Annotated in this window: 106 protein-coding genes, 2 tRNA genes, 1 other RNA gene and 1 pseudogene; 38 read left to right on the forward strand and 72 right to left on the reverse strand. The window is 64.4% G+C overall.

Features of this window, described 5'->3' with window-relative positions; translation table 11 throughout:
- Positions 1-118: 118 nt before the first annotated feature.
- The 6 genes from ACZI8Q_RS14720 to ACZI8Q_RS14745 all read right to left on the reverse strand — a co-directional run bounded on the left by ACZI8Q_RS14720 (position 119) and on the right by ACZI8Q_RS14745 (position 5,693).
- Positions 119-685 (reverse strand): hypothetical protein, encoded by a 567-nt coding sequence (locus ACZI8Q_RS14720; RefSeq protein ID WP_463374296.1) that lies wholly within the window; start codon positions 683-685, stop codon positions 119-121.
- A gap of 216 nt (positions 686-901) precedes the next feature.
- Complete coding sequence (locus ACZI8Q_RS14725; RefSeq protein ID WP_463374297.1) at positions 902-1,618, reverse strand: hypothetical protein; 717 nt, start codon at positions 1,616-1,618, stop codon at positions 902-904.
- Positions 1,619-1,622: 4 nt separating this feature from the next.
- A complete protein-coding gene (locus ACZI8Q_RS14730; RefSeq protein WP_463374298.1) occupies positions 1,623-2,261 on the reverse strand; it encodes a hypothetical protein in 639 nt (212 codons plus the stop codon).
- A gap of 104 nt (positions 2,262-2,365) precedes the next feature.
- Positions 2,366-4,540 (reverse strand): TPR repeat domain-containing protein, encoded by a 2,175-nt coding sequence (locus tag ACZI8Q_RS14735; RefSeq protein WP_463374299.1) that lies wholly within the window; start codon positions 4,538-4,540, stop codon positions 2,366-2,368.
- Positions 4,540-4,848 (reverse strand): hypothetical protein, encoded by a 309-nt coding sequence (locus tag ACZI8Q_RS14740; protein WP_463374300.1) that lies wholly within the window; start codon positions 4,846-4,848, stop codon positions 4,540-4,542. The genes ACZI8Q_RS14735 and ACZI8Q_RS14740 overlap by 1 nt, the downstream gene beginning before the upstream one ends.
- 98 nt (positions 4,849-4,946) lie before the next feature.
- On the reverse strand, positions 4,947-5,693 hold the full coding sequence (locus ACZI8Q_RS14745; RefSeq protein WP_463374301.1) for an acyltransferase: 747 nt from the start codon (positions 5,691-5,693) through the stop codon (positions 4,947-4,949).
- Positions 5,694-5,778: 85 nt separating this feature from the next.
- On the opposite strand from ACZI8Q_RS14745, the gene ACZI8Q_RS14750 reads away from it, so the two are divergent.
- Positions 5,779-7,083, forward strand: a complete 1,305-nt coding sequence (locus ACZI8Q_RS14750; RefSeq protein WP_463374302.1) for an outer membrane protein assembly factor BamB family protein — start codon at positions 5,779-5,781, stop codon at positions 7,081-7,083.
- Here the strand turns inward: ACZI8Q_RS14750 and ACZI8Q_RS14755 are convergent.
- The 8 genes from ACZI8Q_RS14755 to ctaD form a co-directional block, all read right to left on the reverse strand.
- Positions 7,055-8,230, reverse strand: coding sequence for a THUMP-like domain-containing protein (locus ACZI8Q_RS14755; protein ID WP_463374303.1), 1,176 nt, complete (start codon positions 8,228-8,230; stop codon positions 7,055-7,057). The genes ACZI8Q_RS14750 and ACZI8Q_RS14755 overlap by 29 nt on opposite strands.
- 21 nt (positions 8,231-8,251) lie before the next feature.
- Positions 8,252-9,250 carry a class I SAM-dependent methyltransferase gene (locus ACZI8Q_RS14760; RefSeq protein ID WP_463374304.1) on the reverse strand — a complete coding sequence of 333 codons (999 nt, stop codon included), beginning with the start codon at positions 9,248-9,250 and terminating at the stop codon, positions 8,252-8,254.
- A 57-nt stretch (positions 9,251-9,307) separates the two neighbouring features.
- Positions 9,308-10,087 carry an enoyl-CoA hydratase/isomerase family protein gene (locus ACZI8Q_RS14765; protein ID WP_463374305.1) on the reverse strand — a complete coding sequence of 260 codons (780 nt, stop codon included), beginning with the start codon at positions 10,085-10,087 and terminating at the stop codon, positions 9,308-9,310.
- Positions 10,088-10,113: 26 nt separating this feature from the next.
- Entirely contained in the window at positions 10,114-10,941 is an 828-nt protein-coding gene (locus ACZI8Q_RS14770; protein WP_463374306.1) for an NUDIX hydrolase, read from the reverse strand.
- Between the two features lie 34 nt (positions 10,942-10,975).
- Complete coding sequence (locus tag ACZI8Q_RS14775) at positions 10,976-11,797, reverse strand: ABC transporter ATP-binding protein (protein ID WP_463374307.1); 822 nt, start codon at positions 11,795-11,797, stop codon at positions 10,976-10,978.
- Between the two features lie 214 nt (positions 11,798-12,011).
- Entirely contained in the window at positions 12,012-12,758 is a 747-nt protein-coding gene (locus ACZI8Q_RS14780; protein WP_463374308.1) for an aminoacyl-tRNA hydrolase, read from the reverse strand.
- Complete coding sequence (gene serB, locus ACZI8Q_RS14785; RefSeq protein ID WP_463374309.1) at positions 12,755-13,975, reverse strand: phosphoserine phosphatase SerB; 1,221 nt, start codon at positions 13,973-13,975, stop codon at positions 12,755-12,757. The genes ACZI8Q_RS14780 and serB overlap by 4 nt, the downstream gene beginning before the upstream one ends.
- Before the next feature lie 92 nt (positions 13,976-14,067).
- A complete protein-coding gene (gene ctaD / locus ACZI8Q_RS14790; protein ID WP_463374310.1) occupies positions 14,068-15,807 on the reverse strand; it encodes an aa3-type cytochrome oxidase subunit I in 1,740 nt (579 codons plus the stop codon).
- A gap of 296 nt (positions 15,808-16,103) precedes the next feature.
- Between ctaD and ACZI8Q_RS14795 the strand changes: the two genes are divergently transcribed.
- Genes ACZI8Q_RS14795 through ACZI8Q_RS14805 form a run of 3 tightly spaced genes read left to right on the forward strand, consistent with a single transcriptional unit; the run spans position 16,104 to position 18,738 of the window.
- A complete protein-coding gene (locus tag ACZI8Q_RS14795) occupies positions 16,104-17,171 on the forward strand; it encodes an iron-siderophore ABC transporter substrate-binding protein (protein ID WP_463374311.1) in 1,068 nt (355 codons plus the stop codon).
- A gap of 9 nt (positions 17,172-17,180) precedes the next feature.
- Positions 17,181-18,257, forward strand: coding sequence for an HtaA domain-containing protein (locus tag ACZI8Q_RS14800; RefSeq protein ID WP_463374312.1), 1,077 nt, complete (start codon positions 17,181-17,183; stop codon positions 18,255-18,257).
- 1 nt (position 18,258) lies between these two features.
- Entirely contained in the window at positions 18,259-18,738 is a 480-nt protein-coding gene (locus tag ACZI8Q_RS14805) for an NUDIX hydrolase (RefSeq protein WP_463374313.1), read from the forward strand.
- A gap of 76 nt (positions 18,739-18,814) precedes the next feature.
- On the opposite strand, the gene nrdF is transcribed toward ACZI8Q_RS14805, so the two are convergent.
- The 4 genes from nrdF to nrdH form a co-directional block, all read right to left on the reverse strand.
- Entirely contained in the window at positions 18,815-19,780 is a 966-nt protein-coding gene (gene nrdF / locus ACZI8Q_RS14810) for a class 1b ribonucleoside-diphosphate reductase subunit beta (protein WP_463374314.1), read from the reverse strand.
- A 77-nt stretch (positions 19,781-19,857) separates the two neighbouring features.
- Positions 19,858-22,032 (reverse strand): class 1b ribonucleoside-diphosphate reductase subunit alpha, encoded by a 2,175-nt coding sequence (gene nrdE, locus ACZI8Q_RS14815; protein WP_463374315.1) that lies wholly within the window; start codon positions 22,030-22,032, stop codon positions 19,858-19,860.
- On the reverse strand, positions 21,999-22,466 hold the full coding sequence (gene nrdI / locus ACZI8Q_RS14820) for a class Ib ribonucleoside-diphosphate reductase assembly flavoprotein NrdI (protein WP_463374316.1): 468 nt from the start codon (positions 22,464-22,466) through the stop codon (positions 21,999-22,001). Before nrdI ends, nrdE begins: the two co-directional genes overlap by 34 nt.
- A gap of 60 nt (positions 22,467-22,526) precedes the next feature.
- Complete coding sequence (gene nrdH, locus ACZI8Q_RS14825) at positions 22,527-22,760, reverse strand: glutaredoxin-like protein NrdH (RefSeq protein ID WP_463374317.1); 234 nt, start codon at positions 22,758-22,760, stop codon at positions 22,527-22,529.
- A 549-nt stretch (positions 22,761-23,309) separates the two neighbouring features.
- On the opposite strand from nrdH, the gene ACZI8Q_RS14830 reads away from it, so the two are divergent.
- Positions 23,310-24,137 carry a siderophore-interacting protein gene (locus ACZI8Q_RS14830; protein ID WP_463374318.1) on the forward strand — a complete coding sequence of 276 codons (828 nt, stop codon included), beginning with the start codon at positions 23,310-23,312 and terminating at the stop codon, positions 24,135-24,137.
- Between the two features lie 21 nt (positions 24,138-24,158).
- Here ACZI8Q_RS14830 and ACZI8Q_RS14835 read toward each other — a convergent pair whose 3' ends face one another.
- Positions 24,159-24,725: an NAD(P)H-dependent oxidoreductase gene (locus ACZI8Q_RS14835; protein ID WP_463374319.1), complete on the reverse strand. Its 567-nt coding sequence runs from the start codon at positions 24,723-24,725 to the stop codon at positions 24,159-24,161.
- A 90-nt stretch (positions 24,726-24,815) separates the two neighbouring features.
- On the opposite strand from ACZI8Q_RS14835, the gene ACZI8Q_RS14840 reads away from it, so the two are divergent.
- Positions 24,816-25,427, forward strand: coding sequence for a TetR/AcrR family transcriptional regulator (locus ACZI8Q_RS14840; protein ID WP_463374320.1), 612 nt, complete (start codon positions 24,816-24,818; stop codon positions 25,425-25,427).
- 26 nt (positions 25,428-25,453) lie between these two features.
- On the opposite strand, the gene ACZI8Q_RS14845 is transcribed toward ACZI8Q_RS14840, so the two are convergent.
- The gene (locus ACZI8Q_RS14845; RefSeq protein ID WP_463374321.1) at positions 25,454-26,296 is read right to left on the reverse strand and encodes a formate/nitrite transporter family protein; all 843 of its coding nucleotides are present in this window, start codon (positions 26,294-26,296) and stop codon (positions 25,454-25,456) included.
- Positions 26,297-26,432: 136 nt separating this feature from the next.
- Complete coding sequence (locus ACZI8Q_RS14850; protein WP_463374322.1) at positions 26,433-27,203, reverse strand: YoaK family protein; 771 nt, start codon at positions 27,201-27,203, stop codon at positions 26,433-26,435.
- A 247-nt stretch (positions 27,204-27,450) separates the two neighbouring features.
- On the opposite strand from ACZI8Q_RS14850, the gene ACZI8Q_RS14855 reads away from it, so the two are divergent.
- From ACZI8Q_RS14855 to ACZI8Q_RS14865, 3 genes are all read left to right on the forward strand, one after another.
- Positions 27,451-28,224, forward strand: a complete 774-nt coding sequence (locus ACZI8Q_RS14855; RefSeq protein ID WP_463374323.1) for an META domain-containing protein — start codon at positions 27,451-27,453, stop codon at positions 28,222-28,224.
- A gap of 81 nt (positions 28,225-28,305) precedes the next feature.
- On the forward strand, positions 28,306-29,145 hold the full coding sequence (gene nadE / locus ACZI8Q_RS14860) for an ammonia-dependent NAD(+) synthetase (RefSeq protein WP_463374324.1): 840 nt from the start codon (positions 28,306-28,308) through the stop codon (positions 29,143-29,145).
- A gap of 6 nt (positions 29,146-29,151) precedes the next feature.
- Entirely contained in the window at positions 29,152-29,931 is a 780-nt protein-coding gene (locus ACZI8Q_RS14865; protein WP_463374325.1) for an SDR family oxidoreductase, read from the forward strand.
- A 10-nt stretch (positions 29,932-29,941) separates the two neighbouring features.
- Here the strand turns inward: ACZI8Q_RS14865 and ACZI8Q_RS14870 are convergent, their stop codons facing one another.
- Complete coding sequence (locus ACZI8Q_RS14870; RefSeq protein ID WP_463374326.1) at positions 29,942-30,193, reverse strand: MoaD/ThiS family protein; 252 nt, start codon at positions 30,191-30,193, stop codon at positions 29,942-29,944.
- Entirely contained in the window at positions 30,186-31,244 is a 1,059-nt protein-coding gene (moaA, locus tag ACZI8Q_RS14875; protein WP_463374390.1) for a GTP 3',8-cyclase MoaA, read from the reverse strand. Before moaA ends, ACZI8Q_RS14870 begins: the two co-directional genes overlap by 8 nt.
- 92 nt (positions 31,245-31,336) lie before the next feature.
- Here moaA and ACZI8Q_RS14880 point away from each other — a divergent pair, with 92 nt between their 5' ends.
- The 4 genes from ACZI8Q_RS14880 to ACZI8Q_RS14895 all read left to right on the forward strand — a co-directional run bounded on the left by ACZI8Q_RS14880 (position 31,337) and on the right by ACZI8Q_RS14895 (position 35,568).
- Positions 31,337-32,539, forward strand: a complete 1,203-nt coding sequence (locus tag ACZI8Q_RS14880) for a molybdopterin molybdotransferase MoeA (protein ID WP_463374327.1) — start codon at positions 31,337-31,339, stop codon at positions 32,537-32,539.
- A complete protein-coding gene (moaCB, locus tag ACZI8Q_RS14885; protein ID WP_463374328.1) occupies positions 32,536-33,498 on the forward strand; it encodes a bifunctional molybdenum cofactor biosynthesis protein MoaC/MoaB in 963 nt (320 codons plus the stop codon). The genes ACZI8Q_RS14880 and moaCB overlap by 4 nt, the downstream gene beginning before the upstream one ends.
- A complete protein-coding gene (locus tag ACZI8Q_RS14890; RefSeq protein ID WP_463374329.1) occupies positions 33,491-33,904 on the forward strand; it encodes a molybdenum cofactor biosynthesis protein MoaE in 414 nt (137 codons plus the stop codon). Before moaCB ends, ACZI8Q_RS14890 begins: the two co-directional genes overlap by 8 nt.
- A gap of 230 nt (positions 33,905-34,134) precedes the next feature.
- Positions 34,135-35,568: a DEAD/DEAH box helicase gene (locus ACZI8Q_RS14895; RefSeq protein WP_463374330.1), complete on the forward strand. Its 1,434-nt coding sequence runs from the start codon at positions 34,135-34,137 to the stop codon at positions 35,566-35,568.
- Between the two features lie 26 nt (positions 35,569-35,594).
- On the opposite strand, the gene bluB is transcribed toward ACZI8Q_RS14895, so the two are convergent.
- The 6 genes from bluB to ACZI8Q_RS14925 all read right to left on the reverse strand — a co-directional run bounded on the left by bluB (position 35,595) and on the right by ACZI8Q_RS14925 (position 40,758).
- Positions 35,595-36,221, reverse strand: a complete 627-nt coding sequence (gene bluB, locus ACZI8Q_RS14900; protein ID WP_463374391.1) for a 5,6-dimethylbenzimidazole synthase — start codon at positions 36,219-36,221, stop codon at positions 35,595-35,597.
- Between the two features lie 44 nt (positions 36,222-36,265).
- A complete protein-coding gene (locus ACZI8Q_RS14905) occupies positions 36,266-37,303 on the reverse strand; it encodes a CobW family GTP-binding protein (protein WP_463374331.1) in 1,038 nt (345 codons plus the stop codon).
- A gap of 72 nt (positions 37,304-37,375) precedes the next feature.
- Positions 37,376-38,584, reverse strand: coding sequence for a DUF6297 family protein (locus tag ACZI8Q_RS14910; protein WP_463374332.1), 1,209 nt, complete (start codon positions 38,582-38,584; stop codon positions 37,376-37,378).
- On the reverse strand, positions 38,581-39,204 hold the full coding sequence (locus ACZI8Q_RS14915; RefSeq protein ID WP_463374333.1) for an ABC transporter ATP-binding protein: 624 nt from the start codon (positions 39,202-39,204) through the stop codon (positions 38,581-38,583). Before ACZI8Q_RS14915 ends, ACZI8Q_RS14910 begins: the two co-directional genes overlap by 4 nt.
- 52 nt (positions 39,205-39,256) lie before the next feature.
- Positions 39,257-39,550 carry a DUF6412 domain-containing protein gene (locus tag ACZI8Q_RS14920; RefSeq protein WP_463374334.1) on the reverse strand — a complete coding sequence of 98 codons (294 nt, stop codon included), beginning with the start codon at positions 39,548-39,550 and terminating at the stop codon, positions 39,257-39,259.
- 20 nt (positions 39,551-39,570) lie between these two features.
- Positions 39,571-40,758 carry a DUF418 domain-containing protein gene (locus ACZI8Q_RS14925; protein WP_463374335.1) on the reverse strand — a complete coding sequence of 396 codons (1,188 nt, stop codon included), beginning with the start codon at positions 40,756-40,758 and terminating at the stop codon, positions 39,571-39,573.
- Positions 40,759-40,858: 100 nt separating this feature from the next.
- On the opposite strand from ACZI8Q_RS14925, the gene ACZI8Q_RS14930 reads away from it, so the two are divergent.
- Positions 40,859-41,608, forward strand: coding sequence for a TetR/AcrR family transcriptional regulator (locus ACZI8Q_RS14930; RefSeq protein WP_463374336.1), 750 nt, complete (start codon positions 40,859-40,861; stop codon positions 41,606-41,608).
- A 58-nt stretch (positions 41,609-41,666) separates the two neighbouring features.
- Here the strand turns inward: ACZI8Q_RS14930 and ACZI8Q_RS14935 are convergent, their stop codons facing one another.
- Positions 41,667-42,725 carry an FAD-dependent monooxygenase gene (locus ACZI8Q_RS14935; protein ID WP_463374337.1) on the reverse strand — a complete coding sequence of 353 codons (1,059 nt, stop codon included), beginning with the start codon at positions 42,723-42,725 and terminating at the stop codon, positions 41,667-41,669.
- A 73-nt stretch (positions 42,726-42,798) separates the two neighbouring features.
- Here ACZI8Q_RS14935 and ACZI8Q_RS14940 point away from each other — a divergent pair, with 73 nt between their 5' ends.
- A complete protein-coding gene (locus ACZI8Q_RS14940; protein ID WP_463374338.1) occupies positions 42,799-43,356 on the forward strand; it encodes a TetR/AcrR family transcriptional regulator in 558 nt (185 codons plus the stop codon).
- A gap of 18 nt (positions 43,357-43,374) precedes the next feature.
- Here the strand turns inward: ACZI8Q_RS14940 and ACZI8Q_RS14945 are convergent, their stop codons facing one another.
- The 10 genes from ACZI8Q_RS14945 to ACZI8Q_RS14990 form a co-directional block, all read right to left on the reverse strand.
- Positions 43,375-43,974: a DUF1707 SHOCT-like domain-containing protein gene (locus ACZI8Q_RS14945; RefSeq protein WP_463374339.1), complete on the reverse strand. Its 600-nt coding sequence runs from the start codon at positions 43,972-43,974 to the stop codon at positions 43,375-43,377.
- A 95-nt stretch (positions 43,975-44,069) separates the two neighbouring features.
- A tRNA-Ala gene (locus ACZI8Q_RS14950) sits at positions 44,070-44,142 on the reverse strand.
- A 130-nt stretch (positions 44,143-44,272) separates the two neighbouring features.
- Positions 44,273-45,010, reverse strand: coding sequence for a DsbA family protein (locus ACZI8Q_RS14955; protein ID WP_463374340.1), 738 nt, complete (start codon positions 45,008-45,010; stop codon positions 44,273-44,275).
- Between the two features lie 45 nt (positions 45,011-45,055).
- On the reverse strand, positions 45,056-45,544 hold the full coding sequence (locus ACZI8Q_RS14960; protein ID WP_463374341.1) for a MauE/DoxX family redox-associated membrane protein: 489 nt from the start codon (positions 45,542-45,544) through the stop codon (positions 45,056-45,058).
- Between the two features lie 27 nt (positions 45,545-45,571).
- Positions 45,572-46,774, reverse strand: a complete 1,203-nt coding sequence (locus ACZI8Q_RS14965) for an MFS transporter (protein WP_463374342.1) — start codon at positions 46,772-46,774, stop codon at positions 45,572-45,574.
- Positions 46,775-46,810: 36 nt separating this feature from the next.
- Positions 46,811-48,442, reverse strand: a complete 1,632-nt coding sequence (pgm, locus tag ACZI8Q_RS14970) for a phosphoglucomutase (alpha-D-glucose-1,6-bisphosphate-dependent) (protein WP_463374343.1) — start codon at positions 48,440-48,442, stop codon at positions 46,811-46,813.
- A 69-nt stretch (positions 48,443-48,511) separates the two neighbouring features.
- Positions 48,512-48,856, reverse strand: a complete 345-nt coding sequence (crcB, locus tag ACZI8Q_RS14975) for a fluoride efflux transporter CrcB (protein WP_463374344.1) — start codon at positions 48,854-48,856, stop codon at positions 48,512-48,514.
- Positions 48,853-49,215 carry a fluoride efflux transporter FluC gene (locus ACZI8Q_RS14980; RefSeq protein ID WP_463374345.1) on the reverse strand — a complete coding sequence of 121 codons (363 nt, stop codon included), beginning with the start codon at positions 49,213-49,215 and terminating at the stop codon, positions 48,853-48,855. Before ACZI8Q_RS14980 ends, crcB begins: the two co-directional genes overlap by 4 nt.
- Positions 49,216-49,272: 57 nt before the next feature.
- Positions 49,273-49,645: a transfer-messenger RNA gene (gene ssrA, locus ACZI8Q_RS14985) on the reverse strand.
- Between the two features lie 56 nt (positions 49,646-49,701).
- Complete coding sequence (locus ACZI8Q_RS14990) at positions 49,702-50,655, reverse strand: NAD(P)/FAD-dependent oxidoreductase (protein ID WP_463374346.1); 954 nt, start codon at positions 50,653-50,655, stop codon at positions 49,702-49,704.
- A gap of 65 nt (positions 50,656-50,720) precedes the next feature.
- On the opposite strand from ACZI8Q_RS14990, the gene ACZI8Q_RS14995 reads away from it, so the two are divergent.
- Positions 50,721-51,272 carry a helix-turn-helix domain-containing protein gene (locus tag ACZI8Q_RS14995; protein ID WP_463374347.1) on the forward strand — a complete coding sequence of 184 codons (552 nt, stop codon included), beginning with the start codon at positions 50,721-50,723 and terminating at the stop codon, positions 51,270-51,272.
- 3 nt (positions 51,273-51,275) lie between these two features.
- On the opposite strand, the gene ACZI8Q_RS15000 is transcribed toward ACZI8Q_RS14995, so the two are convergent.
- From ACZI8Q_RS15000 to prfB, 5 genes are all read right to left on the reverse strand, one after another.
- A complete protein-coding gene (locus tag ACZI8Q_RS15000; RefSeq protein WP_463374392.1) occupies positions 51,276-52,142 on the reverse strand; it encodes an EamA family transporter in 867 nt (288 codons plus the stop codon).
- Positions 52,139-52,612 (reverse strand): SsrA-binding protein SmpB, encoded by a 474-nt coding sequence (gene smpB, locus ACZI8Q_RS15005; protein WP_463374348.1) that lies wholly within the window; start codon positions 52,610-52,612, stop codon positions 52,139-52,141. Before smpB ends, ACZI8Q_RS15000 begins: the two co-directional genes overlap by 4 nt.
- 85 nt (positions 52,613-52,697) lie before the next feature.
- A complete protein-coding gene (gene ftsX / locus ACZI8Q_RS15010) occupies positions 52,698-53,603 on the reverse strand; it encodes a permease-like cell division protein FtsX (protein WP_463374349.1) in 906 nt (301 codons plus the stop codon).
- A gap of 78 nt (positions 53,604-53,681) precedes the next feature.
- Positions 53,682-54,371, reverse strand: a complete 690-nt coding sequence (ftsE, locus tag ACZI8Q_RS15015) for a cell division ATP-binding protein FtsE (RefSeq protein WP_463374350.1) — start codon at positions 54,369-54,371, stop codon at positions 53,682-53,684.
- Between the two features lie 48 nt (positions 54,372-54,419).
- Positions 54,420-55,526 (reverse strand): peptide chain release factor 2, encoded by a 1,107-nt coding sequence (gene prfB, locus ACZI8Q_RS15020; RefSeq protein ID WP_463374351.1) that lies wholly within the window; start codon positions 55,524-55,526, stop codon positions 54,420-54,422.
- A gap of 93 nt (positions 55,527-55,619) precedes the next feature.
- On the opposite strand from prfB, the gene hisN reads away from it, so the two are divergent.
- Positions 55,620-56,402, forward strand: a complete 783-nt coding sequence (gene hisN / locus ACZI8Q_RS15025) for a histidinol-phosphatase (protein WP_463374352.1) — start codon at positions 55,620-55,622, stop codon at positions 56,400-56,402.
- Positions 56,403-56,436: 34 nt separating this feature from the next.
- Here the strand turns inward: hisN and ACZI8Q_RS15030 are convergent, their stop codons facing one another.
- The 3 genes from ACZI8Q_RS15030 to ACZI8Q_RS15040 form a co-directional block, all read right to left on the reverse strand.
- Positions 56,437-56,805 (reverse strand): DUF1304 domain-containing protein, encoded by a 369-nt coding sequence (locus ACZI8Q_RS15030; protein ID WP_463374353.1) that lies wholly within the window; start codon positions 56,803-56,805, stop codon positions 56,437-56,439.
- Positions 56,806-56,947: 142 nt separating this feature from the next.
- The gene (locus tag ACZI8Q_RS15035; RefSeq protein WP_463374393.1) at positions 56,948-57,277 is read right to left on the reverse strand and encodes a DoxX family protein; all 330 of its coding nucleotides are present in this window, start codon (positions 57,275-57,277) and stop codon (positions 56,948-56,950) included.
- A gap of 38 nt (positions 57,278-57,315) precedes the next feature.
- Entirely contained in the window at positions 57,316-57,486 is a 171-nt protein-coding gene (locus tag ACZI8Q_RS15040; RefSeq protein ID WP_463374354.1) for a hypothetical protein, read from the reverse strand.
- A gap of 85 nt (positions 57,487-57,571) precedes the next feature.
- Between ACZI8Q_RS15040 and ACZI8Q_RS15045 the strand changes: the two genes are divergently transcribed.
- Positions 57,572-58,441 (forward strand): sigma-70 family RNA polymerase sigma factor, encoded by an 870-nt coding sequence (locus tag ACZI8Q_RS15045; RefSeq protein ID WP_463374394.1) that lies wholly within the window; start codon positions 57,572-57,574, stop codon positions 58,439-58,441.
- A 122-nt stretch (positions 58,442-58,563) separates the two neighbouring features.
- The gene (locus ACZI8Q_RS15050; protein ID WP_463374355.1) at positions 58,564-60,102 is read left to right on the forward strand and encodes a multicopper oxidase family protein; all 1,539 of its coding nucleotides are present in this window, start codon (positions 58,564-58,566) and stop codon (positions 60,100-60,102) included.
- On the opposite strand, the gene ACZI8Q_RS15055 is transcribed toward ACZI8Q_RS15050, so the two are convergent.
- Both ACZI8Q_RS15055 and ACZI8Q_RS15060 read right to left on the reverse strand, forming a co-directional pair.
- A complete protein-coding gene (locus tag ACZI8Q_RS15055) occupies positions 60,096-60,731 on the reverse strand; it encodes a response regulator (protein ID WP_463374356.1) in 636 nt (211 codons plus the stop codon). The two genes, ACZI8Q_RS15050 and ACZI8Q_RS15055, sit on opposite strands and share 7 nt — an antisense overlap.
- Positions 60,728-61,879 (reverse strand): sensor histidine kinase, encoded by a 1,152-nt coding sequence (locus tag ACZI8Q_RS15060; protein ID WP_463374357.1) that lies wholly within the window; start codon positions 61,877-61,879, stop codon positions 60,728-60,730. The genes ACZI8Q_RS15055 and ACZI8Q_RS15060 overlap by 4 nt, the downstream gene beginning before the upstream one ends.
- A gap of 132 nt (positions 61,880-62,011) precedes the next feature.
- Here ACZI8Q_RS15060 and ACZI8Q_RS15065 point away from each other — a divergent pair, with 132 nt between their 5' ends.
- From ACZI8Q_RS15065 to ACZI8Q_RS15080, 4 genes are all read left to right on the forward strand, one after another.
- Positions 62,012-63,421, forward strand: a complete 1,410-nt coding sequence (locus ACZI8Q_RS15065; RefSeq protein ID WP_463374358.1) for an acyl-CoA dehydrogenase family protein — start codon at positions 62,012-62,014, stop codon at positions 63,419-63,421.
- A 28-nt stretch (positions 63,422-63,449) separates the two neighbouring features.
- The gene (locus ACZI8Q_RS15070; RefSeq protein WP_463374359.1) at positions 63,450-64,655 is read left to right on the forward strand and encodes an acyl-CoA dehydrogenase family protein; all 1,206 of its coding nucleotides are present in this window, start codon (positions 63,450-63,452) and stop codon (positions 64,653-64,655) included.
- A 117-nt stretch (positions 64,656-64,772) separates the two neighbouring features.
- Entirely contained in the window at positions 64,773-66,386 is a 1,614-nt protein-coding gene (locus tag ACZI8Q_RS15075; protein WP_463374360.1) for an acyl-CoA synthetase, read from the forward strand.
- A 37-nt stretch (positions 66,387-66,423) separates the two neighbouring features.
- Positions 66,424-66,588, forward strand: a complete 165-nt coding sequence (locus tag ACZI8Q_RS15080) for a hypothetical protein (RefSeq protein ID WP_463374361.1) — start codon at positions 66,424-66,426, stop codon at positions 66,586-66,588.
- Positions 66,589-66,662: 74 nt separating this feature from the next.
- On the opposite strand, the gene ACZI8Q_RS15085 is transcribed toward ACZI8Q_RS15080, so the two are convergent.
- Positions 66,663-66,739: transfer RNA gene (locus ACZI8Q_RS15085), tRNA-Met, on the reverse strand.
- A 408-nt stretch (positions 66,740-67,147) separates the two neighbouring features.
- On the opposite strand from ACZI8Q_RS15085, the pseudogene ACZI8Q_RS15090 reads away from it, so the two are divergent.
- Positions 67,148-67,474: pseudogene (locus ACZI8Q_RS15090) on the forward strand (transglycosylase family protein); the annotation flags it as partial.
- 86 nt (positions 67,475-67,560) lie between these two features.
- Here ACZI8Q_RS15090 and ACZI8Q_RS15095 read toward each other — a convergent pair.
- On the reverse strand, positions 67,561-70,542 hold the full coding sequence (locus ACZI8Q_RS15095) for a UPF0182 family protein (RefSeq protein ID WP_463374362.1): 2,982 nt from the start codon (positions 70,540-70,542) through the stop codon (positions 67,561-67,563).
- A 225-nt stretch (positions 70,543-70,767) separates the two neighbouring features.
- Here ACZI8Q_RS15095 and ACZI8Q_RS15100 point away from each other — a divergent pair, with 225 nt between their 5' ends.
- Positions 70,768-71,370, forward strand: coding sequence for a PPA1309 family protein (locus ACZI8Q_RS15100; RefSeq protein ID WP_463374363.1), 603 nt, complete (start codon positions 70,768-70,770; stop codon positions 71,368-71,370).
- A 24-nt stretch (positions 71,371-71,394) separates the two neighbouring features.
- On the opposite strand, the gene ACZI8Q_RS15105 is transcribed toward ACZI8Q_RS15100, so the two are convergent.
- On the reverse strand, positions 71,395-72,417 hold the full coding sequence (locus ACZI8Q_RS15105; RefSeq protein ID WP_463374364.1) for a YlbL family protein: 1,023 nt from the start codon (positions 72,415-72,417) through the stop codon (positions 71,395-71,397).
- A 130-nt stretch (positions 72,418-72,547) separates the two neighbouring features.
- Here ACZI8Q_RS15105 and ACZI8Q_RS15110 point away from each other — a divergent pair, with 130 nt between their 5' ends.
- The 3 genes from ACZI8Q_RS15110 (at position 72,548) to ACZI8Q_RS15120 (ending at position 76,311) form a co-directional block, all read left to right on the forward strand.
- Positions 72,548-73,975 (forward strand): zinc-dependent metalloprotease, encoded by a 1,428-nt coding sequence (locus ACZI8Q_RS15110; protein WP_463374365.1) that lies wholly within the window; start codon positions 72,548-72,550, stop codon positions 73,973-73,975.
- 106 nt (positions 73,976-74,081) lie between these two features.
- Entirely contained in the window at positions 74,082-74,969 is an 888-nt protein-coding gene (locus tag ACZI8Q_RS15115) for a hypothetical protein (RefSeq protein WP_463374366.1), read from the forward strand.
- Between the two features lie 7 nt (positions 74,970-74,976).
- The gene (locus tag ACZI8Q_RS15120; RefSeq protein ID WP_463374367.1) at positions 74,977-76,311 is read left to right on the forward strand and encodes an ABC1 kinase family protein; all 1,335 of its coding nucleotides are present in this window, start codon (positions 74,977-74,979) and stop codon (positions 76,309-76,311) included.
- Between the two features lie 35 nt (positions 76,312-76,346).
- Here the strand turns inward: ACZI8Q_RS15120 and ACZI8Q_RS15125 are convergent, their stop codons facing one another.
- The 3 genes from ACZI8Q_RS15125 to ACZI8Q_RS15135 all read right to left on the reverse strand — a co-directional run bounded on the left by ACZI8Q_RS15125 (position 76,347) and on the right by ACZI8Q_RS15135 (position 79,245).
- A complete protein-coding gene (locus ACZI8Q_RS15125; RefSeq protein ID WP_463374368.1) occupies positions 76,347-76,667 on the reverse strand; it encodes a WhiB family transcriptional regulator in 321 nt (106 codons plus the stop codon).
- Between the two features lie 152 nt (positions 76,668-76,819).
- Complete coding sequence (locus tag ACZI8Q_RS15130; RefSeq protein WP_463374369.1) at positions 76,820-76,987, reverse strand: hypothetical protein; 168 nt, start codon at positions 76,985-76,987, stop codon at positions 76,820-76,822.
- 176 nt (positions 76,988-77,163) lie between these two features.
- Positions 77,164-79,245: an ATP-dependent DNA helicase UvrD2 gene (locus ACZI8Q_RS15135; protein ID WP_463374370.1), complete on the reverse strand. Its 2,082-nt coding sequence runs from the start codon at positions 79,243-79,245 to the stop codon at positions 77,164-77,166.
- Positions 79,246-79,353: 108 nt separating this feature from the next.
- Here ACZI8Q_RS15135 and ACZI8Q_RS15140 point away from each other — a divergent pair, with 108 nt between their 5' ends.
- Positions 79,354-79,584 (forward strand): mycoredoxin, encoded by a 231-nt coding sequence (locus ACZI8Q_RS15140; RefSeq protein ID WP_463374395.1) that lies wholly within the window; start codon positions 79,354-79,356, stop codon positions 79,582-79,584.
- Here ACZI8Q_RS15140 and nudC read toward each other — a convergent pair.
- Together nudC and ACZI8Q_RS15150 are read right to left on the reverse strand one after the other, a co-directional pair.
- On the reverse strand, positions 79,581-80,480 hold the full coding sequence (nudC, locus tag ACZI8Q_RS15145; RefSeq protein ID WP_463374371.1) for an NAD(+) diphosphatase: 900 nt from the start codon (positions 80,478-80,480) through the stop codon (positions 79,581-79,583). The genes ACZI8Q_RS15140 and nudC overlap by 4 nt on opposite strands.
- Before the next feature lie 25 nt (positions 80,481-80,505).
- Complete coding sequence (locus ACZI8Q_RS15150) at positions 80,506-81,573, reverse strand: potassium channel family protein (RefSeq protein ID WP_463374372.1); 1,068 nt, start codon at positions 81,571-81,573, stop codon at positions 80,506-80,508.
- A 124-nt stretch (positions 81,574-81,697) separates the two neighbouring features.
- Between ACZI8Q_RS15150 and ACZI8Q_RS15155 the strand changes: the two genes are divergently transcribed.
- Positions 81,698-82,099 (forward strand): DoxX family protein, encoded by a 402-nt coding sequence (locus ACZI8Q_RS15155; RefSeq protein ID WP_463374373.1) that lies wholly within the window; start codon positions 81,698-81,700, stop codon positions 82,097-82,099.
- Here ACZI8Q_RS15155 and ACZI8Q_RS15160 read toward each other — a convergent pair.
- Together ACZI8Q_RS15160 and ACZI8Q_RS15165 are read right to left on the reverse strand one after the other, a co-directional pair.
- Positions 82,062-85,406, reverse strand: a complete 3,345-nt coding sequence (locus ACZI8Q_RS15160; RefSeq protein WP_463374374.1) for an ATP-dependent helicase — start codon at positions 85,404-85,406, stop codon at positions 82,062-82,064. The genes ACZI8Q_RS15155 and ACZI8Q_RS15160 overlap by 38 nt on opposite strands.
- Positions 85,403-88,702 carry an ATP-dependent helicase gene (locus ACZI8Q_RS15165; RefSeq protein WP_463374375.1) on the reverse strand — a complete coding sequence of 1,100 codons (3,300 nt, stop codon included), beginning with the start codon at positions 88,700-88,702 and terminating at the stop codon, positions 85,403-85,405. The genes ACZI8Q_RS15160 and ACZI8Q_RS15165 overlap by 4 nt, the downstream gene beginning before the upstream one ends.
- 58 nt (positions 88,703-88,760) lie before the next feature.
- Here ACZI8Q_RS15165 and ACZI8Q_RS15170 point away from each other — a divergent pair, with 58 nt between their 5' ends.
- The 4 genes from ACZI8Q_RS15170 (at position 88,761) to ACZI8Q_RS15185 (ending at position 92,032) form a co-directional block, all read left to right on the forward strand.
- Entirely contained in the window at positions 88,761-89,546 is a 786-nt protein-coding gene (locus ACZI8Q_RS15170) for an alpha/beta fold hydrolase (RefSeq protein ID WP_463374396.1), read from the forward strand.
- Positions 89,546-89,842 carry an MGMT family protein gene (locus ACZI8Q_RS15175; protein WP_463374376.1) on the forward strand — a complete coding sequence of 99 codons (297 nt, stop codon included), beginning with the start codon at positions 89,546-89,548 and terminating at the stop codon, positions 89,840-89,842. Before ACZI8Q_RS15170 ends, ACZI8Q_RS15175 begins: the two co-directional genes overlap by 1 nt.
- A gap of 46 nt (positions 89,843-89,888) precedes the next feature.
- On the forward strand, positions 89,889-91,634 hold the full coding sequence (locus ACZI8Q_RS15180; RefSeq protein ID WP_463374377.1) for an NTP transferase domain-containing protein: 1,746 nt from the start codon (positions 89,889-89,891) through the stop codon (positions 91,632-91,634).
- 68 nt (positions 91,635-91,702) lie between these two features.
- Positions 91,703-92,032 carry a hypothetical protein gene (locus tag ACZI8Q_RS15185; RefSeq protein WP_463374378.1) on the forward strand — a complete coding sequence of 110 codons (330 nt, stop codon included), beginning with the start codon at positions 91,703-91,705 and terminating at the stop codon, positions 92,030-92,032.
- Between the two features lie 71 nt (positions 92,033-92,103).
- On the opposite strand, the gene ACZI8Q_RS15190 is transcribed toward ACZI8Q_RS15185, so the two are convergent.
- From ACZI8Q_RS15190 to ACZI8Q_RS15215, 6 genes are all read right to left on the reverse strand, one after another.
- On the reverse strand, positions 92,104-92,796 hold the full coding sequence (locus tag ACZI8Q_RS15190) for a sirohydrochlorin chelatase (protein ID WP_463374379.1): 693 nt from the start codon (positions 92,794-92,796) through the stop codon (positions 92,104-92,106).
- Complete coding sequence (locus tag ACZI8Q_RS15195) at positions 92,793-93,938, reverse strand: uroporphyrinogen-III synthase (RefSeq protein ID WP_463374397.1); 1,146 nt, start codon at positions 93,936-93,938, stop codon at positions 92,793-92,795. The genes ACZI8Q_RS15190 and ACZI8Q_RS15195 overlap by 4 nt, the downstream gene beginning before the upstream one ends.
- A complete protein-coding gene (nirD, locus tag ACZI8Q_RS15200; RefSeq protein ID WP_463374380.1) occupies positions 93,935-94,336 on the reverse strand; it encodes a nitrite reductase small subunit NirD in 402 nt (133 codons plus the stop codon). The genes ACZI8Q_RS15195 and nirD overlap by 4 nt, the downstream gene beginning before the upstream one ends.
- Before the next feature lie 77 nt (positions 94,337-94,413).
- Positions 94,414-96,924, reverse strand: coding sequence for a nitrite reductase large subunit NirB (gene nirB, locus ACZI8Q_RS15205; protein WP_463374381.1), 2,511 nt, complete (start codon positions 96,922-96,924; stop codon positions 94,414-94,416).
- Positions 96,925-96,966: 42 nt separating this feature from the next.
- Positions 96,967-98,382 (reverse strand): MFS transporter, encoded by a 1,416-nt coding sequence (locus ACZI8Q_RS15210; protein ID WP_463374382.1) that lies wholly within the window; start codon positions 98,380-98,382, stop codon positions 96,967-96,969.
- Positions 98,383-98,519: 137 nt separating this feature from the next.
- The gene (locus ACZI8Q_RS15215; RefSeq protein WP_463374383.1) at positions 98,520-99,740 is read right to left on the reverse strand and encodes a CynX/NimT family MFS transporter; all 1,221 of its coding nucleotides are present in this window, start codon (positions 99,738-99,740) and stop codon (positions 98,520-98,522) included.
- A gap of 19 nt (positions 99,741-99,759) precedes the next feature.
- On the opposite strand from ACZI8Q_RS15215, the gene ACZI8Q_RS15220 reads away from it, so the two are divergent.
- Positions 99,760-100,425, forward strand: a complete 666-nt coding sequence (locus tag ACZI8Q_RS15220; RefSeq protein ID WP_463374384.1) for a FadR/GntR family transcriptional regulator — start codon at positions 99,760-99,762, stop codon at positions 100,423-100,425.
- Positions 100,426-100,533: 108 nt separating this feature from the next.
- On the forward strand, positions 100,534-102,099 hold the full coding sequence (locus ACZI8Q_RS15225; RefSeq protein WP_463374385.1) for a molybdopterin-dependent oxidoreductase: 1,566 nt from the start codon (positions 100,534-100,536) through the stop codon (positions 102,097-102,099).
- 152 nt (positions 102,100-102,251) lie between these two features.
- Here the strand turns inward: ACZI8Q_RS15225 and ACZI8Q_RS15230 are convergent, their stop codons facing one another.
- Positions 102,252-102,701: a hypothetical protein gene (locus tag ACZI8Q_RS15230; protein ID WP_463374386.1), complete on the reverse strand. Its 450-nt coding sequence runs from the start codon at positions 102,699-102,701 to the stop codon at positions 102,252-102,254.
- 70 nt (positions 102,702-102,771) lie between these two features.
- Here ACZI8Q_RS15230 and ACZI8Q_RS15235 point away from each other — a divergent pair, with 70 nt between their 5' ends.
- Positions 102,772-104,142, forward strand: a complete 1,371-nt coding sequence (locus ACZI8Q_RS15235) for an LGFP repeat-containing protein (protein WP_463374387.1) — start codon at positions 102,772-102,774, stop codon at positions 104,140-104,142.
- Positions 104,143-104,826: 684 nt separating this feature from the next.
- On the opposite strand, the gene ACZI8Q_RS15240 is transcribed toward ACZI8Q_RS15235, so the two are convergent.
- The 5 genes from ACZI8Q_RS15240 to ACZI8Q_RS15260 all read right to left on the reverse strand — a co-directional run bounded on the left by ACZI8Q_RS15240 (position 104,827) and on the right by ACZI8Q_RS15260 (position 108,917).
- Complete coding sequence (locus ACZI8Q_RS15240) at positions 104,827-104,985, reverse strand: hypothetical protein (RefSeq protein ID WP_463374398.1); 159 nt, start codon at positions 104,983-104,985, stop codon at positions 104,827-104,829.
- Between the two features lie 241 nt (positions 104,986-105,226).
- Entirely contained in the window at positions 105,227-105,673 is a 447-nt protein-coding gene (locus ACZI8Q_RS15245; protein WP_463374388.1) for a hypothetical protein, read from the reverse strand.
- 62 nt (positions 105,674-105,735) lie between these two features.
- Positions 105,736-106,590 carry a TIGR02569 family protein gene (locus ACZI8Q_RS15250; protein WP_463374389.1) on the reverse strand — a complete coding sequence of 285 codons (855 nt, stop codon included), beginning with the start codon at positions 106,588-106,590 and terminating at the stop codon, positions 105,736-105,738.
- Positions 106,591-106,635: 45 nt separating this feature from the next.
- Positions 106,636-107,841, reverse strand: a complete 1,206-nt coding sequence (moeZ, locus tag ACZI8Q_RS15255) for an adenylyltransferase/sulfurtransferase MoeZ (RefSeq protein WP_463374399.1) — start codon at positions 107,839-107,841, stop codon at positions 106,636-106,638.
- 134 nt (positions 107,842-107,975) lie between these two features.
- A complete protein-coding gene (locus ACZI8Q_RS15260) occupies positions 107,976-108,917 on the reverse strand; it encodes a DUF3152 domain-containing protein (protein WP_463374400.1) in 942 nt (313 codons plus the stop codon).
- Between the two features lie 357 nt (positions 108,918-109,274).
- Between ACZI8Q_RS15260 and ACZI8Q_RS15265 the strand changes: the two genes are divergently transcribed.
- On the forward strand, positions 109,275-109,937 hold the full coding sequence (locus ACZI8Q_RS15265) for a TetR/AcrR family transcriptional regulator (RefSeq protein ID WP_463374401.1): 663 nt from the start codon (positions 109,275-109,277) through the stop codon (positions 109,935-109,937).
- The last annotated feature ends 84 nt before the right edge of the window (positions 109,938-110,021 follow it).

The following is a 110,021-nucleotide window of genomic DNA, read 5'->3' on the forward strand; positions in this document are numbered from 1 at the left end:
TGTCGTCACCTCCACAGTCGACGCCGACTCCGGTTGGTCGGCGTTGTTACCGCACCCGGTTGCGACCGAGAGTGTGACAAGAACGGCTCCAACATATTTCATCGATGCCCGCATCCGGTCATGCTCCATCCGGTCGAAGCCAACCCGGGTACCAGGTTCCCGGCGGCATCTCATTCGCCGGCGCATCCGGTGTAACGTCTACCGCCTCGCATTGCGCGTACAACGCTTTGTGTTCCTCGAGGGAAACACCCACCACCTCGTGACCAGATTGCTCGATGTGGTAGCCGTTGAAAACATCCCAGGTTGGGTAGCGCTCACGTGTTTGTGAGCTGTTCGTGGTCCGCGTGGACTGGAGTGGATCTCCTGTTCCCCACTCGGGAGGCATGACAATGTACCAGTCTATGTTCGGTGTTGCCGCACTCAGATTCCACTCTTCGTGTACGGCTTTAGCGGCGACGTCCGTGTAGTCATCACACACGGCTACCCGCACGGCCTCACGCCCCCCGTAGGAGAACCGCTCGGCTTGTTGCACAGTGAAATGCTCCGTGCCACGAAACATTGCACTCGAATACGATTCTTCGTCTCCCGAGAGGGATAGGTACGCCTCCTGGAACCCCGGGTAGAGGTGTTCACCTATCGGTTCGGGGAGGCGGTAGGCCTCGGCGAGTGCGCGGGTGGCCTGCATTGCAGGTGAGTCCCAGTCCACCGGAACGGTGGACGCCCAACGGAAGTTCAGGGCCTGGGATCGCTCCGACAGCGACCCGTCCGGCGATGGGTCTGATGAAATTGGCTGTGCAGTCGTCTGCTCGCCGCAACCGACGAGACCCACACACAGGATCAATCCGAGAAGTCGCCGCGCTTTCATTTCACCGTCACGTTCGTCGTAAACCTGTATCGAGGATTACTTCTCGGGCTGTAGCCAACCGGGGTACCAGTTGCCCGGTGCCGGTGGTGTGGGCTGAGGTGCAGAAGGTGCCTCGGATTGTGTTGCCGAACACGGCGAATCATCACCCTGCTGTTTGGACAATGTCACGGTGTAGTCGTTGAACACATCCCAACTCGGATAGCGGTATCGGACGGCGGATGGGTCCGTTCCGTCCTGGGCGAGTTCGGGTGCTGACGTGAGCGGATCGTCCTGCGCATCGGTGGGCGGGTCGACCAAATAAACGTCGAGTTGGGGGGTCGTGCCGGCCGGATGCCATCGACCGTCCGGGTGGCGGGTGAACAGTTCCGAACTGTCGGTGCAGACGCTGACCGCATATCCGTTGGTGTCGGCGTCGGAGACGTCGACGACCCGGAATGCCACTGTTCCGGCCCCGCCGCTGGGCTGGTGCTGCGGTAGAGGTTGTGCGCCGCTGTAGATATCGCGTGCGATTTCGGGTGTGAACCACCGCGACTCCGCGGCCGCACGCGCAGCCTGCAGCACAGGGGAATCGAGATCCGTTGTGGGCAGCGCGGCCCACTGGAACGCGATGGCCTTCGCCTCGTCCGGAAGTGGGGCCGGTTTCGTTGTCTTGGCAGCCGATGTGGACGTTGGTTCGTCAGCGCTGCTGCCGCAACTGGCAGCGACGGAACACATAAAAACAACGGCCCCAAGATATTTCACCGATGATCGCATCCGGTCATGCTCCTTCCGGCCGAAGCCAACCCGGGTACCAGGTTCCGGGCGGCACATCGTTCGCCGGCGTGTCAGATGGAACCTCCAGCGCCTCGCATTGCTCGTTCAGCGCCTTGTGCTCAGCAAGAGACACATCAACCGAATCGCGCCCTGAGAGTTCCATGTGGTACCCGTTGAAAACATCCCACGTAGGATAACGTTCGCGCGATTGAGCTTCGCTTGCAGAGTGATGCGACTTCAAAGCATCTCCGATGGTTCCAGCGGGCGGCGTAACGATATACCAATCGAAGTCCGGCGGGGATGATCTGAACCCCCACTCATTGTTGCCACTTTTCGCGGCGACGTTCGTGTAGTCCTGGCAAACGCCCACCCGCACCGCGGGTGCGCCTTCATAGTCGAACGGCTCCACGTGCTGAACCGTGAAGTACTGCGTACCACGTAGGGTTGCCGTGATATGTGAATTGAGTCCGCCAGCATAAGAGACATATGCTTCGTCGAATCCTGGGTACAGGCGCTCGCCTGCGTTCTCCGGGAGACTGAAAGCTTCAGTGAGCGCGCGCGTTGCCTGAATCGCTGGCGAGTCCCAGTTCACCGGAACCGTCGACGACCAGCGGAAATTCAGCGCTCTCGATCGTTCAGACAACCCCTCTTCTGAGGATTTGTTTGTCGACGCCAGCGCCGGGGACGCCTGCTCACCGCAGCCGACGAGACCTACACAGAGGAGCAGTCCGAGTAGCCTCCGTGCCCTCATTTGACCATCACGTTCGTCGTGTTTCCAGTGTCGCGTAGTGGTGATGCAACAGACCCGTACCCATCATCAAACCAATCGGAGTACAGCCTGAAGTCTGCGCCGGGATAACGCTCACTCAGGACGTGTATTGCGTCCTCGCCGAATTGGCCTCTGCCGGGGGATGACGGATCAATTTCTAGATGTTCACGACCGTTGGGGAAATAGTCCTCCAGCCGTGTATTGGTGGGATCGAACGTCTCATCCTGGCGGATGTTCTGCTCGACAAGGGTGGCCATTCCTTGCTGTTTGATGCCGTCTGGCCCCGGTGCGTACACCTGCGATCCGAGTTCCAGCCCGCCGGGCGGTTTTCCGATGAACGATTGCTCGAGCCACGGGGTAGCGGCGCTGAGTGCTGCCCCGCCGAACGGTCCACCCATGAATGGACCCACAGCAGCGGCAGCGCTGGCGTAGATCCGCTTCTTCGTCTCATAGGACTCGACCTCGCGGCCCTCGCCGTCGCCGGCTTGCTCGGCCGACACATTGAACGCCCCCGCATCGATCAGCGCATGGATACGCCCGGAGTCCAGTGCTGCCGTGAGGTCGGGGTCGTTCGGATTCCGCTGTATCGAATCGAGGTAGGTGCCAACGGACTGGTCCGCGGCCGTCAGCGCGGAGCCGTAGAACACACCCGAGGCCCCGTCGTCGGTGGCCATCAGCGTGTAAATCTTCGTTGCGTCCAGTGCACGTGAATCACCCCATCCCGGCATATCCGTTGCGCTTCCGATATCCGAGATCTGCGGAACATACCCGGACAGCCCCCGAGCCGAGGATTCGACAAGGGCCGGGTTCACCTCACCGAGGTTGACGGAATTGTCGCCGTCGACGTCCATCAACTGACTGTGCACACCCCCGTCGGTCAGATACTCCGACAACGCGAATGCGGCTTGCCCGGCCCGTTCCTGCACTGCGGCGGGCTGCCCGTCGGCAGCGTCTGCCGTCATCCAGTCGACCAGCTTCCCCGCACTTTCACCATTGTCTTCCCACTCGTTGGTGAACAACGGATTCAAAATGGTCGCCGGATCGACCTCGCCGGTGCCATCGCCGTTTCCGTCGCCGGTGAGAATACGCAGGGCCGATTCGTGGTTTCGGGTTCCGATGTCCAGAAGATTCTGTGCCACGTCATCGCCGTAGCCGACGTCGGCGTACGTGCTTGCCGAATGAATGAGGTGCACACCGAGAATATCCCCTGGCGGCATCGTCGTGGTCTCGGCGACGATCTCCCAGGTCCGTTCGGTGTCGAAATTCCGTACCTGTAGCAAGCCTCCAGGCAGCTTCGAAAGCCCGCCCGTGTCGGAGCCGTCGCTCACGCTGTCGTTCGACACGGTGAGCAAACCGGCGGACAAGGCCTCTCGCGCAGCAAGTGCTTCCGGGCTGCCGTCCGCAGTCAGGGCCGATTGAAGCTGGTTGAAGCCTCGAGACCCGGCTTCCCGGTACAGGTCCTCGAGGTAGGTCAATGACCCTGCGGGTAGGTCCTCGACCTTCTCACCGTTACGCAGTGCCTGAATCTGCTCCGGTGTGAGTCCGGCAGCCTGCAGGTTCGCGAGCAGACGCCCGATGTCCTCTCGGCTCAGATCCCCATCCGAGACCATCTCCCAGTCATGGGCGCCCTCACCCGGAGGAACCGGCGCCGGTTTCGGAGTCACATCGCCGAGTTCACTGATCGCGGCCCGAATGAAACCCGCTTCCGCTGCATCGATCTCGATCAGTTGGGTCAGCGCATTGGTGATTGCATAGGCGTGAAAGTCCACCGAATCCTTGACCGCGTCGGAGGCGCTTGCCGGTGCCGACACCCCCTTGTTGCTGACGGTGAGCCCCTCGGCTGTTGCCGCGTCGACCTTCGATTTCAGATTGTCGAGGGCGTGACCCAAGGCGTTGCTCGAATTGGAGAGCTGGACCTTTAGCTCCCGCACCTCGCGGGCCACCTTGGTCACCAACCCGGCCTCGGTCTCACAATGATCGCGGGCGGCGGTGGCGGACTTACCTGTCCATGCCCCATCTCCCCACAACACGTCACCGGCATCGGTCACGGTGCGGTTTTCCTGCTCGAGATCCCCGGCGATCGCGTCGACGGCTACACCGCGTTCGGCGAGGACTGCCGGGTTCCATGTCAGGGCATCTTCGAGTGAAGCCATTACTCCGGTGCCGCCTTCCGCAGTTCGTCGCCGAAGTACTCATCGGTGTTCTCGAGGTGCTCCGCTACTCGGTTCGCCGTATCGGACGTCGACCACGCGCGATCGGCGAACAGCAACGTCGCCCGACGAATTGCCGAAGCAGCCTCCTCGACGGCCCCGACCACCTGCGCGCCGCCCGGAAACGCCCCTGATACCCCCTCGGTGACCGGGGCGGTGTCGATCCCGGCGAACTTCTCCGCAACATCGTCGTAGATTTTCGAAAAGGCCCGAATCTGATCGATATCGGCCCGAATGGATTCTCCCGGCATGTTCCCCCAACCTCAGCATGTTCAACGCAACATTCGTACCAGCTACGGACCTGTGGGATTCGTCCGGGGCGGCCAGTCGCCCAACCATGTCGCGAACTTCATCCTTCGGGTGCTGCGGCTTTCTTCCGGGCGATATCCTCCAGGGCCGCAATGTACTTGGCACGGTCGGCCGCCCCGGCCTCCCACGCCTCCTTGCGGTTCTTCACGACCCTCGCAGGCGAGCCGACCGCAATACTGAAGTCCGGGATGTCGCCCTTGACGACGGCGTGTGCACCGAGCACGCACCCACGACCGACCCTCGTGTTCCGCAGAACCGTCACCTTCGCGGCAATCCAGGTGTCAGGCCCGATCCGAACCGGGCTCTTCACGATGCCCTGGTCCTTGATCGGAACGTTCACGTCGTCCATACGGTGGTCGAAATCGGTGATGTAGCACCAGTCGGCGACGAGCGTCGAGGCTCCGATCTCGATGTCGAGGTAGGTGTTGACGACGTTGTCCTTGCCGAACACCACCTTGTCACCGATCCGCAGCGAGCCCTCGTGACACCTGATGGCATTGCCGTCCCCGATGTGCACCCACCGGCCGATCTCGAGACGGGACAGCTCCGGCGTCGAGTGAATTTCGACGCGCTTACCGAGGAACAACATGCCACGCAGGATGACGTGTGGATTGGCGATCCGGAACTTCGCGAGGCGGTAGTAGCGCACGAGGTACCACGGTGTATAGGCCTTGTTCGCCAGAACCCACTTCAACGACGCGATCGTCAGGAACCTGGCCTGCTCACTCTCGCCCCGACGGGAACCCCGCCATCTCGTACGCAACGGTGCGCCCCACATGCTCGTCATAGCCAGTCAGCCTAGGGTGTGCCCGGTCACCACGGTACCCGCGGGATAGTCTCTCGTCTGGGTTCAACCGAGACGAGGAGATGGAATGCGGCGGGTCCTACGTTCGTCCGTACTGGCGTTGACGGCGATCACCACGATCGTGCTCAGCGGCTGCGCAAACGAATCGGAGGTCATCGACATCTTCTCGGGTGGCGGTTGGCCGGGGGTCCACTCGGACGCCCGCAACAGCGACACCAGCCCCGTCACCGGTTCACGGGACATATCCAACGCGTGGTCACGCGGTATCGGCGGCACGGTGGCCGGACACGCCTCTGTGGCTGCCAGCGGTCAGATCTTCGTCACAGCACGCACCGAGGAGGGCTGCAACGTCTTCTCGTACCAGATCAAGAGCGGACGCAAGCGCTGGTGCCGCGAACTCGCCCCCGGTGCCGTTGCGTCGACGCCCGTGGTCGACACCGTTGCGAACGTCTACGTCGGCGAGGACGGCGCCATGAACTCGTTCACCGAGCACGGTCAGCTGCGGTGGCGTACACCCGTGGTCGGCACTCCGATCTCCGCACAGTTCACCAGCGACGGGAACCTCCTGTTCGTCACCCAGCTCGGACAGATCAACGTTCTCGACACGCAGACGGGGCGCCAGATCGTGGCGCCGTACAACATGAATCCTCCGCCGACGATCGACGACGGCCCGGTCGACGACCTACCGGCGAACAAAGGTCTGAGCGACTGCTTCCTCGGCGGGCCCGAGTGCCCGGTGGCCAACACCCCCGCCGTCGATCTCGCGAGCGGCAAGTTCTACGTCACCTACATCGCTCCCGGTGCGTCGGAGGCGAAGCTCGTCGCCATGCGCTATTCCGGTGGCGCGAACCCGGAGATCACCCAGGAATGGGCATCGACCGCATTGCCGGGTGGCAGCGGATCGAGTCCTGTCGTGTCGGCGGACGGCACCGTGGTCTACGCCACCGACAACGAGGGCACACTGTGGGCGTTCGACGCCGAGACCGGTGATCCGAACTGGAGCCACGACCTCGGATACGTTCCCACCGGGAGCCCCTCGACGTCCGCCGACGGCCTGCTCGTCCCGGCCGGTGGCGACAACGCGCACCTGATGGCGTTGCGAGACCGAGGCGACCACGCGGAAATCGCGTGGGAGCGTGCGGATCTGCAACAGGTGGGCACGACCGCTCAAACGGCCGGGAACACCGGCTACACAACGATCCGGGAAGGCGAGAACGGTATCGCCGTGCTCACCTTCGACACCCAGACCGGCGAGACACTCGATCAGGACACCCTCCCCGGCGCGGAAGGATCCACGGTGGGCACCTCCGTCGGACCGGACGGCGAGGTGGTCACCCCCACCTTCATCGGTGAGCTGTTCGTCCTGAAGTAGTACGAGGCTCGCAGACGAAAGCGACTCCTGCCCTGCCGATTCGGGTTATCACCACCGAAAGCGAGCGCGTGCCCCGCAGCTTCAGCTTCGGCCGAAGGTGCGCAGGATCGACGTCGACACCGCGAACCAGAATCTCCGCGATGCCGCAGTCCTGGCGGGCAAGCTCCTGGCGCAGCGTCTTCTCCGAGAATTTGATCCGGTCGAGCACCCGGAACCCCGAAACTCCTTCGGGCAGAGCATCACCGGTCAGGTAGGCGATGCGGGGGTCGAGTTGCCACAGTCCGTGGACGGCCGCGTAGTGCCGGACCAGACCCGCGCGCACCACAGCTCCGTCCGGATCGATCAGCCATTCGCCCGGCTCGCGTTCGGGTACGTCGTCACCTTCTGCATCGGTGATCGACCAACTGCCTCCGTCGGAAGCGAGGACCGTGGCACGTCGACGGGCGCCGGCCAGCCCCGGCGACCACAGGCACGCTTCACGAACCCCCCCGTCGAGTGAGACGATCTCCACCTCACCGTCCCACCCGAAACGATCGAAGTCGAGTCCTGGCGCGCATTTCACGGCAAGGTCGCGGCCACGATAGGCATCCACCAGATCCGGCAGCGGCGGCTGTAGTGCGGCCGGGTCGTGGGTGCGCTTGCCACCGCTGCGCCTGGCAGGGTCGGCGATCACGACGGTGCCGCGCGAAGACGGCACCAGCGCATCCGCACGCAGGATGTGCGCCGCGGGTACGTTGTGCTGCGCCATGGCGAGCCGCACCGGATCGATGTCGCTCCCGACGACGACGTCGGCGGTACCGGTCAATGCGTGCAGTTCGGCGCCTATCGAACACGTCACGTCGTGGACGGCACGTCCGGCGAGGCGGGTGGCGCGATGGCGCGCGACCACTGCCGGGGTCGCCTGTTGCACGGCATCGTCGGTGAACAGCCAACTCCGAGTGCCCGGCAGCTTGTCTGCCGCCTTGCGCCGCAACAGAACCAGTTCGATGAGCATCGGCGCACGCGCATCGAAACGCGCACGCGCCCGGCCGGTGTCGGCCAGACGCGTGCGCGTCGTCAACTCGAGTTGGTCTACCTCGTCGAGTGCACCGACACCGGCGTCACTACGCAGGTACTCGACGTCCTCGAGGGTGAAGGCATACCCCACAGCATCACTGTCCCTACAAGGTCACTGTCCGGGCTTCACACCGGTGATCATGACGTTGTAGAAGAAGCCGCGCGGAACGACGCGCCGGAGGATCTTCTCGTCGACCCAGCTCAGGCTCTTCCAACCGCCGAATGCGAACTTCGCCCAGCCCCAGCCGAGTTTCTCGGGCGGAACAGCCGCTTCGAAGGTCCGGACGGGCCAGCCCAGCAGTGCCGCAGCAAATTCCTCGGTCTCGGCGTGAACCTCGGAGGCGCCGGCGGATTTCGCGATGCTCTCGAGATCGGTGGGATCGAACGTGTGAATGTCGACCACGGCCTCGAGCGCAGCCGCACGCGACGACTCGTCGAGTTCGGCCTGGGGGCGACGCCAGTCCGCGAGGAACGGCAACCGGGTGATCCGAGTGGTGGCCTCCCACGTCGCGCGGCCGAGCCAACGGGCGTAGAAATTGCCAACTGTGGTCGGCTCGCCGGCGAACACGAAACGTCCACCCGGCTTGAGCACACGCAGAACCTCCCGCAGCGACTGCTCCACGTCCGGGATGTGGTGCAGAACGGCGTGACCGACCACGAGATCGAACGTGTTGTCCTCGTAAGGGATGGTCTCGGCGTCGGCGACACGCCCGTCCACCGGCAGGCCCAGCCCCTCCGCGTTGCGGAGCGCCACCTTCACCATGCCGGGAGACAGGTCGGTGACCGACCCGGTCTTGGCAACCCCGCCCTGCATCAGATTCAGAAGGAAGAATCCGGTGCCGCATCCGAGTTCGAGGGCCCGCTCGTACGGGAGCGGCTGTTCACCCGCGACAGCGTCGAAGCGGCCGCGGGCGTAGTCGATGCAACGCTCGTCGTACGAGATGGACCACTTGTCGTCGTAGGTCTCCGCTTCCCAATCGTGGTACAGAACCTGCGCGAGCTTGGTGTCTTTCCGCGCGGCCTCCACTTCCTCGGCGGTGGCGTGGGGGCGCGGTGCAGGGTCGACCCCATCATTCTGTGCGGTCGACTCGTCGTGGGCGCTAGCAGTCATGAGCGAAATCCTACTCGCTGGTAGATGGGAACAGGTTCTAGTTTTGTCGTGGCGAGCTTACTCCCCCGTGAACTGCGCCTTACCCGGCCCGTTGGCAATGAACGATTCCATGCCGATCGTCCGGTCCTTCGTCGCGAACAAGGACGCGAACAGATGCTGCTCGATCTTCAGACCGGTGTTCAGATCCGCATCCAGACCCTCGTCGATCGCGGCCTTGGCGGCCGCAAGCGCGCGGCCGGCGGCACCCGTGAACTGGGACGCCCACGCCCGCGCCGCGTCGTACACGTCATCCGGTGCGACGATCTCGTCGATCAGCCCCATACCGTGCGCCTCGTCCACGCCCACGAAACGCCCGGTGAATACCATGTCCTTGGCCTTGGCCGGGCCGATCAGACGCGCGAGGCGCTGGGTGCCGCCACCGCCCGGGATGATGCCGAGAAGAATCTCCGGGACACCGACCTTGACGTTGTCCCCAGCAATCCGGCGATCGGCCGACAGGGCGACCTCGAGGCCCCCGCCCAGCGCATAACCCGTGATCGCCGCAACCGTCGGCTTCGGAATCTCCGACACCGCCGCGATCGCCGTCTGCATGTCCGCAATGACGTCACTGATGCGGGCGAAGTCCATCTCCGCCATCTCCTTGATGTCCGCACCGGCCGCGAACACCTTCTCGCCGCCGTACACGATCACGGCTTTGACCTCGGAATCAACGGTTGCCTGGTGCGCAGCGGCGCGCAACTCGTCCTGAACCTGACGATTCAGCGCGTTCATGGGGGGCCGGGCCAGACGAATCGTGCCGATGCCTTCGGATACCTCGAGAGTGACGAACTCAGCCATGGCTGACAGGCTACTTGGCCGACGGTCTATTCCGCGGACTGGGACGCCCAGGGGTGCGGTCCGGCTCCGTAGTAACCCTCCTGGCCGGGGAACTCCACATGAACCCGACCGTCCTCGTTGGTCAGGGTAGGCAGGATCGCTTCGATATCGGGCGAATGGGCCAGCACGTCGTCGACACGGCCGAATTCCGCGAGCGCCGTGAGCTGACTCCACGTCGGCGGCAGAAGGATGCTCCCCTGTGCACGCCAATCGTCGAGCGCCTGCGCAGGGGTGAACCAACCGACCTGCTCCGCCTCGGAAGTGGCGCCGTCGGCGTTCTGCCCTTCCGGGGCGGCCGCGACGAAGAACCGGGTGTCGTACCGCCGCCCCTCGCCCACCGGGGTGATCCAGTTGGACCACGGCCGAAGCAGGTCCGTGCGCAGCACCAAGTCTTCTCGTCGAAGGAACTCGCTGAACGACAACTCCCGACGCTCGAGGAGGCCGCGGGCCTGCGCGTACCGGACGGAGTCGTCCACCACGGTATCGGTGCTCGGCCCCGCGAGCAGGACACCGCACTCTTCGAACGTCTCGCGGGCAGCGGCGCACACCAGCGCCCGAGCCTGCGCGTCGTCCGTCGCGAAACGCTCGGCCCACCATTCGACGCCGGGGCCGGCCCACGCGATCTCCGCCTCGGCATCGGAGGCATCGACCCCGCCGCCGGGAAACACCGTCATGCCACCCGCGAACGCCATCCCCTTGACCCGGCGCTGAAGGAACACTTCGATCCCCGAGTGCCCATCGCGCAGCAGCACGACGGTCGACGCGTCGCGGACCGGAGTGTCGCGGCGCGAGTGCTGTGAGTCATCCGTGGCCATGAGCGAAACATACGCCATCGCCTGCGATCGGCAATCAGGCTCGGTGCGCTCCCGGCGGCTTCGTCCGGCGCGCGAAGAATCGTCCGTCGACCCGATCGAGGGTGATGCGCTGGCTGAATGCCTCGGTGAGGTTCTCGGCGGTGATGACGTCGTCGAGAAGGCCCTGTGCCACGACACCGCCCTCCTTCAGGAGAAGCGCATGCGTGAACCCCGGCGGAATCTCCTCGACATGGTGGGTGATCAGAACCGTCGCAGGAGCGTCCGGATCTGCGGCGAGATCGGTGAGCCTGGCCACGAGTTCCTCACGGCCCCCCAGATCGAGGCCTGCCGCCGGTTCGTCCAGCAACAACAGTTCCGGGTCTGTCATCAATGCGCGGGCGATCAGGACACGTTTGCGTTCACCTTCGGACAACGTGCCGTAGGTGCGTTGTCCGAGATGCTCGGCGCCAAGGCTCTCCAGCATCTCCAACGCCCTGTCCGTGTCCATCGATTCGTAGCGCTCGCGCCAACGCCCGAGTACCGCGTACCCGGCCGACACCACCAGATCGCTCACGATCTCGTCGCCGGGCACCCGCCCTGCCAACGCCGACGACGACAAGCCGATGCGCTGACGCAGTTCGCTGACGTCCACGCGGCCGAGTTGCTCACCGAGCAGGTTGGCACTGCCGCTGGTCGGATGCACTTCTGCTGCGGCCACGCGCAGCAAGGACGTCTTGCCCGCACCGTTGGGGCCGAGAATCACCCACCGCTCGTCGAGTTCCACCTTCCACGTGATCGGGCCCACCAGCGTGGAACCACCTCGCCGCAGCAGGACGTCGTCGAATTCGATGAGTAGATCGGGATCAGGTTCAGGCACGCGTCCATCTTCGCGCACAACCGCGCGCCGCACACAACTGGATCGAAGCGTGTCGCGGGAAAAGCGTTACGTCGCAACGACAGCCTCGCCACGACGCCTCACGTTCGAGGCAGTGTGGCCGTTGCGTCGGTTCGCATCAGAGCCGCACCAGTGGGCCGATCGCCCGCGCGTAGGTGGTGCCGACACCGGCGGCGCTGTCCCGAATCCTGGCCGCTCACGCAGCGGGCGGTACCGCGATCACCGTCATCGACCCTGGCGCAACCTCGGTGAACCCCGCATCACGAACCGCCACCGCACGCCCCGCCTGCACGAGCCGCATCAAGCGTTTCCAAGTCGTGGGACCGGCGCCGCGTACCGCGCAGCGAAAGTCGTTCTCCGCCCATCTACGAGCATCTTCCACGTCGAGTGCCGCTGCGAGAAGCATCGACGCGTGACCTACCTGTGCGGCGGCCTTACCCACCGTCATCTCGAGTCTCGAATCGATCCACAGGACCGGAACACCGGGCGGTGGTGGGCCGGGTTCGTCGTGCTCGAGATCAGTTCCACCGATCTGCAATTTCTTGATCCGCGGATCCAAGTCTCCGACCGGTCCGGGGACGAGTGCACGTGCGCTTGCACCCGCCACGTCGACGGTGATTCCATCGACGTTCTGGGCGCCGGCCCACGCAGCACCGCGGGCGCGCCGCGACACCTTTCGGATCCGGGAATCCACCCAGGCCGAGAAATTCTCGTGCCACGGACCGGGTTCACCGTCGTCGTTCAGCCCCACCCGCTCGTCGAAACACAACGCCACTGCCGACGCCGCCGCCGCCTCGAGCAGGCTCGATCGATGGGGAGGATCCGCTTTGGGGATGTGCAGAACGATCGGCATCGCGAGTACTGCCGCAGGGTCCTGCGGGTCGGGCCGCCCGCCGTATCCGGCGACCAACCTGGCGTGACGGGCTTGAAACGCGGTGCTCATACGAGTGGAACGCGCCGGATTCCTCCGTCGATCGCGTCCGCGGCCTCCACTTCGTCGCGCGTGACCCCCAGGATGAACAGCACAGCATCCAGGAACGGGTGCGACAACGCGGTATCCGCAATCTCGCGCAGGGCAGGCTTGGCATTGAACGCAATGCCCAGACCTGCTGCGGTCAACATGTCGATGTCGTTGGCTCCGTCACCGACCGCCACGGTCTGTTCCATCGGAACACCCACCTGGTCTGCGAACTTACGCAGCGCCGCGGCCTTTGCGGCTCTGTCGACGATGTCACCGATCACCCGGCCGGTCAGCTTTCCATCCTCGATCTCGAGGGTGTTGGCCTGCACGAAGTCGAGTTCCAGTTCGTGAGCCAAGCCCTCGATGACCTGACGGAAACCACCGGAAACGACACCGCAGTGGAACCCGAGCCGCCGCAAGGTGCGAATCGTCGTGCGCGCACCCGGTGTCAGCTGTAGGCCCTCCGCCACTTCCTCGATGACCGATTCATCGAGACCGGCCAACGTGGCGACCCGCTGGTGCAGCGACTCGGTGAAGTCGATTTCGCCCCGCATCGCGGATTCGGTGACCGCCCGCACCTCGTCCTCGACCCCGGCCTTCGCCGCGAGCATCTCGATGACTTCGCCCTGCACCAGAGTCGAGTCGACGTCGAACACGATGAGACGCTTCGCGCGACGCGACAGCCCGCCACGCTCGATCGCGATATCCACGTTCTCCAGGGCAGAAACCTCCGCCAGACCAGCACGCAGTGCCTCGTCGGCGGGATCGGTGTCCGACGCACTGACCAGTAATTCGAGGCCCGTGACCGGGTAGTCGGCGATACCGCGAATCGAATCGATGTTGGCACCGAGCGCCGCGAGCTTCCGGGACACCGACCGCATCGCGCGTGCCGACACGGGGCTCCCCAGAATGACGACGGCGTGCGTGGCCACCGGCTGCCGAACGGGATCGGCGCCGATCTCCACATCGACGGACATGCCGACCGTCGCCATCGCTTCCTCGAGCTGCTCCTGCAACGACTCCGGATCATCGGGGCACACGACCAGCACTCCGAGCGTGAGGCGCCCCCTGATGACTACCTGCTCCACGTCGAGAAGACTCACGTCGTGACGCGAGAGCGTCGCGAACAGGACCGACGTGACTCCCGGCCGATCCGGACCCGTCACAGTCACCAGAACAGTGGTGTCGGTTGCACCCACCGCGAACTCCGTTCGTATTCAGCTCGATATCAACCGGAAAGCCCCGCCCGATAGTGCGGGCGGGGCTTTCCCGAGTAATTCATGGACCCAGGCTAGTGGCGGGCGTCCTCGAGGACAGCACTGTCGTGCTTGTTGCCGTGCCCTGGGCCGACGTGCGCTTCTGCCTTCATCCGCTCGATCATGTGCGGGTAGTGCAGTTCGAACGCCGGACGCTCGGACCGAATCCGCGGCAACTCCGTGAAGTTGTGACGCGGCGGCGGGCAGGTGGTGGCCCATTCGAGCGAGTTTCCGTAACCCCACGGGTCGTCCACCGTCACCACTTCGCCGTATCGGTAACTCTTGAAGACGTTCCAGATGAACGGCAACGTCGACGCACCGAGAACGAAGGCGAAGATCGTCGAGAACGAGTTCAGGAAGGTGAACCCGTCCGACGGCAGGTAGTCGGCGTAGCGACGCGGCATGCCCTCGTTACCCAACCAGTGCTGCACCAGGAACGTGCCGTGGAAGCCGATGAACGTGGTCCAGAAGTGCCATTTCGCGAGGCGCTCGTCCATCAGACGCCCGGTCATCTTCGGGAACCAGAAGTAGATGCCGGCGTAGGTGGCGAACACGACCGTGCCGAACACCACGTAGTGGAAGTGCGCCACCACGAAGTACGTGTCCGTGACGTGGAAGTCGAGCGGCGGGCTCGCGAGGATGACGCCGGACAGACCACCGAAGAGGAAGGTGATGAGGAAGCCGATGGAGAACAACATCGGCGACTCGAACGTCAACTGCCCCTTCCACATCGTGCCGATCCAGTTGAAGATCTTCACACCCGTCGGGACGGCGATCAGGAAGGTCATGAACGAGAAGTACGGAAGCAGGACTGCACCGGTCGCGTACATGTGGTGTGCCCACACGGCGATGGACAGAGCCGCAATACCGAGCGTCGCGTACACCAGGCCGCTGTAACCGAAGACCGGCTTACGGGCGAACACCGGGAAGATCTCGGAAACGATACCGAAGAACGGCAGCGCGATGATGTACACCTCGGGGTGGCCGAAGAACCAGAACAGGTGCTGCCACAGGAGCACACCACCGGTGGCCGGGTCGAAGATGTGGCCACCGAGGTGACGATCGACGAACAGACCCATGAACGCGGCGGTCAGCAGCGGGAACGCCAGCAGGATCAGGATGCTGGTGATGAAGATGTTCCACGTGAAGATCGGCATGCGGAACATCGTCATACCGGGAGCACGCAGGCAGATGACGGTGGTGATCATGTTGACACCACCGAGGATGGTGCCGAGACCGGCAACCGCCAGGCCCATGATCCACAGATCCGCACCGACGCCCGGCGAGTGCAGCGCACTCGTGAGCGGGGTGTAGGCGGTCCAACCGAAGTCTGCTGCGCCACCAGGGGTCACGAAGCCGGCGGTGGTGATGATCGCACCGAACAGGTACAGCCAGTAACTGAAGGAGTTCAGTCGCGGGAACGCCACGTCGGGCGCACCGATCTGCAACGGCAGGATGTAGTTCGCGAAGCCGAACACGACCGGCGTCGCGTACAGCAGCAACATGATCGTGCCGTGCATGGTGAACAGCTGGTTGAACTGCTCGTTCGAGAGGAACTGCATGCCGGGAATGGCAAGCTCCGCACGCATCAGCAGCGCCATGAGGCCACCGATGAGGAAGAAGGCGATCGAGGTCGCCAAGTACATGATTCCGAGCACCTTGGGATCGGTGGTCGTAATCATCTTGTACACGAACGAGCCCTTGGGTCCCCCCCGCGGCGGGTAAGGCCTGGCTGCAGCTATCTCGGGGACTGGCTGGGGCGCTACGGCAGTCACTGATCCTCCTGAATGTGCCCTTGGTCGCTCCGCAGGCCCGCTCCTGGCATTCAATTCTCGCTCGGCGAGACGAACGCACTACTGGCTTGCGCTCATCGAATCGTAGACCGTGTCCGAACGGACCGATTACTCGGTCCTACCCACTGTCGTACTTCGATACCTGAACGGCAACTCGAACCACCGCCTACCTGCGGTTGTACGGGCGAACGAGACGTACCGCGCACCCGCCCGGCGTGTCGGCGCCCGAACTCCACGGCTAACCTGATTGCGCCCCGTACCCAGAGGAAGTCGCCGAATTGCCTACTCGTACCCGCACCTCCATCCGCCGAGCTGTGACCGCGCTGGCCACCACCGCCATCACCCTTGTCGCCCTGACGGGATGCAGCAGCGAACCGGACGACGCCAGCACCATCGACAGGACGACGACGCGCATCGCCGGCGCCGGGGTCGTCGGGATCGAGCGTGACACCACCACCGCGTGCGCAACACCCACCCCCATCGACCCTGGGTTGGTCCCGGGAACCACTCATTCGGTGGTACACACGCTCGGTGAGGCACAGGTGCCGACGGACCCGCAACGCATCGTCGTCCTCGATCCGGCCGCATTGGATGCCGTGTGCGCACTGGGCCTGTGGGAACGGGTGGTGGGCGCAGCCACCGTCGACGGAGACACCCCACAACCGGAGTATCTGGGTTCGGGCATCTCGCAGATTCCTGGAATCGGCACGGTCGATGAACCCGATGTGACCAAGATCGAGCAGTCGAATCCCGACTTGATCCTCGGATCGTCGCCGGCTTCGGGCGAGCTGTACGAGCGACTGGAAGCCATCGCTCCCACAGTGTTCGCGGGTTCGGACCCGGTGTATTGGAAGGCACAGTTCCAGCTCGCGGGCAACGCCCTCGGCCGGGCCCAAGCGGCCACGGCAGCACTCGAGCAGTACCAGAAGGATGCGGCGCAGGCCGGTGCGGACATCACCGCAGCGCAGACTCAAGCGTCCTTGGTCTCCTTCGGACCCGACTCACTGTCGATACTCGGCCCCGCCACGTTCGCAGGCCAGGTACTCGCCGATACGGGCGTGCGCCGTCCGCAGGGACAGCGACTGGAAGGTGCAGCCACCGAGGTCGTTCCCGTAGGCGAACTCGACCGAGTCGAGGGCGACCTCGTCTACGTCACCTTCGACGGCCCGGAGGGCAAGGAACACGGCACCGAGGTGATGAACAGCGACGAGTGGAAAGACCTCCAGGCGGCAACCGACAACAGGGTCTTCGTGGTCGAGAATGCGGTCTGGGCAGGCAGCGGCCTGGTTGCCGCCCGCGCCGTGATCACGGACCTGAGTCGGTCACTCCATGCGTATGTAAGCTAGCCTTGCCTTATGTCAGCTAGATTTCGCGTGGCCGTGGTAGCTATCGTCGCTGCCTTCAGTGGTGCACTCGCACCAGCACTAGCCAGTGCCGAGCCGGCCCCGGCCACCCCCGCTATCGAAGTGTTCACCGCCGACGGAATCACGCCGTTGGGCAACACACCCGTCCATGAGGGTGACACGATCGTCGTCCACGGAACAGGGTTCGATCCGTACGCCAACACGGACGGGTTGCCGCTCCCGGTCCCCCCCGGAGTGCCCCACGGAACGTTCGTCACCTTCGGGGCGTTCGCCCCCGAATGGCGGCCGTCGATGGGCTCACCCACAGAAGCCCGCGCCACGGACCGATCCGCCACCGCATGGGTGATGTCCGAGGAGGCGCTGGCTCAGGTGCCCAGCGTGCCATTCAACTTCCAGCGCACGATTCGCCAGCAATTCGTTCCGCTCGAAGCTGACGGTTCGTTCACTGCCGAACTCACGGTGAAGCCACCGAATGTAGTTCCGGCCGACGCCGTCTACGGCGTCTACAGCTACGCCGCCGCCGACGCCGTGAATCCGGCCGAGGAACTGTTCGTGCCCGTGACCTTCGATCCGGCGCCCGGCCCGAATGCACCGCAACCGTCACCACAGGATCTGATCTGGGGACTGGCACCGGGCTACACCGAACTGGTGAAAGGCCCGACGCAGGGAGCCGTGGTGGGATCCGATGGCGCTACCGTCCGCGACGACGGCCGATTGGCGTTCGCCCTCGACTCCGCGGACGTCGACCCCGTCACCGGCTTCGGAATCGTGAAGTATTCCGGCACGGTTGTTTCGTCCACACGCTTCCACCTCGCCGAAATCGCTCTGGCGGATCCGTGGATCGAGTTCACCCGGGAAGGCACGTTCCTCAGCGCCGAATCGTCGGACACGAACACCAACGGTACCGACACGATGACGCGAATCCGCTTGGCCCGGTTGGATGCTCCTGCCGACCCCGACGTCCGTGAGCGGTCCGACGTGTCGGCACAGTTCTCTGCCTCCCTGCAGCCGACCCTGCTGCTCCCGTATTCGGGGAGCACCGCGGCACCGGTCACATACCGGTACTGACGTGCCGGTCCCCGAGTTCGTCGCGGCGCTGCGTGCGCACGTCGGCCACGCACCGCTGTGGCTCTCGGGCGTCAGCGTCGTGGTACTCGGCGACGACGGCCGGATACTGCTCACCCGACGCAAGGACAACGACCGTTGGGCGGTCGTGTCCGGCATCCTCGAGCCGGGCGAACAGCCCGGTCGGGCCGCCGTACGCGAGGTACGCGAGGAAACTGGTGTCGGCGCGGAGTTGCTCCGCATCACCAGCATCGACACCACGTCTCCCATCACCTACCCCAACGGCGACGTGGCGCAGTACCTCGACATATGTTTCCTCGCCCGGCATGTCGATGGGGTGCCGAGAGTCGCCGACGACGAGAACGTCGACGTCGCGTGGTTCGCACCCACCGCCCTGCCAGAAGGGTTGACGGAATCGTCGCAGTCGCGCATCTTTCACGCACTCCGCGGCCAGTCCGAGGCATGGTTCCACTCCCCCACGTAGCGCACTCTCACCCCACGAATGTCACACCGGTTCAACGCGGTTGAACCGGTGTGACATTCGTGGAGCGGGGGTGGGTCTAGAAGTCCCAGTCCTCGTCCTCGGTGTTGACGGCCTTTCCGATGACGTAGGAACTACCCGAGCCGGAGAAGAAATCATGGTTCTCGTCGGCATTCGGCGATAGAGCCGACAGGATCGCAGGATTGACGTCCGTCTCGTCCTTCGGGAACAGACCCTCGTATCCGAGGTTCATCAGCGCCTTGTTCGCGTTGTAACGCAGGAACTTCTTGACGTCCTCGGTCAATCCGACCTCGTCGTACAGATCCTGGGTGTACTCGACCTCATTGTCGTACAGCTCGAAGAGCAACTCGAACGTGTAGTTCTTCAGGTCGTCCCGCTCGGCCTGAGTGAGTTCCTCGAGGCCCTTCTGGTACTTGTAACCGATGTAGTAACCGTGCACCGCCTCGTCGCGAATGATGAGACGAATAAGGTCTGCCGTGTTGGTCAGTTTCGCCCGCGAAGACCAGTACATTGGGAGGTAGAAGCCCGAATAGAACAGGAAGCTCTCGAGCAGCGTGGACGCCACCTTGCGTTTCAGCGGTGCGTCGCCCTGGTAGTAGTCCATGACGATCTCGGCCTTGCGCTGCAGGTTCGGGTTCTCCTCGGACCAGCGGAAGGCATCGTCGATGTCCCGAGTCGAGCACAGTGTCGAGAAGATCGAACTGTAGCTCTTGGCGTGAACCGACTCCATGAACGCGATGTTGGTGTACACCGCCTCCTCGTGCGGGGTGATCGCATCGGGGATGAGGCTCACCGCACCGACCGTGCCCTGAATGGTGTCCAGCAGCGTCAGGCCCGTGAAGACCCGCATCGTGAGCTGCTGCTCCTGTTCCGTGAGAGTCCCCCACGACGGAATGTCGTTGGACACCGGCACCTTCTCCGGAAGCCAGAAATTGCCGACGAGGCGATCCCACACCTCCGCGTCCTTTTCATCCTGGACGCGATTCCAGTTGATAGCCGACACCCGGCTGACGAGCTTGACCATTGATTCCTCACTTCGTTCGGCTGTGCGTGGTCAACGAGTCCGAAGACTCGTCAACCACGCACGGGCGGCGGAGCCGCCTAGAGCATGCAGGAAACGCAACCTTCCACCTCAGTGCCTTCGAGCGCCATCTGTCGCAACCTGATGTAGTACAGGGTTTTGATTCCCTTGCGCCACGCGTAGATCTGCGCCTTGTTGATGTCGCGGGTGGTCGCGGTGTCCTTGAAGAACAGTGTCAACGACAGGCCCTGGTCCACGTGCTGCGTAGCAGCCGCGTAGGTGTCGATGATCTTCTCGTACCCGATCTCGTAGGCATCCTGGTAGTAGTCCAGGTTGTCGTTGTTCAGGTAGGGCGCCGGGTAGTAGACGCGCCCGATCTTGCCCTCCTTGCGAATCTCGATCTTCGCCGCCACCGGGTGAATGGAGCTGGTGGAGTAGTTGATGTACGAGATCGAGCCGGTCGGCGGGACGGCCTGCAGGTTCTGGTTGTAGATGCCGTGCTTCTGCACCGACGCCTTCAGCTCGCGCCAATCGTCCTGGGTGGGGATGTGCACACCGGACTCGGCGAACAGTTGCCGCACCCGTTCCGTCTTCGGCTCCCACACCTGGTCGGTGTACTTGTCGAAGTACTCACCGGACGCGTACTTGGACTCCGGAAAGCCCGCGAAGTACGTGCCGCGGTCCTTGGCGATCTCGTTGGACGCCCGGATCGCGTGGAACACCACCGTGTAGAAGTAGATGTTCGTGAAGTCGATGCCCTCGTCGGAGCCGTAGTAGATCCGCTCGCGGGCCAGGTAGCCGTGCAGGTTCATCTGCCCGAGACCGATCGCGTGGCCCTCGTCGTTCGCCTTCCGGATCGACGGGACGGAGTCGATGGAGGTCTGGTCGGCGACGGCGGTCAGCGCCCGGATGGAGACCTCGATGGTTTGCGCGAAGTCCGGCGAGTCCATGGTCTTGGCGATGTTCAGCGAGCCCAGGTTGCAGGAGATGTCCTTGCCGATTTTGTTGTACGAGAGGTCATCGTTGAACACCGACGCAGTCGACACCTGAAGGATCTCGGAGCACAGATTCGAGTGGGTGATCTTGCCGTCGATCGGGTTGGCCCGGTTCACGGTGTCCTCGAACATGATGTACGGGTAGCCCGACTCGAACTGCAACTCGGCGACGGTCTGGAAGAACTCGCGAGCTTTGATCTTGGACTTGCGAATCCGCTTGTCGTCGACCATCTCGTAGTACTTCTCGGTGACGTCGATGTCCGCGAACGGCACCCCGTAGATGCGCTCGACGTCGTACGGAGAGAAGAGGTACATGTCCTCGTTCTTCTTCGCCAGCTCGAACGTGATGTCGGGGATGACGACGCCGAGCGAAAGGGTCTTGATGCGAATCTTCTCGTCCGCATTCTCGCGCTTGGTGTCCAGGAAGCGGTAGATGTCCGGGTGGTGCGCGTGCAGGTACACCGCACCGGCACCCTGACGGGCACCGAGCTGGTTGGCGTACGAGAACGAATCCTCGAGCAGCTTCATGATGGGAATGACGCCGGAACTCTGGTTCTCGATCTTCTTGATCGGCGCACCGTGCTCGCGAATATTGGTGAGCAGCAGGGCAACTCCGCCGCCACGCTTGGACAACTGCAACGCAGAGTTCACGGAGCGCCCGATGGACTCCATGTTGTCCTCGATACGCAGCAGGAAGCACGAAACCGGCTCACCGCGCTGCTTCTTGCCCGAGTTGAGGAATGTGGGCGTGGCCGGCTGGAAACGGCCAGAGATGATCTCGTCGACGAGTTTGGTGGCCAGTTCCTCGTCACCCGCGGCCAGGGTCAACGCAACCATGCAGACACGGTCTTCGAAACGCTCGAGGTACCGCTTTCCGTCGAACGTCTTGAGCGTGTAAGACGTGTAGTACTTGAACGCCCCGAGGAACGTCGGGAACCGGAACTTCTTCGAGTAGGCGTGATCGATCAGCGACTTCACGAATGCTCGCGAGTACTGGTCGAGCACCTCGGGCTCGTAGTAGTTCTCTTCGACGAGGTAGTCGAGTTTCTCGTCGAGATTGTGGAAGAAGACGGTGTTCTGGTTGACGTGCTGCAGGAAGTACTGGCGCGCTGCCGCCACATCCTTGTCGAACTGGATTTCACCGTTCGGGCCGTAGAGGTTCAGCATCGCGTTGAGTGCGTGGTAGTCGAGACCACTCGTCGAGTCGCCGCCGCGCACGTCGCGCACTACCTCGACTGTGTCCGTGATGGTTGGTGCCACTGTTGTTGCTCCCGCTCTGCCTCGTGTTCCCAGAATTGCTGCAGTCCCTCACGGACACGTTCGACGTCCTCGGCCGTCCCCATGAGTTCGAAGCGATACAGGTAGGGGACCTGACACTTCTGAGATATGACGTCTCCAGCGAAACAATAGGAGTCGCCGAAGTTGGTATTGCCGGCCGCGATGACCGCCCGGATCAATGATCGGTTGTGCTTGTTGTTAAGGAATCGAATGACCGGTTTGGGTACATAGTTCGTGTCGCGACCCATGGCTGTGGTTCCTCCACCGTAAGTGGGAAGAATGAGCACATAGGGTTCGTCGACCTCGAACGAGCCTTCGCGGTCATGAATTGGAATACGAATGCTCGGAAGACCGAGCTTCTCCACGAATCGGTGTGTGTTCTCCGATGCGCTGGAGAAGTACACCAGGGAAGCCATCGGTTCTCACCTTCGATCGAGCTGCAGTGGATCGAGCCGAGCAGTCGGCCCGACCCCGCTTCACGCAGCGTTTGCCGAGAGGCTCTTGATCCGGTCGGGACGGAAGCCCGACCAGTGATCGTCACCGGCCACGACCACGGGCGCCTGGAGGTATCCGAGTGCCATCACGTAGTCCCGGGCGTCGGCATCTTCGCTGATATCGACCACTGCGTAATCGATACCCGCCTTGTCGAGAGCCTTGTAGGTGGCATTGCACTGAACGCAAGCGGGCTTGGTGTAGACGGTGATGCTCATGAAGTCCCTCTTTCCGTTGCCTGACGACGCTGACGACCTGTGTGTTCAGCAACCGAGCGACCGTCTGAGCAAGGCGGATGCGATGCGCATCCGGTGAAACTCACGTTGTGGTCTCTCAGTGCCCCAGACACTACACCTAGTGGCCGACAGAAACACCAAACCCGAGATGTAGTGAGTCACATCGATGAAATTCCCAGGTCGTAGTCTGCGCTGTCGCAAAATTCTCACCCGATTCGGCGTGTCGCACGTCACATTTCCGGTGATGGGCAACCATGCCGCAACACGACGGAAGAAGTATCTCGATACCGTCCCACCCACCCCGACACGACACCCGCAAGGCCTTCCGGAAGTCGTCCGATGTTCCGGGCACGGCTGCGCTGCAGCAACCCGTACGACCACCCTGCACCCCCCCATCGGATGCTCTCTCGACCCCTGTTGGTCCGACACGCCGCTCACGCACACATGCGGCACACACGAGGGAACCCCCCGGCTACTTGCTCCGAGGTAGCTGAACCCCACGGTGGGCGACGCGCCGTAGTGTTCGAGGGCGTGGCACACCCGGACGAACTCCCCCACTCGGCGACCGTGACGAGCGCCCGGCACCTCACTGCCCATATGCGGCGTCTCACGTTCGAAGGCCCGGGACTCGCCACTTTCACGTCCAGCGGTCGACCCGACGAGCGACTGCTCGTGGGACTTCCACCCGAGTGCCGCGCCCGACGAAGTTACACCGTGCGCCGGTGGGACCCGAAACGCGGCGAGTTGACCGTCGACTTCGCGGTGCATGCCGGCGGAATCGCCGCCAGGTGGTCCGAGCAGGCCATACCCGGCGAAACGGTGGGCCTCTCGTCCGCGTCCGGCTGGTACGCACCACCACCCGATGCCGAATGGCAACTCCTTGTGGCCGACATGACCGCCCTGCCCGCCGTCGGCCGCATCCTCGAGGAACTACCCTCCGGATCACGAGCCCAAGTGATCGCCGAGGTCATCGAGGCGGCGGACGAGCAGCGATTCACCTCGTCCGCCGACGTCACCGTTACCTGGTTGCACGGCCACGGCAACGGACTGGCGCCGAGCATGCTCACCGCTGCCGCGATGGGGTGGAGCCGACCCTCCGGGCCGGGCTACGTCTGGTTCGCCGGAGAGGCTTGCACCTCGCGGGAGATCCGACGCTGGTTGCGCCACGAACTGGGATGGTCACCGGAACGGTACGACGTGATGGGCTATTGGCGGGACCGAAACGAAGAGTGGACACGCCGATACGAGCTGGTCCGAACAGAGATCGAGGCCGTCGTCGACCGCGCGATGGCGGCCGGCGACGACCTCGACACTGTGCGCGACGCCGTGGACGCGGCACTCGAGCGCGCTGGACTCTGAACGCGCCGGCCGCCGACTCGATCAGGCGTCGACGAGATCCTTGGTTGCTGCGGCCAGCAACTCGACGACCTCGGCGATCTGACCGGACACCTCGGCGTTGTCACGTGGGTGCCCGTCACCGAATTTGTCGATGGTCTTTCCGATGGCAAGGGTGATGTCTTCGAGCACCTTGCCTCCCGCAATTCCCGCGGCCTTGCGGGTGTCCGCGTGGGCCCACTGGGCACCGTTTCCGCTGGGCGACGCACTGACGACGGCCACCGGCTTGTCCTTGATGGCGCCTGCTCCGTACGGACGTGACATCCAATCGATGGCATTCTTCAGCACTGCGGGGATGGTGCCGTTGTACTCGGGGGTGACGAGAAGAAAGGCGTCGGCGGCGGCGGCGGCTTCGCGGAGTGCGGTGACGGCAGGAATCGTGTTGTCCACCGTGTCGAGGTCCTCGTTGTAGAACGGGAGGTCTGCAAGACCGTCGAATACTGTGACGGCGGCGTGCTCGGGTGCAACACTCTCGGCGGTTTCGGCGAGTTGACGGTTGACAGACCCAGCACGGAGGCTTCCGACAAGAGCAAGAACTTTGGTCGTGGGCATTTGATGATCCTTCGGAGTGCGATCGGTGTGTCGTGAACGAATACCTGACCTTAAACGGACCGTGGTCCGCTTATATTCCCGGGCGCTACGATGACGGTCGTGACGAGTCGTTCACTCCCTCAGATCGGAGTTGCGCCACAGGAGCGTGAGGATGCCGCCAGGAATCGCCGGCTGCTCCTCGATGCGACGAGTCGTCTCGTTGCAGAGCGTGGTGTCGACGCAGTCACGATGAATGCTGTGGCCTGCCGTGCGGGTGTCGGCAAAGGCACGGTATTTCGACGCTTCGGCAGCAGGTCCGGCCTCATGGAGGCGCTCCTTGACCACTCGGAACACGAACTGCAGCAAGGGTTCATGTTCGGGCCTCCCCCACTCGGCCCGGGCGCCGAGCCGGTCGACCGGCTCGTGGCCTTCGGCCTCGCCCGCATCTCGATCGTCGAGGTTCAGGGCGATGTACAGCGCGCCGCGGAGAATTCGTGGGAATTCCGGTTCGGTGCTCCTGCTCGAACCCTTTCGCTCACGCACATCACGAAGTTGCTCCGAGAGGCAGGCGTCGACGGCGATCTGGAACTGATCGCAGCATCTCTGTACGCCACCCTCGACGCCGCACTGATCCTGCACCAGATACGCAATCAGTCCTTCTCGATCGCGAGGATCGAGAAGGGCTGGACCGACCTGGTTCACCGCATCACTCGCAACGGCTGACGCGGTGAACCTCGGTCCGTGTCGTGTCAAACCGTCCGGAGCGTCTTGTCCTCGACTTCTTCGACAACGCGCTTCGGCTTAGTGCGTACGTGTGTGGTGTACAAAGCGAGTCCGACGAACACCACGCCACCGACCAGATTGCCGAGCACCGTGGGAATCTCGTTCCACACCAGGTAGTCACCGACCGAGAAGTCGCCGCCGAGAAGCAATCCGGCCGGGAACAGGAACATGTTGACGACCGAGTGCTCGAAGCCCATGTAGAAGAACAGCAGCACCGGCATCCACATCGCGAGCACCTTGCCGGTGACGCTCTTCGACATCATTGCGGCGATGACACCTGTGGAGACCATCCAGTTGCACAGCACCCCACGCAGGAAGAGCGTCATCATGCCCGCAGCGCCGTGCTCGGCGTAGCCGAGAGTTCGCGACTCTCCGATCTCTCCGAGCGCTTGCCCGACCTCGCCCGGCTCAATCGAGTAGCCGTAGGTCAATATGAACGTGATCATGACCGCGATCGTGAACGCGCCCAGAAAGTTCCCGACGAACACGAGGCCCCAGGTGCGCAGCATCGACTTCAGGGTCACACCGGGGCGCTTGTCGAGATACGCGATCGGCACCATCGTGAACACGCCGGTGAGCAAGTCGAACCCCAGCAGATAGAGCAAACAGAATCCGACGGGGAACATCAGAGCACCGAGCAGTGCGCTACCCGTCTGCACGGAGACGGTGATGGCGAACGCGGCACCGAGCGTGAGTATGGCGCCGGCCATGTACGCCCGGATGAGAGTGTCGCGAGTCGACATGAGCACTTTGCTTTGGCCGGCATCGACCATCGTGCGGGCCAGTTCGGCCGGTGGGACGTAGGACACGACAACCTCCTGTTGGACAACGTGTGGCGCCCAGTCTCCGATCCGGCCGTGTCCCGGAGGTTGCTCGATCGTTAGGTTGTGTTGCGTTCTCCTCCGGTGCGCGGAACTCCGTCTGTGAGGTGCTTCGTCGGCACAGTCACCGGATGGCCAACTTCTCTCGTAACGGACTGGGCTCGTCACGCGCTATTTGATGCGGATCGTGTTCCGGCACCCGCATGTACTGGTGGAATCCGAAATACACGATCCCGAGGGCAAGGCACGTCACGGAGGGAATCAGCAACGCCGACGCACCGAGCAGACCACTGGACGTGGCGCCGGCTACACCCCCGACGACGAATCCGACCACGGTGCCCAGAAGCAGGGTGCACCGCCACATGTCCACGTCACGATGACTGCTGCGCCCGATCAGTACGCCCAGGTCGGTGAACGTTCCCGTCATGTGCGTTGTTCGTATCACCAGGCCGCGGTAGTTGGAGGACATGGCGTTCTGCAGTCCGCACGCGGTGGCTGCGAGCGCGGTGGCCCATGTGACGTGCCCCGCCACCCCGGCCAGTGTTGCCACGCCCAGTAGTGCCGCCTCGGCTATCAGAGCCAAACCGTAGCGCCGCCCGGTCTCCGATTCGGTACCGCTGAGAACCGCACCGGCTGCTACGGCCCCGAAGAAGAAGCTGGCCAGAACGATGACGAGGTCGAACAGTCCGTCGGTGCGTCCGTTGGCGGCGTCCATGCTCGAATACGACAACGAACCGCTGACATGGCTTACCGGATGCACCAGAGCAACGAGCAACACCGAATTGACGAAACCGGCCACCGCCGACAGGGCTGCCGAATACAGCGAGATGAAGGCACGAACTTGCGGATCCTTCGGCGCCGGTGGACGCGCTGCTACCGCACCCCCAGCGCCCACGGGTGTTTCACGACTTCTGAGTGAGGACACCGAATTGCCCATCGAGATCCTCCCGAGATCGGTCTGTTTCGATCGATACCGCACGAACGTACAAGGGTGACTACCGTGGGCACGACCCCCGAAGTCAACTGTTCATCTGCACGTAATGAGGTGAATCCCCCACTTGCGCAACGGATGTGATACCGGTCTCCGCCGGGGGTATACCAGCAACCTGGTCCGGCGCATCCCCCGCAGCTAGCCTCGACGTATGCGTCTTCTCTCCGTGCCGGTCATTGTGGCGGTGCTTGCTGTCGTCTCCGTGTCGGGTTGCACGCAATCCGACGGTTCTGCCGCCACCCCTGCAGGGCGTACCTTCGTGTCGACCGACGTGCAGGGTACGACGATCCCCGGTGGCGGTCCGCTCACTCTCGGCTTCGACGACGAGGGCAGGGTTTCGGTGAATGCCGGCTGCAACCGTGGAAGCGGCAGCGTCGACTTCACGGAGGGCACGTTGACGGTCGACCAGTTGGCCATGACTCTCATGGCTTGCGCGGGTGAGGCCGCCGCTGCGGACGCCTGGGTGTCCGAGTTCCTCGGAGCCGCCCCGTCCTGGGAACTCGAGGGCGACGACCTGCGTTTGAGCACAGACTCCGCCACGGTCACGCTGAAGGACCGGAAGGTGGTGAATCCTGACCGTCCGATCATCGGCACCACCTGGACCGTTACCTCGTTGATCTCGCCCGATGCGGTGTCGTCATCGACCGCGCTCGAACAGTCCGCCCCACAGCTGACCATCACGGCCGACGGCGGGGTGTCAGGAAGCACCGGATGCAATCGCATCAACGGAACCGCCGACGTCGGTGACGAATCGATTGTGTTCGGCCCACTGGCAACCACCCGCATGGCCTGTCCAGGCGACGTGGCCGAAGTCGAGCGCGCCGTACTACGCGTGCTGGACGGAGAGGTACAGGCGACAATCGACTCCGACGTCCTCCGACTGACCAAGCCGAACGGCTACGGCTTGGAACTCGCCGCTACCTGACCCGACCTCCGCGAGTTTCTGCGCAGAACCCAGAACGTGTTCGCCCTCGCTCGACAACCCCGCGATCGCTACAGTTCTCGCATGGAGAACCTTCGCGACCAGATCCTCGACGAGCTCGGTGCACGGCCCACTATCGACCCGGCGGCCGAGATTCGCGATCGGGTCCAGTTCCTCAAGGACTACCTGCGTTCCACACCGGCCAACGGATTCGTACTCGGTATCAGCGGCGGCCAGGACAGCACCCTCGCCGGCCGTCTCACTCAACTCGCCGTGGCGGAGTTGCGCGAGGAGGGCACCGACGCCGAGTTCGTGGCGGTGCGTCTGCCGTACGGATCGCAGGCGGACGAGTCGGACGCTCAGGTATCACTCGAGTTCATCGAGCCGGATCGTTCGACCACCGTCAACGTGAAGCCCGGTGCGGATGCCACGGCAGCGGAGTCCTCCGCCGCCCTTCGCGCGATTCTCGGCGACGGCGGAGAACTGCGGGACTTCGTGCGGGGAAACATCAAGGCGCGTGAGCGCATGATGATCCAATACGCCATCGCCGGACAGCTCGGCCATCTGGTGGTCGGCACCGATCACGCCGCCGAAGCGATCACCGGCTTCTTCACCAAGTTCGGCGACGGCGGCGTCGACGTCACCCCCCTCACCGGCTTGAGCAAACGTCAGGGGGCCGCACTACTTCGCGAGCTGGGCGCACCCGAGAGCACGTGGCTCAAGGTGCCGACCGCCGATCTCGAAGACGACCGACCGGCGCTGCCCGACGAGGTAGCACTGGGGCTCACGTACGCACAGATCGACGACTACCTCGAAGGCAAAGATGTTCCGCCGGAGGTGTCGACGAAACTCGAAACCATGTACACCGACACCCGGCACAAGCGCACAGTGCCGGTGACCCCGCTCGACACCTGGTGGAGGTGAGCCGTCGTGGCCGAAATACTGGTGGCCGGTGGGACCGGCCAGGCCGGAACCTACGTGGTGAAAGAACTACTTCGTCGCGGTCACGGAGTTCGGGTCCTGACCCGACACGGTGGGACCTCGGGTACACAGGTCGCCCACTACCCAGGCGATCTCATCACCGGTGAGGGACTCGAGGACGCGCTGGCCGGAGTCGATTCGATAATCGATACGACCGACGGGCGCACGAAAGCCACGCGGGCCGTCTTCACGGACGGGGCAAAGAATCTGCTCGACGCCGCCGCGCGAGCTCGTATCCGTCGCTGCGTGCTGCTTTCGATCATCAACGTCGATTTGGCCGAATTCGACTACTACCGTGCGAAACACTCTCAGGAGCAGGTGTACGCGACATCTCCGGTCGAGACCTGCGTCGTGCGGGCTACGCAGTTTCACGACTTCATACCCATGATCGCTGCGCCGACGAGCCGTATGGGGTTGATTCCGGCGTTCTCCCGCACGCGATTTCAGACCATCGACCTTCGTGACGTGGCCAGGGCGTTGGTGGACGCCGCCGTTTCGCACGATTCAGTGCCGACCGAGCCGGTCGTCATCGCAGGCCCTGAGGTTCGAACGGCGAAAGACCTTGTGACTGCGTGGAAGAAGGCGTCCGGCACGCGCGGACTCGTGGTCGCGCTGCCACTGCCCGGAAAGTTGGGCACGTTCTTCCGTGAGGGATCGAACATCGCGGAGAACGACACGTTCGGGACCATCACCTATGACGAGTGGCTCGCCGACACCGTTCGGCGCTGACCCCGACGCGTCAGCCTCCTGCGAACGGGGGCAGGATGTCCACCCGGGAACCGGCGGTGCGGGCGAGGTCTCTGGTGAGTTCGGAGTCGACCAGGTAAGCCGCCACGGTCAGCACCCGCTCCATGTCGGTCCCGTGACGCACGATCAGCGCCGCCTTCACCTCGCCGAGCTCGGCGCTGATCGGAAGATCCAACGTCTCTTCCGAACACCCGGCAGCGTCCGCCGCAGCCGCGAAGTAGCGCACCGCAATTCCGTCAGCCACCTATTGCTCCCATACTCCGTTCGGGCGGAGTGAAGCCCACGGCATCGATGCCGTGGCCCGCCCACTTGTTCCACATCGCCCCACGCCACAATCGGGCTAGCTCGTCGTCGTCGGTACCGCTGCGCAGTGCACCGCGCAGATCCGTCTCCCGGTCACTGAAAAGGCAGGAGCGCACGGTGCCTTCCGCGGTCAGTCGGGTTCGGTCGCAGTCGCTACAGAACGACCGCGTCACCGATCCGATGATGCCGACGGTTGCGGGCCCACCGTTCACCAGCCATTGTTCGGCGGGTGCGGACGGATCAGCGCGGCCGATTGCACGCAGATCGAACCGGTCGCTCAGTACGTCGAGCGCTCGTTGCGCAGACACCATGTCGCCGCGTTTCCACGCGTGGTCGGCGTCGAGCGGCATCTCCTCGATCAGGCGCAGAGCAACACCTTCCTCGATGCACCAATCGAGGAGGTCCGCCGCACCGTCGAGTGTCTCGGGCATGAGCACCGCGTTCACCTTGACCGGAGCCAATTCGTGCCGGACGGCGGCACGAATTCCCGCCATGACTGCGGGCAGTCGGTCACGGCGGGTGAGCTGGGCGAAGTGTGCACGATCCACGGAGTCCAGCGACACGTTCACGCGAGACAGCCCGGCGTCGGCGAGAGCGTGTGCTCGATGTTCGAGGCCGACCGCGTTGGTGGTCATGGCCAGCGGAATGCCCGGAACTCGCTGCGCGCAGCCGGCGATGATGGATTCGAGATCCGACCGCATCAGCGGCTCACCACCGGTGAAGCGGACCTCCCGCACACCGAGACGGTGCACGGCGATGTCGACGAGCCGAACGATCTCTGCTGCCGTGAGCAGTTGCTCGGCAGGGATGACGGGCAGGCCTTCTTCGGGCATGCAGTAGGTGCAGCGGAGTGAACATTTCTCGGTGATGGACACACGCAGATCGCGGGCGACCCGCCCGAAGCTGTCGACCAGTTCGGGAACGTCGGGGCGCCCGTCGACGGAGGTCGTCGCAGCGCGCACAGCGGGGATGCCCATCCCTACGACGGTCATCGACTCCACCTCCTCCTCGTTCGTCCAGTATGCGCATCCTGCCGCATCCATGCACGTTCCCTAGTATCGATGTGCATGAGAGGTGGGCACTTATGATTCCGGGCAATGGCGGGTCCGCACGATCGGTAGAGGAACACTGCGCCCACATCGAGGGTCTTCTCCGTCCCTTGATGTCGCTGCTCCCTGTCGACGTGGCGCCGGAAGCCGCGCTCGGCCGGGTGACGGCGGCGGACATCTCCTCGCCGGTGGACCTCCCACTGTTCCGCAATTCCCAGATGGACGGTTACGCCGTCGACGCGGCCTCGATCGAGGCGGTTCCCGTGTCGCTTCCGACCCGCGGTGTGGTGGCGGCGGGGCCAGGCACTCCGCCGCCCCATGATCCCGGTAGCGCCGTGCGCATCATGACGGGCGCGGTGATTCCGGAGGGCGCCGACGCGATCGTTCCCGTCGAGGACACGGTCGTCGACGGCGATCACGTGACCATCTCACGGCGGCGCCGCGCGGGCGAGTACGTACGCGAACGCGGAAGCGACGTGACGAAGGGCATGCTGCTGCTCCCGGCCGGCACGGTGCTGACGCCCCGACACATCGCTCTGCTCGCCGCGGTCGGCTCGGAAACGGTGCCGGTCCGCACACTGCCCAAGGTCGCCGTGGTGACGACGGGAACCGAACTGGTCGCAGCCGGCCGGTCGCTGCAACCCGGTGAGATCTACGACTCGAATGGCACCGCACTGTCTGCCGGCGCCACGGCAAACGGCGGCGATGTCGTCTCGGTGATCCACAGCAGCGACGATCCTGCCGCGTTCGGGGCAATCCTCACCCGGGCTGCGGCCATCGCCGATGTGATCTTCACCTCGGGTGGGGTGTCGATGGGCGACTTCGAGGTCGTCAAGGAAACGCTCACACCGTTGGGAGGCGAGTTCGTTCACGTGGGCATGCAACCCGGCGGGCCACAGGGCACTGCGGTGTTCGACGGCATTCCGGTCCTCAACTTTCCAGGCAACCCGGTCAGCACTCTCGTGTCGTTCGAGGTGTTCGCCCGGCCACTCCTGCGCCGAGCCGCAGGACTGCCGGACCTCGAGCGGCCCCGGCGGGCATTGGCCGCGGACGTCACCTCGATTGCCGGGAAGCGCCAGTTTCTGCGGGCCCGCACCACTGGCGACACCGTCGAACCGATTTCCGGGCCGGGATCGCATCTCGTTGCAGCAATGGCCTGGTCGGACGTGCTGATCGACATCCCCGCAGACGTGGAATTCCTCTCCGCCGGTGAACACGTGGAAGTGTGGCCCCTATGAGCGATCTGACGCATCTCGACGACCACGGCCGCGCCCGCATGGTGGATGTGAGCGCCAAAGCCGACACCACGAGAATCGCTGTTGCCGCGGGAGAACTGGCCACCACAGCAGAAGTGGTGAGTCTCGTACGTTCGGACGACCTCCCGAAGGCCGATGTGCTGGCGACCGCTCGCATCGCCGGCATCTCGGGAGCGAAGAAGACGTCCGAGCTGATTCCGCTGTGCCATCAGCTCTCGCTGTCGTCGGTGAAGATCGAGTTCGGATTCACCGACACGACCATCACTGTCGAAGCAATCGCAAAAACCAAAGGCCCCACCGGGGTGGAGATGGAGGCGCTGACTGCGGTTGCCGTCGCCGGGCTGACGCTGCACGACATGGTGAAGGCTGTCGATCCGGCCGCCACCATGAACGGTGTGCGACTGGTCACCAAGGAAGGTGGCAAACGCGGGCGATGGTCACGTGAGAAATCCACGGCGCCCGAACCGAATTCGGCTGTGGTCCTCGTCGCCTCCACCGGAGCCGCCAACGGTAGTCGCGAGGACACCACCGGCCCGTTCATCGACGAATGGCTCCGGGAACACGGTTTCAGCACTCGTGGACCACTGATCTACGCGGATGCGGACATTGCCACCGGGCTCGCCGACGCGCTCAGCACGTCACCGGCGCTGATCGTCAGCACGGGCGGCACCGGCGTCTCGCCCACGGACGCCACACCGGAAGCCACCCGCGCCGTCTTGGACCGTGAACTTCCCGGCGTCGCGGACGCGATCCGCGACCGTGGGACGAAAGTCACACCACATGCCTCGTTGAGTCGAGGACTGGCCGGGGTGGCGGGGCGGTCGGTGGTCGTCAACCTGCCCGGATCGCCGGGCGGTGTCAAGGACGGACTGTCCGTGCTGGAACCGTTGCTGGATCACCTGCTGGCTCAGGTTGCGGGCGGAGGCGCACACGATGAGTGAGCTACTCGCCCGCATCAGCGACACCCCCATCGACACTGCGGCGGTCGAATCCGCCGTCGCCGGACCCGCGCACGGCGCGGTCGTGGCCTTCACCGGTGTGGTCCGCAATCATGATGGGGGAAAATCTGTTTCGTTGCTGGAATACCAGGCACATCCCGATGCCGAACGCTTCCTGCTGCGCTGCTGCTCGGAAGTTTCGCAGTCGAGCGGACTTCCGGTGGCCGCTGTCCATCGCGTCGGGTCGTTGCAGATAGGCGATCTCGCACTCGTGGCCGCCGTCGCCGCCCCGCACCGCGCGGAAGCTTTCGCCACCTGCGCCGAACTCGTCGAACGCATCAAGGCCGAGGTGCCGATCTGGAAGCGACAGCGATTCGCCGACGGAGTGTCGGAGTGGGTCGGTTTGTGAGAGTCCGAATCGACGCGGGGTGCGGTCGCCGGGTAGTGTAACGGCCACTAGACGGCCGCGTTGGCCGTCGAGCGTCGTGGAACGCATTCAGTCCGGTGAACGAACACCGACTCTTTCTTACGGCGAACTGCGCACCAACCGGTAGCGCCGCCACCAATGTGCTCGAGCATGACGGGATCTCCCCTGTCGCCCTCCGGCACGACAACGTGCCCGAAAGGCTACGAATAATCTTGTCAGAATCTAACGTCCCCACCTTCGCCGAACTCGGTGTCCGCGCTCCCGTCGTCAAAGCACTCGACGCACAAGGGATCACGGCCCCCTTCCCGATTCAGATCGGCACCCTTCCCGACACTCTCGCCGGCCGTGACGTGCTCGGCCGCGGAAAGACCGGTAGCGGAAAGACCCTCGCGTTCTCCATCCCGATGGTCTCTCGTCTCGGCGGCGAACTGTCGGGCGGCAAGCGTCGGCCGGGTCGGCCGCTCGGGCTGATCCTCTCGCCGACCCGCGAGTTGGCCACCCAGATCACCGCCACCCTCGAGCCTCTGGCTGCCGCCTACGACCTGAAGGTCACCACCATCTTCGGTGGCGTGTCCCAACACCGTCAGGTGCAGGCGCTCAAGGCGGGAGTCGACATCGTGGTGGCGTGCCCCGGACGGCTCGAAGACCTCATGAAGCAGAAACTCGTTTCACTCGACGCCGTGGAGATCACCGTCCTCGACGAAGCCGATCACATGGCCGACCTGGGCTTCCTTCCCGGGGTCACCCGCATTCTCAACGCCACCCCCGATGGTGGCCAGCGGCTACTGTTCTCCGCCACCCTCGACAACGGCGTGAACAAGCTGGTGAAGCGGTTCCTGAAGAACGAGGTTCTGCACTCGATCGACGAGGCGAACTCCCCCGTCGCCGCCATGACTCACCACGTGTTCGACGTGGACGGCGTCGAGGCCAAGCGTGCGCTCGTCCAGAAGTTGGCATCAGGAACCGGTCGACGCATTCTGTTCATGCGCACGAAGCACCAGGCCCGCAAGCTGGCGCGCCAGCTCACCGAAGCCGGAATCCCCTCGGTCGACCTGCACGGAAACCTGTCGCAGGCCGCACGTGACCGCAACCTCGCCGCGTTCTCGGCGGGAGATGCCCGCGTACTCGTCGCCACGGACGTCGCGGCCCGCGGAGTCCACGTGGACTCCGTCGAACTCGTCGTGCACGTCGACCCACCCGCCGAACACAAGGCGTACCTGCACCGTTCGGGCCGCACAGCTCGAGCCGGCAGTGCGGGCGACGTCGTCACCGTCGTCCTGCCCGAGCAACGCAGGGATCTGTCGGTTCTCATGCGGAAAGCGGCGATCAAGGTCTCACCGATCCGCTCGACCGCGGACTCGGCGCATGTCGTCGAACTCGTCGGCGACATCGCACCGTACGTGACCCCGGCACCGAAAGCACCACCGCAGAACAACGGGGGTGGACGCCGTCCACGGCCTGCAGGTCAAGGACCGCGGCGACAGGGGGCACGGGGGCAGGCCACTCGCGGTCACGGAAGCCGTTCCGGTGGCGCCCGTTCCGGCGGCGGACGCTCCGGCGGCGGACGCTCCGGCGGCGGACGCTCCGGCGGCGGACGGTCACGTTCCGGAGCAGCTGCCTCGGGAACACCGCGCGGCGGACGCTAGAACTTCTACATCTCTCGTCGGAACTTCTACAGCTCTCGTCGGAACTTCTCTTTGTGGACGGCATCGGCCAGCGGTCGACGCCCCCGCCACCCGAAGCGCTCGAGGTCCGGTACCTGCTGGAACTCGCTGACTCGTCCCACGCACAACCACGCGATGGGGCGAATCGGATCGGGGATCTCGAGCAGCTTCGTCAGGTAGCTCTCCTCGTAGAACGACACCCAGCCGACACCGACGTTCTCTGCCGCTGCTGCCAGCCACAGATTCTGGATGGCGAGTACGGCGGAAAACAGTCCGGTGTCGTCGATGGTGTGGCGGCCGAGAACATGCTCGCCGCCACGAGAGCGGTCGTACGTGACGACGACGCCCATCCCACTTTCGCGGATTCCCTCCACCTTGATCGGATCGAAGGTCTTGCGCCGGTCCTCGGGAAGGGAGTCCGCGAAGCGTTGGCGAGAGTCCGCCACATGCTCCGCGAACGTTCCCAACGTTTCCGTGTCGCGAACCACGACGAAGTCCCAAGGCTGGGTGTTGCCCACGCTGGGTGCGCTGTGGGCAGCACCGAGGATTCGTTCGAGCATCGCCTCGGACAACGGTTCACCCGTGAACTCTGCACGCACGTCGCGTCGCAGGCGGATGGCGTCGTACACCGACATTCCCGGTTTGTTCTCGCTCACCCGAACAGGCTCTCACACGGCGATCAGGCTGTGACGGTGTATCGGTGGACGCGCAACATCGCGTCCGCCCCCGGCTCCTCTCCGTCGCCCACCACGCACTCGTCGAGGCGCGCCATCACCTCGTCGGTGTCCACGTCCACACCGATCAGTACCAGCTGTGTGACCCGGTCGTGTCCGGGTTCCCATCTCGACGTGCTGAATCGGATGTGTGGGCCGACCGTCTGCACCTCGAATTTCCGCATCTGACCGGGGACGTCGAAATGAACGTACCCTTTGATGCGGTAGAGACCAGCGGGCCGGTCCTCGAGAAATGCGACCAACCGTCGTGGGTGAATCGGGCGCGTGGAATCGAAGTCGACAGTTCGATACGCCGAATGCAGATGCTCGTGACCGTCGCAGGAATCGTCGTGATCCTGATCGAGCATCAGCTGGTCCAGCGTGAGCTGCTCCCCCGCTGCAGGCGCTCGATCCTCGCCCTGATCGAACAGGATCGCCGGATCGATGCGTCCGTGCTCGGTGTACACGAGGGGTGCACGATCGTTGAAGCTCCGCAGCGTTCTTCCGAGGATCTCGAGGCGATCGTCTCCCAGTCCGTCGGTCTTGTTGAGCACCACCAGGTCGGCTATTCCGATGTGTTGCGCCAACTCGGGATGCTGCTCGGCAGTCTCCTCGAACTGGGTTCCGTCCACCAACATCACCAACCCGCCGTATGTCACGGTCGGGTTCTTGGTTCCGAGAATCAGCCGAACCATGTTGCGGGGCTCGGCGAGGCCGCTCGCCTCGACCACGATCACGTCGAGATCGGAACCGGCCAGACGGTCGATCACCTCGTCCATATCGCTGACATCCACGGCGCAGCACAAACAGCCGTTGCTGAGCGACATCATCGAATCGACCTGCCCCGCAACCATCATCGAATCGATGTTGACGGCGCCGAAGTCGTTGACGATGACGCCGATACGAATGCCGCGATTGTTTCGCAGGAGGTGGTTCAGCATCGTCGTCTTGCCGGCGCCGAGAAATCCGCCCACGAGCACCACGGGAATCCGGTTCTTCGCCACGCACACACCCTAATGCCCTCTGTGAGTGGTTAACGAGTCCCACGGCTCGCGGACCACGCACAGGCGCTTGCGTCAGGTAACGAGCGCTGCCTGCAGAACCATCGCGACGACCAGGATCGCCGGCCCTCGCACCATCTGTCTCAGGACGTCGACGGGCACCTGGCCGAACCCGGTCTCGAGGACGGTTCCGCCGTACTGCATCGGAGGACGCGTCCGTGCGCGATACATAGCCGCCGCGGCGGCCATCGGGGCAATCGCCACCGCAGCCCAGCCACCGGAAAGGGCGGCAGGAACGGTGACGAGCCACGTCACCACGATCGCCGTTACCGGTACGGGCAGGTGGATGAACCGCAATTGCCTGTCGGTTCCGCCGAGCAGACTCCGTAGCCCGTCCGATCGACACACGTCGAGCAGGCCGCCACTGAACGCCGAGCCGACCACGAAGCAGGCAAGCGTCTGAACGAGAACGACAGCAAGCGGTGTGCCGACCATCGTCGCCCCAACCGTGATCCCCACCGCTGCCACGAAGGTGACGGGCGCCGACCTGCCCCGCAGCACCCGACGGATGTCGGCCTCCAGGAGTGAGCGCCCGCGGCCCTCTGTGAACGCCCGTGACCGCACCGCCCCGAGCCGGCGCCACGACCGTCTCTCGAGTGCGGATGCCGCGTACGACGGGTCGAGCGAGACCACCGAGGCGGACAGCCCGGTGGCCAGATCCGCGCCCTTGCTCAAGGCCCGCCGGTCGAACCGCCCCTGTGCGTGGATAGCGAGTCCCACAACTCCCAGAGCGCTCACAGCCCCCAGAGGGGCCAGTACCCACCAGGCGAACGTGACGGGGATCAGCAGCGTCACGAACCTGGCCGCGAGCACACCGGCGAACACGGCCCCGATCGCCCACCACACCAGTCGTCGCCGCAGCAGAGAGCGCCTGTCGACAGGACTCGAAAACACCCAGTGCATTTCGTCGTCACCGACCGTGACCGGCCCGATCGCTCTCAAAGCCCAGAACGCCACCACAGCGAGGCCCACAAGCACACCCGCCACGGCGTACGACGACCCGGCGCGGCCCACCGCCAGCAGTCCCCACGACGACAGCAGGCCCGATTCCTTTCGCGACAAGCCCCACAGCACGCCTGCCGTCACCCATACCGGCACTCCCCACACGGCCACCTTGGCCCAGGTGGTCTCCGTCCTTCGGGCCGATTCGAACTTTCGGCGCAGCACCCTGACAGCGGACGCAGACGGAACAGATAGTTCCGATGATCCAGCATCGAATGTCATCGCCATGAGTCACCGTCGATCGTGAAGTCGGCAACCGCGTCGACGAGTTCCGGGTCATGTGACACCAGGAGCACGGCTCCTCCCGCCGCTTTCTCCTCGTTCAGCGTGCGCGCCAGCCAACCACGCCCTTCGGCATCGAGATGCTGTTCGGGCTCGTCGAGCACCACCATCGAACGCGGGCGCACGAATGCCGACGCCAGCCCGAGGCGGCGGCGCTGCCCGCTCGACAGAGTGACCGGCAGTTGGTCCGCCGCACCGGACAGCCCGACGCCGTCGAGCATCGCACCGGCAGCACGTGCCGCGTCGGTAACACCGTGGGCAGTGGCGATCAACTGGACGTGTTCGGAAACCGACAGGTGGGGGAACAATCCCGGCTCGTCGAGTACCGAGGCAACCGCCGAGCGAAACGCCGGTGAAGCCTCGTCCACCGGGTCGCCGTCGAAAACGACCGTTCCGGCGTCGAGATGATCTGCACCGACTACGCAACGGAGCAGCGTGGACTTTCCCGACCCGTTCGCGCCGACGATCGCGCACGTCTGTCCAGGCCGGACCTCGAATGTGACATCACTGAATACGGTCAGCTCACCGAAGCAGCGCGAAGCGCCGCATACTTGCAACATGGGTTACTCCCGGTTGTCCTCGTGAATGTGAGCGAGGATGCGGGGACCAGCGTCAGAGCGTCCCCGCCGAGAAACCGGGGGCTCGGGGTCGCGGACGACCAGGGGTGTCCGGCCGACTGTTACGGCGGAACGAACCACGCAGACGACGTTCGTCCGGTGCGGGACCATGAGAGGTCTGTAAGCACAGGGGCGGAAAGGCGCGGTCGCAGAGGTGCAGCAGCACAGCAGCCACGGCAACAGCGGTGATGACCAACCCCACTGCAGTGAGGGTCGTGCCTTCCATCGGCGAAGCAACGATCAGCATCAGCATGATCGCGCACAGAGACAGGAAGTTCAGGAACCGCACACGACAACCCTACCGATGATTCACCGAACCGTCGGCTGTGGACGCTGCCAGTTGGTCAGGCACCGTAGAAACCATTCCGCCGGACCGTATCTGTGCCGAGTCATCCACAACGAGCTTGCGGCGGCCAGCGCAAGGAACACCACGGCGGCAACGATAAGAAGGGCCGCAGGACCCACTCTCCCGGCAAGGCCGAAACCCACCCCCGTGAACAAGACCAACCCGACAAGCGATTGCATCAGATAATTCGTCAATGCCATCCGCCCCAACGGCGACAGCATCCCTCGCAACCAACCCCACCGGCGACTGTGCATCGCCCGCAGCAGAGTCGCCACATACGCCGCCGCCAAGAACGGCGCTGTGGCAACACTGATCGCGACGGCCGAGGTGTCGACATCGCCGCCGAGGGCGGCGTAGGAGATGCCACCCGCCAGACCGACCGGAAAGCCGATAAGTTGAACGCGCCGCAAGAGCGGCTCGCTGCCGTTCAGATCGCGCAACAGGCCCCGCCTGCCCGCCACCATGCCGAGCAAGAACATCGCCAGGGCGGTAGGGCCCTGCATCGAAATCGCCTGTAATACCAAAAGCCCGAGACCGTCGAGATGCCGGCCGACGATGTCACCGATCGAACCGAGCATTGCCTGGGTCTGGTTGTCCGCAGCGACCAAGGCTTGCTCGCGGCCGGGCATGAAGGAAGAACGGTCGACCAGCAGTCCACTCAAGACCAGCGAGAGCAACACCAGCGCGTACAGGCCGGCTGCGACGCGCAGTGCCACGACATCACGGGTTCGATGCATCGCCAGCAGGACCAGACACGCTACGGCATACGTGGTGAGCACGTCGCCGCTGTACAGCACGACGATGTGCAGCGCACCCAACAGGAACAACCCGAGGATCCTTCGCAACATCCTCGGTACGAAACGTCTACCGGCTCTGCCCGCAGCCTCCATCTGCAAGGTGAAGCTGTAGCCGAAGAGGAACGCGAACAACAAATAGAACTTCATGGAGAACAGCGCGGATACGACGAATCGGGCCGCATCGTCGATCGGTGAGGCGAATGACGGGTCGTCGACGAGATTGCCTGGATACGCCGACGCCATGAATGCGATGTTGACGACGAAGATCCCGAACAGCGCGAACCCTCGGAGGGCGTCGACGTCGTGAACCCGCGCCGCCTTCGCCGTGGCCACGGCCAGGGATTTCTCTGACATAGGCGTAAGATTAACATATATAGTTTCTCTTATACTTTAATTGATTGGCCTAGGATCGTCGACAGCCCTCGAACGATCGCCCGAACCAGGAGACGCGCCCATGTCCGGTGACGAAGTACCGGAACCTCTACGCAGGATGTGGCGCCTTACGGAGCCGACGTCCAGACTGGGTCGTCCGTCGTCGCTCGACACCGACACCGTCGTACGTGCCGCGGTTCGGCTGGCCGATCACGGCGGGCTGGACACCGCCACGTTGCCGAGAGTGGCGCAGACTCTGGGCGTGACGGCTATGTCGCTGTATCGACACGTCGGATCCAAACGCGAATTGTTCGACCTCATGGTCGACTTCGCTTCCACCCCACCACGACTCCCACCGTCCGGGCAGCGCACGTGGCGCGAGGGCTTAGAGGCATGGGCGGACGAGCTGTGGGAACTGTATCGAGCACATCCGTGGATCGTCCGCGTGCCGGTCCAGGGCGCTCCCACCGGACCCAATCAGCTCGAATGGCTCGAATCGGCCCTTTCCGTTCTCGCCGGCACCAACCTCGGGTGGCCGGAGAAGGTCGGTCATGCCATGTTGCTGGGTGGCTATGTACGGCAGTCCGCCCTGCTGACCCAGGATCTCACCGACGGACTGGACGCGACCGAGGAACAGGTCGACAGCGAACGCCGGTACGGCCTGGCGATGCGCACTCTCGTCGACCACGCACGGTTCCCCGAACTCTCCACGATGTTCGGTTCCGATGTCTTCGACAAAAGTTCGGAGCGGACCGAAACAACTGCCCGAAAAGATTTCCACGACGGGCTCGGCACGATTCTCGACGGTATCGCCGCTCGCCTCGACCGGTGAATGCGGCCCACAGGCACTCCTCCACGACGAGGCTTCGCACTCGACACCTGACGCAGATCTACCGGGCGGCGATCCCGCGGCCGACGAGCCCGAGCACCCCATCCCGAACGGACGCACCACGGTCCGCGAGCGCGAGTGCGCCGACCGCAGCCGAGGCCCGGACCATCCGAACTCCATGCCGTCGGCGAATCCGGTCGTAGCGAGCCAGCGCATCGTCGACCGGGAGGTCGACGAGCAGTTCGGCAAGAGTGACAGCATCGACCAATGCCTCCCCCGCCCCGCGACCGAGATGCGGGGTCATGGTGTGCGCGGCATCGCCGACCAGTGCCACCCGGCCCGATGTGTACCTCGACAACGGTGGCGACTGCCAGAGGTCGTGATGGAGGATCTCGTCACGACCGACTCCGTCGAGCACTGCCCGTACGTCGTGATGCCATCCTGCGAAACGACTGAAGAAATCGTCGATGGTCGTGGTTCCGCCCGCAGCACGGGCCGCACCGAAGAAATTGAGCCTGCCGTCGAATCGCGGGGTGATCCCGAAAAGCGCCCTGCGGCCCCACGTCTCACCGTAGATCGTGCCGTCCTCGGCAGAAGAACTCGGGAACATATCGACCGTCCCCCGCCACACGGTCGTACCCACCTGACGTGGCGCCGTATCCGGCCCGAACACATGCTCCCTGGTCACACTGAAGGTGCCGTCCGCGCCGATCAACACGTCCTCGGACGACAAGTCGGTCGGTACCATTCCCGCCCGCCCGTACTTGACGGTGCCTGCGGGTAGTTCACTGGCCAGCACGTTCTGCAGGTCGGGCCGCGTGACCAACAGCACCGGTTGCGGAAGTTCTGCGGCGATCAGCACTCGCCCCTCCGCCGTGCGCAACGCCCCACCGCGCTGCTCCACCGCCACTGCACGGATTCGCTCGAGCACCCCGCAACGGGCCAGAGCCTCCTGCGCCGCGCCGGCAAGTCCGAATACCGTCCCCGCGCTCGGCGGCGCCGCTGCCCGTTCGTCGACTGTGACCCGAACTCCCGCCCTCGACAGGACGACCGCCGCGGCCAGGCCGGCCACGCCGGCTCCCGCGATTTGTACTCCAAGCGGAGCGGCCCTCAACGTCATATCCCGACCGTACTACATATGTAGTTTCCTGACTACACTTGTAGTTCTTCCTGGCATGGGCGATAGTCGCGATATGTCACGACGCACCGATCTACTCGACAGCGCTATCGACCTGGTCGGGACAGATGGGATTCGCGCACTGACTCACCGCCGCGTCGACGAACATGCAGGCGTCGCCCTAGGTTCGGCATCCAATCTCTTCCGGACGCGTCGCGCACTGCTGGAAGGCGTCCTCGACCGCCTCCTCGAAACCGATCAGCAGGTCATCACGAGCATCACCGGCACCGAACTTCCCGATTCCGCGTGCGCCTTGGCCGACGCTCTCACCGCCTACTCGAGGCACGCTCTCGGGCCGGCGTCCGTTCGCACGCGGGCCCGTTTCGCCGTATTCACCGAAGCCGCCGGCGACGCAACGCTGAGCACTGCCATCGAGTCGCGACGAGCGGATCTCGTCGGCGTCATCACCCAATCGCTGACCATCATCGGTGGCGTCACGAATCCGGCCGCAGCAGCGCGGGCCTTATCCGACCACCTCGACGGCTATCTACTTCACAAGATCACCGGCCAGCACTTCGACGTCAACGAAGTCCGTACCGCCACCGAACGTCATATCCGAGCGTGGATCGATTGACGCAGCTGCGGATGCCGGTCACCTACGCTTGATCACCATTCCGGACATTCCGGAGAGGGCACCGGACACGGTGATCACGGGGCCGCCGGGCCGCACTGGAGGCCCGGCCTTGTCCTTCAGCGACGACCACCCGGTCTTGGTGACGTGCGGATACCGGATTTCGTGGTCCGCGCCGACGCGCAGTTTCACCGTGCAGGTCGACACCTGGAGGTGCAGGTCCAGTACCGGAGTGGCAAATACCGCTTCCGCGAAGTCGAGGTCCAGAGTGCCCCAGGAACCCGTCACGAGAGCCTCCGACGGAACGTGCCATCCACCTTTCCGACGCAGCGTCGTCGAGTCGATAACCCACTCCGTGCGCGCCGCCGAAACACCGGTCACAGCCGGTCCTGCCGGAGCCGGAGCGGAAACCTCGGGGAAGAGCATTCCGGCATTCGGCAGATCGGCGAGAACCGCACGAAGGTCACCACGAGTGCGACTGGCGGTGGCGGCCCCCGCCCGTTCCTCGAATTCGACGATCTCCAGATATCCCGACGAGAACGCGTCGCTGAGCAGGCTCGTCGCCCGCTCACGCTCCGAGTGTCCGACGCGGACATCCTGATCTCCGAAGGTGTCGGCCATGGGTGCCACCCTAGGACATACTCCCCCGACCGGACGACACCCGCACCACCGCAAAAAACCTGCCTCGACCGGAGTCGAAGCAGGCTTCTCATCTGTGGAGCTAAGGGGACTCGAACCCCTGACCCCCACACTGCCAGTGTGGTGCGCTACCAGCTGCGCCATAGCCCCGTGTTCAGTTATATTGTCTCACCCAGAATCACTTCTGTGTGCTCGAAGAAAGCTACACCATCGCTGTCCCGGCTTCCAAATCGCCAGGTAGGCCCGGGAGGGCAACAGCCACTGCCCTCCCGAGACGACATCAGGGCTGCAGGTTCGCGATCCAGTCGGCATCACCGAACGCATCGATCACGGTGCCGTTGTGGACGACACTCGGCGTCGAGTTCGAGCCCGCAGCTGCGAGCGCGTCACTCGATGCCGCTGCATGGGCCGCGGCCTGCTCCATCCCGTCACCGGACTCGATGCAGGTCGCGACGTCGTCGGAGGCACCGGCGTCCTGTGCCAGCTGTGCCAGATCCTCGTTGGACGGATCCGAACTGCCACCCTCGCTTGGCTGATTAGCCTCGTCGAACAGCGCCGTATGGAAGGCGGAGTACGCGACGGCGTCACCCGAGTCGGCGACACACTTGGTGGCCGCGATGGCGCGGGTCGAATAGTCCCCACTCGCGGAAGCCGCGTCGAGGAAGTTCATGAGGTGAAAGCGCACCGCGATCGTGCCCTCGTCGACCGCTTGAGCGATCTGCTGCCCGTATCGCTGCTCGAACAGTCGGCATGCCGGGCACATCGGGTCTTCGAAGAGATCGATCGTCGTCGCGGCGTCGGGCAGACCCATCAGCACGACGCCGTTCTCCTGCGCCTGAACCTCGACCTCCGAGTTCTTCACCCCGCCGTATCCGTCGTTGAGCGGTTCACTGCGCTGGCTCTGCCAGATGACACCACCGATCACGAGGACTGCGATGACGAGGACTGCCAGCCCGCCGAGAATGTACGTCGACTTGCTGGACTCGGGCGCAGGATTGTATTTGCTCTTTGAACTCACGCGTATGCAGTCCTTCGATTCGGGTGAAACGGACAGGGTTGGGGGCTACTTTGCCATTGGCGGCTGAGGAGTCACTGAGAACGATGCCTTCGAACGCGGCCCCAACGAGAACGGTGATCGGGGAAACACGACGAGCCACGCGGCCAACGCCAGGAAACCGGCATCGCGAGCGATTTCCACCGCGTAGTCCCACGCCCCGACATCGGCAGCGCCACCGCCGCCGAAGCAGCCACAGTCGATCGACATTCCCCGTGCCCAGACGGAGATGATCACACCGATCAGCACGAGCAGTACGGCACCGGAGACCAGAGCCGTGGCGCGAACCGCCAGTCCGATCAGCAGGAGCAGTCCCAAAGCGATCTCGACGAAGGGCAGGGTATTGGCGACTGGACGCACCAGATCGTGTGGCAGCAATCGGTAGGCCTCCACCGCCACGATGGTCTGTGCGGGATCGGCCGCCTTCAACCATCCCGAGACGAGCCACACTGCGGCGAGCCCCAACCGCGCGACCAGGGTGACGATCCGTATCCACACCTGAACGAGAGTACCGGTCGTCGGGTGTCAGGTCGCCTCACTCGTGACAGCGGGGGCGCTGCGGTTGGGCACGAGCAGCCACCCGATCGTCGCGGCCAGCATCACCGCGCCCGTCACGGCGAACGCGACGCTGTAGGAGAAGTATTGGGCCAACAGACCTGCCCCCACCGGACCGAGCACGCCGCCGATGTCGGCCACCATCTGAAAGGTGGCAAGCACAGGACCGCCGCGCGACTTCGAGCCCACCACATCGGCAACCGCTGCCTGCTGAGCCGGGTTCATGATTCCCGACCCCATCCCCGCAATCGCGGAGACGACGAGAAACACGACCAGATTGTCGGTCATACCCATGGCAATGGTCGACGTTCCGCACACCACCAGCCCCGACAGGACGAAGATCTTGCGACCGTAGGTGTCGGACAGCCGGCCGGCGACCATCAGTACCAGCGCATTGCCGACCGCGAACACGGTCAGTGCCACACCCGCGACTGCGGGCTCGCGGCCCAATGCCTCGACGACGAACAGCGGCACCATCGCCACGCGAACCCCGAAGATCACAGCGCCGAATGCCAGGTTCGATCCGAGTACCGCCCGATAGACGGGATAGGCCAAGGCGTCTCGCAACGTCATGGTGGGACCCGACTCGGCGACCTCGGGCATCGCGAGATGAGAATCCCGAAGACTCACGAACACCACCGCCGCCGCAATCAGCAGGGCGATGGCATAGATGACGAACGGAACGCGCAGTCCGAACCCGACGAGCAAACCGCCGACGAGCGGACCGGAAATCGAGCCCATCAGGAAGCTGGTGGCATAGAGCCCGGACACTCGTCCGCGACGGTCAGGTGGCGCCATCCGGATGACGAGTCCCATCGCGGAGACGGTGAACATCGTCGAGCCGATCCCGCCGAGTCCGCGAAAGATCAGCAGCTGCCAGTAACTCGCGGCCACCGCACATGCCCCCGTCGATGCGGCGACGATCAGCAAGCCCGTGATGTAGACGGGCCGCTCCCCCAGCCGCTGCACGAGGCCGCCGCTCACGGGGGCGAACGCCAGCCGCATGAACGCGAACGACGAGATCACGACGGTGGCAGCGGTGACACTGACGTCGAAGCTGCGTGCGTATTGCGGGAGGGCAGGAGCGACCAGGCCGAAACCGAGAGCGATGACGAAACTGGCCGAGACCAGAACCCAGATCTCCTTGGGCAGCCTGTCTGTTGGTGTAGTCATATTCGGGACCGATGCTAGCCGGAGCGTGACCGGACGCTATCCCAGGACGCCGGTCACCAACTCTTGCGCCGCCTGTTGCACCTGCGCCAGATGGTCTGGTCCCTGGAACGATTCGGCGTAGATCTTGTAGACGTCCTCGGTGCCGGAGGGCCTTGCCGCGAACCACGCGTTCTCGGTGGTCACCTTCAGTCCGCCGAGTGGTGCCCCGTTCCCAGGCGCGTGGGTGAGAACCGCGGTGATCGGTTCACCGGCAAGGTCGGTGGCGACGACCTGATCGGCGGACAACTTCGCGAGCACCGCCTTCTGCGCGGGCGATGCGGGTGCGTCGATCCGCGCGTAGGCGGGATCACCGAACTGTTCAGCCAGCTTCCGGTACCGGACGGACGGAGTCTTCCCGGTCACCGCAGTGATCTCGGCGGCCAGCAACGCGGCGATGATGCCGTCCTTGTCGGTGGTCCAGGCTCCCCCTTCGCGCCGCAGGAAGGACGCACCGGCGCTCTCCTCGCCGCCGAACCCGACGGACCCGTCGAGTAGTCCGGGTACGAACCATTTGAATCCCACCGGCACCTCGACCAGACTGCGGCCGAGTCCCGCGACGACCCGGTCGATCATCGACGAGCTGACCAACGTCTTGCCGACACCGGTCCCCGATCCCCACCCTTCGCGATGTGTGAAGAGGTAGTCGATGGCCACTGCCAGATAGTGATTCGGATTCATCAGACCGCCGTCGGGGGTGACGATTCCGTGCCGATCGGCGTCCGCATCGTTGCCGGTGGCAATGTCGAAGCGATCGCGTGAGCCGATCAGCGACGCCATGGCGTGAGGCGACGAACAATCCATTCGGATCTTGCCGTCGGTGTCCAGGGTCATGAACCGCCACGTCGCGTCGACGTATGGGTTCACCACCTCGAGGTCGAGTCGGTGGGTCTCGGCGATGGCACCCCAGTAGTCGACGCTCGCACCTCCCAAGGGGTCCGCGCCGATGCGGATGCGCTCGCTGCGAATCGCGTCGAGATCCACGACGCTCGGGAGATCGTCGACGTAGAAACGGAGGTAGTCATACCGTTCGGCACGCGCCAGGGCCCGCTCGAGTGGGATGCGCTCGACTCCGGAAAGGTTCGCTCGCAGTAGTTCGTTCGCCCGGTTCGCGATGACCGTCGTCGCGTCGGAGTCCGCGGGCCCGCCGTGCGGCGGGTTGTACTTGAATCCGCCGTCTCGGGGCGGATTGTGCGAAGGTGTGACGACGATTCCGTCTGCTCGCGACGCCGGGGCCGTTCCGTTGTAGCGCAGAATTGCGTGACTCACCGCCGGGGTCGGCGTGTACCGATCACGCGAATCGACCAGTACGTTCACACCGTTGGCTGTCAGAACCTCGAGCGCCGACACCCAGGCCGGCTCCGACAGCGCATGGGTGTCACGTCCCAGAAACAGCGGACCGTCGGTGCCCTGCGATGCCCGGTACTCCACGATTGCTTGAGTGGTCGCGAGAATGTGGGCCTCGTTGAAAGCGTCGTCGAGGCTCGATCCGCGGTGCCCGGATGTGCCGAACGCCACCTGGTGCAACGGATTCTCCGGGTCGGGCACACGGCTGTAGTACGCAGTCACCAGATGGGCGACGTCCACCAGATCTGCGGGTAGTGCCAGCTGCCCGGCACGTTCGTGCGCCACGAAACCTCCTGGTGGGTTCATCTGCGGAGTTGTTCTTCCCACCTATCCTGCCCTGTGCGGCCACCACGGTCATGTCGACAGGTGAAATCCTGCCCATGCGAGAAAGAGACCGGCTACGAGGCTGGCGGCGACATACAAGACAGAGAAGGCCGGTCGGCGCATTCGTTCGGTTGCCACCGCCTCGACCGCAAATGTGGAGTAGGTGGTGAGACCGCCGCAGAACCCGGTTCCCAGCAACGCGAACATCGCGGGCGTCAGTGCCGCGCCCGACAACCAGCCCAGAATGAAGCAACCCACCAGGTTCACCAAGAAGGTCGGCAGTGGAAAGTTGGGGTGAGAACAGATGCACCGGCCCATCAGGTAGCGGACCCCTGCCCCGATCCCCCCGCCGAGCGCCACGAGTACGACGTTCATCGTGCACCTCGCCGCAGGTGCATCGCGTCACCGACAGCGATACCGGCTCGCGCAGCCAACAGTGCTGGAACGAGAGTGCCCAGGACGTAGGCAGCTGCCACGACCGCACTCGACTCCACCGCGTCGACCGCGAACGTGGAAAACGTGGTGAATCCGCCCAGGACACCGGTGCCGAGAAACAACCGCCACAGCCGGTCCGTCCCGAAAAACGTCACCACCACCCCGAGTAGCAGCGAACCCAGCACGTTCACGACCGCGATCGTCCATATTCCGGCGAACAGCTCTGACAGACCGAAGCGGGCAGACGCGCCCACAGCGCCGCCGGCGACGACCACGGCCAGCGGCTTCGCACCTGTCACCGGGCCAGCCTAATAGAGGAAAACGGGCCGGGAACCTCGAAAGGTCTCCGGCCCGTCTCGTGGAGCTGCCGGGAATTGAACCCGGGTCCTCCGCAGCAAAGCTAGGGCTTCTCCGTGTGCAGTTTGCTATGTCTCTACTTGAATCTCCCGGTCTCGCAAACAAGCCAGGATGACGATCCCAGTCGCTGTTGGATGTCCCATCCGACTCCGCGACCGAGTCGGTAGGTAAAGCCCTCTAGCTGATGCCAGTACCCGGGCCGAGGGCGAACCCGGACTGACAGACACGCGGTCGCTACTTAGGCAGCGAGGGCGTAGTCGCGCTGATTGGAATCGGCGCTTAATTGGTTGCAGCGACGCTTAACGGTGGTCTCTTGCCTGCACCGACACGCTTCCCCTACCTCAACGTACGCAGTCGAAACCGTTCAGCCCCGTACGTCCCCACGAACTTCGTGGGGTCACCAAGTGTAACGCGTGAGGCTGCCAGTTTCATCCGAGTATTCGGCCCGCGTCCACTGCGCGGGTGACTTCTTCCTCGATCAGGTCCATATTGATCGCCACGGCCGCCTGATATCCGGCCGACGCCGACACGATGACCTGCGACTTCGGGTCCACGACATTGCCGGCCGCCCACACACCGGCGACACTCGTCGCACCCGTGGCGTCGACAGCGACGAACGGGCCGAACGGTGTGTCGGTCGTCTCCGCACCGAAGTCCCGCAGAATTCGGTCCCGCGGCACCGGCGTGATCGCGCCACCGACGAATACTGCGCGCCGAGGGGTGACGGTGCCGTCGGCCAGCCGCACCCCGGTGAGTTCGTCGTGCTCGACCACCAGCGCGGCCACCTTGCCGGACACGATTCGCACGTTCATCGCTTCCAGCTTCTCGCGGTCGTCCGGTTCGATGCTGTCGTCGGTGTGGGTGAACAGCACGACGTCGTCGGTCCACTGACGCAGCATCAACGCTTGGTGGACGCCGAAGAAGGCGGTTTCGGCGATGACGCCGAGGGGCTGATCGCGCACCTCGTAGCCGTGGCAGTACGGGCAGTGCAGAACATCCTTGGCCCAACGTTGCGCGAAGCCCTCGATGTCGGGGAATGTGTCGGCGATACCGGTGGCCACGAGGAGTCGGCGTGCGACCACTGCCCGACCGTCGCCGAGGGTCAGTTCGAATCCATCGGCGCTGCGAGCCGCGCCGGTCACCGTACCGTCGGTGACAACGACACCGAACCGCTCCACTTCCGCCCGCCCCATCGAAAGCAGGTCGGTGGGCGCGGCGCCGTCTCGTGTCAGGAAGCCGCGAAGGTGTCCCGCGGGCGCGTTCCGCGGCTCTCCCGCATCGATCACCATCACCGAGCGCCTGGCCTGCGCCAGAACGAGTGCTGCGTTCAGTCCGGCCGCACCGCCGCCGACTATTGCTACGTCACAGGTCTGTTGGGTCATGCTCCCACTGTTCGCGATCGCGCGAATGGTGGCAACTTTGTTTGCGGTTTTGGCAAACTTGGGTCATGGACGACGTTATTGCCGGGGTCGGCCCCCGACTCAAAGCGCTCCGTACCGAACGGGATCTCACCCTGTCCGCGCTTGCGGAGACCACCGGTATATCGGTCAGCACTCTCTCACGCCTCGAGTCAGGAAGACGGCGGGCGAGCCTCGAACTCCTCCTACCCATCTCCGAGGCATACCGCATCCCACTCGACGACCTGGTACGAGAACCGACACGGGATCCTCGGATTCGACAGGTGCGACACCAGAGCGGCCGAGTGACGTCGATCCCACTGACAGGACAACCCGGAAACCTTCAGGCGTACAAGATGATCATCGAGCCCGATCAGGATCAGGTACCCGAACAACGCACGCACGACGGATACGAGTGGTTCTACGTCCTGGCCGGGCGGGTACGCCTACTCCTCGGGTCGCAGGATCTCGTCCTCGCCGCCGGCGAGGCCGTCGAGTTCGACACCAGAAATCCGCACTGGTTCGGCGCCGCGGGCGACGAACCGGCAGAATTGCTCAGCCTGTTCGGAAAGCAGGGCGAGCGAATCCACCTGCGTACGTGAGGCTCAGCTGGCAACCGCAATCATGCCGACCGACGCGAGTGCCAACAACATTCCCGCCTGCTGAATGCGGCTCACTCGTTCTCCCAACATCACCATGGCGAGCAGTACCGTCGCTGCTGGGTAGAGAGAACCGATCACGCTGACAAGCGACAGCAGACCGTCCCGGAACGCGTAGAGCATGGCCACATTCGCGATCACGTCGAGCACGCTGACGTAGACGGCCAGCTTCAACGGCTCACCCCGGGGCGGCGAGAATTGCCGAGCGGCCAAGGCGGCGATCCAGACGACGGCTGTGGCGGATGCGCGCGACAACACCAACGGCCAGAGACCGCCTTCTCCGTCGATGCGGTGCAGGCAGACGAACGCGAGGGCGAAAGCCACACCCGAACCAACGGTCAGCAGCGCGACCTTCTTCGTGAACCGCATGTCGCGCCCGCCGGATATCTCCCCCACGGTCTCGTCCGGTGATTCGCGACTGACCAGCACCACGGCCACCAAGGCGACCACGACCCCCAGGTACGCGATCACACCGGGTCGTTCACCGAGTCCCGCACCGATCAACACCGGAATCCCCGCCACGAGTACGGCTGTGAGCGGTGACACCACCGCCATCGGACCCGCCGCGAGCGCGAGATAGAACCACCACACGGCCATACCGCCGGCAACCCCGGACAACGCACCCCAGATCATCGACGACGTGGTGAGCGAACCCGAGACGAACGGGGCGATCATCAGCACGATCAACACCGACAGCGGATACGACACCACCACGACGCGAAGCGCCGCCACGCGCCGTGAGGCGACCCCGCCGACGAAATCACTGACCCCATAGCCGATGGCGGCCAGCAGGGCGAGGAGAACGGGCGTCAGCGCATGCCCTTCACCCGTCGTCCGAGTTCGGCGGTCACCTCACGCTCGGCGGTGCGGCGGGCCAGATCGCGGCGCTTGTCGTAGTCCTGCTTACCCTTCGCGAGCGCCAACTCCACCTTGACCTTGCCGTCGGAGAAGTACATCGACAACGGCACCAGTGTCTGGTTGCCCTCGCGAGTCTTGCCGACGAGGTGCTCGATCTCCCTCTTGTGCAGCAACAATTTCCGCGTTCGCCGCGGAGTGTGATTGGTCCACGTTCCCTGCGTGTACTCCGGGATGTGCAACCCACGCAGCCACACTTCGCCGTCGTCGACGGTGGCGAAGGCGTCGACCAATGACGCTTTGCCCTCGCGCAGACTCTTCACCTCGGTACCGACGAGGGCGATACCCGCCTCGTAGGTGTCGATGATGGCGTAGTTGTGGCGCGCCTTGCGGTTGGTCGCGATGACCTTGCGGCCCTTTTCTTTCACGTTCCGGGCCTTTCAGTCCGCGTTTCGATCACGTGCAGTGCCCCGAGTGGAGCTACCAAGAAGCATAGGAGATCGGGCAAGCCGTTTATTCCCGCACGTACAGGCGCAGCGTCACGTATGCGGTGGCGGCCGCCATGCCCACACCCACCAGAATCAACCAGGGCGACACGAACAGAACATCGCTGTTGGAGATGCGCGCCACGATATTGGCTTCGTAGACGTCCGCAAGTACATCGTCGATGAACATGTTCTTCGCGGTGAACAGGCCAGCTATCGCGAGGCCCGCACCGACCAACGCGGCCGCCACCGCCTCGAGGAGGAACGGAAGCTGCGTGTACCAGCGGGTCGCACCCACGAGACGCATGATCCCTACTTCGGTACGACGCGTGAACGCGGCGATCTGCACCATGTTCGCGATCAGAAGGACCGCAGCAATTGCCTGCACGATCGCAATCGCGAACGCCGCGTTGCGGACACCACTGAGGACGCTGAAGAGCCGTTCCACCAGCTCACGCTGATTGAGGACGCTCTCGACGCCGGGACGCGCAGCGAATTGCTCGTTGATGACACCGAACCGTTCCGGGTCACTCAACTTCACCTTGAACGAAGCGGGGAAGGTATCCGGACTCACGAGTGCCGCGAGTTCGGGCTGGTCCTTGAAGACACGTTCGGTGGCATCCTTGACCGCATCTTCACGGTTGAGGTACTCGACGGATACGACCGCGGGAGTGTTGTCGAGATCGGAACGAATCCCCTTACAGATGTCACCGTCGCAGCCCGGGTCGGTTGTCGAGATGGCGTCGGTGAGGAAGATCTGTACCTCCACACGGTCGAGGAAGATCTGTTGTGTCTTACCGGCCATCTGCACCACCAGAAGACCGCTGCCGAACAAGCCGAGAGAAATCGCCGTGGTCAGGACCATGGCGACCGTCATGGTGATGTTGCGGCGCAGGCCGGTGAGAACCTCGCTGAAAATGAAACTGGCGCGCATCGGAAAAATCGAATCCTTCGTGGGAGGGCGTACGCGATCGCGGCAAAGACGTTCGCGGGCGGTGGCTGACTGGAACGGCTATCTGCCGACGCCGTACACACCCCGCGCTTCGTCACGCACCACGTGGCCGAGGTCCAGTTCGACGACCCGCCGTCGCATCGAGTCGACGATGTGATGGTCGTGCGTGGCCATGACCACGGTGGTTCCGGTGCGATTGATCCGTTCGAGTAGCAGCATGATGTCCTGGCTCGTGTCGGGGTCCAGGTTTCCCGTCGGCTCGTCGCACAGCAGGACCAGCGGACGGTTCACGAATGCGCGGGCGATGGCCACGCGCTGCTGTTCACCGCCGGAGAGTTCGTTGGGCAGTCGATCCGCCTTGCCCGACAGGCCGACGAGGTCGAGGACCTCGGGGACGGTGCGCGTGATCATCGAACGGGGTTTGCCGATCACTTCGAGCGCGAAGGCTACGTTCTCGGACACCGACTTCTGCTGTAGCAGCCGGAAGTCCTGGAACACGCAGCCCATGCTCTGCCTCAGCTTGGGCACCCGGCGAGCCGAAAGCTTGTTCACATGGAACTTCGAGATGTGAATGTCACCGGAGGTGGGCGACTCCTCCTTCAGGAGCAGTCGCATGAACGTCGACTTGCCGGAACCGGACGGCCCGATGAGGAAAACGAATTCGCCCTTGTCGACCTCGACGCTCACCTTGTCCAACGCAGGCCTGGTGGACGTCTTGTACGACTTCGACACATTCTCGACGCTGATCACGGGGAGCCAGTCTAGCCGGACGGCGCAAGGTGAACCTCGGTGCGCGTGTTATGCCTGATTCTCACGCATGCGCCAACGAATTCCCGACTCGAGGAACCCGTCGATGTCGCCGTCGAGCACGGTGGACGGGTTGTTGACCTCGTACTCGGTACGCAGGTCCTTCACCATCTGGTACGGGTGCAGGACGTACGAACGCATCTGGTTACCCCAGGAGTTGCCGCCGTCGCCCTTGAGTGCGTCCATCTCGGCGCGCTCTTCCTGACGCTTGCGCTCGAGCAGTTTCGCCTGCAACACCCGCATCGCCGATACCTTGTTCTGTAGCTGCGACTTCTCGTTCTGACAGGTCACGACGATTCCCGTGGGCACGTGAGTCAACCGGACAGCCGAGTCCGTCGTGTTGACGGACTGACCACCCGGACCGGACGAGCGGTACACGTCGACCCGGACGTCGTTTTCGTTGACGTCGATGTGGTCGGTGGTTTCGACCACGGGGAGAACCTCGACCTCGGCGAAGGAGGTCTGGCGGCGGCCCTGGTTGTCGAACGGACTGATGCGCACCAACCGGTGCGTGCCCATCTCCACCGACAGCGTGCCGTACGAGTAGGGAGCCTTGATCGCGAAGGTGGCGCTCTTGATGCCGGCTTCTTCCGCGTATGACGTGTCGTACACCTCCACGCCGTAGTCGTGCTTCTCCGCCCAGCGGATGTACATGCGCATGAGCATCTCGGCCCAGTCCGCAGCATCGACGCCGCCGGCGCCGGAACGAATGTTGACCAGCGCATCACGCTCGTCGTATTCGCCCGACAGCATGGTCTTCACTTCCTGTGCCGCGATGTCGGTGCGCAACGACGCACGCTCTTCGTCTGCCTCGGCGAGTGCCTCGGCGCCTTCGTCCTCCTCCGCCAGTTCGTACAGCAGCGGCAGATCGTCGAGGCGCTGACGCAGTTCTTCGACGCGCCGCAGCTCGGCTTGCGAGTACGACAGCGTGCTGGTGACCTTCTGCGCGTGTTCCTGGTCGTTCCACAGATCGGGGTCTGCGGCCTGGTGTTCGAGCTCGTCGATACGTCGACGCAACTCCTCTACGTCCACCACCGATTCGACGGTGCGGAGGGTGGTGTCGAGGTCACTCAGATCTGCGGATACGTCAGGTTGCACGTATCCGAGGCTACCGGGTGGGCCTCGTGCCACCATCACCCGTCACGCTCGGTCGACGGCGATCGCGGTGGTATCCAGGTAAACTCCGGCGTCGTGACCGATCTCGCGGATGACCTTCGACTTGCACTTCGCATCGCCGACGAGGCCGACGCCCTCACCACGGCCCGATTCGGGGCGCTGGACCTGAAGGTGGATTCCAAGCCCGATCTCACCCCGGTGTCCGATGCCGACTTGGCGGTCGAACGCACCGCACGCGGGATACTCGAGAAGGAACGTCCGCGGGACGCCGTGCTCGGCGAGGAGTTCGGTGGGCACCCGACTTTCGTGGGCCGTCAGTGGGTGATCGACCCGATCGACGGCACCAAGAACTTCGTTCGCGGTGTGCCGGTGTGGTCGACGTTGATCGCGCTCCTCGAGCACGGAGTGCCGGTCGTGGGCGTCGTCAGCGCCCCTGCGTTGTCGCGCCGATGGTGGGCCTCCGAGGGAAGCGGGGCGTGGGCGAGCGTCGGTGGAGGAGAAGCGAGGAATCTGAGTGTGTCGGCCGTCGGCGAGCTCGGTTCGTCGAGCCTGAGCTTCTCAAGTCTGTCCGGATGGAAGGACCGCGGCATCCGCGACCGTTTCCTGGACCTGACCGACGACGTGTGGCGCGTGCGCGGGTACGGCGACTTCTATTCCTATTGCCTGCTCGCGGAAGGCAGTGTCGACATCGCCGCCGAACCCGAGGTGTCACTGTGGGACCTGGCTCCGCTCGACATTCTCGTCCGGGAGGCGGGTGGACAGTTCACCGACCTCGAGGGCAGAAACGGTCCACACGGTGGAAGCGCCGTCGCCACCAACGGACTCCTGCACGACGCCGTGACCGCGCGCCTGCGCTGACCGTTCACCGGCTCCGCGACGGATGGACGCCGGATCAGAGGACGAGCGCCGCAACGATAGCGAGTGCGGGGAGGATTCCCTGCAAGAACGCCGCTCGCAGGTAGCCCTTGCCCGTCGAGGCCAGGACGAGGGCTGCGCCCACGATGGTCAGGCAACAGAACACGACGATCGCATGCCCGGCCGATCCGCCCATGATCAGACCGGCGAACAGCCCCACCGCAAGAAACAGATTGTAAAAGCCTTGATTGAAGGCGAGTGGACGGGAAACGTCAGCGTCTGCCTGCGATTTCACTCCGAACCGCGACCACACGTCGGGGCGCGTCCACAGGATGCTCTCCATTGCGAAGATCCAGACATGCAGAACGGCCGTGAATGTTGCGAGTACCAGCGAGATCACAGGCATAGGACGAATCTGTCACATCGCCGAACGGATTTCGCGGGAATGGGAAACGGGGAACGCTGATCTGGCGGCTACCTTCGTGCATGGACACCCCCTCCAGTCCCCCTCGATGATCGAAACACGGTCCGGGGAGAGAACGAGGCGGTCAGGACGTCACCTCGGACGTGAAGTAGACGACCGCACCTGCAGCCAGCACAAGGTAGGACGCAGGGAAGGCGATGTTGTAGAGAACAGACGCCCGGATGTGGGCAGCAACCGCACCCACATAGAACATGACCAGCCCGACTGCGGCCGCGAGGCCAACAGTCGCCATTCCGGCCAGACCGAGCACCAATCCGAAAGCCCCTGCACCCTTCATCGCGGCGAGGTACGGCAATACGTCGGGCCGCAGTCCGACCTCAGCCGAGTTCGCCAGGACGAACTCGGCCTTGGCCAGGTCCGCTGCGACGATGAAGAGGTTGGCGACGACACACATGACGGTGACGGCAACCAGGGCCGTCGTGAAAATGTCACTCACGCGGTATACCTCCCAACGAGGTGGGGTCCGTCACCGATGCGGGCCGCGGTGTACTCGATACCCGGGGCCGCCGCTTCCTCGACGGCCGCAAACAGGCGCCCGATCGCTTCCTCTACCTCCCCTATCCGCTCGGAATCAGTGGAGAATCGGAAGATCTGTACAGTCATGATGGTCTCCTTCGTGCAGATTCTGTCGTTGTTCGGTCTCCTCACCCATTACGACGTCCGGCACGCACGAAAGGTGACCACCTCCGTGGAACTGACCCAAGAGTTCGAGGCCACACGCCCGAAACTTCTTTCCCTGGCCCACCGAATCCTCGGGTCTCTCGAGGACGCAGAGGACGCCGTCCAGACGGCCTGGATGCGTGCTCAGGCGGCGAACCAGACGCAAATCCAGACGCCCGCTGCGTGGTTCACGACAGTGACCGCACGTCTGTGTCTCGACCAATTGCGATCGCGTGAACGACGCGGCGAGGTGCCCATCTTCGCCGACATGCTTCCCGGCACTCAGCTTGCCGCGGACGAGGAATTCCTGCGCCGCGACGAGGTCTCCCGGGCACTGATGGTGCTGCTCGACAAGCTCACCCCGGCACAACGGGTCGCCTACGTGCTGCACGACCTCTTCGGTGTGCCGTTCGGCGAGATCGCCGACGTACTGAGCACCGCGCCGACGAACGCGAAGAAGTTGGCCAGCCGTGCGCGACAACGCCTCGAAGGCATGGATCCAGCATCCGCGCCAGAGTCCGCACAGACATCGGGGCACTGGCGGATCGTCGACGCTTTCCTCGCCGCTGCTCGTGGCGGGCGCATCGACACGGCCATCGCGCTGATGGCGCCCGACGTCGTCCGAACCGCCGACCCAACACTGCTCCCAGAGGGAGGCGCCGTCGAAGTCGTCGGGAACCACGCCGTGGCAGAAGAGACCCGCTACTTCACCGACCGGATCCACGCGAGCATCCTCATGCTCGTCAACGGCGCCACCGCAGCCGTGATAGCCCCTGGCGGTCACCCACTGGCGGCCATAACCTTCACGTTCGCAGGCGACAAGATCACCCGGATCGAGATTACTCGCCTGACGCTGGCCGACGAGGTAAGTCCACGGTCCACCACCTATCGCCTCTAGCACGGCACGCATTTGAATACAAGGCCCAAATGGAGGATGCGAAGCGGACCTCGTGACCGAATCGCCGAAGGCCCCGAACGCCAACACTGGAAGTCACATCGGCACAATTTCCAGGAGAACGCATGACCCAGGTGTCCAGACGTGCATTGTTGCGGGGGCTTGCCATCGCACCACTCGGTATCGCCGTCGGGTGCTCGGTGAGCGGCGCACCGTCGACGCCGGCCCTCGGCACACCTTCCGGTGGCGGTTCTTACCGACCGCTTCCGATTCCGCCGCTCTCGCCGTCGCGTGTCGACGCCAGTGGGGTTCGGCATTTCGCGTTGACGGCCGCCTCCGGAACCTCCGAGATCATTGCCGGTCGCAGCACCGACACCTGGGGTTACAACGGTTCCTATCTGGGCCCGACCATTCGGGCGAAGCGCGGCGAAACGGTCGACTTCACGATCGACAACCGTCTGGGCGAACCCACGACGGTCCACTGGCACGGCATGCACCTGCCTGCCCGCTTCGACGGCGGGCCACACCAGACGATCGAGGAAGGTGGGCGCTGGGAGCCGACCTGGCGAATCGATCAGCCGGCGGCAACACTCTGGTACCACCCGCACCCCCACGGCGCCACCGAAAAACACGTGACCCGTGGTCTTGCCGGATTGTTCATCGTCGACGACGACAATATCGACACGTTGCCCCTGCCCGATACCTATGGCGTCGACGACATTCCCGTGGTGGTGCAGGATCGGCGATTCACCGCAACCGGTCAGTTCGACATGTCGGACGCAACGGACATCGGGCTCCTGGGCGACACCATCGTCGTGAACGGAATCACCAACGCCTACGTCGACGTCACCACCGAGACGGTGAGACTGCGGCTGTTGAACGGCTCGTCCGGTCGGGTGTACAACTTCGGCTTCCCCGACATCGACTTCGATCTGATCGCAACGGACGGAGGTCTACTCGAGGCGCCCGTACGTCTGAGCCGAGTCCAGCTGAGCCCCGGCGAACGCGCCGAGATCGTAGTGCGCGTCCAACCGGGAGAAACCGCCGTCCTCACCTCGTTCCCCATCGAGGGTGCCGGTGGCGTCGACCCGTCCCAAGCGCAGAACTACGGGATGAACGATCGTTTCGACATCCTCCGGTTGGTGGCAGCGCCGCAGCTGGCGACCGGATCGCCGCTCCCCGCCCAACTCGCCACGCTTTCCACGATCACGCCGTCCCCAGATCACATCTCGCGCGACTTCCGCCTCCAGTGGTACATGATCAACGGACAGCGCATGAACATGAACCGCATCGACTTCGAAGCGATCGTCGGAACCACCGAGATCTGGACGGTCTCCAACGACGACAACTGGCCCCACAACTTCCACGTTCACGACGTTCGATTCGAGGTCCTCGACGTGGACGGCCACGAACCTCCGCCCCATCTACGCGGGCCCAAAGACACCGTGTACGTGCCTCCGGGCGGAGAGGTACGCCTCGGTCTCACCTGGTCCGACTATTCGGATCCCACCTGTCCCTACATGTTCCATTGCCACCTGCTGCGGCACGAGGACGAGGGAATGATGGGGCAGTTCCTCGTACTCGAACCCGGTGAGCAGCCGAAACCCCTGGCAGTGCCGAGCTCACACGGTGGACCTTCTGGTCACGGGAGCCCGGGTCACTGACGGGTGCGGAGGTGATACATCGCCAGCCGCACGCGATTGTCACATGCTGTCTTGGACATCAGATTGCCCACGTGTGTCTTCACGGTGGTGACGCCGAGGTGAAGTGATCGCGCAATTTCCTGGTTGCTCTTACCGTCGGCAACCAACGCGAGCACCTCGGTCTCGCGTTCCGTGAGAGGAACGGGTTCGATCCGCCGGCCGTCTCGTCCTCGCGCCACCGCTCTCTGCACTACTCGTCGCAGGACCTCCGGTGAGAACACCATCTCGCCTTCCGCCGTGCGCCGGATGGCGCGCAGTACATCCGCAGGGTCCGTATCCTTCACCAGAAATCCGGCGGCTCCGGCGTCGAGCGCTGGGTAGAGATGGTCGTCGTCGTCGAATGTGGTGAGCACGAGGACTCGGGCGCCGCGGCCGGATCGCACGATCTGTTCGGTGGCGCCGATGCCGTCGAGTCCCGGCATTCGAAGGTCCATCAAAACGACGTCCGGGCAGTACTGCGCCGCGCATGCCACGGCGTCCACCCCATTCGATGCTTCTCCCACCACGGACAGTTCTTCGTCGGCATCGCACAGCATGCGCAGCCCGGCCCGTACGAGTCGTTGGTCGTCCACGATGAGCACCGTGATCACTGCGGGTCACCTTCACCCGTGACGACATCACCAACAGGAAGGCTCACGTGCACGGTCCACCGTCCGTTGCTGTTGTCGAACCGAGTCCATCCGCCGATCACGTCGACACGCTCCTGCATGCCGATGAGTCCGTGTCCCGGTTCTCCTCGGGCACCGCGGGCAACGTTGCCGACCGATACGTAGATGTTGTGCCCTGATCTGGTTACCGACAACGACACGGTTTCGGCCTTGTCCGCATGTTTCATCACATTCGTCATCGACTCCTGGACCACCCTGGTCAGTGTTGATCGACCGATCGCATCGAGCCCCCTCAGATCGCTCTCGACGTCGCTGTCGACATCGAAGCCTGCGCTTTTCGCCCGATCCACGGCAGCAACGATCGACGGCAGCACCGCGCCACCTTCGACCAACACCACGTCGGGGATCGATGGATCGCGAAGCACCTCGAGCAGACGGCGAATGTCGGCGAGTGCACGCGTGGCCGTCCCCCGTACATCGTCGAGGACCTCGTCGATCACTGCGCTGCGCGGCCCGGTCACATGTTGCGCAACGCCGATCCTCAGCACGATGGACGCCATGTGGTGTGCTACGAGGTCATGGAGTTCGCGAGCGAGCGCATTACGTTCCTCCACACGAGTACGTCTGTCCGCCTCGCGTGCCCGGTCGCGATACGTTGCCGCAAGCTGCGCTTGTGCGCGGAGATACAAACCCAGAATGACCGGCAGGCCGACGAATGCCAGGACTGCGACCACGGCCGCAACCATTCGCAGTCCGTGCGATTCCAATGCAACACCAGCCAGGACGGCAGCACCCCAGCCCGCACCCGAGACAGCAGTCTCCAACCACCGTGAGGTGCGCGCGGTGACATCGACAACGGCAACGGCGCCCAGATAAGGAACCAATTCCGACAAACCCCACGCCTCGGCAGCGAACATCGGCACTGCGAGTGTCGACAGTACGAGCGAAGTAATCGTGGGCCAATGACGCCCGGTGGCGAACACCCCTGAGGCAACCAAGGACAGAACCCAGTACGAGACCGGCACACGATATTCGCCGGGATAGGTACTCGCCAACAGCACGAAGGGCACCAACACCGCTGGGACCCACCGCGCTTTCGACACGAGTCGATCGGCGACTGTCGAATTCACCGTTCGAGCTTAACGACCTCTGCCCCGGTTACCTTCGTCGTCGGAAAGTCCGAACTTACTTTGGAGTAGACAACCAATCTTACTCCAGAGTAAGGTCAATCTCGTCCACGCCCGTACACCGAGAAACTGCTGGTGATCATGAGCAAGCAAGACACTGCCCCCTCTAACGGCGCCAAGCGGGAACCCCGCGACACGTCCGCCGTCGGACTGAATCCGGTCAAGCGCGATGCCATGGGTGCCGCGATGCGCGTTTTGACCAAGATCACCGGTTCCGACCTCGCGGAGAAGTACAACCTGCGCCAGACCGTCGACCGCGTCACGTACGAAGGTACCAAGACCGGGTTCAAGACCCTCGGTGCCGCCACGCGCACGTTCAAGTCGGTCTCCGGTGGCGGAGCGCCCAAGCGCCTGCCGGACAGCACCACCAAGAACGCCGACTACTTCGACCTCACCCCCAACGACGAGCAGAAGATGATCGTCGAAACGGTGCGCGAGTTCTCCGAAGAGATCCTGCGCCCGGCGGCCCACGACGCCGATGCGGCTGCCGCTTCCCCCGCCGACTTGGTCGAGCGCGCTGCGGAACTCGGCATCACCTTGATCAACGTCCCCGAGGAACTCGACGGCGCGGCAAGTGAACGTGGCGCAGTCACCAATTCGCTCGTCGCCGAAGCCCTCGCGCACGGCGACATGGGCCTCGCGCTACCGATCCTCGCGCCGAGCGGCGTCGCCGTCGCTCTCACCCAGTGGGGCACGGACGCACAGCAGCAGACCTACCTCCCAGCCTTCACCGGCGAGCAGGTGCCCGGTGCCGCTGTTGTCGTCAACGAGCCCCGCGCGCTGTTCGATCCCTTCGCGCTGGAGACCAAAGCAGTCCGCTCCCCCAGCGGCTACAAGCTCAACGGTGTGAAGAGCCTCGTTCCGGCCGCAGCGTCGTCCGAGCTGTTCATCGTTGCCGCCGAACTCGACGGAAAGCCCACATTCTTCATCATCGAGTCCGACACCAAGGGCCTTGTCGTGGAAGCGGACCCGAGTATGGGTCTGCGCGCCGCCGGTCTCGGTCGCCTCATCCTCGACGACGTTGCCGTACCGGAGTCCGCAATCCTGGGCGACGGCGACGCCGATCAGCGCAAGCGTGAATACGCCGACGCAATTCGTCTCGCCCGCCTCGGTTGGGCCTCGCTCGCCGCCGGCACCAGCCAGGCCGTTCTCGACTACGTGATCCCCTACGTCAACGAGCGCGAAGCGTTCGGAGAGCCGATCAGCCACCGCCAGTCCGTGGCCTTCATGGTCTCGAACATCGCGATCGAACTCGAAGGACTTCGTCTGGTCACCCTCCGCGGTGCGTCGCGCGCCGAGCAGGGCCTGTCGTTCGCCCGTGAATCCGCACTCGCCCGCAAGCTCGCATCCGAGCGGGGCATGCAGATCGGCCTCGACGGCGTTCAGCTCCTCGGCGGACACGGCTTCACCAAGGAGCACCCGGTAGAGCGCTGGTACCGCGACCTCCGTGCCATCGGCGTTGCCGAGGGCATCGTCCTGATCTGAGCAGCCGGACTCGAACCAAGGAAACCTGATGATCAATCTCGAACTTCCCAAGAAGCTCAAAGCATCCGCAAACCAGGCACACCAGGTCGCGGCCCAGATCATGCGCCCGGTGTCCCGCAAGTACGACCTTGCCGAGCACGCCTACCCCAAAGAACTCGACACCATGGCCGCAATGGTCGAGGGCCTCAACGACTCGGGCAAGGGTGCCGCCGGCGCCGCGCTCGGTCGCGGTGACGTACTGAAGGCCGACCAGAACGCCAACGGCGGCAATATGTCGTCGCTGATGAACGTCATCGAGACCTGTTGGGGCGACGTCGGACTGACACTGTCGATCCCGTACCAGGGCCTCGGCAATTCCGCCATCGCCGCCGTCGCCACCGACGAACAGCTCGAACGTTTCGGCAAGGTATGGGCCTCGATGGCCATCACCGAACCGAACTTCGGATCGGACTCGGCCGCCGTCGGCGCCACCGCCGTTCTCGACGGAGACGAGTGGGTTCTCAACGGCGAAAAGATCTTCGTCACGTCCGGTGAGCGTTCCACCCACGTCGTGGTGTGGGCCAGCGTCGACAAATCGAAGGGCCGTGCGGCCATCAAGTCGTTCGTCGTCCCGCGCGAGGCTCCCGGGCTGAGCGTTGCTCGTCTCGAGCACAAGCTGGGCATCAAAGCCTCGGACACCGCGGTTCTCCTCCTCGAGGACTGCCGCATCCCGAAGGACAACATCCTCGGCTCACCCGAGGTCAATACCGAGCAGGGCTTCGGCGGCGTCATGCAGACGTTCGACAACACCCGCCCGCTGGTCGCCGGCATGGCGATCGGTGTCGCCCGTGCCGCACTCGAGGAACTGCGCAGCATCCTCACCGACGCGGGTGTGGAGATCTCGTACGACACTCCCGCCTACAACCAGCACGCTGCGGCTGCAGAGTTCCTGCAGCTCGAGGCCGACTGGGAAGCCGGCTACTTGCTCACCCTCCGCGCAGCGTGGATGGCGGACAACAAGAAGCCGAACTCGCTCGAGGCCTCCATGTGCAAGGCCAAGGCAGGACGCACCGGTACCGCCGTGACCCTGCGGGCTGTCGAACTCGCCGGCACCATCGGCTACTCCGAGCGCCCGCTGCTCGAGAAGTGGGCACGCGACTCGAAGATTCTCGACATCTTCGAGGGCACCCAGCAGATTCAGCAGCTGATCGTTGCCCGTCGCCTCCTCGGAAAGTCCTCTTCCGAGCTGAAGTGACCTCGGTGAACTGAGGTTCCCGTTCGAACTGAGCCCCGCCGCACGCACTCTCGTGTGGCGGGGCTTTCGTTCATCTAAGGTGGTTGTGAAGCGAATCACAGACACCGGGGAGTCTTCATGCCAGGTCAGAGCATTCTCACGAAGATCACCGACACGGCGGGTGCTGCCATCACCATGGGCAAAGCGGGCCTGGTCCCGTTTCCCCGTATAGACCACGGAATCAACTCGCTGCTGGCCGTACGCAAGTACGGTCCATTCGCAGGCCCAGTACACGCCCATGCCGTCGCCGGCCTCGAGGCAACGGCCCTCGTCGACGAGCACGGATCGCTCACCTACCGGGACCTCGAGGAGCAGTCGAACGCTCTTGTTCGGGCATGGCAGGCGGACGGAATTCGGGCCGGTGCAGTCATCGGTGCCATGTGCCGCAATCACCGCGGCCTGGTGTTGACCATGCTCGCGTCCGCGAAGAACGGAACCAAGCTGGTGTTGATGAACACCGGTTTCGCGCCGCCACAGCTCGTGGACGTGGCAGCGCGCGAAGGTGTGCGAGCTCTGGTGTACGACGAGGAGTTCGCCGACGTCGCTGCAGCCCTTCCGGACGACGTGATCGTCTACCGATCCTGGTCGGACAGCCCTTCGGACAATCGCAATCTCGAAGAGCTCATCGGCAAGTACGACCACCGCCCCGTGCCTGCCCCTACCACCCAGGGCGGATTCGTCCTCCTGACGAGTGGCACCACCGGAACGCCGAAAGGCGCCCCCCGTGGTCACACTTCCCCTCTCGCATCGGCACAGTTCCTCGACCGTGTGCCGCTGCGACCCGGTCAAACCATGATGATGGCGGCTCCCGCATTCCACGGCACCGGCGTTTCCCAGTTCGCTCTCGCTCTCGCCCTCGGGCAAACCGTGGTGATGCACCGGAAGTTCGATCCGGAGAACACTGTCCGTCTCGTCGCCGAGCACCGGTGCGACGTCCTCGTTGTCGTGCCCACCATGTTGCAACGCATCGTCGACCTCGGCCCGGAGGTCCTCTCGACATACGACACCTCCTCACTGAAGATCGTCTTCGCTGCCGGCTCGGCGATCTCACCCGACCTGTCGAAACGAACCGCCGAGGCATTCGGTGAGGTTCTGCACAACCTCTACGGCACCACCGAAGTAGCGGTAGCCACCGTCGCCACCCCCGCAGATCTGGCGCAAGCCCCCGGCACAGCGGGCCGCGCACCGGTCACCTGCCACGTGCGGTTGTACGACGACGACGGCAAACGCATCACCGAGCCGGAGTCCGTGGGGAGAATCTTCGTGGCGAGCGGGTTGAGCTTCGCCGGATACACGGACGGACGGGACAAGGAACGTATCGACGGGCTGCTGTCGACGGGCGACGTCGGCCATTTCGACAAGAACGGCTTACTCTTCGTCGATGGTCGCGACGACGACATGATCGTGTCGGGTGGAGAGAACGTGTATCCGCTCGAGGTGGAAAACCTGCTGGCCAACCGCGAAGACGTGATCGAGGCCGCGGTCGTCGGGGTGGAGGATCCGGACTTCGGTCATCGTCTGCGCGCGTTCGTCGTCTCTGCGCCGGGCCACGATCACGATGCCGACCAGATCAAGGCCTACGTCAAGGCGAACCTGGCGCGCTACAAGGTCCCCCGCGAGGTCGTGTTCATCGACGAACTCCCGCGTAATGCCACGGGGAAGCTCCTCCGCAGAAATCTGCACCAGATGTGACCTGCCCCCACTTCACATTCGTCCGAACGCCGCCGCAGTGATCGTGCCGGTAGCGGTGGCGAATCGCCTGTCGTGGCGGGCGTTGGAGAACGCCGGGTTTCACCGGGTCGGCGAGGGGTATCTACCGGCGGACAACCCGATCGACGACGGCCGCCACTACATCACGATTCGACCTGCGTCAGCTCTAGCCATCGACCCCTAGCTATCGACACACAGCGGTATCCACACAGATACAAGAAAATCGGCCGGCACCGTTATGGTGCCGACCGATCTCAGTGGTAGCGGGGACAGGATTTGAACCTGCGACCTCTGGGTTATGAGCCCAGCGAGCTACCGAGCTGCTCCACCCCGCGTTGCATGAACGAAGTTACACGAATCCGGGAACGGTACGCAAATCGCGGACTGCCGGATTGTTTCGACGCCACAGCGACCGGTCAACTGCCGGAAATCTTGCCGATACCGGCACAACGCAAACGTCACGGAACAGGCAGATTCGGGCAATTCACCCTCGCTCGATGCCCGACCAGTTCCAGAAAATGCGCCTGGCGAGTGAGACGAGTCACATCACACTACGGTAACGAGACGGCAAATCGGCCGTGACCATTGAGCGTTGAGCTGGTAAAACGCGGTTTCCCGAGGGCGGCCGATGCCGATTCGTCGGAGATCCACGTCACCGTGACCTATCCGTAATACATCCGTATGGTCGTTCACGGCCCGGTTCGAGACCGGCTGATTTGCACCCGACGTAAGGATCTACCCGCATGACCCGCAACATCACGAAGCGAACCCTCAGCACTCTGGCACTCGCCGGCGCAGTCGTCGCCGTGCCGCTCGGAGTGAGCACCGGCACCGCAAACGCGGCATCGGGCAACTGGGACGCAGTCGCACAGTGCGAGAGCGGCGGCAACTGGAGCACCAACACCGGCAACGGCTACTACGGCGGCCTGCAGTTCTCGCAGAGCACCTGGCAGGCCTTCGGCGGTAGCGGCTACGCACACAACGCCAGCAAGGCCGAGCAGATCCGCGTCGCGGAGAACGTCCTCGCCACACAGGGCGTCGGCGCATGGCCGACCTGCGGCGCATACCTCTAAATCGCCGAACCGCGCAGGGATGCCTGTGCACGAAGTACGCCCCGCCATCATCGAATGATGGCGGGGCGTACTTCGTGTCCGTACTACCTCGGCAGTTGCTGATATGCAGCCACGGCCTTCTGCACCCGATCCAGCGCCGCACCGTATGCAGCGAAGTCACCGCTGCGCTGCGCGGTCTCGAGTGCCTCGAGAGAAGCATCGAGTTCGGCGACCACAGCCGCCTCATCACCGCTCGGCGGCGCCGGAGCCGGGGCAGGTGCAGGAGCAGGAGTCGGAACACCCGCTTCGGCCGGCGGAGTCGTGGGCTCCTGGGGCTGCGGATCCGCGTCGGGGCTCGGGGCCGTCGCCGCAGACCCGGTACCTACACCGAAGACCTGGTCGAGGGCTTCTGCCAACGTGGGCGCATAGCCGACGCGAACACTGTTACTCGGTGGCGGTTCGCGATAGCTCACGAGCACGCGTGACAGCTGCGGGAACGTCGACGAATTGGGAGTTGTCGTCTTCCGCTCCGTGTACATCGGCTCGACGTACAAGATCCCGCCGTCCGCGATCGGCAAGGTCAGCAGATTGCCGTAATGAATATCGTTCGATCGCTCGAGCAGGGTACGCTCCGACGCCACACGAGGATCGGAAATCATCGAGTTCTGTGTCTGCTGAGGACCTTGAGTCGTGGTGTCCGTCGGCAGCTGTAACACCGTGAACTCCCCGTAGTTCTCGGGACCGGATTTCACGGACAGGTATGCCGACAAGAACTCTCGGTTGTATCCGACCATCGCACTCGTCAGATTGAACGATGCCTCGCCCGTTTCCGGATCGCCGACCAACACGTAGTACGGCGGCTGGCTGGCATTCGTGTCGATGGTGGGATCACTCGGCACCGACCAGAAGGCGTTGTTGGTGAAGAATTCCCTCGGGTCGTCCACGTGGTACTTCGCGAGCATCTCGCGCTGCACCTTGAACAGGTCTTCCGGGTAACGGAAGTGCTCGCTCAGTGCAGGCGGAATCTCACTCTTCGGCTCCACTGCGTCCGGGAAGACACCCATCCAGGCATCGAGCACCGGGTCGTTCTCGTCGAACTCGTACAACTTCACGGTTCCGTCGTAGGCATCGACCGTCGCCTTCACCGAGTTGCGGATGTACGACACTTCCTTGCGCGGGAGCGGTCGGCCGGTGCTCTCGTCGATGCTGTCCTCGAGAAGCCCTTCCAACGAACTCCGCTGTGCATACGGGTAATTGTCGAGAGTGGTGTACGCGTCGACGATCCAGACGAGATTGCCGTCCACGACTGCCGGGTAGGAATCACCGTCCGCGGTCAGCCACGGCGCAACCTTCTTGACCCGCTCGCGCGGGTCGCGGTCGTAGATGATCTTCGAGTTGTCGCCGATCACGCTGGAGAACAGGATGTTTCGCTCGGTGTACTTCGCCGCGTAAGCGAGCCGGTTGAACCAGTTTCCGATCGGGACGCCACCGTCACCGGTGTAGGTGTACGTGGCCTCGTCGGTGTCGTATTCGCGCGGTGTACCGCCCTCGGTGTTTCCGACGATCGAGTAGTCGTCGGGAACGTCCGCGATGACCTCGCCGTAATAGATGCGTGGCTGGTCGACCGGGATCAACTGGTCCTCGTCCTGAGAAGCGATGTCGCTGACCCGGTACACGGGATAACCGCTGTTGCTGTTCGCCGCTTCTTCAGCGGAGTCGGCTGCGGCCGCGTTGACGCGGTTTGCGGGTGCATACACCAGGCCGTTGCCGTGGGTGTAAACCGTGTGGCGGTTGATCCAGTCGGTCTGATTGCCCTGAAGGCTCTTCGGCGACAACTCACGAGCAGCAACGATGTAGTCGCGGAGCTCACCGTCGATCGTGTACCGATCCACGTCGAGACTCGGCGGGAAGCCGTAGAAGTTCTTGAGCTGTTGCTGCTGGGTGAACGTACGCGACAGGATGTTCGGATCGAGCAAACGGATGTTCTCGATGGTTGTCTGGTCGGCGGGAACCTCACGCGGTGGTTTGGTTCCGTAGCCCGGGTAGTCCTTGTACTCGATCTTGTCGTCGGTGATTCCATACGCTTGCCTGGTGGCCGCAATGTTGCGTTCGATGTACGGGGCCTCCATTTCCGCGGCGTTCGGACGCACCGAGAACTGCTCGACCACCATCGGCCACGCAGCACCCACGAGGACCGACGACAGCACGAGTAGCGCCGTGGCCAGTGCCGGAATACGGAAGTCTCGCAGGAAGATCGCCGCGAAGAACGCGATCGCACATATGACTGCAATCGCCAGAAGGATCAACTTCGCTTGCAGGACCGCGTTCATGTCCGTGTAGCTACCACCGGTGAATGTGGGCTCTTTTCGACTACTCGACAACAGTGAGTACCGATCGAACCAGTAGGCCACCGCCTTGAGCAGAATGAAGGTGCCCGCGAGAACCGCGAGTTGCACGCGCGCCGCATTGGTCAGCGCGCCACCGCGGCTGGCCAACCTGAGTCCACCGAAGACGTAGTGCGTGACCAGAGAGGCGAAGAACGCCAAGACGACCACGACGAACAACCAGTTGAGGATGAGGCGATAGAACGGCAGATCGAACGTGTAGAAGCCGACATCCAGTCCGAACTCGGGGTCGACGGTTCCGAAGTCACCGCCATTCATGAACAGCTGAACGGTGACCCAGTTCGACTGCGCGATAAGACCGGAGAACAGCCCGATCACCACCGGGATGCCCACTCCGAATAGCCGAAGCCGACTCATGACGGTGGTTCGGTACCGGGCAACGGGATCGTCGGGCCTCGTCACGGGGACGAATACCGGTCGCGAGCGGTACGCGAGGAACAGCGCCAACCACACCATGACGCCGACGAAAACGGCCACCGCGACGAACAGCGCGATTCTGGTGAACAGCACGGTGGTGAAGACGCTGCGGAATCCCAGCTCCCCGAACCACAACCAATCCGTGTAGGTGCTGACCAGGCGTGGGCCCATCAGCAGCAGGATTGCGGCGACAAGTGCCACTACCAGCAGCACACGACTCCGTTTGGACAACGACGGTAAACCGGCGGGGGGCCGCATGCCCACGTCTCACGCTCCAAGAACTCGGCGACGCCCCTCGGCGACGCGATCGACTCTGCAACCGTACATCCGTCCCACACTTCCCGGAGTGGTGACCGTTTCGTCCCAGTCTACGTAACGGTCGTCACGGCCTTTCCCATGGTGCATGCGTTTCCCGGTGTGTGCATACCGGTGCACGAATTCCGGGTGGGTGTGGACCACTGCAGTGCGCCGCGATGGGAGGATGCAGTTGTGAGCGCAGACAAATTCGCCAATCCGACCGATGCCCTTGCCCGCTGCGTCCGCGAGGTGGTCGAGTTCGTCGATGCCCAGGGGTGGGACCAGCCGCCACAGATGTTCGCTCTGGTGCCGACCGAGGAATTGGCCGCGGCAGAGCCGAGTCTGCTCGATCAACTCGAAGACGGCTGCGAACTCACGCCCATCGAGCAAGAAGCGTTCCCGGACGATATCGGCGGTGGGTCACCTGCCCTCGACGAATTCCTCGCGACCACCAGTTGGCCCGAATCCGTCGTGGGATGCGCGCTGACTCAGGAGATCGTGGTCCTGCCGCCGGACGCCGAGGCCGACCTGGACGATGCACTCGTTCCGCTTCTTGCCGACCGCGATGCCGCGGACGAGGCGGCCCGCAATGCTGCCCGTGAGCACCCCGAACGCCGGAACGCGCGATTGATTGCCGCAGTCCTTCGGGACGGACCGTCGTTATGCCTGCTGCAACTGCAGCCCGACGACGATGCTGACCCGTACGCCGATCTCGAACTGCTCACCTACGAGGACCTCGCACCCAACCTCGTCAACGCGCTGTATGCGACCTTCGATGCCACCGAGCACGACTGACGTCAGCAGGGGTGGGCAGGGCTGTCAACACAGCTCCGCTTCTTCGCCGCGTCCCAATGCCTCCAGCGCATCGATGGCATCGGTGAGTTCGTCCACCTTGACCAGACGTAGCCCGTCCGGCGCACCCTGACGGGCTTCGTCACAGTTCTGTGCGGGCACGAGGAACGTTTCCGCGCCCGCTTCACTGGCAGCGGCCAACTTGTACTGTATGCCGCCGATCGGGCCCACGTCGCCGTTCGATCGAATGGTGCCGGTACCGGCAACGAAGGCACCGTTGTTGAGTTCACCCGGGGTGAGTTTGTCGATCAGCGCCAGGGTGAAGATCAGTCCGGCGGACGGCCCTCCGATGTCCGCAAGGTTGAAGTCGACGGTGAACGGCACGTCCGGGACTTCCTCGATCCCGATGCCGAGGTATCCCTTGGACGAATCGTCAGGCCGCTCGCCGAGTGTGATGGTCACCGTGGTTTCCGCGCCGTCCCGAAGAAGAACGAAGTCGGTGCGATTGCCCGGCCCCAGATCGGCAACGACCTTCTGGACGTCGGCCGTTGTCTCCACCGGGTTCCCTGCGACGCTGATCAGCTGGTCGCCTTCACGCAACTCGCCCTGGGACGGTGCGTCCTCACCCACCTGCGCGACCTCGAGAGCAACGGGTTTACCGAGGTAGTGAAGGGCAGCCAGCTCGGCTGTGTGCTCTGACCGCGCGAAGTCGGCTGCGTTCTCCTTCTTCACCTCGTCGGTCGACTTACCGGGCGGATACACCTGTGCTCGGGGCACGAGTCCGTACTCACCACTCGCCCAGTATCCGAAGGCCTCGAAGACGTTCAGTTCGTTGTGCACCGCCACCGTCGTCATGTTCAGGTGACCGGTGGTCGGATCGACCTCCGTACCTTCGATCTTTACCACTTCCACATCCTCGACCATGCCGAGTGTGTTGAAGGTGGGCCCAGGTCCGAGAGCCACGAACGGCACCTTGACCACGGTGCCGACGATCACCAGCACCACGATCGGGGCCAGCGCAGCCACAAGCGTCACGATCCGTCGATTCACCTGGACCAGCGTAGAGCGCCGATCGGACGTGACGACCTCGGCCCACCGATACTCCGTCCCGGACACCTGTTCGCCATCAGCGTGACGCGGAGGTCACGCCATCATCTCTCGGCCTTGTACCGTTGAGGGCATGAGCAATCCCCCGTTCGGCTTCTCGAACTCCGATGACGATCGCGACAAGAACGACGATCGCGAAGGCAGCAGCAGCGGCACCGGCGGCAACTCACCGTTCGGCGACTTCGGTGCGCAGGCGTTCGGTCAGGGCGGCTTCGATCCGGCGGCGCTCGGAAAAATGTTGTCGCAGTTCGGGGAAATGTTGAGCGGCATGAGCACTGCGCCGGGCTCCGGCGCACAGGAGGGCCCGGTCAATTACGACGTGGCCAAGAAGCTGGCACGGCAGAGCATGGGCACCGTGGCTCCCGTCACGAAGGGCAGTACCGAAGCCGTCGTCGAAGCCTCGCGGCTCGCCGAGTTGTGGCTCGATGCCGCGACAACCCTTCCTGCCGGTGCCACCCGCAATGCCGCCTGGACGCCGAACGACTGGCTCGATCACACCATGGACACATGGAAGCGCCTTTGTGATCCGGTCGCTGAGAAGGTCGCCGGAATGTGGGTGGAAGGTCTTCCCGAGGAAGCCCGCCAAATGGCAGGGCCGATGATGGGCATGATGAATCAGATGGGCGGCCTGGCCTTCGGTTCGCAGCTCGGTCAAGCCCTCGGCCAATTGTCGAAGGAAGTGCTCACCTCCACCGACATCGGTCTGCCCTTGGGCCCCAGCGGTACGGGAGCGCTGCTACCGCAGGCCGTGGAAACGTTCAGCAAGGGCCTCGAGCAGCCCGATCGGGAGATCCTCGTCTTCCTGGCCGCCCGTGAAGCCGCACATCAGCGCCTCTACAACCACGTTCCGTGGTTGCGGCAGCGTCTGCTCGCCACCGTCGAGGAGTATGCCCGCGGGATCACGATGGACTTCTCCGCCATCGAGAACCTGGCGGAAGGGTTCGACCCGTCGATGCTCAACGACCCGTCACAGCTCGAGTCCATCCTCGGGCAGGGCGCATTCGAGCCGCAGACCACTCCCGAGCAAAAGCTGGCATTGGAACGTCTCGAGACCCTCCTCGCACTCGTCGAGGGATGGGTCGAGGTGGTGGTCACGAATGCACTCGGAGACCGTCTCCCCGGCGTCGCCGCCCTGAGCGAAACGATTCGGCGTCGCCGCGCCACCGGTGGACCTGCAGAACAGACGTTCGCCACGCTGGTCGGTTTGGAACTGCGCCCACGAAAGCTGCGTGAGGCGGCCGGCCTGTGGGAGAAGCTGACCACGGACGCGGGAGTCGACGAACGCGACGGAGTGTGGGCTCACCCCGACCTCCTTCCGGATTCTTCCGACCTCGACGATCCGGCTGGATTCGTCGCCCGAGTCGTCGGTGGCGGTGACGTGAGCGACTTCGACAACCCGATGGCACTGCTCGAAGAGACCGAGGCACGTGAACGCGCGGAGAAGGCCGCGCGCGACGAGAAGAACCGCGGCGAAGACCCGGGCTCCAGCCCCGAATCCTGACGAATTCAGCCCGGAGCAGACAACTGCAGTTCGGCGCCTGTTTTCTCCTGTGGACAACTGTCCGCGAGCAACTGAACCCGTCGCGTGAGACTGTCATGCTCGGCGGATGACTCCGACGACGTCGTCCACAACCGGACCCCAACTCGATCGCCATGTCCGCATCCTGTGCCGACCGGACGGGCGGGTTCAACTCGGTTGGGATCCGGAGCGCGCCGTGGTCGTGGCGCCACCGTCCGGGATACCCGCCGACGACCTCGTCACGGTGCTCCGGTTGTTCGACGGGACGAGCTCGTGGCCACACATCGTGTGGTCTGCTCGCAGCCACGGCGTCTGTCCTGACGACATGGCGGTGCTGTTGGCTGAGCTGATCCGGGCCGGACTGGTCGACGAACCACGTGTGGACCCGCTTCCCGAGCCGTCGATACACATTCACGGACGAGGTCCGCTCTCCGACGGCGTGGCCGGTGCACTCTCGGGCACGACGATTCGGGTCACACGCTCGGCCGACGGCGACGGCTGCGATCCCAGCACCGCGGCCTCGACGTGCGTGGTCCTGGCCGACGACCTGGTCGTGGAGCCGACCCTGGCCGCCGAACTCGTGAGGTCGGGAACACCACATCTGCATGTTCGGCTGCGGGACGGGTACGGAGTGGTCGGACCTCTGGTCCTGCCCGGACGAACGAGTTGTCTACGGTGCGCGGACGTGTCGCGTGCCACTTACGACGAACACTGGCCGCACCTTGCCGCGCAACTTCTGGGCAGTGTCGGGAATGCCAGTGCTGCCACGATCATGGCAACCACTGCACTCACGATCGCCCAGATCGAAGCGATCTGCACTCCGAACCCACACGAACCGCCGGCCACTCTGGATTCGACCCTCGAGATCGGTCTCACCTCGCCACGGATCGTTACCCGACGCTGGACGAAACAGCCCCGGTGCAGTTGCCGATATTTGGCACCCACCCCGGGCATCGGGGCGAAACTTCGTTCATGATGGTGTGGTGTCCAACATCCCACGCAAGAGTTCAGCCCGTACCGCCAAGCTTGCAAGTATTCCGTTGGGTTTCGCAGGTCGGGCTGCCGTCGGTTTCGGTCGCCGGATCGCGGGAGGCGACCGAGAAGAGATCGATTCACAGCTCAACGCCAAGGCTGCGGAGCAGTTGTTCGCGGTTCTCGGCGAACTCAAGGGCGGAGCGATGAAGCTGGGGCAGGCGCTCAGCGTGATGGAAGCCGCCATCCCGGCAGAATTCGCCGAACCCTATCGAGAATCGCTCAACAAGCTGCAAGCCGAGGCGCCACCGCTGCCGGCCAAAGAAGTTCACCGCATGTTGGACCGGCAACTCGGCACCAAGTGGCGAGAGCGGTTCAGCTCGTTCGACGACGAGCCGACGGCCTCGGCCAGCATCGGGCAGGTACACCGCGCTGTGTGGGCAGACGGACGCCCGGTGGCAGTCAAGGTGCAGTATCCCGGCGCGGACGAGGCGCTACGAGCAGACCTCAAGACCCTGGGCCGCTTCGCCGGCCTGTTCGGGTCGGTGATGCCCGGAGTCGACGTGCGCCCGGTGATCGACGAGTTCACCGAGCGCACCGAAGAAGAACTCGACTATCGCATCGAGGCGAACAACCAGCGCCGGTTCGCCAAGGTTTTCGACGGTGATCCTCAGTTCGCGATCCCGCACATCGTGGCGAGTGCACCCAAGGTCGTGGTGAGCGAGTGGATGACGGGGACACCGCTCAAGGACGTCATCGCGTCCGGCACACCGGAGCAGCGCAACGTGGCGGGCGCACTGCTGGCCGAGTTTCATTTCGCCTCACCGGCGCGAGTCGGCCTTCTTCATTGCGACCCACACCCCGGAAATTTCATGCTGATGGACGACGGGCGGCTCGGCGTCATCGATTTCGGTGCTGCTGCCCCCTTCCCCGACGGACTCCCCCCCGTCCTGGGCACAATGGTGCGCCTCGCCGTCCGTGAGGAGTTCGACGAACTGACCGAACTCCTCCACGATCACGGATTCGTCCTGCCCGGACGAACGGTGACGGACCAGGAAATCGCCGACTACCTGCGCCCGTTCACCGACCCGATCCACACGGAGTCGTTCCACTTCACGAGGGCGTGGCTACAGCGCGTGGCCGGGATGGCCACGGACATGAACGGTCAGCAGTTCAAGACCGCGCGGGCCCTGAATCTGCCCGCCGAGTATCTGATGATCTTCCGGGTCCTGCTGGGATCCGTCGGGATCTGCGCCCAACTCGACGCCTACGCGCCGTACATGGGCATCCTCACGTGGTGGTTGCCCGGTTTCGCCGACCCGGAGGCGGATTCGATCACCCCCTGACCTGCGCGTAGGCGACCGCCTACGCGCAGGTCACCTCATGCACACGCGAGGGCTGCCGATTTACGTGGCCGGCCCCGTGGCCGCTTGCGCGCGATCACGGCACCCTGATCGAGGATCTCGCCACCCCACACTCCCCACGGCTCGGCGCGGTCGAGCGCTGCGTCGAGGCACCTGGATCTGATCGGGCAGCCTGCACACAGCGCTTTCGCCTGCTCCAATTCGGCCGGTGATTCGGCGAACCACAGGTCCGGGTCGTTGCCACGGCACGGCAGTTCGTCACGAACCACTGCCACCGGCACCCGTCCGCTGGTAGTGGATGTAGGTTCTGTCAGCCCTCGGCACGTCATGGTAGACATGTCGACCTCCCTCGGCTCTCGTTCGACTTGTGGTCTGGTCTGGTTTCGATCTGTGCGAACCAGGGCCGGTGTCTCGAGAGTGAGCTCGAACAACAATGGCCACGGTCCGCGAGGTGCGGTGTCCGTGGCCAAATGTGACGGTGAGAATGGATCTACCGGGCAAAACCTCGGCAATTCAGGGCCACGGACTCGTCTGCTGCAGCGGGGCGTCGGCGGGCAACCATCCACGCTCCTGCGGCTGCTGCATGCTTGGCAGCGGCGAGGCTCGTGAGGGCGGTAGCAGCAGCGAGCGACGTCGTCTGCGCGGTGAACTTGGTCATTTCGAGCTACCTCCCTTCCAATTGGTCCGACATTGCGACAGCACCCGAGTTTCCCCGTGGCGATGAGAACAACAGTAGGCAATGCGTCAAATCTGCACAACCTATTTTCTACCTGCGTGTTTACCGAAGACCGACCTACGCGTTCACCGAAGATCAACCCACGCGTCTACCGAGAGTCAACTCGGCGTCTCGCCGCGGACGACGGCTAACACGTCTGCCCCGTACTGCTCGAGTTTCTTGGCACCGATGCCAGGAATCGCCACGAGACCGCGGTCGTCACGTGGGCGTTGCTCTGCGATCGCGGTGAGCGTGTTGTCACTGAATACGACGTACGCAGGGACTTTGAGCGCACGTGAGGTGTCCCGACGCCACGACTTGAGCGATTCGAGGAGCTCAACGTCGATGTCGGACGGGCAGGATTCGCAGCGAGCCAGCATGGTCGCCGTGGTGCCTATCAGCTGCTTGCCACACACCCGGCATCGTGGGCGCTTCTTGGTCGTGGCCGGCGGTGCAGCAATTCTCGACGCCGGCGAACTATCCGGAATCAACCCGTGCAAGAACCTCGAACGACGCCGCGACTTGCGGCCACCCTCGTTTCGGGCAAGCGCCCAGGACAGCTGTAGGTGTTCGCGAGCACGAGTCACACCGACGTACAGCAGCCTGCGTTCCTCTTCGATCCCAGGCTCGTCAGGGGTGTCACCGAGGACATGCTGGATCGGGAGCGTGCCGTCGACGAGTCCGACGAGGAACACCGCATCCCACTCGAGTCCCTTCGCCGCGTGCAATGACGCCAGTGTCACACCCTGCACCACCGGTGGGTGGCGCGCCTCCGCTCGCGCAGCCAGTTCGCGCAGCAATCCGTCCAGGGTCAGGTCCGGGTCGGTTGCCAGCTGCTCTTCGGTCAGGGACACCAGCGCGGTGAGTGACGCCCACCGTTCGCGCGCCTGAGCGCCGGCCGGCTCGGAATCGGTCAAGCCCAACGGAACGAGAACGGCACGGACCAGCGTGAGCAGGTCCGCATCTGTGGGCAGATCGTCGCGCCCGGCGGCTTGCCGCAGGGCAGCCACCGCCTGACGCACCTCCGGGCGAGTGAAGAATCCCTCACCACCGCGAATCTGATAGGGAATGCCAAGGCTCGTCAGCGCCTGCTCATGCGCCTCGGACTGTGCATTGATCCGGTACAGGATCGCGATCTCCGCTGCGGGTGTGCCCGCCGCGATCAAACGCTCGACGCCACGTGCAACTGCAGCGGCCTCCGTCGGCTCGTCGTCGAACTCGGCGAACCGCGGTTCCGGGCCTGGCTTGCGCTGGCCGACCAACTGAAGACGGGTGCCGGCGATCCGGCCACGGGCCGCGCCGATCACCCGGTTGGCCAACGACACCACCTCGGGTGTGGACCTGTAGTCACGCTCGAGCCGGACCACGGTGGCGTCCGGAAAGCGGCGAGAGAAATCGAGAAGGTACCTGGGAGTGGCGCCGGTGAACGAGTAGATGGTCTGGTTCGCATCACCCACCACGGTCAGATCGTCTCGCTCCCCCAACCATGCATCGAGAACGCGCTGCTGAAGCGGGGTGACGTCCTGGTATTCGTCGACGACGAAGCACCGATACCGGTCACGGAATTCTTCCGCGACGGCCGAATGTTCCTCCAGCGCAGCAGCCGTGTGGAGGAGAAGGTCGTCGAAATCGAGCAGCATGCCTTCGCGGCCCCGCATCTTCAACTCTTCGTATGCCTCGTAGACTGCGGCAACCTTCTCGGCGTCGAACGGCGGCTCGCGGTGCAGTCGGGCCGCCATCTGCGGGTAGTTCTCCGGCGCGACCAACGATGCCTTGCACCATTCGATCTCACTGGCGAGATCACGCACATTATCGGTTCCGTTCGGCAGGCCCACCCGCCCGGCAGCCGCGCTCACGGCCGCGAACTTCCGATCCAGCAACTGCCATTGTGTATCGCCGACCACCTGTGGCCAGAAGTAGCGAAGCTGGCGCAACGCGGCCGCGTGGAAGGTTCGGGCCTGAATCTGCGGCCCGCCGTCTCCGACACCGAGGCCGCGCAGACGCGACCGCATCTCACCTGCCGCCCGAGCCGTGAACGTGACGGCAAGCACCTGTCCGGCAGCAACGTGTCCTGATTCGACGAGATGCGCGATCCGGCGCGTGATGGTGCGAGTCTTGCCGGTACCGGCTCCTGCCAGCACACATACCGGCCCCCTCGGTGCGAGAACGGCGGCGGACTGTTCCGGATCGAGGCCTGACATGCGCTCCATCATGGCAGCCCTGGCCGACAGGTCTCACGACCGATGGGGAACACAACCGGCGACTGTGGTGTTATATCGGCCGTGAGTGCACATTCGGATACCGAAACCATGACCATCTACTCCACCACTTGGTGCGGGTACTGCCGGCGCCTGAAGACTCAACTCGACGAGGCGGGCATCGGTTACACGGAGATCGACATCGAGCAGGACCCCGCGTCCGCCGACTTCGTGAGCAGTGTCAACAACGGTAACCACGTCGTTCCCACCGTGAAGTTCTCCGACGGCAGCACTGCCACCAACCCGAGCCTCGCCGACGTCAAGAAGGCGCTCGGCGTCTAAGCCGCCGCCCACGACTCGAGGATGCCGCGGGCGATCGAGATCGACCCCGGCAACAAGAGGTGTGTGTCCGATGCGGACGTCCAGTCACCCTGCTCGAGGGCGGCACGCACCTCGGCCTTCGTGTACCAATGCGCCTCGGCGATCTCGCCGTCCGCGAACTCGAGCGGCGCGTCTGGGTCCGCGACGGCACTGAAGCCGATCATCACCGAGCGAGGGAACGGCCAGGGCTGGCTCCCCAGATAGGCGACGCCACGAACATCCAGGCCGACCTCTTCCTTTATCTCGCGGATCACGCACGTCTCGAGGCTTTCTCCCGCCTCGACGAAACCGGCGAGTATCGAGAAACGCCGTGGTGGCCAGGTGGGTTGCCGTGCCAGAAGGACCCGGTCATCACCGTCGTGGACGAGGCAGATCACGGCGGGGTCCGTCCGTGGAAATTCCTCGTGTCCGGTCGCTGTCGAAATGCGGGACCAGCCTGCCATGGCCGGTTCGCTCGCAGATCCGTCGAGCGCACTGAAACGGGCGCTGTCATGCCAATTCAGCATGGCGATCGCCCCGGTGACCAAGCCCGCGTCGTTGTCGTCCAGTTCGCTGCCGAGCAGGCGTAGATCGGCGAGGTCACCGGTGAGCTCCGGGGCACGGATCGCCCACACGTGATGGTCGTCGCGGACGCCGAGAAACACCGCGCCCGGCACCGGTTCGGTGGCGAACTCCGCGGCATCCCGCAGGACCAAGGAGGTGCCCTCGACCCGCATACGTCCGCGCGGGTCGATCTCGATCACCGTCGCTTCCGGCCACCCGGCCCGCAAAGCCGCCGCGTCCGAACGCAACTCCTCTGCGCGGCCCACCGACGTGCGAGACAACAACGGCATTTCGATCAGCTGGAATGCAGACACTCCCCGACCCTACTGTCGTCCGCGCTCAGTTGCTGACGCGGCGGATGTACAGCAACCTGTCGTCGGCTTCGACGGCGTCGACTTCCGGCGAACCCACGCGCACCAGCCTTCCGTCACGCACCACACCCAGGACGATGTCGGAAAGGTGGCGTGGCGAGCCGCCCACCTCGTCGTGCTCGACTGCACGTTCGGCGATGGCGAAGCCTGCCTCGGGAGTGAGTAGATCCTCGACCATTTCCACGACCGTCGGAGTGGTGGTGGCGATACCGAGCAACCGGCCCGCCGTCTCCGAGGACACCACCACCGAGTCGGCACCCGACTGCCGCAAGAGATGGGAGTTGTCGGCCTCACGAATAGCTGCAGCGATCTTCGCTTTGGGTGCGATTTCTCGTGCGGTCAGTGTCACCAATACAGCGGTGTCGTCCCGGTTGGCCGCCACGATGATCGAAGCCGCATTCTGCGCACCGGCCAACCGCAACACATCCGATTTCGTCGCGGAACCCTGCACCGTGACGAGCCCCTTCGTGGCAGCCGCCTCGAGAGCCGCGCTGTCGGTATCGACCACCACGATCTCGGAAGCCGGAATGTTGTCACCGAGCATCGCGTCGATCGCCGTCCTCCCCTTCGTGCCGTACCCGACGACGACGGTGTGATTACGCACCTGCTGCCTCCAACGCTGGATTTTGAATGCCTGACGTGAACTCTCGGTCAATGCAGCCAGGGTCGTACCGACCAGGACGATGAGGAAGAACACCCGAAGCGGCGTGATGAACAGGACGTTGATCAGTCGCGCTGACGGCTCGACCGGCGTGATGTCACCGTAGCCGGTGGTCGACAGCGACACCGTTGCGTAATAGACGCAATCGAGGAACGACAACCCGTCGCCCTGGATATCGCGGTACCCGTCGCGGTCGATGTAGACGATGAACACCGCCAACACCAAGGCTCCGAGGGCAATCCCCACACGGCGATAGATTGCCCGCGCCGGACTCTTCTGCAGTTGCGGAATTTTGAGCACACCGACCAGCGCGAAATCCGGCTGGTCGGTCAGCGCTTCCGACCTGGTCAATCTCGCCCGCAGCCTGCCGGCCATACACTCGTCTCCACGTCCGTCACAGGTCTTCACCACACGGTGAAACACGTCGGCAGGAAGCCTAACGCCGATTCGGGCCCCTGGGCGACATTCGCGTGCCACTGCCCGTGCCACACTGGACCGCATGCGTAACGCCGACGAAAGTCACCGCCCCAGCCAAGCTGCCGCATACCGGTTGTCCGCTCTCCTGATCGGTGCCGGGATCCTGCATTTTGCGTCGCCGAAGTTCTTCGACGCCACGGTGCCGCCCCGGCTTCCCGGCGATGCACGAACCTACACGTACGTTTCGGGCGCTGCCGAGCTCGCCATCGGAAGCGCGCTCGCCGTCCCCCGAACCCGACGGCTCGGCGCAGGGCTTGCCGCCGCGCTTTTCGTTGCTGTGTTCCCCGCGAACATCCAGATGGCGGCCGACTGGTGGCGCAGCGACAAGACGACACAGGCACAGAAGATCGGGGCGATCGTGCGTCTGCCCCTTCAGATCCCGTTGGTCACACAGGCTCTGACAGCTCGTCGCCGTGCTCGGTAGGCGGCTCACCGCCGCCTGCCGTCCTGATGAGCGCGGCGAGCGCGGCCTCGTCGGGTAGATCGTCGGGTGCGATGGTGCGCCCGGACCGTATGTAATGGAACGCGGCACGCACCGACTCCAACGGCGCGTCCATGAGTTCCGCCCATGCAAGGCGGTAGGCGGCGAGCTGCATGACGACGGAGTCTTCCTTGTCTGCGGCGGGTTCCGCACCGGTCTTCCAGTCGATGACCGTCCAGCCCCCGTCCGGGTCGCCGAACACCGCGTCGATCCGGCCGCGCAGCACCGTGCCCGCCACGGAGGTCTCGAACGGAACCTCCACCTCGACGGGACTGCGATTCGCCCACGACGACCGCAGAAAAGCGTCCTGTAGTAGCTCGAGATCCGATTCCGGCCCTTCGACGGTGTCCGCCGCTCCGGGCAGTTCATCCAGATCGAGCAATCGGGTGGCGCCGAAGCGGCGCTCCACCCAGGCGTGGAAAGCGGTGCCCCGTCGGGCCAGTGGGTTGGGCGGGTACGGCAGTGGCCTACGCAAACGGGACGCCAGCGCATCAGGGTCCGATTTCAGCTCGACCAGCTGACTGACCGACAATTGTGCGGGCAGCACCACCTCGGCCCGAGCCTGTGCCCGGGCTTCTCGTTCGGCGAGGAGTGCATCGACGTCGGCGGCCCACCCTTCCGGGTCGTCCTCTGCGGCGATGTCCGTGGCTGGGGATGTGCGCATGGCCTCGCGCACCAGCGCTGCGCCTTCCTCGACCCAGGCCCTCCTGTGGCCCAGCGGATCTCGGGGCCACTGCGCGGCCTTGGGTGTCGAGGTCAGCGGGTTCTCGTCGTCTTCCGGCGTCGGTGCCCACTCCTCGACGACGCCGATCGGACCGTTCTCGCCCTTCTCCAGCCCATCGCGCAGTTCGACGAGAAAGCCGGACGGTCCCTTCGGTTCACTGCCCGTCTCTGCCCAGTGATGCCCGGATGCGAGCAGCACACGCTCGGTTCGGGTGAGCGCCACGTAGAACAACCGGCGGTCCTCGTCGAGTCTGCGATCGGCGAGCGCACACTTGTGTGTCTTGATGGCGTTCTCGAGATCCTTTCTGTCGTAGACGTTCTCGAGGTCGAGAACCGGCACGCCGTCCATGTCATCCCCCGGATGCGACCGGTCGCCACGCAACGACGGCGGTAACTCCCCCAAAGCTCCCAACCACGAACCGGACGCGGTAGTGGACGGAAAGACTCCCGCAGTGAGGTGCGGAACCGCCACCACCTCCCACTCGAGCCCTTTCGCCGAATGAACGGTCAGCACCTGCACCCGGTCCGGATCCACATCGACCTCTCCAGGAGCCAAACCCCTCTCCACCGTTTCGGCCGCGGCGAGGAAGGACAGCAGACCTGCCACCGACGACGAACTTCGTCCGGAGTATCCGGCAACCACGTCGGCGAAGGCGTCCAAGTGCTCGCGGCCTGCCTCGCCCGCGACACCTTCTCGTAGGCGTGCCTGTGCTTCGATCCCGATACCCAGCACACGTTCGATGTCGGCGACCAACTCGGTGAGCGGTTGGCCGATCCGCTCACGCAGCGATGCGAGTTCCTTGGCCACGGCAGTGATTCGACGGAACCCGTCCGCCGAATACTGCTCCTGCGGTCCCGGATCGGCAAGTGCATCGATCAGTCCGGCCTGTTCTGCCAGTTCGCCGGGTAGCGACTCGGCCACGGCAGCTTCGAGGGCCGCGGTGTCGCGGACGGAGCCGGTCGTTCCATAGCCGGCGCCGATCGCCAGTTTCGACGCGCGTGCGGACAGTGCCGCGAGATCCTGGGCACCGATCTGCCAGCGAGCACCGGTCAAGATACGGACCGCCGCGCTGCCCGCCATCGGATCGGCGACCATGCGCAACATCGCGATCACGTCGGCGACCTCGGGGGTATGCAGCAATCCTCCGAGACCCACCACCTCGACGGGAAGGCCACGACTGCGCAGAACCTCCGCGATCGGCGCCGCATCTGCGTTTCGGCGAATGAGCACCGCGGCGGTGGGCGGCTTGTCGCCTGCGGATCGCGCGGCCTCGAACTGCTCGGAGATCTTGTCGGCCACCCATTCCCGCTCGCCGACGACATCCGCGGTCAATGCGAGGCGAACGTCTCCCGCCACCGCATCCGGTCGTGCCCGCAGAGTGCTGACCGGCACGCCACTCCCACGCAGCGACGAGGACGAGACATTCGCAAGTTCCAGTGTCTCCGGCGGATTCCGCCAACTCGTGAGCAGTTCCAACGTCGGCGCGGGCGATCCGTCCGGCAGCGGAAAATCGGTCGCGAATCGTGGCAGGTTGGCGGCGGACGCCCCGCGCCAACCATAGATCGATTGCATCGGGTCACCGACTGCGGTGAGAGCGAGGCGTCCGTCGCGGCCTCCACCGAACAACGACGACAACAGCACTCGCTGCGAGTGCCCGGTGTCCTGATACTCGTCCAGCAAGACCACCCGAAAGCGCCTGCGTTCCGCCTCGCCCACCTCGGGATGCTCCGCAGCGAGCCGTGCGGCCAGCGACATCTGGCTACCGAAGTCGAGGGCCCCCTCCTTACGCAACGTCTGCGCCAGACCCTCGACGAGAGGAAGCAAGGCGACACGGGAATGCTGGACGTCGAGGATGTCGAGCAGGACCTTCCCCGGTCCGCCGCGCTGGCCGGGCCCCGCCGGGAGAGCGTGAACCAACTTGTCCAGATCCGTGTGCGCCTCACGCAGCTGTTCGGGGTCCACGAGATGTTCGGCAAGCTGACCCGACAGGGCGAGAACCGCTTCCGTCAACGATGCGGGGCTGCGTTCGGTGTCGAGGTCACCGTCCCATGCGCTGACGACACGGTGCGCGAGCTGCCACAGCTCCGTTTCGAACAGCAACGTCGACGAGGGTTCGATCGGCAACAGCAACCCGTGCTCACTCAACAACCGACCGGCGTAGGCGTGATAGGTGCTGATCTCGGGTTCACCCGAGACGATCTTCGACCGCACTTCGCCGGACGGATCGACCTTACGAAGTAGATCCGACCCAGCCAAGCGGGCGAGCCTCTGGCGGATACGAGAGGTGAGCTGCTGTGCCGCCTTACGTGTGAACGTGAGCCCCAGAACAGCTTCCGGTTCCACCAGACCGTTCGCCACCATCCACACGACGCGGGCAGCCATGGTTTCGGTTTTTCCGGCGCCCGCTCCGGCGACCACGAGGGTCGGCCCGACCGGAGCTGCGATGACCGCCGCCTGTTCCGGGGTCGGCGGGAATTGGCCCAGCCCCCGGGCCAATTCATCGGGAGTCACGCGAACTCTGTTCATTCGCCCGTCACCTGTCTGCCCTCGTCGTGGGCGGGGCAGCTCGATCGAACCGGGCAGTGTCGGCATCCGTCGTTCACTCGGGCGAGGAACTGCGGCCCCCGGGTTGCCGCTGCCGCAGCGTGGACGACGTCGGTCCACGCGGCGAGACTCTCTTCGGTCAGAGCCGATTGGACTCGTTGCGCAGCACCGTCTTTCTTGTGCGACTTGGCCACGAAAACCAGACGCGCACCACCTGGTTCGGACGGGGGCTCACCGTCGATCGCACCCATCGCCGCCGCCACCTGGTACGCAGCCAATTGGGCGTGCTGCTCGGCCGCCTCCTTGGTGACCGGGTTGCGTGCCGTTTTGACGTCGACGATCACGGGCCGTCCGTCCGGATCTCGTTCGAGCCGGTCGATTCGGCCCCGCAGACGCACGGCGGGCTCACCTTCTGCGCGAGGTTCGAGAATCGCGTCCACCCCGACTTCCACGCCCACCTCGGTCAGTTCACCGCGTGTGCGGGCAAGCCAGTCGGAGAAAGTGGTCAGCATCGCACGTGTGCGGTCCAACTCCCTGCGCGAATACCACTGCGATCCCAGATCGATGGCACCCCAAGCATTCTCGAGCGCAGCCTCGACCTGATCGGCAGGAATGCGGCCGGCCAGCGCCTGCACCAAGGTGTGCACGAGGGTCCCGGAGACCGCATGGGTGTTGTCACCGTCCGTGCCCCCGTGCCGTTCGAAAAGCCACCGCAAAGGACAGGTTTCGAGGAGTTCGACGCTCGAGGGTGACAGCGGCACCGGGCCGTCCGACGCATTCCACAACGGGGTGACCGAACTCGGTTCCGCGGTGCCATACCACTGGCCCGGATCGGCGCCGCGCACCCCGGCCTTCGCCAGGCGGGCCAGCGCCGCCGCGGCACGGCGACGGCGCTGCGGATCGTGCTCCCCGATCGTCGGATCGCAGACGACACTGCGCAGCTCGGCCACGAGCGTCGGCAACGCAAGCACCCTGCCCGCATCGGGTTGCACCGCCGGAGATTCACTGCCTGGATCATCACTTGTATCGGCCGCCACCAATTCGTCGACGAAACGGGACGGCACCAACTCGTCGCCGCCTGCCGACTCGACCGCAGTCACCAACAGGACCTTCCTGGCCCTGCTGCACGCAACCAGAAACAGACGACGTTCCTCGGCCAACAACGGCGCGCTGCGAGACAGGTGATCCGGTTCATTGCCGTCCGTAACCCCACCCACCAGATCGATCAACGAATCGGTTCCGAGAAGGGAGCCACGGGCCCGTAGACTCGGCCACAGCCCTTCCTGCACACCGGCGACCGCAACCACGTCCCATTCGCGGCCCGCGGCGGAGTGCGCGCTGAGGACGGTGACCGCATCGGGAGGGACCGGCGTGTGGCGTGATGTGCTGGGGATCTCCTGACTGGTGAGGTAGTCGACAAACCCGGCGATCTGGGCCCGTGGGAGACGGTCGACGTACCCTGCCGCAGCATCGAACAACGCAACGACGGCATCGAGGTCGCGGTCGGCCTGAGCGCCGACCGGACCACCCCGGGCCGACGCTGCTGCCCAGACCTTCTCGAGTCCTGTGGCCTGCCACGCCGCCCACAGGACTTCTTCCACCCCGCGACCACGATCCAGTGCAGCGCCGGCTTTCCTCAGCACCGCCATGGTGCGCCGCAACGATTCGGCCTCCACGTCGGTGAGGCGCTTCAGCAGTGGATCGCTACCGCCGATCTCACCGATCAGCACGAGCCGCAGCAGTTGCGCCGACTCACGCTCACCCCCTGTAGTCAGTTCGCTGCGGCGCAGGCCACGCCGCAACCGGCGTAACGCCACCGGCTCCACACCTCCGACCGGCGACGACAACAGCGCGATGGCGTCCTCCCCCGTGAACGCATCGCTCGACAAGGCCCGAAGAGCGAGCAGGAGTCCGGTCACGCCGTGCTGGCGAGCCAACGGCAGTTCGGATGCTGCTGTGGTGACGGGCACCCCGAACGACAGCAGCGCCCGTCGCAGCGGCGCCAAGGTCCGCGGTACGGAGCGGACGACGACGGCCATCTCGGACCATTCAATGCCGTCGAGCAGGTGCGCACGACGAAGGGTGTCGGCGATGAGTGCCGCCTCCTTCGCCGGACTGGCGAGGACGTGAACTCGGGCACGGCCACCGGTATCCGCAGGCATCCATCCGCGATGCGGGAGGTGCCCTGGAAGGCGGCTTGCGCTGCGGGCCGCCACGGACGCCACCTCGGCCGGGCTCCGAAAGTTGGTGGGCAGTAGCACCTGACGGTGGGAGTTCTTGTCGGCCAGTTCGAGCAGGAAGGTGGAGTCCGCCCCGCGGAACCCATAGATCGACTGGTCCGGATCGCCGGTGATCACGGTGGTGCGTGTGCCCGTCCCGATCAGCCGCACGAGTTCCGCGGCCTGCGGATCGAGGTGCTGCGCGTCGTCGACGAAGAGGTGCCGCACGCGCGTGCGTTCGCTCTGCAGAAGTTCCGGGTCGGTGGCGAATGCCATCAGCGCCGCGCTGATCAGTTCTGCCGCGTCCAGGGCAGGCGCGGTGGCCTCCGGCGCCTCCATGCCGACCGAAGCCCGGAGCAGCATGCCGTGCTCGTAGCGCGCCGCGAACCGGCCCACGGCCACCCATTCGGGCCGGCGGCGCTTGTTACCGAGTTCGATGAGGTCTTCGGGTCCGAGCCCGCGCTCGTTGGCGCGCATCATCAGATCGCGTACCTCGGTGGCGAACCCGTTCATGCCGAGGGCGGGGCGCAGCCGCTCGGGCCACATCTGCCCGCCGTCATCGATATCGCCGCGGAGCATCTCGCGCAGCATGGCATCGTGTTCTGCACCGGTGATGAGCCGCGGCGGAGGATTGCCGTGTGCTGCCGCCTGGAGGCGCAGCACGGCGAAGGCGTACGAGTGCACGGTCCGCACCAGCGGTTCGCGAGTGGCCCGCGCAGCCGGGGCGGCCAACTCGGTGCCGTCGCCCCGGAGCAGGCCGGCGGTGATCTCTTCTCGCACGCGAGTGGCAGCACGGCGTGACTGGGTGAGGACCAGAACCGACTCCGGGTTCTCGCCCGCCACGATGCGGTGCACGGCGCTGTCGACCAACAGGGAGGTCTTGCCCGTCCCCGGTCCACCGAGCACCTGCCACGGGTTCCACCCTTTGACGGGCGGTGGTGAGTCGAACACGCGGGCGACACTCGCATCCCAGGTGCGGGGCGCGGCGACCGCGGCAGATCGCCGCACCAGCCTGGCGCGACGACGCGCCTGCGCGGTGCGATGTGCCGTCTCGGTCATGAGTGGTATTTCACCAGAGAGGTGCGACAGGCCGGCAGCCGGAATGCACGGCCTACAGTTGGACGCCGTGGCCGCATTGCATACGTACCTGTACGGACCGGAAGACGGACCGGAGATCCTCGCGTTGCACGGGGTGACCGGGCACGGACGCCGATGGGAAACCCTCGCCCGCGATCATGTTCCGGAGGCGAGGTGGATCGCTCCCGACCTGCTGGGACACGGCCGCTCGAGCTGGTCCGCACCCTGGAACATCGAGGCCCACGTCGCCGCGATCGTCGACACTCTGGAAGCTCACGCCCACGGCCCGGTGCTGGTGGTCGGCCACTCGTTCGGTGGCGCCCTCGCCCTGCACCTCGCGAACACTGCCCCGCACCTCGTCCGCGGGTTGGTACTGCTGGATCCGGCGATCGGACTCGACGGCGCGCTGATGAGCAAGATCGCCGAATTCACCATCGAATCGCCCGACTACACCGACGCAGCCGAAGCCCGCGCGGAGAAGGCCGGTGAAGCGTGGAGCGACGTTCCACCCGAGGCCCTGGACGCGGAGATCGAGGAGCACCTCGTCGCACTCGAGAACGGTCGCGTCAACTGGCGCATGTCCGTCCCCGCCGTCGTTGCGGTGTGGGGTGAACTTGCGCGTGAACCGGTCCTGCCGCGCCCCGATGTGCCGACCGTCCTGGCTCCGGCGAAGAAGGTGCAGCCGCCGTACACCACCGCCGAGTTCCGGGCCGCCCTGAGCGAGAGGCTCGGCGAGAACCTGACGACCGTGGACATCGACTCCCACCACATGGTGCCGCAAGCCCGTCCGAAAGAGGTCGGCGAGCTCGTGCGCACTCTGCTCTGATGGTGGCCACCACGGACGAGCAGATCGAACGGGTTCGCGCGCTTGTGGCATCGATACCGCCGGGCTCCGTCGCGACTTACGGAGACATCGCCACGGCCGCCGGTCTCTCGAGCCCCCGCACGGTCGGCTGGATCATGCGCACGGACGCGGCCGACCTGCCGTGGCACCGGGTGATCGGCGCGTCCGGTCGTCCGGCCCCACATCTCGCGCATCGGCAACTCGCGAAGCTCGAACTCGAGGGTGTCCCGATCCATGACGGGCGCGTCGACATCGCGGCGGCACGGGTCTCCTTCTGACCCCAGCTTTTGTGCATTCGGGCACGCGGTGCGGCAGCATTGGTGCATGACCTTCTCGGGTGTTCTACACGCCATCGTCCTGGCAGGCGGAAAGGCCAGTCGTATGGGCGGAGTGGACAAACCCGCGCTCGTGGTCGGCGGACGCCGCATGCTCGACACTGCGCTGGATGCGGTGGCCGGTTGTGAACGCACCGTCGTTGTCGGGCCCCGCCGCGATGATCTGCCCCCACACATCGTTCAGGTCCAGGAATCACCTGCCGGGGCCGGCCCAGTGGCCGCCGTCGCTGCCGGCTTCGCCGCACTCGGCCCAAGTCCCGACGACGTGATCGTGGTGATCGCGTCCGATCTGCCGTTCGTTCGGGCCGAGACAGTGGGGTCCTTGGTGGACAGATGTTCGGGCGGTGCTGCCTTCGCAGTGGACGCCAACTATCATGTGCAGTTCTTGTTCTCGGCCTGGTCCTCGTCTGTGTTGGGTGCGCAATTGAACGCACTCGATTCCCACGCGAACCAGCCGATGAAGTTCCTTGTGCCCGAGCACTACGCCCGGGTACCCGTCACGGACGGCACCGACTGCGACACCCGATCGGACCTCGAAGAGGCGCGCGCCGCCAGTCGACACGTGTCCAACCGCTTGAATCTCGGCGGGGCACGTCAGGCGATACTCGACGGACTGACGCCGCTGACACCTGTCCGGCTACCACTCGCCGAAGCGTACGGCGGAGCCTTGGCCGAACCACTCATCGCCGCGGAAGCCTGCCCGCGCCAGGATGTTTCCGCGATGGACGGTTATGCGGTCTCGGGCACCGGCCCGTGGCAGCTCCGCAACGAAATCCGTTACGCAGGAAGCTCGGACGTACTCGAACTCGAGGACGGCGAGGCAGTCCGCATTGCCACGGGTGCACACCTCCCCCGCGGGGCGAGCACGGTGATTCGCGACGAGCATGTCCTGGTCGAAGGCGGCGTCGTCCAGTGCGCGGAGAATACTCCTGTTCGGGACGACGCACGCCGCCGCGGTGAGGATTGGCATCCCGGACACACCCTCGCCCCCGCCGGTTCGACGGTCGAGCCCGCTGTCGTGTCAGCGGCAGCATCGGCGGAAGTCACCACCGCACTGGTCCGCGGGCCCGTTCGCGCTCATGTGGTGGTCACCGGCGACGAGATTCGACGTGATGGTCCGCTGCAGGACGGTCAGACTCGCGACTCCCTGAGCCCGATCCTTCCAGCACTGTTGTCCCACTGCGGAGTTCACACGACCTCGAGTGCCCACCTGCGGGACACACCGGAGGGGTTCGACCAGGTGCTGAGCGCCATCACTGACACCGACGTGATCGTGATCGTCGGCGCAACGGGTGGGGGTGCGGCCGACAACCTCCGGCTTGCTCTCGACCGTGCGGGTGCGCGTGTGCTCGTGGGAAGGGTCGCGGTCCGCCCGGGTGGTTCACAGGTCACCGCAACCCTTCCGGACGGCCGTGTGGTGCTGGGCCTTCCGGGCAACCCATACGCGGCGGTGGTGACGCTACTTGCGATGCTGCCCACCGTCGTGGGCGCTTTGGTGGGTGCAGCGCCGCGGGCCGCGGTCATGGGCACCGTCGTGAATGCGGACGAGGTGCGCGCAGATGTGACGCGAATCTTGCCCGCCACCCGGCTTCCGGACGGACGCTGGCGCGTGGAGCCATCAGTACGGACCGCGCACCTCGCCGGGCTCGTCGGGCATGATGCCCTGGCGATCGTGCACCCGGAGGACGCCGACCTCCCGACTGAGCTGATACCACTTCCGACTGCTCATGGGTAGTCGGTCTCGTCGGCGAACCGGCGGTTCCGTTGCCATCTCGGTTGATCCGCATACGCGACAATATGCCGATGATGGGAACCAACAGCGAACTTACCGACGCAGTCAGTCAGTTTGTAGAGATGTTGCCGCAGACTCCGGAACTCGCCAAACGAGCCGAGGAGGTGTTGCGCCTGATTCAAGCTGAGGTCGACGAAACGGACAGAGAAGTCCAGCGACTGAGGAGTGATCCGAACCTTCCGGAAGAAGCCCGTATGGCAATGGCAAACAGACGTGGAGCCTGGAGCGCCCTCACGGCGGAGAGATCCAGATGGAGGACGGTTGTCGCGCGAGTTGCAAACAAACCGGAACGGGGCATCGACCCAGACGGATACGCCTACGTGCAGCACGATCGGGAATGACTCGACAATCCCGGAATGCGTTGGTTCCTCCACGCAGGACGCCGGTGCGTATCACGTCCTCGCGTAACGACTCAGCGCGCAGAGACCAGAGATTCGGCGGCACACGCGAAACGCTGCTCGAGCAGGCCCACGATCGCAGAGTCGACGCCCAGGGGCTGGGCGACACCGTCCGCACCGGATTCGGCGAGTCGGGCGTGAAACAGCCCGTGGGCCAACAGGTACGAGGCCACGAACACACGCTTCGCGCCTTGCGTACGCAGCCGTGCGACGACGTCGGGCACGCGGGGCTCGCCCGTTGCGACGTAACCGATTTCGACCCGGTCGCGCACGGCTTCCGACAGCATTGCTGCCGCCCGGCGTACGTCACGAAGAGCTCGTTGGTCGGAGGATCCGGCCGCAGCGAGAACCACGGCATCTCCCGGACACCAGCCGGCCTCGGCCAACCGGCGCAACAACACATCGGTCAGCACCGGATCAGGACCAAGCGCCCGCGTCACCGCAATCTGCGAGTGCTCGCTTTCCGCGACCTCGCGGGGAACATCGGTGTGCACGTGGTAGCCGGAGGCCAGGAAGGCGGGCACCACCACTGCGGGCCCGCCCATCTCGCGTAGCACCTCGGCCGGTGCGGGACCGAGTACGTCGACGAAGGCGACGCGTGTGGTTCCCACCCGTGCGGACACCTCGTCCGCGAGGGCCGCAATCATTTCGACACCGCGCGGGTTGCGCGTGCCGTGTGCAACCAGGACCAGTTTGGGGTCGCTCATAGTCGCTCCTCCCCCGTATCTGCGGGATCCAGCGCAAGCCGGTATCCCCTTTTCACCACGGTCTGAACAGCTTTGGGTGCGCCGAGCGATGCACGCAACCGGGCCACCGCGGTCTCGACGGCGTGGGTGTCCCCACCACCACCGGGTAGCACGGACAGCAGTTCGTCACGGGGCACAACGCGTCCCGGACGAGCTCCCAGCGTGCGGATCAACGACATCGCGGCGGGCGGCAATTGCCGGACTTCCCCGTCCACGACGACGCAGCCTCCGCGAATACTCAAGTCGTGTCCGGCTGCCCGGATCTTCTCGGAGCGAAGCGGCAGTTGGTCGATGATGTGCCGCGCCAGCGCACCGAGCCGCGCACGTGAAGGCTGTGTGGTCGGCACGTCGAGCTCGTGCAACGGAGCGGCGGTGACCGGCCCGACACACACGGCGAGCACCCGGGTGCGCAGTGCGTGCAGCATCGGCTCGAGCATTCCGGTTTCCTTGGCACGGGTGAGCATCGACGCGACCGCCGGCGCGCTCGTGAAGCTCACCGCATCGAGCGCACCCAGGGTGACCATCTCGATCATCCGGTCCATGGGGTCCTGGTCGTCGAGCGGTGTCCACCGGTACACGGGGACGGCGATCACATCGGCTCCGGCCTTGCGCAGCGCCTCGCAGAAGTCCGGAATCGGCTCCCACTCGCTGGCGGCGCCGTGCAACTGGACGGCGATGCGAACGCCCTCCACACCCTGCTCCAGCAGGTGGTCGAGCACCTCGGCCGAGGACTCCGACTCCGGTGACCACTCCTCCCGCAGGTCCGCTGCGCGGATGGCGCCCTTCGCCTTCGGCCCGCGTGCCAGCAAGGTCGTCGACGCGAGCGCACTCGTCAACTGCTCGGCCTCACCCCACCCGTCGGCGGCTTCCATCCAGCCGCGGAAGCCGATTCCGGTGGTGGCGACCACGATCTCGGGCGGGTTGTCGATGATCTCGCCAGTGACGCGTTCGAGTTCGGCATCGTCGGCCAGCGGAATGATCCGGATGGCGGGCGCATGCACGACGTTCGCCCCGCGACGCGTCAGCAGCGCGGCGAACTCTTCGGCCCGGCGGGCGGCAGTGATGCCGACCGTGAAGCCACAGAGCGGTGACGGATCGTTCACGAACTCGCGCACCCGGTGAGACTGTGGACCTGAACGACGCCGGCCCACACCCGAACGTCGTACACGGGCAGACTCACGCTCTCGTCATCGAGGCAACGTCCGTCTTCGAGGGAGAAGACCTGCTTGAGCAGGGGTGAGACGACGATGGGTTCGCCGGACCGGTCACCGACCAGACCACGCGACATCACTGCGGCCCGCCCGAACGGGTCGATGTTGCCCACAGCTTTCAATGATCCGTCCTCGAGGAGAAACAGGGCAACCTGCTCGCCGCCGCGCAGCAGCACGGCTACGCCCCTGCCGGGGATGAGGTGGCTCAGTGGGCATGCCGACGTCCACTCGAGTCGCCCCGAGTTGATGCTGGCCTGATCTGCGTCGCGGCCTAGGTGAGTAACGCTCATGACTTCCTCCTTCGCACCGTGGGTGCGGTGTCCATTCATGTCTACGGGCTCGGTGTTTCTCCGGCGTTAAGCCGCGATTACTCCGATGTAGAAGCTGCGAACTTCGGCATTCCCATCAACACCGGCACCTTGCGCTCGCCCGAATCGTCGAACGACACGGTCGGATCCTCCTGGTCCGGTGCGTTGACGAACGACACGAAGCGCGACAGCTTCTCCGGGTCGTCGAGCACACCGGCCCACTCGTCCTTGTACCCATCGACGTGCTTGGCCATCGATTCTTCGAGTTCTTGGCCGATTCCGAGGCTGTCCTCGCAGATCACGGCCTTGAGGTGATCGAGCCCGCCGTCGAGGGATTCCATCCACGGCGCGGTGCGTTCGAGACGGTCGGCCGTGCGCACATAGAACATCAGGTAGCGGTCGATGTAGCGGATCAACGTCTCGTCGTCGAGGCCGCCGGCCAGCAGCTGTGCGTGCTTCGGCGACTGTCCACCGTTACCGCCCACGTAGAGGTTCCAACCGTTCTCGGTCGCGATGACGCCGACGTCCTTGCCGCGTGCCTCGGCGCACTCGCGGGCGCAACCCGACACACCGAACTTGAGCTTGTGCGGGGACCGCAGGCCGCGGTAACGGTTCTCGAGGTTCACGGCCATTCCGACCGAGTCCTGGACGCCGTATCGGCACCAGCTCGATCCGACACAGCTCTTGACCGTGCGCAGCGACTTGCCGTAGGCCTGACCCGATTCCATTCCGGCGTCCACGAGACGCTTCCAGATGGCGGGCAGTTGCTCGACGCGGGCACCGAAGAGGTCGATGCGCTGACCACCGGTGACCTTGGTGTAGAGCCCGAAGTCACGGGCCACTTCACCGATCACGATCAACTGTTCCGGGGTGCATTCACCACCGGGCATCCGCGGAACGACCGAGTAGGTGCCGTTCTTCTGGATGTTCGCCAGGAAGTGGTCGTTGGTGTCCTGCAGGGACGCCTGCTGACGATGCAGGATGTGATCCGAGTCGGTGGACGCGAGGATCGACGCCACGGTCGGCTTGCAGATATCGCAACCCGTTCCCTTGCCGTACTTGGAGATGAGCGCGGAGAAGGTGCGCGTTCCGGTCGCCTGCACGATCTCGAACAGTTCGGCGCGCGACTGCTCGAAGTGCTCGCACAGCGCCTTCGACATGACGACACCGGACGACGCCAGCAGCTGTTTGACCGTCGGGAGGCAGCCACCACAGGTGGTACCGGCGTTGGTGCAGCCTTTGATGGCGGCGAGATCGCAGGCACCGTCGGCGATGGCGCCGCAGATGGTGCCCTTGGTGACGCCGTTGCACGAGCACACCTCCGCTTCGTCCGGAAGCGAACCTGCGCCGGGCTTCTCGCCGGCAGGCGAGATCAGCGACGCCGGATCGCCGGGCAGTTCGCGGCCCACGAGCGGACGCAGCGAGGCATACGCGGAGGCATCGCCCACGAGGATGCCACCGAGCAGCGTCTTGGCGTCGTCGGAGACCACGAGCTTGGCGTACGTGCCCTTGGCGGCGTCGTTGAGCACCACCTCGAGCGCACCCTCGGAGGTGGCCATGGCGTCACCGAAGCTGGCGACGTCGACGCCCATCAGCTTGAGCTTGGTGGACATGTCGGCGCCCGGGAACTCCGCCTCGCCACCGAGCAGACGATCGGCGACGATCTCGGCGGTGGTGTAGCCCGGTGCGACCAAGCCGTAGCACCTGCCCTCGACAGCCGCACACTCGCCGACCGCGTACACGTTCTCGTCCGATGTCCGGCAACCCAGGTCGGTCAGAATGCCACCACGTTCACCGACGTCGAGGCCAGTGTCCCGGGCGAGCTGATCCTGCGGGCGGACGCCGGCGGAGAACACCACCAACGATGCATCGATGGTGGAATCGTCCGACAGCTGCAAGCGAACACCGTTGTCGGTGGCTTCGATCGATTGAGTGCCGACACCGGTGTGCACGGTCAGGCCGAGATCGGTGACCAGGCGTTCGAGCACAGCGCCGCCACCCTCGTCCACCTGGGCGGGCATCAACCGCGAGTTGTACTCCACCACGTGCGGAGTCATGCCGAGCAGTCGCAGCGCGTTCGCCGCTTCCAGACCGAGCAGACCACCACCGATGACCACACCCACAGCGCCCGGTTCGGCGGCCTCTGCCGTAGCCCGGATCCCATCGAGGTCGTCGATGGTGCGGTACACATAGCACTCGGGAAGGTCGTGACCGGGGACCGGCGGCACGAACGGGTAGGAGCCCGTCGCCATGACCAGTGCGTCGTAGGAGACGACATCACCGGAAGCGGTGGTGACCTTGCGGGCCTCGCGGTCGACCGACACAGCCTTGGACCCGATCCGAAGGTCGACCAGACCGTCGCCGTCGTACTCGTTGCCGGCGAGGGCGAGTTCCTTGTGGTCCCACGTGCCGACGTAGGACGAGAGTCCCACGCGGTCGTAGGCGGGCAACGGCTCCTCGCACAGGACCGTGACCGACCAATCGTCGGCCTCGTCTCGTGCTCGCAAGGCCTCGACGAATCGGTGACCGACCATGCCGTGGCCGATGACGACTGCGGATTTGTGGCTCATGCTGCTCCTACTTCCTGTGTTGCGGATGATCGAGTGGTCGGGTCAGACCGCGATCGAAAGTTCTTGTTCGGTTCGGGTTGGTCCTGAGTCGCCGCGGGGCGGGCGGAGAAACACGAACCAGGTGACGGCGATGCAGACGACGTAGAAGGCGAGGAACACCCAGAACGCCATGGTGGCGGATTGTGCCGGACTGTTGTAGGACGCTCGAAGGACCAGGTTGATGCCCACGCCGCCGAGTCCGCCGATAGCGCCGGCGAAGCCGATGAGGGCGCTGGACATGCGCCGCGACCAGGCGGCCTTCTCGCTACGGTCGAGGCCGTCCAATCCTTGCGCCTTCGCCTCGAAAACTGTCGGGATCATCTTGTAGACCGAACCGTTGCCGAGCCCCGAGAGGAGGAACAGTGCGATGAATCCGAGGACCATGGCCACCATCACCGAGCCGGTGGCCGCACCTGCCGAAGCGTCGTCGATGGTTCCGGCCGTCACCAGCACCCCTGCCGCCAACGCCATCGCTACGAACGCGTAGAGGGTGATCACGCCGCCACCGATACGGTCGGCGAGCTTGCCGCCGACCGGGCGAGCCAGGGATCCGAGCAGCGGTCCGATGAAGGCGATCTTGGCTGCATCCAACGCCGCTTCCGCGGGTGTGGCGCCGCCTGCCGAGTAGCTGATCTGCAGGATCTGTGCGAACGCGAAGCTGAATCCGATGAAGGATCCGAATGTCCCCACGTAGAGGAAGCTGATCACCCACGACTGCGGAAATCTCAAAGCATCGACCATCGACCGAAGGTCCGCCTCCTGGCCTGCCAAGTTGTCCATGAACAGCGCGGCACCGACTGCGGCTGCGGCGACCAGGACGAGATAGAGCGAGCACACCATCCACGGGGCGGTGTTGCCGATCGTGGCGATGACGAGGAGACCGACGAGCTGGATCGTCGGGACGCCGATGTTTCCGCCGGCCGCGTTGAGTGCGAGCGCCCAGCCCTTCAGTCGCTGGGGGTAGAAGGCATTGATGTTGGCCATCGACGAGGCGAAGTTCGCGCCACCGACACCGGCAAGGGACGCCACCAGCATGAACGTGGTGTACGAGGCGCCGGGGTTCATCATGAGGTAGAGCGTCGCCAAAGTGGGAACGAACAGGACGAGGGCGCTGAACACCGTCCAGTTGCGTCCGCCGAAACGGGCCGTGGCCACGGTGTAGGGGATTCGTAGGACCGATCCCACCAGCGTGGGCACCGCGACGAGGAAGAATTTGCCGGCCGTGTCGATGCCGTAGACCTCGTAAGGCATGAACAGCACCATCACGGACCAGACCGACCAGACCGAGAGGCCGACATGTTCGGCGATCACGGACCAGATCAGATTCCGCTTCGCGATGCCCTTGCCACCGGCTTCCCAGGCATCGACATCCTCGGCGTCCCAGTTCTCGATCCAGGGACGTTCGATGTAGCGCTTCACCCGGGCCTCCTTCGTCTGTTGAGACCCAAAGGTAGAAACCAGGTGTTGCGTGAGTGCTGCGGCCTATGACCGCGACGTCAATTGATCCTCACAACGCGAACCCCGCCTATGTAAGGTTTACGAAACAGTCGGCGTTTCTACGTTCTACCTGCGGCAATCCAGCTGTCCTCGAGCATCCGAGGCTTACAAGCAGCGGCGCCACCTATGACCACGATCACCACAGCGACCGTCAACATCGCGAACGACGCCCACCATCCGCCGGTCATCTCACGCAATACACCGAACATCAACGGACCGAAACAGGCCACCGCGTAACCGACACCCTGAGTGAAACCGGACAACGACGCAGAACCGACATGAGTGCGGGTGCGCAGATTGATGAGCGTGAGCGACATCGGGAACGTGCTCGGGCCGAGACCCACTATGACGATCCATACAATGGGCGCCGCCATCGGCGCGAACAGCAAACCCGCGAAGCCGACCAGGTAGCACACAGCGCACGCGAGGACGATCGGAAACGGGTTGGTCATGCGCGCGCACAAAGTCGGCGCACTGAGCGCCGCCACGAGTCCCATGAACGAGAACAACCCCACCATCGCACCACCGAAGGACTCGCTCGCACCGGCGTCGGTCAGAACGTCCGGGATCCAGGTGAACATCGAGTACGTGATGCACGATGTCATCCCGAACATGCCGGCCATCCCCCACGCAACGGGTGAGCGCCACGCCTGACCACGCTCCTGGCCGGGCTGATCAGCGTTGTACACCTCGGCACTGCCGGTACGAACAGCCCGGCGGGACCGCAGGCGAACGACGATCCAGGGCAATGCCGCGGCGAACGCGAAGATCGCCCACACCCCGATGGACACACGCCACCCGGAGGCGTCCGCAAGAGGAACCGCCAGGAAGGCCGGCGCGATGGTGCCGATCTGCACACCCACGATGTACACCGAACTCATCAGGGCGAGACGGTCGGAGAAGTATCGCTTCACCAGTGGCGGCACCACGACGTTCCCGATGCCCATTCCGCCGAGCGCGAGGGCGGACATCGCCAGCAGTGACCACACGTCGTCGACCATCGCGCGCACGAGCATCCCGACACCGGACATGAGCATGGCGATCAGCGCAGTCCGCTCGAGACCCCACCACCGGGCCAGGTACGGGGTCGCGATGCCGAACAGTGCGAACATCGCGGTGGGAACCATGCCGAACACGCCGACGACGGTGGTGGAGAAGCCGATTTCCTCACTGATCTGCGCTGCCAGTGGGGTGAACGAGGTGACCGCCAACCTCAATACGAGCGCCGACATGACGATCGCGGCGAACACGAGCAGGCGACCACGGATAAGACTCACCATGAAATCATAGGATGACAGGATGACTGGTGTGAAACCAATTCGGCGGACGAGCCTCATCTCACAGGTGACGGACCAGCTCCGCGCACTCGTGCGCGACGGCCACTGGGAGATCGGCGACCGTATCCCCACCGAGCCGGAACTCGCGGAACGGTTCGGTACCGGCCGCAACACGGTGCGCGAAGCCGTCCAGGCGCTCGTGCACGCGGGAGTCCTCGAGCGCCGACAGGGTTCCGGGACGTTCGTCGTCGCCCGGTCCGAGGTGACGTCGGCACTGGGCACCTACTTCGCGAGCGCACACGAGCGGGACGTTCTCGAACTTCGGCAGGCACTCGACACGACGGCCGCGCGGCTGGCGGCCGGTCGGCGGACACCCGAAGACATCGACACATTGAATCGACTCCTGCGCGAACGACGCGACCTATGGCCCGTGGACGACCTCGAATCCGCGGTGGCCGCAGACGTCGCTCTCCACCGCGCCATCGTCGAGGCGAGCCACAATGCCGTCTATCTCGAGTTCTACGACTCGCTCCTGCCTGCCATCGCGCGGGCGATCGACAATCACGTCGCGACCACCGGCCGCGGGTTCCACGACGAGCACGCCTCCCTGATCGCAGCGATCGTCGACGAGGACCAAGACGGCGCCGCCGAAGCAGCACGGGCACTACTGGAAGAGATATTGGACTGACAGCAGACCTCACCAGAGCGGTTGCCCCATCCGATCGCCCCGCCGCTCCGAATTTCCCACAACGAGCATTTCCCACGACGAGTTTGGGGAACAGGAGAGGGTGGATCAATGACCGTCGAGACGGGTCGAGAGCGAACATCCCGATGGCACACGCTTCCCGCACGTGCACTGTCGGGCGTGCTCGCCGCCGCCGTCGTCCTCGGTGTCGGCGAACTGCTTGCAGTGCCGATCGCACGGTCGGCGTCACCGTTCTTCGCCGTCGGGGACACGACCGTCGACCGCAGTCCCGCCTGGGCGAGAGAATTCGCGATCTCCACGTTCGGCACCAACGACAAGCCCGCGCTGTTCATCGGAATGGGCATTCTGATCGTGGTGCTCGCCGCGATCGCAGGCGTCGTGGAGCGGACGCATCGCCCCTACGGCAGCATGATTCTCGTGGCTCTGGGTCTGGTCGGGGTCTATGCGGCCACCAGCCGCCCCGGCGCGACGGCGTCATCCGCGCTGCCGACCGTCATCGGGGTCGTCGCCGGGATTTTCGTACTGCGCGTTCTCACCACCCGGTCGCGGTCACTGGACGAGCCCGAACAGGAAGCCGGCGACATGTCGCGGCGCAAGTTTCTCGTGCTCGCCGGGACGGCGGCGGCTGCGGCGGCGGCAGCGGGGGCCGCAGGTCGCCACATCGCAAGCAACCTCGCGGGCGCGGTCAGCAACCGAATGGCCTTCCTGGTTCCGTCGGTGGCTGCCCGCCATCAGGCGAAGCCGATCCCTCCCGGTACCGACATCTCCGTTCCCGGCAGCACCTCGTTCGTTACCGACAACGACGCCTTCTATCGCATCGACACCGCCTTGCAGGTGCCGAAGCTCACCACCGACGACTGGAGCCTACGAATCCACGGCATGGTCGACCGCGAAATTACTCTGAGCTGGGACGATCTCATGGCCCGAACACCCATCGAGCGCATCATCACGCTCAGCTGCGTCTCCAACCCGATCGGCGGCGACCTTGTCGGCAACGCCACCTGGATCGGCTATCCGATCAAAGATCTGCTCGACGAGGTGGGCGTATCCCCCGAAGCCGACATGCTGCTGTCGACCAGTTCCGATGGATTCACCGCCGGCACGCCCCTCTCGGTGCTGCGCAACGGTCGAGACTCGATGCTCGCGGTGACGATGAACGGGGAACCACTGCCGTTCGACCACGGCTATCCGGTCCGGCAGGTGGTACCTGGGCTGTACGGGTACGTCTCGGCCACGAAGTGGGTCGTGGACTGGGAGGTGACCCGCTTCGACCGAGCGCAGGCGTACTGGACGCAGCGCGGCTGGGCCGAGAAGGCGCCGATCAAGACGGCCTCACGTATCGACGTTCCGGCGGCCTTCGAGCGGGTCGAGAGCGGCGAGGTGACGGTCGCGGGCACTGCGTGGGCACAGCACCGCGGCATCGCCCGAGTCGAGGTCCGCGTCGACGACGGGCCGTGGCAGGACGCCACCCTGGCAACCGCGTACTCGCCGGACACCTGGCGCCAATGGACGTGGCGGTGGCAAGCCACGCCTGGATCCCAGACCCTGGAAGTACGTGCAACCGACATGGACGGCAACGTGCAGACCGAGCAACGCACCGGAACAGTCCCCGACGGGGCCACCGGTTGGCACACCCGTTCCGTCACCGTCGTGTGACGGTGCATCAGTCTTCATCGGCCAGTCGGTCGGAATAGATCGGCTCGCATGATGCTGTCCGAAGACGCTCTCTAGCCCACACCTGTTGCCGCGACCGGTTGGTTTAATTTGTTACAAAAGTGAGATTTGTTATCAGTGTGAATAGTGCGAACTCACCGTAAGTTCCTCCCCAGCAGCGGACGCTGCTGACCTTCGATTGCTATGGGAGGGGCCCGAATGGCAGGGCATACGCGATCACACAGTGGGATGCAGTCTCGATCAATATCGGCGCTGATGTTCACCGGCGGCGGTGTGGTTGCTGCACAACCAGAATCGGAAACCACCACCACGACGGCCACGACCACCACGACGGCGCGGCCGACGACCACCACGACGGCCCCTGCCTCACCGGCAGACACCATCACGGAATCGACGACAGCGCCGGCTGCCACCACGGCGCCGCAGGTATCGGCGCCGGCGGCACGGACGACCGCGAGCCCGACGACGACCTCCAGCCAGGCGTCAGTCACGGCCACCACGACACCGTCGGCCACCTCGCAGCAGGCTCCGGTGCAGTCGGCCTCCCGGGACAAGTCGGCCGCGTTCGCCAGGGCACCGGTCACCCCGCCTCCTTCTGCCGCAGTCGATGTCGAGAAGCCCGAGCGTGAGCCGGGCAAGACGGCGCCGACCGGCATGGACCTGGTCCGCTCCCAGCAGTACGCACTGACCGTGCCGGCCGATCAGCTCCCCGAGCTGCCCGCCGATGCGAGGTCGCGCATGCAGCGCACGGCGCTGCCGGAGGGGATCAGTCAGGAAGACGCGGAACTGTCCGAGCGGATGGCCATGGTCGCCAACGCGAACTGCCAGTTCTACACCCCGTCCCCGCACGCAGTGTGTGGTGCGATCCGCGACAAGTACAACGCCATGGGCGGACCCGCCAGCTTCCTCGGGTGGCCGACCTCGCCGGAGTACCAGAATCCCGGCAACACCGGCGCCCGTAGTGAGTTCCTGAACGGCAGCATCTACTGGTCGGCCGCCACCGGCGCCCACCCGATCACACCCTTGTTCATGACCAAATGGGCTGAACACGGTTGGGAAGCCGGTTGGATGGGCTACCCCACCAGCGACGAAATCCCCAACGGGGACAACATCGGCAGCCGCCAACACTTCGACACCGCCAACGCCGCCATCTACTGGCACAACAGCCTGCCTGGCCCTGGCCTCGCCGTCATCGGCGGCGCCATCCGCGACAAGTGGGGAACGGTCGGCTGGGAAACACCCGGCGGACTCCTCGGCTACCCCACCAGCGACGAGGTCATCCTCCCGGACGGCCCAGGCCGCATGAACCGCTTCCAACGCGGCGTCATCTACTGGCATCCGTCCACCGGCGCCCACCAAATCACAGGCATTCCATTGCACATATGGAGCATGAGAGGGTACGAGAAATCGGAGTGGGGATACCCCGTCGGCGATCCCGAGCTTGACGCAGTCGTCCCTATCGCAATGTCGCAACAGTTTCAACTAAAGAAACTTGACGGGAAAGCCCTTGCAAAAGACGCAGGCGTAGAGACCTTCAACGGTGAAATTGTCAACAGTCTCCTTGTGGAATGGCTAGAGAGTCAAGGCGCTACTTTCAGCCCGGCAGACGTTCCTGAGGCCTCACTGCGCGCGAGCCTCTGCTCCATTCCAGACTCCACGCAGGAACAGTACGGTGGAGTTTCCATTCCCTCGAGCTATGACTACTGGGGATGTGTGAAGGACGACCAATCGCCAATTCCAGCCAAGTACGCACGCCACGACTATTGTTCAAGCTCTCCAGACCAGTTCCCCTCCCCTGGCCAGAATGCAGAATTCAGCGGAGGATGCGCGCGACACGATATGTGCATGGACGAAGCTGACGCAACCAACGACGGCTACAACCCATGCAACAGTCAACTATGGGACGACATGGGAACAATCTGCAGTAACGTGTATTCGGGATTTGACCCGCGTCGATACGGGTGCCGCGACTTTCGAGACGTGTATTGGGTATTTGTAACTGGTAGTCACCTCGATGAACTTTAGGGTAATCGGCACTATTCGCTCCGATGACATCCCCGCAAGACGAGCAGGTGTCCGAGCATAAGAAACGAAGGGATCACGCAGTGTCATGGAGTACTTTTTCTCCGTCCCACTTTGCCTCTCTAGAAATCCCTCTGGTCATAGTCCCCACAGTGGTAGCTTCTCTGGTGATATGGCGGATGGGAAGGTCCCCCGGTTTCGAGGTTTCCGAATGGACCGCCGGATCCTTGAGTCGCGGTTTCTGGCCTCGATGGGGTCATCCGGGGAAGCTATCGCGCTATCAAGTAGGAGTTTTGGCCTTCATTCTGGGGTTTATCGCCTGTGCGGGCTGGCTGAGTTGGACAGCTGAAGACAAGGGCGGCGGCGCTCACGGGCCCAGCTATCCACCGCCGAATAATTTTCCCGCCTGGCAAATAGCGGCATTAGGAGTAATACTAACAGCGTTCGCTGTCCTAACTTCGATGTATGCGACGAGAGTGAAGTCGGGAGCTCTAATATCACCATTGTTTTCTGCAGCAGGCTTCTCGACAGCCATGTCCATCGGCTTGGCTAATGGGGTGAAAAGTCAAGAAGGGGTCGGAGTTGGTTTTTCAATGATCGGCCTAACTGTGGGTCTAGGAATTATTACGCTTATATGTGCTTCCTTGCGTGCGGGAAGGCTGAAAATACTAGTCCAATGAGGCTTTCTCAGTAGTTCCCGCGTTGGAGCGTTGACAGGACAATGTCCGCGGCAACGATCGATCCGATCCTGTTTGGACACAGGCGGGTTGATTGAAGGCAACGCCAGCGTTGTTTGAGTTCTGCAGTGACGCGCTCCTCACTGGCACGCACCGCGGTCAACAACATGTTGTAGCTCTGGGTCACGATGGCAAGTCCACGAGCCGCTTTTGACCTGAGTTAGGACATTTTACTTAGTGCCCCGTTTCGAGGCCCAGGCGAGCGAGAATTTCTAGCTGAGCTGGCGATATCTCGGTGGGAACTCTTCGGTGACGCCGTTGATGGCGATGGCGGAGGTCCGGAGCGGCCGGAGTTGTTTGACCATTCGGGCGATCGCGATGCCGGCGTTGCGCACTCCAGAGCGAGGAGCCTAACTGACTTGAAACGTGCCGAAGCCCGGCGTCACCCCACCATTGTCGACGGTGACCGTGGCAATTACACGCCCGGGCCCGGTTGCCACATCGGCTGCGGGCGGCGGAATGTCGGTCGCAGCCCAGTTTCCGGACGGAATGGCGGCACTACCGCTGGCTCCGGTATTCACGTTCAACCAGTGCACGTGCACGCCCTGAACGAAGCCCTGACACACCGACGGGTTGATGACGGAGCACTGACTCAGAGTGCGGATGTGGGTGGTTCCCGGCTGCGGTCCAGCGCTCGCCTCGAGGGTGAGGAAACCGATCGGGAGTGAGGTCAACCCGACTGCGGGAACCTGAAACGTGGTCGTGACCTCTTGCGCCGACGCCACACCGGCGCTGACCGTGGCCATCGCCGCCACCATCGCGGCGGTGCCAATACATGCGGCTAATGCTCGATGCATCGCGAATCACCCCATCTGCCTGACGTCTCTACCCTGTCACATCAGGGCGGCGGCGGAGCGCGTTACAGAAGCAGGCGCACGACGTCGGCGGTGCGAGCCAGGCCGGGGAACGCTTCGGCGGTCGAGCGTGGGTGGAGCGCATGAACGGCGAGCCGAAACAGCACCGCCCGCAGCAACATCTGAGGCCACTCGGGAAGATCTTCCCATCGGCCGATCAGCGCCTCGTCGCCGCCGCCCCACGAGATGGCGTCAACCACTGCCACGGCGGCAGCCCACGATGCCGGACGCCAATACGGGGTGATGTCGGTGATCCCCGGAGCCAGCGCACCGGAGAACAACACGGTGCCGAACAGGTCGCCGTGCACCAATTGATCCGGGCTGTTCACCGGCAGACGCAACGACGCCAAGCCTGCGATCAGCTCCAAACTCTGACGTCCATCCGGCGAAGGAGTCTCGAGTTGCTCGGCACCCTTGGCGCTTCGGAGCGGGATCTTCTCCCACGCAGCCCGGTCGGCAGCCACGAACACATCCACCTCGGCGAACGGCGGCACCGGCGGCTGCACCAAAAACCGTGGACGATCCAGTTGCGACGTTGCCGCATGGAGCCGGCCCGACATCGAGACGACCTCGTCGTGGCGAGGCTCCGGTGAGCCTTCGATGAAAGTGTCGGCGCGCCAGCCGGACACCACATAGCGGCCGTCGGTCGAACGCACCGGGCGGGCCAGACGCACCCCGTCCACCTCGATGGTCTCGCGTACCTTCGCGGACCAGGCCGCGCGCGCGTGGTCGGCGACAGCGGACAGGACCACGTCTCCACACAGCCACCCGCCGTCCCAATCCGCACCGAGCGGGATGGGTTCGACTTCGCGGAGGCCGAACGTGGAGCACACGTGCTGGGGAGGTTGGCCGGTGCTCACGTTCGTCAGGCTACCGCTGCGCAGCGGACAGTTCGGTAGGCGCGCCTAATAAACCGGCAAGGTGGGGTCGACCTGGTTCGCCCACGCGATCACGCCGCCCTGGAGATGCACGGCATCGGCGAATCCGGCCTTCTTCACGGCCGCGAGTGCTTCAGCGGATCGGATACCGGTCTTGCAGTGCAACACGATCCGCTTGTTCTGCGGAAGCTCGGCCAACGCCTCACCCGACAGGATACGGCCCTTCGGAATCAGCACGGCCCCAGGAATGTGAACGATGTCCCATTCGACCGGCTCGCGGACGTCGACGAGCACCACCCCCGATTCCGTGCCCATGAGATCGCGAAGCTCGGTCGCGGTAATCGTCGACCCTGCAGCGGCGGCGGCCCCCTCCTCGGACACCACCCCGCAGAATGCCTCGTAATCGATCAACTCGGTGACCGGAACACGGTCGGGGTCCCTGCGCAATTTTATGGTCCGGTAGGTCATGTCGAGGGCGTCGTACACCATCAGCCGGCCGAGAAGGCTCTCGCCGATACCGGTGATCAACTTGATTGCCTCGGTGGCCATGATCGAGCCGATGGACGAGCACAACACACCCAGCACTCCCCCTTCGGCGCACGAGGGCACCATGCCCGGGGGCGGTGCCTCCGGATAGAGGTCGCGGTAGTTCAGCCCGCGGTCGTCCGGGGCGTCTTCCCAGAACACCGATGCTTGGCCCTCGAACCGATAGATCGACCCCCACACATACGGCTTGTGCGCCAGAATCGCTGCATCGTTGACGAGGTACCGGGTGGCGAAATTGTCGGTACCGTCCAGGATGAGGTCGTACTCGGAGAACAGTTCCACGGCGTTGCTCGTGTCGAGCCGCACCTCATGTAGTCGAACCTCGATGTGCTCGTTGATCTCACGAATCGACTCGCGGGCGCTCTCCCCTTTCGGACGCCCCACGTCCGAACGACCGTGAATGATCTGGCGTTGCAGGTTGGAGGTGTCCACTTCGTCGAACTCGACGATCCCGATGGTTCCGACGCCGGCTGCGGCTAGATACATCAGCGCCGGCGAACCGAGACCCCCCGCACCGATGAACAGGACTCGGGCGTTCTTGAGCCGCTTCTGACCGTCCATACCGACGTCGGGAATGATGAGGTGGCGGCTGTAGCGGGCGACCTCGTCGCGAGACAGCTCGGCTGCCGGCTGCACCAGCGGCGGCAGCGGACGGGACTGCGCGGAACCATACGGCGCGGCGTTCACAGCATTCACGAGCCCACTCCTTAGACGAACGTTGCCCATTTCAACGCTTCTGCTCCGCGGGATCTTCCCACTGTCTGCTTCGAGGACCCTTGTCACTACTTCGAGGACCCCTGTCACTACTTCGAGAACCCTTCTCAGCCGCGTGGGTAGGGCCACGGATTGAAGTTGCACTCCATACCGTTCATGGGGACCACACCTTCGGGGTCGAGTTTCGCGATGTCGTTGTTCGCCGTACCGAACGTCTGCTGCATCATCACGGGCGCAAGGCCCCCGTCGGCCTCACAGGGCTGATGTTCGCGATAGCCGATCGCATGCCCGACCTCGTGGTTGATCAGATACTGCCGGTAAGAGCCGATGTCGCCCTGGAACGCGATGGCTCCGCGAATCCAGCGTGGCTCGTTGATGAGAACGCGGTCGATCGCCGGGTTGTAGCACGACACCTCGAGTTCGATGTCGTAGCCACAGGCTTCGCGGATACTCATCTGAGACGTCAACGACACCCGGAAATCCGGCTCACCCTGGTCGATCCGACGGAACGAGAAACGCGGATCGTGTGTCCAACTCTTGGGGTTCGACAGGGTCTGCTGCACCATCCGGCCGAAGGATTCGTCACCACCGAAACCGGCTGTATCGACCCCGTCCTCGACCTCCACCGAATAGGTGAACTCACGCTCGGTGCCCTGTCCCACCTTCTCCGACGTACCGGGCACGACATGCCAGGTTCCCGCACCCGTCTCCGTGAACGGTCCGCCGTCCGGGAGGGTGCCGCTGGCGATCGACTCGGCGAAACTGCCGTCGGCCAAAGGCGGCACACCGATCACCTCGGACCCCTCGGGTTCATCGGACAAGGTTCCAAAATTGGGTTGTTCGGCCACAGCGGGTTGATCGGTACCGGCGCCCCGCAAGGCGTCCACGACGACAACCATCGTGACCAGGAACAACACCGGTATCGCATATGCCCGCCAGCCGTACATGGAGACGAACCGGCCGACCTTGCTCTGCTTCCTGACCTGACGTTCCGGCCGTGACCCCCTAGCTCTGACCTCACGCTTCGTCGGATCCCATTGAGCACGCAACGGTTGATGCGAACGACTGTGCGCGAAGCTCTCGTCCGGGTGGCTCGGTTCCCACCTGCCATCGGCTCGCGATTGCCAATCTCCCTCGCCGTCGCGTTGGGGAGTTCGACTACGCACGCGCGGTCCTCCTCGGTAGGTCACTGGTCCCAGACTCTCGGGGCCAGAATTTCACGATCTCGGAGCCGTCTCGTCCGAGCCCAACGACCATAGCGCCTCGGCGTTCCAGCCGACGGGACCTGACGACCTGACACACCCCGGCACACCGGACGCACCCGAAATCGTTCGCGCAGGTATCGTTCAAGGGGTCACATCATTCCAATGATGTGACCAGGAGTACATACGCAGATGGGAAGCGACATGACCGAACTCGCGGATCGGACCAACTTCGAGCGCGAAGCGACGACGACCACCACGACTCGTCGGAGCACTCGTCTGCCGCGGGACGCACGACGGCTACAACTCTTGGCCGCAGCGAGCGAGGTCTTCGTCAGCCGTGGGTACCACGCCGCAGGCATGGACGAGATCGCCGAATGCGCAGGCGTCAGCAAGCCAGTTCTGTATCAGCACTTCCCCGGCAAGGTCGAACTGTATGTCGCCGTTCTGCAGAGCTATGTAGACATCCTGATCGCCGGCGTCCGCCAGGCTCTGCGCTCGACTACCGACAACAAGCAGCGTGTTCGTGCGGCCGTCCAGGCCTTCTTCGACTTCGTCGACAACGACACCCAAGGCTTCCGGCTCGTCTTCGAGTCCGACTTGATGGGTGAGCCGCAGGTCCAAACCCGTGTCGAGCAGGCCACCGAGGCTTGCGTCGACGCGGTGTTCGACCTGGTGAGCCACGATTCCGGCCTCGACCCCTATCGAGCACGCATCCTCGCGGTCGGGCTCGTCGGCGCGAGCCAGTTCACGGCACGCTACTGGCTCGAAGCCGCCCGTCCGATCCCCAAGGAGGAGGCCGTCGACATCACGGTCACCCTCGCCTGGGGCGGACTCTCGCGCGTTCCCCTGCAGTCCGAGCAGTAACAACCAGACGCCAGACAGTGGAGGGGGCCCCCCGGGACAGCGGGGCCCCCCCCAGGTTTGGGGGGCGCCAGCCGGCCGCGCCCA

Source organism: Rhodococcus quanlei, from assembly GCF_055231015.1.

Coding starts and splice junctions, on each gene's coding strand:
- ACZI8Q_RS14965 (WP_463374342.1), bottom strand. CDS start 46,774: ATGACTACACCAACAGACAGGCTGCCCAAGGAGATCTGGGTTCTGGTC.
- nrdH (WP_463374317.1), bottom strand. CDS start 22,760: ATGAGCATCACCGTCTACACCAAGCCCGCTTGCGTTCAGTGCAATGCC.
- ACZI8Q_RS15125 (WP_463374368.1), bottom strand. CDS start 76,667: ATGTCTACCATGACGTGCCGAGGGCTGACAGAACCTACATCCACTACC.
- ACZI8Q_RS15180 (WP_463374377.1), top strand. CDS start 89,889: ATGACCTTCTCGGGTGTTCTACACGCCATCGTCCTGGCAGGCGGAAAG.
- ACZI8Q_RS15030 (WP_463374353.1), bottom strand. CDS start 56,805: ATGCCTGTGATCTCGCTGGTACTCGCAACATTCACGGCCGTTCTGCAT.
- ACZI8Q_RS15265 (WP_463374401.1), top strand. CDS start 109,275: ATGACCGAACTCGCGGATCGGACCAACTTCGAGCGCGAAGCGACGACG.
- nirD (WP_463374380.1), bottom strand. CDS start 94,336: ATGAGCGTTACTCACCTAGGCCGCGACGCAGATCAGGCCAGCATCAAC.
- ACZI8Q_RS14915 (WP_463374333.1), bottom strand. CDS start 39,204: ATGTTGCAAGTATGCGGCGCTTCGCGCTGCTTCGGTGAGCTGACCGTA.
- ACZI8Q_RS15075 (WP_463374360.1), top strand. CDS start 64,773: ATGCCAGGTCAGAGCATTCTCACGAAGATCACCGACACGGCGGGTGCT.
- ACZI8Q_RS14835 (WP_463374319.1), bottom strand. CDS start 24,725: ATGCCCACGACCAAAGTTCTTGCTCTTGTCGGAAGCCTCCGTGCTGGG.
- ACZI8Q_RS14925 (WP_463374335.1), bottom strand. CDS start 40,758: ATGTCAGAGAAATCCCTGGCCGTGGCCACGGCGAAGGCGGCGCGGGTT.
- ACZI8Q_RS14855 (WP_463374323.1), top strand. CDS start 27,451: ATGCGTCTTCTCTCCGTGCCGGTCATTGTGGCGGTGCTTGCTGTCGTC.
- crcB (WP_463374344.1), bottom strand. CDS start 48,856: ATGAACGTCGTACTCGTGGCGCTCGGCGGGGGGATCGGGGCAGGGGTC.
- ACZI8Q_RS14735 (WP_463374299.1), bottom strand. CDS start 4,540: ATGGCTTCACTCGAAGATGCCCTGACATGGAACCCGGCAGTCCTCGCC.
- ACZI8Q_RS14765 (WP_463374305.1), bottom strand. CDS start 10,087: ATGGCTGAGTTCGTCACTCTCGAGGTATCCGAAGGCATCGGCACGATT.
- ACZI8Q_RS15175 (WP_463374376.1), top strand. CDS start 89,546: ATGGTGGCCACCACGGACGAGCAGATCGAACGGGTTCGCGCGCTTGTG.
- ACZI8Q_RS14725 (WP_463374297.1), bottom strand. CDS start 1,618: ATGCGATCATCGGTGAAATATCTTGGGGCCGTTGTTTTTATGTGTTCC.
- ACZI8Q_RS14880 (WP_463374327.1), top strand. CDS start 31,337: ATGATTCCGGGCAATGGCGGGTCCGCACGATCGGTAGAGGAACACTGC.
- ACZI8Q_RS15245 (WP_463374388.1), bottom strand. CDS start 105,673: ATGCATCGAGCATTAGCCGCATGTATTGGCACCGCCGCGATGGTGGCG.
- ACZI8Q_RS15240 (WP_463374398.1), bottom strand. CDS start 104,985: ATGTTGTTGACCGCGGTGCGTGCCAGTGAGGAGCGCGTCACTGCAGAA.
- ACZI8Q_RS15115 (WP_463374366.1), top strand. CDS start 74,082: ATGACTCCGACGACGTCGTCCACAACCGGACCCCAACTCGATCGCCAT.
- ACZI8Q_RS14760 (WP_463374304.1), bottom strand. CDS start 9,250: ATGACTGCTAGCGCCCACGACGAGTCGACCGCACAGAATGATGGGGTC.
- ACZI8Q_RS15185 (WP_463374378.1), top strand. CDS start 91,703: ATGATGGGAACCAACAGCGAACTTACCGACGCAGTCAGTCAGTTTGTA.
- ACZI8Q_RS14910 (WP_463374332.1), bottom strand. CDS start 38,584: ATGACATTCGATGCTGGATCATCGGAACTATCTGTTCCGTCTGCGTCC.
- ACZI8Q_RS14940 (WP_463374338.1), top strand. CDS start 42,799: ATGTCACGACGCACCGATCTACTCGACAGCGCTATCGACCTGGTCGGG.
- ACZI8Q_RS15215 (WP_463374383.1), bottom strand. CDS start 99,740: ATGGTGAGTCTTATCCGTGGTCGCCTGCTCGTGTTCGCCGCGATCGTC.
- ACZI8Q_RS14990 (WP_463374346.1), bottom strand. CDS start 50,655: ATGACCCAACAGACCTGTGACGTAGCAATAGTCGGCGGCGGTGCGGCC.
- ACZI8Q_RS14890 (WP_463374329.1), top strand. CDS start 33,491: ATGAGTGAGCTACTCGCCCGCATCAGCGACACCCCCATCGACACTGCG.
- ACZI8Q_RS15165 (WP_463374375.1), bottom strand. CDS start 88,702: ATGACCGAGACGGCACATCGCACCGCGCAGGCGCGTCGTCGCGCCAGG.
- ACZI8Q_RS14750 (WP_463374302.1), top strand. CDS start 5,779: ATGCGGCGGGTCCTACGTTCGTCCGTACTGGCGTTGACGGCGATCACC.
- ACZI8Q_RS14780 (WP_463374308.1), bottom strand. CDS start 12,758: ATGAGCACCGCGTTTCAAGCCCGTCACGCCAGGTTGGTCGCCGGATAC.
- nrdI (WP_463374316.1), bottom strand. CDS start 22,466: ATGGCTTCCCTGGTGTACTTCTCCAGCGCATCGGAGAACACACACCGA.
- nadE (WP_463374324.1), top strand. CDS start 28,306: ATGGAGAACCTTCGCGACCAGATCCTCGACGAGCTCGGTGCACGGCCC.
- ACZI8Q_RS15110 (WP_463374365.1), top strand. CDS start 72,548: ATGAGCAATCCCCCGTTCGGCTTCTCGAACTCCGATGACGATCGCGAC.
- ACZI8Q_RS15160 (WP_463374374.1), bottom strand. CDS start 85,406: ATGAACAGAGTTCGCGTGACTCCCGATGAATTGGCCCGGGGGCTGGGC.
- ACZI8Q_RS15150 (WP_463374372.1), bottom strand. CDS start 81,573: ATGGCCGGCAGGCTGCGGGCGAGATTGACCAGGTCGGAAGCGCTGACC.
- ACZI8Q_RS14930 (WP_463374336.1), top strand. CDS start 40,859: ATGTCCGGTGACGAAGTACCGGAACCTCTACGCAGGATGTGGCGCCTT.
- ACZI8Q_RS15225 (WP_463374385.1), top strand. CDS start 100,534: ATGACCGTCGAGACGGGTCGAGAGCGAACATCCCGATGGCACACGCTT.
- ACZI8Q_RS14800 (WP_463374312.1), top strand. CDS start 17,181: ATGTCAGCTAGATTTCGCGTGGCCGTGGTAGCTATCGTCGCTGCCTTC.
- ACZI8Q_RS14935 (WP_463374337.1), bottom strand. CDS start 42,725: ATGACGTTGAGGGCCGCTCCGCTTGGAGTACAAATCGCGGGAGCCGGC.
- ACZI8Q_RS14720 (WP_463374296.1), bottom strand. CDS start 685: ATGCAGGCCACCCGCGCACTCGCCGAGGCCTACCGCCTCCCCGAACCG.
- ACZI8Q_RS15155 (WP_463374373.1), top strand. CDS start 81,698: ATGCGTAACGCCGACGAAAGTCACCGCCCCAGCCAAGCTGCCGCATAC.
- ACZI8Q_RS14840 (WP_463374320.1), top strand. CDS start 24,816: ATGACGGTCGTGACGAGTCGTTCACTCCCTCAGATCGGAGTTGCGCCA.
- moaCB (WP_463374328.1), top strand. CDS start 32,536: ATGAGCGATCTGACGCATCTCGACGACCACGGCCGCGCCCGCATGGTG.
- ACZI8Q_RS15220 (WP_463374384.1), top strand. CDS start 99,760: ATGACTGGTGTGAAACCAATTCGGCGGACGAGCCTCATCTCACAGGTG.
- bluB (WP_463374391.1), bottom strand. CDS start 36,221: ATGTCGGTGTACGACGCCATCCGCCTGCGACGCGACGTGCGTGCAGAG.
- ACZI8Q_RS15130 (WP_463374369.1), bottom strand. CDS start 76,987: ATGACCAAGTTCACCGCGCAGACGACGTCGCTCGCTGCTGCTACCGCC.
- ACZI8Q_RS15135 (WP_463374370.1), bottom strand. CDS start 79,245: ATGTCAGGCCTCGATCCGGAACAGTCCGCCGCCGTTCTCGCACCGAGG.
- ACZI8Q_RS14995 (WP_463374347.1), top strand. CDS start 50,721: ATGGACGACGTTATTGCCGGGGTCGGCCCCCGACTCAAAGCGCTCCGT.
- ACZI8Q_RS15140 (WP_463374395.1), top strand. CDS start 79,354: ATGACCATCTACTCCACCACTTGGTGCGGGTACTGCCGGCGCCTGAAG.
- moaA (WP_463374390.1), bottom strand. CDS start 31,244: ATGACCGTCGTAGGGATGGGCATCCCCGCTGTGCGCGCTGCGACGACC.
- nrdF (WP_463374314.1), bottom strand. CDS start 19,780: ATGGTCAAGCTCGTCAGCCGGGTGTCGGCTATCAACTGGAATCGCGTC.
- ftsX (WP_463374349.1), bottom strand. CDS start 53,603: ATGCGCGCCAGTTTCATTTTCAGCGAGGTTCTCACCGGCCTGCGCCGC.
- ACZI8Q_RS15070 (WP_463374359.1), top strand. CDS start 63,450: ATGATCAATCTCGAACTTCCCAAGAAGCTCAAAGCATCCGCAAACCAG.
- ACZI8Q_RS14770 (WP_463374306.1), bottom strand. CDS start 10,941: ATGGCCACGGATGACTCACAGCACTCGCGCCGCGACACTCCGGTCCGC.
- ACZI8Q_RS15040 (WP_463374354.1), bottom strand. CDS start 57,486: ATGACTGTACAGATCTTCCGATTCTCCACTGATTCCGAGCGGATAGGG.
- ACZI8Q_RS14945 (WP_463374339.1), bottom strand. CDS start 43,974: ATGGCCGACACCTTCGGAGATCAGGATGTCCGCGTCGGACACTCGGAG.
- ACZI8Q_RS15050 (WP_463374355.1), top strand. CDS start 58,564: ATGACCCAGGTGTCCAGACGTGCATTGTTGCGGGGGCTTGCCATCGCA.
- ACZI8Q_RS15035 (WP_463374393.1), bottom strand. CDS start 57,277: ATGTGTGTCGTCGCCAACCTCTTCATCGTCGCAGCGGACCTGGCCAAG.
- ACZI8Q_RS15235 (WP_463374387.1), top strand. CDS start 102,772: ATGGACCTGGTCCGCTCCCAGCAGTACGCACTGACCGTGCCGGCCGAT.
- ACZI8Q_RS15190 (WP_463374379.1), bottom strand. CDS start 92,796: ATGAGCGACCCCAAACTGGTCCTGGTTGCACACGGCACGCGCAACCCG.
- ACZI8Q_RS14745 (WP_463374301.1), bottom strand. CDS start 5,693: ATGACGAGCATGTGGGGCGCACCGTTGCGTACGAGATGGCGGGGTTCC.
- ACZI8Q_RS14740 (WP_463374300.1), bottom strand. CDS start 4,848: ATGCCGGGAGAATCCATTCGGGCCGATATCGATCAGATTCGGGCCTTT.
- nirB (WP_463374381.1), bottom strand. CDS start 96,924: ATGAGCCACAAATCCGCAGTCGTCATCGGCCACGGCATGGTCGGTCAC.